This is a genomic window from Streptomyces sp. 8N114 (assembly GCF_052245835.1).
In the GTDB taxonomy this organism is placed as follows: Bacteria; Actinomycetota; Actinomycetes; order Streptomycetales; family Streptomycetaceae; genus Streptomyces.
In genome coordinates this window covers 1-114,313 of sequence record NZ_JBQQBT010000011.1, presented here as the reverse complement: position 1 = coordinate 114,313, position 114,313 = coordinate 1, and the positions used below count along the sequence as shown (strand labels likewise).

The following is a 114,313-nucleotide window of genomic DNA, read 5'->3' as shown; positions in this document are numbered from 1 at the left end:
GCCGGGATGCGGCACCTGGTTACCGAGCGCCTCGAGCGTGGACTCGGGGAAGGAGTCGAACATGGGAGTGCGGAAGAGCCCCGGCGCGATCGTGACCACCCGGATCTTCCACTCCGCGAGATCGCGGGCGATCGGCAGGGTCATGCCCACGATGCCTCCCTTGGAGGCCGAGTAGGCGGCCTGCCCGATCTGCCCCTCGAAAGCGGCCGCCGAAGCAGTGTTGATGATGACGCCGCGCTCCTCACCGTCGTCCTCGGCCTTACTGATCTGAGCGGCGGCGAGACGTATGACATTGAAGGTGCCGATGAGATTGACTTGGACAACCTTGCTGAAGGCGGCCAACGGAAAGGGGCCGTTTTTCCCGACCGTCTTGACGGCATTGCCGATCCCGGCGCAGTTCACCGCGATGCGCAGGGTGCCAAGGCTTGTGGCGCGCTGGATCGCGGCGGCGACATCGTCCTCTTTGGTCACGTCTCCGGGTGAGAACACGACCCGCTCACCCAGCTCCTTCGCGATCTGCTCGCCGGGTGAGGAAGACCGGCCGATGATGACCACGGATGCGCCGCTGCTGTGCAGCTTTCGTACCGCGGCCAGACCGAGTCCGGACGTTCCGCCGGTAACGAGCGCAACACTCCCTTCGATCCTCACGCATTCCCCCTGTTGTCGCTGTGGAAGTTGGCCAGTATGGCTCGGTCAGCATAGTTCCCGGAGATCAGGTGGGAAGACGGAACCGGTGGTTTCCCCGGGTTGTCGGGACTGGATGTCCAGCCTCAACGGATCCATTCCCGGGGAGGGTTGCCACTTGTCGCCCGGTTTCGATAGCGTTGTCGAAAGTCGTGGACGGCCGAGAATCCGCGAAAGATGGACCGCATATGCGGGTTCTGCCGTCGGCGGCTACGGGGACAGAAAATGCAACGGGGGGAACTACGGGGAGATGTCACCTACTTTTCACGGATAGCAGGAACCGGCCCCGATTTCCTATCGGTGCGCCGACTGCTCGATCCTGTTCACTCAAGGGCGAGGACGGCTTTTTTGCTTCCCGTCAACAGGGTCGCCATACCGTGCGTTTGACGAGCCATTCGTTGTGAAGATGCCGTTGCCATGCGGGAACGGATATTGACTCATGGGACGGATATCGATGCCCGAACGGCTGACATTCGACGAGACCTTCACCGTCACTGCCGACAACCCACTGCTGCAGGGGCACGTCGTCCACGGGCGGCATCTGCTCCCCGGCGTCGGCTACGTGGACCTGATACTCCAGGTCCTCTCCCGGCACGGCTACGACATGTCCGAGGTCGAGCTGCGCAACCTCACCATCCTCGCCCCGCTCGTAGCCGCCCCCGGAGAGCGCGTGCCGACCACCGTCCGAGGCCGCCCCGCTGCTGCGGGAGGGTGCAGGATCGAGGTCGTCAGCTCGCGGCAGGACACCCCCCGGCAGGGCGGCCCCGAGGTGGTCCACGCCACGGTGAACGCGCACCGGCACGCCCTCCCGGCCTTCCGGGAGCGGCTGACGTTGCCGGTCACGGGGGCCCACCGGCACACCCCGCTGGCCGACCTGTACGCGTGGCTGAGGGGGCTGGAGCTCGTCCACTCCGGGCTCATGAAGGTCAACGGCGGGATACACCACCGTTCCGGGGACTGGGTGGCGGAAGTCGAGCTGGACCCCGCCCACCAGGATACCGCCGACGCATTCCCCTTCCATCCCGCTCTGTTCGAGGCCGGGGTGCTCGGCGCAGGCGTCGGCCTGCACATGCTGTACGAGGGCGAAGCGGCCGAGGATCTCTATCTGCCGCTGGTCTTCGAGTCGTTCCGCGCCTCGGCACCGCTGGGCAGGCGCTGCTTCGTCCGCGTGCCGGCCGATTCGGCGCATCGGGACGACGAACTGATGCAGCTCGCGGTGGAGTTCTACGACGAGACGGGACGGCAGGTCGCCGAGCTGAACCGCATCGTCGCCAAGCGGGTGCGCTCCGCCGACACCCTCGACGTACGGAGCGAGCCGCAGCCGGGTGCCGCACGACCGGCCACCGGCGTGTCCGCCGTACGGCGGGCCGACGAGGTTTCCGCAGCGCCCGGCGCACCGGATGCCGCGGAGGTGGTGACGGAACTGGTCACGGCCCGGCTGGCGCTGCCGCCCGGACAGGTCAACACGGGGGCGAGCTTCTACGACATCGGCCTGGCCTCCGCCGACCTCGTCTCGATGGTGCCCGAGCTGGAAGAGCGGCTGTCGCTCTCGCTCTCGCCCACAGTGGTGTTCGAGCACAGGTCGCCCGCGGACCTGGCGGCCTGGCTGAACGGGCAGGTCGCCGAGCGCCGAGCGGCCACGGCCCCGGCGGCGCCCGCCGGTCGGGCGGAGCAGCCCTCCACCCGCAGCATCGTGGTCGAGGAACTGGCGGCGTTGCTGGAGGTGATGCCCCACGACATCGCCGCGGACGCGGAGTTGGGGGAGTACGGCCTCGATCTGCCCCTCCGCGCTCGCCTCGCCGCACGGCTCAACGAGCGCTTCGGCTCGGCGCTGACCGCCGCTTCCCTCGCCGACCACCTCACCGTGGACGCCGTCGCCGGCCAGGTCGCTGTCCGCCCGGCGGCAGAGACGCGTCCGCAGGAGACGCGCCCACAGGAGACGCCGCATCCCCTGCTGCACCACGTAAGCCGCCGCGACGGCGTCGTGGAGTACCGCACACGGCTCGACGGCGACGAACCGTTCCTCCGCCACCACAAGGTCCGCGGGGGCCGCCTGCTCCCCGCCGTCGTGCAGTTGGAGATGGCGCGCGCCGCGGTTGAAGCCGCTCACAGCGGAGCGGGCATGGTGCGGCTCGACGACGTCGTATGGCTTCGCCCCGCGCTCTGCGGGCCGGACGGGCTGGAGCTGCGCGTCACCGTGCGCACCCAGCCCCACGGCGACTGGGAATACACGCTGCACGCCGTCAGCGAGGACGGAGAGCTGACGGTGTGCGGCCGGGGCCGCGCGAGCCTGGTGGACGGTGCGGCTCCAACCCCGCCGTCCCTGGACGAGTTGCGGGCCCTGTGCTCCGAACGGACCGTTCCCGCCGCCGACATCTACGCCCTGTACGCCAGTGTGGGCATGGACTACGGCCCGGCGCAGCGCTCCCTCACGGAACTGCAGGTGGGCACCGACCGATCCGGGCGCTCCCAGGTGCTCGCCCGCCTCCACCTGCCCGAGGAAGCGCGCGACGTGGAGGGCTGCCGACTCCACCCGAGCATCGCCGACGGCGCCCTCCAGGCGGTAATCGGACTGACTGCCCTGGCACGGGAGGCCGGGGACGGCGAAGAGGCCCGCGCCGCACTGCCGTTCTCGGTGCAGCGGGTCGAGGCGTACGCGCCCACACCGGCCGGCGCGTACGCCTGGATCCGGCACCGGCCCGGCGGCGGCAGCGGTTCCGGCACCGGGCCGCTCGACATCACCCTGTTCGACGACGACGGTCGGGTGTGCGCCGAGGTGACCGGGCTGAGCACCCGTACCCTGGCCGCGCCCCAGCAGGACGGGCCGCAGGCCCGGGACGCCGCCGCAGCCGGCACCGTCACACCGCGGCCCGCCGGCGGCGACATCGCGATCGTGGGCCTCAGCGGTCGCTATCCGCAGGCGGCAGACCTGGACGAGTTCTGGCAGAACCTCCGCAACGGCCGCGACTGCATCCGGGAAGTCCCCACGGAACGCTGGGATCACCGGACGTACGCCGACGTCGGGGGCTCCTCCACGGCCAAGTGGGGCGGCTTCATCGACGACATCGACAAGTTCGACCCGCTGTTCTTCCAGATCTCCCTGCACGAGGCCGAGCTGCTGGACCCGCAGGAACGACTGTTCCTCCAGTGCGCCCACCACGCCCTGGAGGACAGCGGATACACCGGCGAGCTGCTGGCCCGCGCCGCGTCCGACCCGGACGGTCCCGCCGCGGCCGTCGCACCACCGGGCAGGGTCGGTGTCTTCGTCGGAGTGATGTACGAGGAGTACCAGCTCTACGGCGCGCAGGCGCAGGACCGGGGTAGGTACACGGCGCTGTCCGGAAGCGCCTCCAGCATCGCCAACCGGGTCTCGTACTTCTACGACTTCCACGGCCCGAGCATGACCGTGGACACCATGTGCTCGTCCTCGCTGACGGCCATCCACCTCGCCTGCGAGGCCATCCGGAGCGGGCAGTGCGAGACGGCGGTCGCAGGCGGGGTGAATCTGCACTCGCACCCGAACAAGTTCGTGCTGCTGAGCCAGCGCCGCTTCCTCTCCAGCGACGGCCGCTGCCGCAGCTTCGGCGAGGGCGGCGACGGTTACGTCCCCGGCGAGGGCGTCGGCGCGGTCGTGCTGAAGCCCCTCGAGCGGGCCGTCGCCGACGGCGACCACATCCACGGAGTGATCAAGGGAACCGCGCTCAACCACGGCGGACGCACCACGGGCTACTCGGTTCCGTCGCCCGCCGCGCAGGGCGAGGTCATCGCGGACGCGTTCGCCGCCGCCGGCATCGATCCCTCGGCGGTCGGCTATCTGGAGGCACACGGTACGGGCACCGCACTGGGCGACCCGCTCGAAGTCACGGGTATCACCAGGGCGTTCGAGGCGGCAGGCGGTTCGCCGGGGACGTGTGCGATCGGCTCCGTGAAGTCGAACATCGGGCACTGCGAGGGCGCGGCCGGGATCGCCGGCATCACCAAGGTGCTGCTGCAGATGCGCCACGGCGAGCTGGTGCCGAGCCTGCACTCCGACACGCTCAACCCGCATATCGACTTCGACGGCACCCCGCTGCGGGTCCAGCAGCGCAGGGAGCCCTGGCAGCAGCCCCTCGTGGCGGACCAGGCGGGCGGGACCCGGGTGCTGCCGCGGCTCGCCGGGGTGTCCGGCTTCGGCGCCGGCGGGTCGAACGTCCATGTAGTGCTGTCCGAGTACGTGCCGGAACCTGCGCCGCTTCCCGCGCCGTCGGGCACTGCCGGTCGCCCCGCGCTGTTCGTACTCTCCGCGCAGAGCGAGGAGCAGCTCGCCGAGCAGGCCCGCCGGTTGCGCACCCGGCTGACGGAGCTGCCGGCAGACGCGCTCGCCGATGTCGCGTGGACGCTCCAGGTGGGTCGCATGGCGCTGGACGAGCGGCTGGCTTTCGCCGCCACCACGCCGGCGGACGCCAGGGCGCGGCTGGAGTCCTTCCTCGCCGGTACGGACGCCGCGAACGCCGAGGAGACCGCGCGCGGACCGGCCGCCGCCTGGGTGCGAGGCACCGTCGGTCCCGGCCGGCAGGCGCCCACGGCAGCCGGTGAGGCGGCACTGCGCAGCGCTGTCTCCGCGTGGACCGGACACGGCGAATACGACGAACTGCTGCGCCTCTGGGCGCACGGGGCGACGGTGCACTGGGAGGATCTGAGCCCCGGGGGGCCGCCTGCCCGGCGCGTCAGTCTGCCCGGATATCCCTTCGCCCGTGACCGCTGCTGGTTCGACCTCGATCCGGCCGACGGAACGGAGGCGAGGCGAGGACCGCTCGTGGCTCCGGCCGCCGCACCGCCCACGGAGCCGGAAGGCGACATGGTGCTGCTGCGGCCGTACTGGGCGGCGCGGGAGCTCCCGGAACCCGGCGCCGACGGCACCGCCCGCGAGAACGAGGAGACGTTCCAAGCCCACCACGTCGTGGTCCTCGGCCGGCTGGGCACGGACGGACGTGACGGCCTGCGTGCCGCGCTCCCCTCCGGCGCCGTATGCCACTTCCTTCAGCTCGCCGACGGTGCGCCGGACGTCTGGTACGGCGATGCAGCGCAGCGGCTGTTCGCCCTGGTCCGGGAGGTCCTGGCGGGAGGTGTACGGGAGCCGATGCTGCTCCAGGTCGTCCTGGCCGGTGCCGTCCCGTCCGGCGACGGAACCGCGCGTGAGCTCCTCGCCTGCTCGGGCGGCCTTGCGGGACTCCTGAAGACCGCCACCTCGGAACAGCCGCTGTTGCGCACCCAGTACGTCGAGTGCCTGGACGGAGCGGCGGCCACCACCGTCGCCGCTCGTCTTGCGGCCGAGGCGGCGGTGCCCGAGCCCGAGCCGGAGGTGCGTTACCGGGACGGCCGACGACTCGTCGGGCGGCTCGCGGAAGCCGGTGAAGGCGCCCTTTCCGGGGCCGCACCGTGGCGGAACGGGGGCGTATATCTGATCAGCGGTGGCGCGGGCGGCCTCGGCCGCATCGTGGCGGAGGACATCGCCGCCTCGGTCGACCACGCCACCGTGGTCCTCACCGGCAGGTCGCCGCTGGACGAGGAGCGGCGGCGGGACCTGGACACCCTGCGTGCGCCCGGCCTCACGGTCGACTACCGGGCCGTCGACGTCACCGACCGGGACGCGGTGGCGCGACTGCTGGCACGTGTGGCTGACGACCACGGGCCGCTGACAGGCATCGTGCACAGCGCCGGGGTCCTGGCCGACAGCTTCCTGCTGCGCAAGAGCTCCGAGGACCTCGCACGTGTCCTCGGCCCCAAGGTCGCGGGGCTGGTCAACCTCGACGAGCTGAGCCGGGACCAGCCGCTGGAGTTCTTCTGCTGCTTCTCGTCGACCGCCGGCGCCTTCGGCAACGCGGGGCAGGCCGACTACGCGGCCGGAAACGCGTTCATGGACGCCTACGCCGCATACCGCAACCGGCTCGTCGAGGACGGCCGGTGCAGCGGAAGGACGGTGTCCATCGGCTGGCCGCTGTGGGAAGCGGGCGGTATGGGCGGCGACGCCGTACGGCAGCACCTGCGCCGCGCCGGTCTCGCCCCCCTGGACACCGCCCGGGGGCTGGCGGCGCTGCGTCACGCCCTGACGGCGGAAGCCGGTCCGGCGGAGGGCAGGCTGCTCGTTCTCGTCGGCGAGCGCGCGCGGTTGCTCACCGAACTCACCACACCCGAGGAGGAATCGCCGATGCAGGGCGATGCGCAGGAGAGTGCCGCGTCCGGACCGGCCGACGGGGCCGTGGCCGACGGCATCCCGGCCGGTAAGGCCGCCCCGGCCCAGGACCCCGTTGCCGACCGTCTCCTCGAGGACCGCGCGGTGGGCCATCTGCGGCGCGTGCTGGCCTCGGCGCTCAAGCTGGGGTCCGAAAGGCTGGCTCCGGACGCGCCGTTGGACCGCTACGGCATGGACTCGGTGATCGCAGTCGATGTGATCTCCCAGCTGGAGGAGTCCTTCGGCCGCTTGTCACGGACGCTGCTGCTGGAGGTCGAGTCGGTTCGGGAACTGGCCCGGTACTTCATGACCGCCCACCCGGAGGAACTGCGCGCGCTGCTCGGTATGCCCACCGAGCCCGAACCGTCCGCGCCGACGCCCGAACCGTCCGCGCCGACGCACGAGACGGGGCCCGCCTCGCCCGAGACGGGGCCCGCCTCGCCCGGGACGGTGCCCGCGGACGCGGCGCACGCGCGGGAGGCCGCGCCCGTCCGCGAGTCGGTGGCGGTCGCGCAGGAGCGGGCCCGGACGGCGCCTCTCCCGCAGGGCGAGGGCCGGCCGGGTTCCGGCGGGGACGTGGCGGTCATCGGTATCAGCGGACGGTATCCGCAGGCCGACGACCTCGCCGCCTTCTGGGACAACCTCCGGGCCGGCAAGGACTGCGTGACCGAGGTTCCCGCCGAGCGCTGGGACCACAAGGCGCTGCTCGACTCGGCGACCGACGCTACGGGCACGCGGCCGTCCGGATGGGGCGGCTTTCTCGACGGCATCGACCGGTTCGATCCGATGCTGTTCGGGGTCTCCCCGCGGGAGGCGGCGGAGATGGACCCGCAGCAGCGGCTGTTCCTGGAGACCGTGTGGCAGCTGATGGAGCAGTCGGGCGTGACCCAGGACGACCTCCACCGGCGCTACGAACGGCGCGTCGGGGTCTATGTGGGGGCGGCGTACCAGCTCTACCGGGCCGATGACACCAACCCCGTGCTGGCGGCGCTGACCTCGTCCACCTCGTACAACATGATCGCCAATCGCGTCTCGCACTTCTTCGGGCTGGAGGGCCCGAGCCTGGCGGTGGACAGCATGTGCACCTCCTCCGCCATGGCGATCCACCTGGCCTGCGTCGATCTGCGCCGCGGTGAGACCGAGTTGGCTGTCGCCGGTGGCATCAACCTCACCGTCCACCCGGACAAGTATCTGGCCCTGTCCGAGCTGCAACTGCTCGGCAGCCACCCGGGCAGCCGCAGCTTCCGAGACGGAGACGGCTATCTGCCGGCCGAGGCCGTCGGCGCCGTGCTGCTCAAGCCGCTGGACGCCGCCCTGCGCGACGGGGACCAGGTACACGCGGTGATCAAGAGCACCTCCTCCATGCACAGCGGTCGGTCGTCAGGCTTCATGATGCCGAGCCGCCGCACTCAGGTGAACGTCATACGGCGGGCGCTGGCACAGGCCGATGTGGCTGCGGACTCCATCGGTTACGTGGAGGCGGCGGCCAACGGTGCCGCGATGTCGGACGAGATCGAGCTGCGCGCGCTGCGGGAAGTGTTCGACGATGTCACCGAGCCGGTGCCCGTCGGCACCGTGAAGTCGAACCTGGGCCATCCGGAGGCGGCCTCCGGCATCGCCCAGCTCACCAAGGTGATCCTGCAACTGCGGCACGGGGAGCTGGCCCCCCTCACGGAGGTCGGCACCCCCAATCCCAACCTCGCGCTGGACGGCACGGCGCTGGAACTGTGCGAGCGGCCCGCGCACTGGGAGCCTCGGCAGGACTCGGCGCCGCTCCGCGCGCTGGTCAACTCGGTCGCGGCGGGCGGCAGTCACGTCAGCCTGGTCGTCGAGGCCCCACCAGCCGCTGACCCCGTCTCGGACGTCCACGACTCCGGGTCCCAGCTCGTGGTGCTGTCCGCGAAGACGGGCCCGAGGCTGCGCACGGCGGCGGAGCGGCTGCTCGCGTTCGTGGAGGGCGACGCTGGGTCGGTGAGCCTGGCCGACGTCGCGTACACCTGCCAGCTGGGCCGTGAAGCGCTGCCCGAACGGCTCGCGGCGGTCGTGGGTTCGCTGGACGAACTGCGGCAGGCGCTGAAGCGGTATCTGGCGGACGACGGGGAGGCCGAGCCGGGCGACACCGCCGTGACCGTCCACACGGGCAACGCCGAAGACGACGCCGGCCCGCTGGGCGCGATGCTCTCCGGCGCCCGCGGTGAGGCGTTCCTGGCCGGTCTCGTCGAGGACCGCGACCTGGAGCACCTCGCCGAGCTGTGGGTACGCGGAGGCGACGTGCCCTGGCGGAGGCTGCACAACGGTCCGCGCCCGCTCGCCCCGCTGCCTCCGACGGCATTCGAGGGCGGCAGCTACTGGATCGGCCGGAGGTACGCGCCCAGTGAGGACACCGCCGGTGCGAGCCGCGCGCTCAGCAACGGGCACTTGGTGGACGCGGCATCGGGCGACACCGAGCAGATCATGGTCGATGTCTGGTCGGAACTGCTGGGGATCGACGCGGAGCAGCTCGGCCCGCGGAGCGATTTCCTCGCGCTCGGCGGAAACTCACTGCTGGCGAACCGCCTGATGAACCTGGTGAAGCTACGAACGGGCGTGGAGTTGCCCGCCCCTGCCGTCTTCGCGGCCCCGCAGCTCGGCGAACTGGCCGCCACCGTGGACCGTTACAGGCCGACGGGGGCTTCCGGGGCCTCTGGGGCGTCGGAGGGGGAGCCGGTCGCCGGGCCGCAGTCGGAGGCTCAGGAGGCTTCCGGGCTGACGGAGGCTGGGCAGGCTGCTTCCGGGCCGGCCGACGCGGAGCAGAAGAGCCTCGACGTCATCGCCCTCGTGGAAGGCATGAGTGAGGAAGAACTGGACGCGCTGAACGCGAGCACCGAGCAGACGGAGCACGGATGACCACCGGCCACGGCCACAGCGCACCGGATGTGATCGGCCGGTTCAGGGCGCTCCCGGCCAAACAGCAGGGCGCGGCGCTACGGTTGCTCCAGCAGCAGGGGATCGACCTCGCAGCGCTCGACACGATTCCACGGGCCCCCGGTCTGCCGACGAACCACCCCCGCTGTCGTCCACCCAGCAGCGCATCTGGTTCCTCACCCAGCTCGACGGGGACAGCGCCGCGGCGGCCTACAACCTCCCGGGTGCAACACGGCTGGCGGGCCCGCTGGACCGGCGGGCGCTGTTACGCGCGCTGGAAGGGGTCGTGCAGCGCCACGAGGTGCTGCGCACCTGCTTCCGGGACCACGGCGGCGTGCCGTACCAGCGCATCGAGGACGGCACGGAGTTCACCGTCCAGGAGGAGGACCTCGACGACCCCGACGACCTCCCGCGCGTCTGCGCACAGGAGGCGAGCACCCCGTTCGCACTGGACCGTGCCCCGCTGATCCGCGCGCGGCTGCTACGGCTGTCCGAGCAGGAGCACGTGCTGCTGATCAACATGCACCACAGCGTCTCCGACGGCTGGTCGTTCGGCATCTTCCAGCACGATCTCGCCGCCCTGTACGAGGCGTTCCGCCAGGGACGGCCCTCCCCGCTGCCGCCGCTACCCGTCCAGTACGCCGACTACGCCCGCTGGCAGCGTGGCCTGCTCGCGGACGGCGCGCAGGAGCAGCAGCTGCGGTACTGGGTGAAGCAGCTCGCGAGCGTCCCCGCGCCGGTGTCGCTGCCCGTGGACCGGGAGCGCCCCGAGATCAAGACCTACCACGGCGCCCGGGAGAGCTTCCGGTGCCCGCCGGAGCTGCTGGAGCGGCTGCGTGCCCTGTCGGCGCGGCACGACTCGACCCTGTACATGACGCTGCTGGCGGCCTACAACGTCGTGCTGCACCGCTCCTCGCGGCAGACCGACATCGCCGTCGGCACGGTGGTCGCCAACCGAGGCCGCCCCGAACTGGAGGGGCTCATCGGCTTCTTCGTCAACACCCTGGTGATGCGCACGGACCTGTCGGGCGATCCGACGTTCTCCGAGCTGCTGGCACGCGTGCGGCGCACCACCCTGGACGCGTACGACCACCAGGAGGTGCCCTTCGGCGCCGTAGTGGAGGCCCTGCGGCTGGAACGGGACCCCAGCCGCCACTCTCCTCTCTTCCAGTCGATGTTCGTGCTCCAGGAGGCGCGGACCGAGAACGTGACGAGGCTGGGCGAGCTCGAACTCCACGCAGCCCCACTGGACGTCGCCGTCAGCAAGTTCGAGCTGACCGTCGAATTGCAGGAGATCCCGGACGGCCTCACCGGAATCGCCGAGTACAACACCGACCTCTTCGACCCGCCGACGATCCAGCAGCTCATCGCCCACTACACGGCTGTCCTGGCCTCCGCGGCGGACGCTCCGGGGGAGCGAATCTCCCGGCTCGCGATGCAGGTCTAGGGCTTACCCCGCGGATCTTGCGTACCTGGCATCGAGGGAGGCGCCCCTTCGGGGCGCCTCCCTCTCTCCGGGTCGAGGTCCCCCCTTCGGTCATTTGCCTAAAGCCTTTAGGGAGATGCATGCTGGCTTCTGGCGAATGGGAGGAATGTTATGGTGCGGGCAGGGCTGACTCCGGAGCGGTTGATCAGGGCGGGGGCTGAGCTGGCGGACGAGGTCGGGTTCGACCAGGTGACCGTCTCGGCGGTGGCCAGGCGGTTCGACGTCAAGGTCGCGAGCCTGTACTCGCACCTGAAGAACTCCCAGGACCTCAAGACGAAGATTGCTCTGCTGGCGCTGGAGGAGCTCGCCGACCGGGCCGCGGAAGCGCTGGCCGGGCGGGCCGGCAAGGACGCGCTGACCGCTTTCGCGAACGTCTACCGCGACTACGCCCGGGAGCATCCCGGGCGCTACGCCGCCGCCCAGACGCGGCTCGACCCGCAGACGGCCGCTGCCAGCGCGGGCGTCCGGCATGCCCAGATGACCCGCGCGATCCTGCGCGGCTACCGACTGACGGAGCCGGACCAGACGCACGCCGTCCGGATGCTGGGCAGCGTCTTCCACGGCTACGTCAGCCTGGAGATGGGAGGGGGGTTCAGCCACAGCGCCCCCGACACGGAGGAGACCTGGGCCCGGGTGCTGGACGCTCTCGACGCCTTGCTGCGCAACTGGCCCGCGCCCTGATCCCGGCCCCCGCAGCGCATTCGGGCAGCCATCCGGAAGACACCGACAAGAGGCTGAAGACACCGACAAGAGGCTGAGGATATGCAGACCGAACACGACTGGATCACCACACCCCTCACCGCCGACCTGGTGCGCGGGGCCCTCGAGCTGGAGCGTACGGAGCACGGTCTGCTGCCGCACCGGCTGCCGGCGCGGGCTCGGGCCCAGTGCGCGGACGGGCAGCTCGCCATGGCGGAGTCGCAACCGTCCGGCGTACGGCTGGTCTTCCGTACTCGGGCGACCGCCGTCGAACTGGACACGCTGCCGACCAAGCGGGTCTACGTGGGGGTCCCGCCTCTTCCGGACGGGGTGTACGACCTGCTCGTCGACGGCCGTCTTGCCGACCAGGCCGGGGTGAGCGGTGGCAAAGTCCTGACCATAGACATGGCTACCGGGGCCGCCGGGACGGAACCCGGCCCCGTCGGCACTCTGCGGTTCACCGGCCTGCCCGACCGCCTCAAGGACGTCGAGATCTGGCTGCCGCACGACGAGACCACCGAACTGGTCGCCCTGCGCACCGACGCCCCCGTCGAAGCGGCGCCGCCCCCGGCCGGCAAAGTGTGGCTGCACCACGGCAGTTCGATCAGCCACGGCTCCAACGCCCGGAACCCGACCGGGACCTGGCCGGCGGTGGCCGCCCGTCTCGGCGGCGTGGAACTGGTCAACCTGGGTCTGGGCGGCGCCGCCCTGCTCGACGCGTTCACCGCACGGGCGATGCGGGACACCCCGGCGGACCTGGTCAGCGTCAAGATCGGCATCAATCTGGTCAACGCCGATCTGATGCGGCTGCGCGCCTTCGGCCCCGCGGTGCACGGCTTCCTCGACACCGTCCGGGAGGGCCATCCCACCGCCCCGTTGCTGGTCGTCTCGGCCGTCCACTGCCCCATCCACGAGGACACGCCCGGCCCCTTGCTCCCCGACCTCGACGCGCTCAGCTCCGGGCAGCTGCGGTTCCGGGCGACGGGCGACCCGGCGGAGCGGGCGAGCGGCAAGCTGACGCTGGGCGTCATCCGGGAAGAGCTGTCCCGCATCGTGGAGCAGCGGGCCGCCGACGATCCGAACCTGTACTACCTCGACGGTCGTGAGCTCTACGGTCCCGCGGACTCTGCGGAGCTGCCCTTGCCCGACGAGCTCCACCCCGACGCCGCGACCCATCGCCGCATGGGCGAGCGGTTCGCCAAGATTGCCTTCGGCGACGGGGGTCTGTTCGCCCCCGAGGGCGCTTGACGGCCTACCGCTGGCGGACACCCGCCGTTCGGGCTCACCGATTGCCCGACTGCGAGCGCGTCGCGGCTGAGCGCGCAGTTCCCCGCGCCCCTTCGGGGCGCGCCACCCCACTACGTGCGGCTTCAACATGGTCGGCCCATGGGCGGAGCCCTCCCGCTCACCCGGCGGTAAATGTCCCATTTGCGGTACTGTGATCACATGAATGCCGTACGACGGGTTCTCCGTCTCGCTTCGGTGCTCGCGACCGTGGTGGCCGCGCTGCTGCTGGTGGTCGCGGCTGCCGCCGGACCGCGCGCCGCGGACGGCGGCGGGGTCGACGATGCGGCCAACGCCCTGCGGGACGGCCCCGTCTACGTCGATCCGCGGGCCCGCGACGTACTGCCCCCGCGGGCCGCCGACGCCCTCGGCGACAAGATCGAACAGGCCGACAAACCGGTCCTCGTCGCCGTCCTGCCCTCCGACGGCGGGTTCGACCGGCAGACGCTGCTGCGGGACCTGCGGACCGAGACCGGCATCACCGGCGTCTACGCGGTAGCCCTCGGCAACCGCTTCGACGCGGGCGCGGACCACCAGGTCATGCCGCGCGACGCGGTCCAGAACGTGGTCGGCGCCGTGGAGCGCTCCCACCCGGGCGACCCGAGGGCGATGGTCACCGACTTCACCGGCCAGGCACTCGAGCAGGCGGACGGCGTGGCTCCGGCGTCCTGGGACGGCGGCGGCGCGGGGCAGGACGACGGCCGTACCGGCGGCGGCACCGCCGCAATCGTGACGCTCGGCATCCTCCTGCTGCTGGCCGCGGGCGGCGCCTTCCTCGTGAGCATGGGCGGGCGCAGGCGGCAGGAGCGGCAGAACCGGGCCGCGCTGGAGAAGCTGCGCCCGGTCGTGGACGAGGACATCACCGCGTTCGGCGAGGAGCTGAGCCGGATCGGCTTCGACCCTACGACCGCGGCCGGCCGGGTACGCCCGGAGGAAGCCGACGCCGCGCGCGAGGACTACGCGCGGGCCCTCGACTCGTACGAGGACGCCAAGGCGTCGATGTCTGCGGCTCGCAGCCCGCACGACGTACGGCGGGTGAGCGAGGCGCTGGGGGAGGGCCGCTTCGCCCTCGCCACCCTGGAGGCGCGGCTGGGCGGGAAACCGCTGCCCGAGCGCCGTCCGCCCTGCTTCTTCGACCCCCGGCACGGCCCGTCGGTGGAGGACGCGCAGTGGACACCACCGGGCGGTACGGAGCGGACGGTGCCGGTCTGTGCCGCGGACGCGACCCGGCTGGCGGACGGGGACGAGCCGATGGCCCGCGAGGTCGGCACCCCGCAAGGGCCCCGGCCGTACTGGGAGGCCGGGCCGGTGTACGCCCCATGGGCCGCCGGATACTTCGGCGGGGCCCTGCTGCCCGGTCTGCTGATGGGCACCATGCTGGGCAGCGCGCTGGGAGGCCCGTACGCGTACGGCTACGGCGGCGCGCCCGACGGTGATTTCGGCGGCGGCGATTTCTCCGGCGGCGACTTCGACTCCCGCGATTTCGGCGGCGGATTCGGAGACGGGGGCGGCGGTGGCGTCGGCGGCGGTGATTTCGGCGGCGGCTTCTGACGAGCCCAACGCGCATAGACAGGCGCGGGTTTCATCTGCCGCGTCCGTGGTTACGTGGCCAAGTGCGTGGGAGTGAGCTCACCCTGCGAAGGCACCGGCGGGTTGGGGACACAGCCCCCGGTGCCGTTTTTCTGCGGAAACGCGCGGAAGGTGCGGGGTTGCTGCTACCGGGGCTGTGGGTTCAGGCTCGGAAGGGTCCGGAGTGCGGGAGCTTCCGGAAGCGGAGCTCCTCGCGGCCAAGGACCATCCAAGCGCTGGGAGACGTCGATGAGTGCCGCAACCGGCTCTGTGCGTACCTCTGTTGCCGCGGAGTGCGCGCGGCGCAGAGCTGTGCCGCCGGGCGAGGCGGCAGCGGTTCAGGCCGCAGAGGTTTCGGAGCCCCCGGAGGTGTCCGAGGTCGCGGGAGTACCGGAGCATTCGCAGGCCGACTCCGCCGACCTGGAGCGGGAACGGTTGGCCGCGCAGGTCGAGGAGTTGAGCGCGGAGGTCGGGCAGCTGCGGCAGGCGCTGGAGACCCGCCCGGTCATCGACCAGGCCAGGGGCATGGTGATGGCCCTCGCGCCGTGCGACGCGGAGGCGGCTTGGCAGGTCCTGGTGCGGGTCTCCCAGCACTCCAACATCAAGCTGCGGAGCGTGGCCGCAGCACTGGTGGCCGGCGCCGAGGGGACTCCCGTACCCAAGCCCGTCCGGAAGAACCTGGCCGCCGCCCTCCACCGGATGCGGACCTCCCGCGGCTGACGCGGTCCGGCTGCTCGGCCGCGTACCGGCTACTCGGCCGCGTATCGGTGCGGCCGCGGGGCGTGCGGTGCGGGACCGGACGCCGGGGGCTCGGAAGCTTCCGGTCTGCCGGTACTGGGGTGGCGGTGGTGCACGGGGGAGAAGTCCACCGCCTGCTGCGCCTCCTGCTGGAGCTCCTCGGCGGCCTGGCGCACATCGCCGGGCACGTCGCCGTGCTCCTCGATCAGGCTGTTGTAGATGGGCGGACCCGTGGCGTTGTCGATCGGCATGAGGACAGCTCCTGGTGAGGGTACGGACATACAACCGGCCACCCACATGGTGCGTGCGGGCGGCCAGACGCCGACCTTACGCCCTCGGCCCGCGCCACCCCCGGGTGGGGCCGTTGCCGGTGGGGCTGCCACCGCTCCGTGCCGGGTCCGTCCCGGCTCCGTCCTCGCACTCGCGCACCGGTTGTTCGGTCGGCTGTTTGACGTGGCGCTGAGCGGTTACGCACCCGGGTACGTGTGGCGACGTCGCCGCACGGAGGCACCGGCAGGTTGGAAGAACAGCCGCCGGTGCCGCCCAGTCTCCGACCGACGTGTCGGGAACCTGATCGAGGGGTTTACCGGCCCGCGGCTCGGTTACACAAGAGACCACGTGCTTGGGAGGACAGGCACATCCGCGGGAGGCGACCGCAGTAGGTCACCCCGGGTGTGTTGCCCGAGCCCCGGGTGCGTCACCCGAATCCGCTACTCCCGCGGTTGTCCACGCGTCAGCGACACCGGGAGGAGCCAGATCCCATGTGCCCCGTACGGTACCGGCCCCAGCGAACCCGCCACAGCCATGACGACGCTCCCGACACCACCAGGGACTTCGAGCGGTTGGCCGGATTGCCGGAGGGTCCCGAGCGGGAGGAGTTGTGCGGCCGTCTTGTGGAGGCGTGGCTGCCGATGGCCCACCGGCTGGCTGCCAAATACCGCAACCGAGGCGAGTCCCTTGAGGACCTGGAGCAGGTCGCAGCGCTCGGGCTGGTCAAGGCCGTCGACCGCTACGACCCGGCGCTCGGCACCCCGTTCGTGCCGTTCGCGGTGCCGACCATCACCGGTGAGATCCGCCGCCACTTCCGCGACCACACCTGGGACGTGCACGTACCGCGCCGTGTCCAGGAACTCCGCAACAAGGTGCGGGCCGCGGTGCGGGACTTGAGCACCACGGTCGAGGACCGTGCCCCCTCCGTCGAGCGGATCGCCGAGCACACCGGCATGCTCGAGGAGGATGTGGCGGCAGGGTTGGAGGCGCTCGGCAGCTTCCGCTCGCTGTCCCTGGACGCCTCGATGTCGGCCCGCGCCGACGACGGCTTCTCGCTGGCCGACACCTTCGGCCACACCGAGGCCGAGTACGACACGGTGGTGGCGCGGGAAGCGGTCAAGCCGTGCCTGCGCGAACTGCCCGAACGGCAGCGCCGGGTGCTGTACCTGCGGTTCTTCCGCGACATGTCGCAGTCCCGGATCGGCCAGGAGCTGGGCATCTCGCAGATGCACGTCTCGCGGCTGCTGTCCAAGAGCTTCGAGCGGGTGCGCCGTCAGGTCGAGCACCCCAGCCGGGCACGCCGCCGGGAGGGCGCAGCACCCGCCGTCGGGGCTGGTGCGGGTGGCCGGGCGCACCTTGGCTGTGGCTGAGCGCGCAGTTCCCCGCGCCCCTTCGGGGCGCGGGGGCCCTCAGCGGGCAGTTGTCAGGTGGAGAGCCTCGGTCACTTCGGCGTCGCTGATCTGCGGAAAGTGCTCGTACCAGAGGCCGACGGCCTCGAAGACGGCGGGCTGCTGAAGACAGACCACCGTGTCCGCCTCATGGCTGAGCGCCTGAACGGCCTGCGGCGAGCCCACCGGGACCGCCAGCACGAGGCGACCGGGCCGCTGCCGCCGCAGATACCGCAGCGCGGCCCGCGCCGTGACACCGGTGGCCAGCCCGTCGTCGACGAGGATGACGGTACGGCCCTCGATCCGCGGCTCCGGGCGGTTGCCGCGGTAGAGATCCTGGCGGCGGTGCATCTCGGTCCGCTCGTGCGCCACCGTCGAGGAGAGCCGGTCCTCGGTGAGGCCGAGCATCTCCAGGGCCGTCTGGTCGAAGACCGGCGGGTCCTCCCCGGCGATGGCTCCGACGCCGTACTCCGGCCGACCCGGCAGCCCGATCTTGCGGGCGACCAGCACGTCCAGCGGCGCGTGCAGCGCACGTGCCACCTCGTCCGCGACGGGTACGCCACCCCGCGGCAGCGCCAGGACCAGCGGGTCCGGCAGCTCTTCCGTACGCTGCATCTCGCTCAGGGCCGCGGCGAGTTCGCGGCCTGCCTGGATGCGGTCTGGGTATCGCATCGGGGCCTCCCTTCTGCGACGCGTTCTCGTTCGTTCCGCGGCCTCACTCGCCGTCCGTGGTGGGCGGCAGCGCGAACCATTTGGCCGCCTTTCCCGCGGCCTCCTCCAACGTGCCCGGCTCCTCGAACAGGTGGGTGGCGCCCGGGACGACATGGATACGGTGCGGGGCACGCAGCCGCTCGGCGGCGGCCTCGTTCAGCCGCAGCACCTGGTGGTCGCTCCCGCCGACGATCAGCAGCACCGGAGCCAGCACGTCCGGCAGCGCTTCGCCCGCCAGGTCGGGCCGGCCGCCACGCGAGACCACCGCGTACACGGTGCTCGGCCGCTGGGCCGCAGCCGTCAGCGCCGCCGCAGCGCCGGTGCTCGCTCCGAAGATCCCCACCGGCAGTCCGGCCGTCCGCCCGTGCCGGGTCAGCTCGTCGACGGCCGCCACCAGCCGGCGGGCCAGCAGCGGAATGTCGAACCGGTGCTCCGCCGTCGCCACGTCGATCTGCTCCTCCTCCTCGGTCAGCAGATCCAGCAGCAGCGTGGCGAGCCCTTCCTCGCGCAACGCCGCGGCGACCGTGCGGTTGCGGGGGCTGAACCGCGAGCTGCCGCTGCCGTGGGCGAAGAGCACGGCGCCGGTCACCCGTTCCGGAACCTGGAGGTCACCGGTGAGCACCGCTCCGTCGTCGGTCCGGACGTGCACGGTTTCCATGGTTTCGATGGCCATGCCTCCTCACTTCCCCTCGCGCTTTCTCTCACGGCTTCCCCTGCGCTTCGCCTTCTCGCGCCGTTCCCCGGGTGCCCATGGGCGCAGCGGTCCAACCACGCCCCCACCTTGAGCTGGGGTTTCGCTCATATTGCTCGCGGATGACGCTCTTGTGACGAGTACGTCGCGCTGCTTACGGTCGGGCGACCGCAGGGCACCGGGGCCCCGATCGCAGGGCCGCCGCGTGCTCCGTCACCGGACACCGGTCCCCGCCGCGAGGCGACGGGGTTCGGGCGGGCCCCCCGTCGCGTCGCGGCGGGCGAGAGATTGGGTTTCCATGCTGACGATCCTCGGCTTTGTCATGATCGCTATCTTCCTGGCGCTGATCATGACCAAGAAGATGTCCCCCATAGCCGCGCTCGTGCTCATCCCCGCGCTCTTCTGCGTCCTGGTCGGCCAGGGGGCGCACCTGGGGAAGTACGTACTCGACGGCGTCGCCGACCTCGCGCCCACGGCCGCCATGCTGATGTTCGCCATCATCTACTTCGGCGTGATGATCGACGTCGGCCTCTTCGACCCGATCGTCCGGGGCATCCTGCGGTTCTGCAAGGCCGACCCGCTGCGGATCGTGGTGGGGACGGCCGTGCTCGCCGCGATCGTCTCGCTGGACGGTGACGGCTCGACGACGTTCATGATCACGGTTTCCGCGATGCTGCCCCTCTACCGGCGGCTGGGGATGAGCGTGGTCGTGCTGACGGGCGTCGCCGCCACGGCCAACGGCGTCATGAACACGCTGCCCTGGGGCGGGCCCACCGCGCGGGCCGCCACCGCGCTGCACCTGGACGCGGGCGACATCTTCGTCCCGATGATCCCCGCGCTCGCCGTCGGTCTGGTCGCCGTCCTGGTCCTCTCCTACGCCCTCGGGCTGAGGGAACGGCGTCGCCTGGGGACGCTGACCTTCGAGGGCGCGGGCGCGGACGAGCGTGAGCGCGAGACGGAGACGGTGCTGGTGGGCGCGGGTGGCGGTGCGGACGCCGCCGCCTCGGCCGGGGGTACGGGCCGGGCGTCGGGCGGCGCGGGTGGCGGCACCGGCACCAGCGCTGGCTCCGGCAGCGGGCCCGAGGCCGAGGCCGCTTCCGGGCCCGAGTCGGCCGTCCTGGACCCGAACCGCCCCACCCTCCGTCCGAAGCTGTACTGGTTCAACGCGGCGCTGACCGTCGCCCTCCTCGTGCTGCTGATCACCCAGCTGCTCCCCATCCCGGTGCTGTTCCTGCTCGGGGCCGCCATCGCGCTGACGGTGAACTTCCGCGACATGGCAGAACAGAAGGCCCGGATCGCCGCGCACGCCGAGAACGTGCTCAACGTCTCGGGCATGGTCTTCGCCGCAGCCGTCTTCACCGGCGTACTGACCGGGACGGGCATGGTGGAGGAGATGGCCCGCACCGTGGTGCACGCGATCCCCGACGCGCTCGGCCCGCACATGGCGGTGGTCACCGGCCTGCTGAGCATCCCGTTCACGTATCTGATGTCGAACGACGGCTTCTACTTCGGCATCGTCCCGATCCTCTCCGAGGCCGGGGCCGCGCACGGGGTCAGCTCGCTGGAGATCGCCCGCGCCTCGCTCGTCGGCCAGCCGCTGCACATGTCGAGCCCGCTGGTCCCCGCCGTATACGTACTGGTCGGTATGGCGAAGGTGGAGTTCGGGGAGCACACCAAGTTCACGATCAAGTGGGCGGTCCTGACGTCACTGGTGGTGCTCGGCGCGGGACTGCTCTTCGGCATCCTGTAGCCGGGACCTGTGACCGGGACCTGTAGCCGGGACCTGTGGCCGGGTGGCCGGAGCCCGTAACGTTAACCGGAACGGGTTATTCCAGACAGTCCGGAGGGCGCGAGTCCGAAGGCCGAGAGGAGGCGGGGCCGATGCGGGTCAGATCGCCGCGCCGCGTCTCCTCTCATGTGCTGGCGGCGCAGCTCGCGCTCGTCGTCGGTGTGACAGCACTGGTCAGCGGCCTGTTCCTGGCACCGCTGAGCGACCAGCTGGACCGGCAGGCCATGCGCCGTGCCCTCGCGATCGCCCAGACCACCGCGGCCCGGCCGGGGCTGGCCGCCGAGCTGACCGCCGAGGGACGCGCCGCCGACCGCCCCTCTCCGGACGGCCCTCTCCAGGCCGAGGCGGAGCGGATCCGGAAGGCCACGGGCGCCGAGTACGTGGTGATCATGGACAAGCGCGGTATCCGCTGGTCCCACCCGTCACCTTCGGCGCTCGGACACCATGTCTCCACCGACCCCGGACCGGCGCTGGCGGGGCGCGATGTCACCCAGATCGACGACGGCACCCTCGGCCGAACCGCGCGCGGCAAGGCCCCGCTGCGGGACGCCCGCGGGCGGATCGTCGGCGCGGTCTCCGTCGGTATCGACTACGCCAACGTCCGCGAGGGCCTGCTGGCGCTCGTCCCCAGGCTGTTGACGTACGCGGGCGGTGCGCTGGCCGTCGGCGCGCTGGCCGCCTATCTGCTGGCCCGGCGGCTGCGGCGGCGCACCCACGCGCTCGCCTTCTCCGACATCTCCGCGCTGCTGGCCGAGCGCGAGGCGATGCTGCACGGCCTCGCGGAGGGCGTCGTGGCGCTGGACGCGGGCGGCAGGGTGCGGCTCGTCAACGACGAGGCCCAGCGGCTCCTCGGCCTCGGCCCCGAAGCGCTCGGCCGCCCGGTGACCGAAGCGCTCGGCCCCGGCCGTACGGCGGACGTGCTCACAGGGCGGGTGACGGGCCGCGACCTGGTCACCGTCCGCGGCGCCCGCGTCCTCGTCGCCAACCGCATGCCCACGGCCGACGGCGGCGCCGTCGCCACCCTCCGCGACCGCACCGAACTTGAACGCCTCGGTCGCGAACTCGAAGGCACCCGCGGCCTCCTCGACGCCCTCCGCGCCCAGGACCACGAGCACGCCAACCGGCTGCACACCCTGCTCGGCCTGCTGGAACTGGGGCTGTACGAGGAGGCCGCCCAGTTCGTCACGGACTCGCTGGGCGTGCACCGCGCCACGGCCGAAGAGGTCACCGAACGGGTCCACGATCCCCTGGTGTCGGCGCTGCTGGTCGGCAAGGCCGCGGTGGCCGCCGAGCGCGGCGTCGCCCTGCGGCTCGCGCCCGACTCGCTCCTCCCTGACCGCCTGGTCGACCCGAGCGGCCTGGTCACGGTCGTCGGCAACCTGGTGGACAACGCGCTGGACGCGGCGGCGGGCAGCGCGGACCCCGCGGTCGAGGTGGAGCTGCGCGGCGAGGACGACCGTACGGTCGTCCTCGCCGTACGCGACACCGGTCCCGGCGTCCCGCCCGAGCACCGGGAGCTGGTCTTCGAGGAGGGCTGGTCGACGAAGGCCGTTCCGGCGGCGGACGGCGTGGACGACGGCGAGGCGTCGTCCCACCTGGGCCTGGGCCTTGCCCTCGTACGGCGCTTCGCGGAGCGCGCGGGCGGCCAGGTCCGCCTCGGCGCCTCGGCCCAGGGCGGTGCCGAGTTCCGCGTCGTCCTGCCGGAGGCACTGACGGACGCCGCCACCGACGTCGATGCCGACACCGGCGTTCACGCCGGCCGGGGAGCCGAATCCGCACGGACGGGAGCCGTGACGTGATCCGTGACGTGATCGAAGTGCTGGTCGTGGACGACGACCCCAACGTGGCCCGGATCAACGCCGCGTACGTGGCGAAGGTCTCCGGCTTCCACGTCGCCGGGACGGTCCACAGCGCCGCCGAGGCACTGCACTTCCTGCAGCAGCACCCCGTCGATCTCGTCCTGCTCGACCACTACCTGCCGGACGAATCCGGGCTGGCCCTCCTCCGCCGGCTGCACGGCCTCGGTATCGAGACCGAGGTCATCATGGTGACCGCGGCCCGCGACACCGCGACCGTACGCGCGGCGCAACGCCATGGCGCCCTGCAGTACGTGGTGAAGCCGTTCACCTTCGCCCACCTGCGCGGCAAGCTCGACAGCTATGCCGCGCTCCGCCATGAACTGGCCACGGCTCCCCGCTCCGGCGCCAGCCAGGAGACCGTGGACCGCATCTTCGGCGCCGCGACGCCGCCCGGCGGCACGGAGACCCTGCCCAAGGGCCACTCGGTGCTGACCGCCGATCTGGTACGCGAGGTGCTGCACAGCGCCGCCGCTCCCCTCTCGGCCCAGGAAGTCGCCGACCGCGCCGGTCTCAGCCGCCAGACCGCCCAGCGCTACCTGAAGCTGCTGGAGGGTGCCGGGCTGGTCCGTCACCGCCTCAAGCACGGTGAGACGGGCCGCCCGGTCCACCTCTACCACTGGCACGGGCCGGTGGGCTGAGGGCTCAGTCCCGGCCGATGCGGTGCACCCGCTGGGTGGTCAGCTCGTAGCGGGCACCGACGATGGCCAGCGTCCCCGAGTCCACCCTGGCGGCGAGATCGGGCTCCGCCGCCAGCCGCGAACGGATGAGCCGTACGTTGGCGTCGATCGTCGCCGCGATGCGCGCGTCGCCCTCCTCGCCGTGGTCGATGGCCGGGCTGATCTGGTCGGCCACGTACTGGATGTGGTCGGGAAGTTCCTCGCCCGACTCGTCCGCCCGGACCGCCGCCGTCACGGCCCCGCACGACTGGTGGCCGAGCACCATGAGCAGCGGGATGTTCAGCTCCAGCACTCCGTACACGAGGCTGCCGAGCACGGCCTCGTCGAGGACCTGGCCCGCGCTGCGAACGGTCATCAGGTCGCCGAGGCCCTGGTCGAAGACCAGCTCCGGAGGCACCCGGGAGTCGATGCAGCCGAGCACCAGGGCGAACGGGTGCTGACTGGACGTCAGCGCCTCCCGGACGTCGGGCGTCTCATCGGGATGCCGCTCACGATATTCGCGCCACCGCCTGTTGCCCGCCGCCAGCTCCCGCAGCGCCTCCTCGGCATTGGTGGGCCGCTTGCGCACAGCTGGGATGGGGCCCGCTGCGGCCGCGGGGGAAGCACCGGCGGCAAGACCGGCGCCGAGGACCGCGGTCCCGGTGAGGGCAGTACGGAGGAGGGAGCGCCGGGCGGGCGGTGCCGCCCCTCCCGCTGGTGCGGCGGGCGTCGTCCGCTCAGGACGGACAACTCTGGGATGTACCGGGGCAATTTTCACGGAGGAAACGTATCTCCGTCTCGACGCCCCTCCCCCCAGATTGCCGAATCATGGACGACCGTTGGCGAATCCTGATCAAGCGCGGAACAGTTCTTGGCGGTTCCTGGAGAACTCCTTGCCGCTAGGCAACCGCCAAGCAACGGCCGCGCCCGCCAGCGGATCCCCTCAACCCTTAAGCGAAGCGACGAAGGCGCTCCACGCGGCAGCCGGGACCAGAAGGGCCGGGCCCTGGGGGTTCTTGGAGTCGCGGACGGGGACGATGCCGGTGGGGTGGTTGTCCACGACCTCGAGGCAGCTGCCGCCCTGGTTGCCGCTGTATGACGACTTGCGCCAGCCACTGAGTGCTGAAGCGTTAGGGAGGGGGCGCTCACTCATCGTCTTCGTAATCCTTCGCTGTTGCCCTTATCAGGGCGAGAGACTCCCTTAGCGGCAGTGCGTCGCCTAGGGCGAGAGCATAGGCGCCCTGTAGCCGTTCGACGATGGTCGGGGAGTCGTGCACCTGCCCGATGTCGATGCCTTCGGTGTAGGCAACAGGCGGCTGATCCTCGAACCACATCAAGGTCAGCATGCTCTGCATCAGAGGGTGGGTGCCCAGCCCGAACGGCAGTACATGGATGCGCACACGGTCGTTCTCGGCAAGGCGCACGAGATGCCTGAGCTGCGCCGCCATCACTGTCGGCCCGCCAACTGGGCGGCGTAGAACAGCCTCATCCAGCAAAGCCCACACTATGGGCGTTACCGGCGACTCCAGGACCTTCGCTCGCTTGAGCCGCGTGACAACAAGCCGGTCACGCTCCTCCCCACTCAGAGGGGGGAAGTCACTGCCCAGCACGGCCCGTGCATACGCCTCGGTCTGGAGGATGCCCGGCACAAAGGACAGACCGAACTCCCGGATCATCGTGGCCTGTCGCTCCAACTCCAGGGCTGCCTCGAAGTAGTCGGCGACAGCCGCATCCTCCTCCTTCCGTGGCCGGAAACATCTCAGTACGTCCCCCGTGTTCAGGGCCTGGTCCAGTCTCCGGGCGTCCTCCTCCGAAGGAACTCTGCGTCCGGCCTCGATATGGGAGACATGCGAACGCGTCATATAGGCGGCGTCGGCGAGTTGTTGTTGGGTCAGGCCGGCGGTTTCGCGCTGGGAACGCAACCATTCCCCATAGGCATTACTCACGGTCAACTCCGGTGCTACTACGGCTCCGTCACCTCGAACCTGCTGGTCAGCGTATCCGCGTCCCTCTCAGCCTGTGAGTGGATTGCTACACATCGCAATCCCTCACCGCACTGAACGGAGAACGCACCATGCACACCCCCACCCAGGCCGCGCGTCTCCTCCCCTGGGAGAGTCCGGAGGGCAAGCCCTGTTACGTCGTTGGGGACGGCACCGGGCATGTCTCGCGTCTTGCCGACGACGTGGAGCGGGTGCAGCTCGCCATGGCGGCTGACCTGATGGAATACGCCGACGACATGTTCGCCGACCGGCGCATCACTGCCGACCAACTCCTTTACGTCGGGGAGCGCTTGGCCGAGTCCCTGAGGGTTGTCCACCGCATTGCCCGCAGCCGCGGGGACCGCATCCCTCGCTGACCTGAACCCTGCAACCAGGGGCCGTCGGGGGGCGGAGTCCCCCGACACGACCTGTCGGCGGCAGCCGCAAACGAAGGGGGCGTGCCCCCACAAGCGGCGGCCTCACCCCCGCGGAGCCTTCAGCGAAGAGGTCAACCCCGCCGTCAGCACCGGCGGTTAGGGTCCGTGCATGACTGACGACCGCATGCCTCCTCGCTTCACGGGCCACACCCACGCCCGGCACGACACCACGCCCGTCCTGGAGGTCGACGGCATCCCCGTCACGGTCAGCGTCGACGCAGCCGCAACATTGTGGGTCTGCGACCTCCTCAGCGGGACCTGCACGCAGCGCCCCTTGGAACTCGACGCCGCCGGCCCGGAGGACGAGTGGTACTACGAGGTCGGCGAGTGGGACGAGGCAGACGACGAGTACGACGAGCACGACGAGGACGGGCTCAGGCCAAGGTGGCAGCTGGACGAATGGGAGATTGCCTCCGAGTTGACGGCGGCGTACCTCGGCGACCGCCCCGTGGTCGTCACCGGCGGTGGCCGGTTCGACCTGGCCGGCCCGGATCTGGAGACGATGGGCGGCGCGGTACGCGTCTGGGACCTGCACACCGGCCGGAAGATCGGAAAGACGCTGACCGGCCACGGCCTCGGAGTCACGGCCCTCACCACCGTCCCGACCCGCGACGGACTGCTCGTCGTCAGCAGCTCCGAGGAAGGGGCGCTGCGGGCCTGGGACGTGACGCGCGGTAAGCGCGTGGCGGGGATCCAGGCCAGCTACAACGGGGGAATGGGAGCGGGCCACGTCGCGGGCCGCCCCGTAGCCGTCACCGGCGGCCACGACGACTTCGTACAGGTCTGGGACCTGAACAGCGGTGAGCTGCTGGGCCGGTCGCTGACCGGTATCAAGCCGGTGGTCAGAGCCCTGGCGGCGGTCGAGATAGCGGGGCGGACGGTGGTGGCGGCCGGGGGCGACGAGAACGCCCTCCACCTGTGGGACTTGGAGACCGCCGAGCCGCTCGGCGCTCCGCTGACCGGTCACACCGACAGGATCCGCACGCTGGGAACGGCCCGGGTCGCCGACCGCGCGATAGCGGTGACCGGCAGCAACGACGGCACCAGTCGGGTGTGGGATCTGGCACGCGGCGAACAACTCGGTGCCCCGCTCCCCGGCCATCTGGAGATGGTCACCGAGCTGGCGGGCGCCCCCGTCGCCGTCACCCACGCGCTCGATGCGGGGATCAGGGTGTGGGACCTCGCCCGTGCCGTCGGCTAGATGAGCACTCAGCGCCAGGTGCTGCCCGCGAAATGGAGGTCCTCCAGTGCGTCGAGGACGACGGTGCGCTGGTACCACTCCAGCCAACGCCCGGCTTGGGCTCCCACCTCATCCAGCGCCCGCGCCTGCGCAGCGGACAGCGCGCCGACCGGGCGTTCGTGGTGGGTGGAGACCACGCCCTCGACGTGACCTGAGGGCACGACCAGCGGTGTGCTGTGGCAGCCACGGCTTCCCGCGGCCAGGATCGCCGCCCTGGCGGGTTCGTCGAAGATGGTGTCGGTGGCCACGTCAGTCACGGTGACGCGGGTGACCTGCTGCGAAGCCTGGGCGCAAGAGGTGCCGTCCTTGCCGACACGGTCGAAGAAATCCAGGAAGTCGTCGTCCAGCCCGTGGTGCTTCTCGATCCGCAGGTCGCCGGTGATCGGATCGACGAGCTGCACATTGCCCATGCCGGTCTCGGTCACCTCCATGCTGCGCCGCAGCACGGCGGAGAGCACCTCGGCGGCGTTGGCGGAGGCCGCCCGCAGTCCGGGGGCGAAGGCCAGCGGGGGAGCGGAGTGCCGCTTCCGCCCCGGGAACCATTCGTGGTCCAGGGAGCGCGGCGCCGGGACGGTCACGACGGCGGCGGCGAGGGTGCGCAGCCGTACGTTGAACCGCTGCGAGCTGGCCTCGAGCAGCGCGAACGCCGTGCCCTCGTCGGGCAGCCGGTAGCGCTCCTCCAGGACGCCCTGGGCGCGGGAGATCAGGGGGTGGGTGCGGACCTTGGCCCGCAGATGCCGCACCTCCTCGCGCAGCCGGAGCAGTTCGTCGGGCGGCGCCGCCCGGGCCGCGTCCGGAGTCTTCGTCGCGGTCGTCACCACGACTCCCATACCGTCCGGTCGGTCCGGCTGTTCGGGCCGCCTCGGCGAGGGCATCTCGACGGCCGGCCCACGAGCGGGACCGCCGCACGCGGTGGCCGCCTCGGCGACGGAGCCCACGACGGTCAGCGCGCCGTCCGTGGCCAGGTTGCTGCCGCCCGACTCATCGGTGGTGGCCAGCAGCAGCCTGCCACCGCTCTCCTCCAGGGCGCGCGCACAGCCGACCAGCGCCCGTACGCCCCCAGCGGAGATCCGCGGGACCAGCGCCAGGTCGATCACCACGGCGGCGCAGCCGGCAGCGGGCCGTACGGCTGCGTCGAGCGCCGGATGGTCGGCGTCCAACAGGTCGCCCTCCGCGCGCACCACCCACAAGCCGTCCCCGCCCGACAACCGCACCACTTCCACCCGCGCGAAGCCAGGGGCGCTCGTACTGCCCATACAGCGTCCTTTCCTTCCCCGGGATATTTGCGGCATGACAAAGGTACTCATGCGTCGGACTGCACGGCAGTTCGATCCCTGGCCGGATTTCCGACGGAATTTCCGGCGGGATACCCGGGCGGGATTCCCGGATGGGGCGGGGAAGGCGGCGGCACTCCTCTTGTCGGCGGCCGGTAGGTGTCCCACCGTACGGGCACGGACCCGGCACTCCGACACGTGGCGCCGACGCCCGCGAGGGGTCACGCCATAACGCCGTGGGAGGGGGGAAAGTGGGAGATCGCCCCACAGAGGAGAACTCCATGGCGAGACCCACGAGTTCCCGCCCCGCGCGTCGGCACGGCGCAGCCGCCGCCTCAGCCGTACTGGCCGTCGTCGGCCTGGCCCCGGCCGGGCTGACCGACCCGGCGCCAGCGACCGCAGCCCCCCGCACCGCCCCCGAAACCCCAGCGCCCGCCCCCAAATCCGCAGCGCCCGCCCCCGAAACCGCAGCGCCCGACCCCGATCTGGTCCGGGCCGTCAGCCGTGACCTCGGCCTCAGCACGGCCGAGGCCAGGACCCGGCTCGCCAACGAGGCCGAGGCGGCGGCCACCGCCGGCGCGCTGCGTACCGCGCTGGGCGACAGCTTCGCCGGGGCCCGCGTCAGCGGCCGGACGGCCGAGCGGCTGACGGTGGCGACCACGGAAGCGGGGCGGACGGCGCGCATCACCCGGGCGGGCGCCACCGCGCGCGTCGTCGCGCGTGACCTCGGCGACCTCGACCGCGTCCAGCAGGCGCTCGACCGGGCCGCCGCGCGATCGGCCCCGCAGGGCGTACCCGTCTGGTACATCGACATCGCCCGCAACGACGTCGTCGTGGAGGCCCACAGCACCTCCGCCGCGCACGCCCTCCTCGAGCGGGCGGGCGTCGGCCGGAACGCGGTGACGGTGCGCCACACCACCGCCGAGCCCCGCCCGTTCGCGGATCTGCGCGGTGGCGACACGTACTACATGAACGGCAGGGGCCGCTGCTCCGTCGGCTTCTCCGTCACCCGGGGCGGCCAGAGCGGATTCGTGACCGCGGGGCACTGCGGCACTCCGGGCACCACCACCAACGGATACGACCGGCAGCCCCAGGGCACCTTCCAAGGCTCTGCGTTCCCGGGCGCCGACCACGCGTGGGTGGCGACGAACTCCCACTGGACACCGCGCCCGCTGGTCAACGGCTACGGCCACGGCGATGTGAGGGTGGCCGGGGCCACCGAGGCGCTGGTGGGCTCGTCCGTGTGCCGTTCCGGTTCGGCCACCGGCCGGCGCTGCGGCACCATCCAGCAGCGCGACACCAGCGTGACGTACCCGCAGGGCACCGTCTTCGGGGTGGCACGCACCACCGTGTGCGCGGAGTCGGGCGACTCGGGCGGCTCGTTCATCTCCGGCAGCCAGGCCCAGGGCACGACCTCGGGTGGGACCGGCGACTGCACGTCCGGCGGCACGACGTTCTTCTACCCGCTCATCCCCGCACTCCAGGCGTACGGCCTCACCCTCGTCACCAGCGGGACCAGGTGACATTTTTCTGCGTCCGCATGTCACATCCCGCAGCCCGCCTTCCGTCGTACGGGTGACGAACCGAGAGCGCCTCGCCTGCCGCAGCCCGACGAAAGCGGCGGAGGCGTGAGAGAGGGAGCCAGAGATGACCGCACGGATGCAGAACCCCGCAGTCCTGCTGCCGGAGCTCAACCAGCACGTCCAGGGGCTGCTGAAGACCGCGTTCGGATCCGGGGTGCCGAAGACCACGCTGGAGCTGGTCCACCTGCGGGCCAGCCAGATCAACGCCTGCGGCTTCTGCGTGGACTACGGCACACGCACCGCCCGCGAGGCGGGCGAGAGCGACCAGCGGCTGCACGCGGTGGCCGCCTGGCGCGACACCCCGTACTTCACGGAGGCGGAACGCGCGGCCCTCGCGCTGACCGAGTCCGCGACCCGGCTGGCCGACCGGTCGGACGCGGTCCCGGACGAGGTGTGGGACGAGGCGGCCCGGCACTTCGACGAGAAGCAGCTCGCCGGTCTGCTGCTGATGATCGGCGTCACCAACCTGTTCAACCGGTTCAACGTGCCCGTCAAGCAGCCCTCCGACCAGACGGGCTGGTAGGACCCGCATGGGCGGGTAGAACGGCTGCCTTCCGCCGGGATCCCGCGGGCGCCACGCGCGCCCGCGGGACCCCGCTCCCGTACCGGTCTGCCCCCCGACGGCAGAATTGGCGGCGTACGGGAGAGACGAGCTCGGCGAGAGGGGCAGTGCGTGCCGGCGGAAGGCGCACCCGGCGATAGAGCCGACGGAGCGGGAGGAACCGAGGCGAACGGCCGGGGGGCCGGGCCGAACGGCCGGCCGGACGAGGTGAACGGCGCGGCGGCCGAGGCGAACGGCTGGGCGGCAGAGGGCGATGTCGTCGCGCGGGTGCTGGGCCAGTGGCGGCAGGTGCTGCCCGACCTCGACACCGAGCCGATCGGCGTCATCGGCCGCCTCACCAGGTGCGCGGCGCTGCTACGGCAGGCGTCCGACGCCCCGCTGGTCCGCGAGGGCTTCACGCGTCCCGAGTTCGACATCCTCAGCGCGCTGCGCCGCGAGGACCGCGAGCTGACCCCGGGCCGGCTGGCCCGGGAGACCTATGCCTCCGGCACGGCCGTCACCAAGCGGGTGCGGACGCTGGAGGAGCAGGGCCTGATCGAGCGGCGCCCGGACGCGCGGGACCGCCGGATGGCCCATCTGTCGCTGACCGCGCACGGGCGCGAGGTGGTCGACCGGATCATGCCGGAACAGGTGGCGTACGAGCGCTCACTGCTCGCGGGGCTGGGCGAGGAGCAGCGCGACGGGCTCGCCCGGATGCTGGGCGAGCTGCTGCAGCTGCTGGAGAGCCGCGAGGAGGCGAGCTCCCGGCGCTGAACCGGCGCGACCCCCGCCCTCCTCCCCGTCAGCGGGTGCCCTCGGGCCCTGCCGCTCCCTTGATCACCAAGCCCTCCAGCAGCTCCTCGGTCGCCGCGGTGATCCGCTCCACCGCCAGGTCGAAGGCCGCCTGGTTGTGCGCGGCGGGCGCGCGGAACCCCGACACCTTGCGGACGTACTGGAGCGCGGCGGCCCGCATGTCCTGCTCGGTCACGACTTCGGCGTAGGGCGGACGTAGGGTCCGGATGCTTCTGCACATACTCCCGACGGTACGTCCCGTCTCCCAGGACTCGCCTGTTCGAGTGAGGCGAGGTACGGTGAAAAAGCCGTGACGTGGGAATACGTCGCTCCGTTCCCGGAAGGGAGGGCGGGCCATGCAGACCACGACGGGGCTGCTCGGTGAACTGACCCCGGAGCAGCGAGAGCGGGTGCGCTCCCTCGGCTACGAAGTGCGCTTCGAAGCCGGGGAACGAATCTTCGAGGAGGGCTCGAAGGCCGACCGCTTCTGGATTCTGCATACCGGCTCGGCGACGCTGGCCATGCACATCCCCGGACACCGTGACGTGGCCATCGACCATGTCCGGCACGGAGAACTGCTCGGCTGGTCCTGGATGTTCCAGCCGTATGTGTGGTCCCTCGCCGCCCAGGCGGACAGCCCGGTACGCGCCCTCGAGTTCGACGCGCTCTCGGTGCGGGTGCTGTGCGAGGAGGACAAAGCGCTGGGCCTGGCGATGACCAGGACCGTTGCGGCAGTGATGGGTGACAGACTCCAGCGCTGCCGCGCCCGGCTGGTGGACCTGTTCGGCCCGTACGCCCCACAGGACCGCGCCGCGGGTCCGATCTGACCCGTACCGCGGGGACCACCGGCAGGGCTATCCGGCTTCCTGCTCCGGTACCGGCACCGCCTCTGCGGCTGCCACCGGGGCCGGGGAGCCGATGACTTCCCTCTCCTCGGGCGGATGCGCGGAGCTCTCCGGCACGGGCGCGTCGGCATCGGCCGCTTCCGCGCCGGCCCGCATCAGCGCGGCGAGGCCGTTGATGGCGCACAGGTCCGGCTCCTCCGCCACATGGACGGCCATCCCGGTGTGCTCCCGCAACTGATCGGCGAGGCCGGGCAGCAGGGCGGTGCCGCCAGCCAGCACCATGCCGCGCTCGGCGAGGTCGGCCACCAGGTCGGGCGGGCAGCGGTTCAGGACGACGCGGATGGTGTCCAGCACGCCCGTGAGCGGGGTCTGGACGGCGCCGCGTACTTCTTCCGGGTCGATGGTGACGGTGCGGGCGAGCCCGGAGACCACGTCGCGGCCCTGCACCTCGACGGTGCCGGTGCTGACGTCGTTGCCGAGGTCGCCGTTGCCGAGCAGGGCCAGATGGAGCGGGCGGACCTCCTGGCTGGGCAGCAGCAGCTCGTGCCGGTTGCGCAGGTACTGCACGACGGAGTGGTGGATGGTGTCCCCGCCCAGGCCGACCGTGCCCGCCGCCACGACAGCGCCCAGCGAGACCACCGCGACCTGCGTGGTGGTCGTCCCGCACAGCAGCACCATGGCCCCCTCGGCGCGTACCACCGGCAGCCCGCAGCCGATCGCGGCGGCGATGGGGGCCTCCACCAGTTCGACGTGGCGCGCGCCGACCCCGGACAGCGTCTCGACGGTGGCACGGCGCATCAGCGGGTCGGCGTCGTGCGGGATCGTGGCCACGGCCTGCTTCATGGTCCGGCGCCGCCGGAGGCCGTGCAGCTTGTCACCGAGGAGCGCCCGAACCATCCGCCGGGCCATCTCGATGTCCACCACGTGGCCGCCCGAGACGGGCCGGATGACCTGGATGTGCTGCGGGGTGCGGCCGTCCATCCGCTCGGCTGCCTGGCCCACCGCGATCAACGTGCCGGAGTGGGTGTTCACGGCGACGACCGACGGCTGGTCGACGATGAGCCCCGACCCCTTCGCGTAGACGCGGGTCCTGGCAGCGCCCAGGTCGACGGCGACGGAGCAGCGGGTCAGGGACTCAATGCTGGAGCAGCTCATGGCGCTCGTGTCCTTCCGGGAGCGGCTGGCGTGGACCAGGGGACCGCCCCAGGGACGGTGCCGAGGGACGGTCCACAGCTCAGCCTGTGCCGGTCCGTGACCCCGCGCGCGCCGAGCGCGTCCGGCGGGGTGACGTTCCCTCAGACGACGCTCGGTACCTGTGCTCCTTCCGTTCCGTCCTCCGTACGGCCTGCCGTGCTGCCTTCCGCGCCGTCGTCCGTCTCGCGGAACTGCGTCCGGTAAAGCTGCTCGTACCGCCCGCCGGCGGCCAGCAGTTCCTCGTGGGTGCCGCGCTCCACGATCCGGCCCTCTTCCAGTACGAGGATCTGGTCGGCGGCCCGCACGGTGGACAGCCGGTGCGCGATCACCAGGGAGGTGCGGCCCTGCAGTGCCTCGCCGAGCGCCTCCTGCACCGCGGCCTCCGAGGTGGAGTCCAGGTGTGCCGTGGCCTCGTCCAGCAGTACGACGCGGGGCCTGGCCAGCAGCAGCCGGGCGATGGTCAGCCGCTGCCGCTCGCCGCCGGAGAGCCGGTAACCACGCTCCCCGACCAGGGTGTCCAGGCCGTCCGGGAGGGCGGCGACGAGTCCGTCGAGACGGGCCCTGCGCAGCGCGGACCACAGCTCCTCGTCGGTGGCTTCGGGGCGGGGCAGCAGCAGGTTGGCGCGGATGGTGTCGTGGAAGAGATGGCCGTCCTGGGTGACCATGCCGAGCGTCTGCCGGACCGCCGCCGCGCTCAGGTCGCGGACGTCCTTGCCGGCCAGCCGTACGGCGCCGCTGTCCACGTCGTAGAGGCGGGGGACCAGCGAGGCGAGGGTGGATTTGCCCGCGCCCGAGGAGCCCACGAGGGCGATCATCTCTCCTGGTCCGGCGTGGAAGGAGATGCCGTGCAGCACTTCCTCGCCGCCCCGGGTGTCGAGCGTGGCGACCTCTTCCAGGGACGCGAGGGAGACCTTGTCGGGAGAGGGGTAGCTGAAGTGGACGTCGTCGAACTCGACGGAGACGGGCCCGGCAGGCACCTCTTCCGCGTCGGGCTTCTCCTCGATCAGCGGCTTGAGGTCGAGCACCTCGAAGACCCGCTGGAAGCTCACCAGCGCGCTCATCACCTCGACCCGTGCGCTGGCCAGCGCGGTCAGCGGCGCGTAGAGGCGGGTGAGCAGCAGCGCGAGGGACACGACGGCGCCCGGATCGAGGCTGCCGCGCAGCGCGTAGTAGCCGCCGAGCCCGTAGACGAGGGCGAGCGCGAGGGCCGCCATCAGGGTGAGCGCCGTGAAGAAGACCTCCTGCACCATCGCGGTGCGCACCCCGATGTCCCGTACGCGGTCGGCGCGGGCCGCGAACTCGGCGGACTCCTCGGCGGGGCGCCCGAACAGCTTGACCAGGGTGGCGCCGGGTGCCGAGAAGCGCTCCGTCATCTGGGTGCTCATCTGCGCGTTGTGGTCGGCCCGCTCCCGCTCCAGCCGCGCGAGCCGGGCGCCCATGCGCCGCGCGGGCAGCACGAACAGCGGCAGCAGCACCAGGGTGAGCAGGGTGATGCGCCAGGAGATGTTGAACATCACCACGAGGGTCAGCAGCAGGGTGACGAGGTTGCTGAAGACCTCCGAGAGGGTGGAGGAGAAGGCACGCTGGGCGCCGATGACATCGTTGTTGAGGCGGCTGACCAACGCACCGGTACGGGTGCGGGTGAAGAAGGCAACCGGCATCCGCTGCACATGGTCGTAGACGGCGGTACGCAGATCGAGGATGAGGCCCTCCCCGATGCGCGCGGACAGCCAGCGGGTCAGAATGCCGACCCCGGCCTCCGCCAGGGCGATGGCCGCGATCAGACCGGCCAGCATCAGCACGGTGCCGCTGGCAGCCCTCTGGTCGATCGCGTTCATCACCCGCCCGGCGAGCAGCGGTGTGGCCACCGTGAGCACGGCGAGCACGCTGCTGAGCAGCATGAACGCGACCAGCTTGCGGTGGTGGCGGTGCGCGAAGCGGACGACACGGCGGACCGTGGCCGCGGAGAAGGGGTGCTGGTCCTGGTGCGCGTGGCGCGCGTTGTAGAGCGCGTGCCAGGCGGTCATCTCCATGCTCATAGGGCGAAGCTAGAACTTGAAGGGAACTTCAAGTCAAGGGTCTGACCGGCTGTGATGAGCTCATGACCTGGCCGTGCACGTGCATCGGCACATGCATCAGTACGTGAACGAAGTTATGATCCCTGGAAGTTTGCAGTTGACGGCCTCACGGCCGTCAACTGCGGCGACCCGCACGTTCAACCACCTCAGGAGATCCAAGTGCCCGACGCGTTCAACGGCATGGCCGCCAGGGACCTGCAGGGGGTCGTGTGGAGAAAGAGCCGGTTCAGCAACTCGCAGGGTGCATGTGTGGAGTTCGCCAAACTGCCCAACGGGGATATCGCCGTTCGCAACTCGCGCTTCCCCGACGGGCCCGCGCTCGTCTACACCCCCGCGGAGGTGGAGGCGCTGCTCCTCGGCGTCAAGGACGGCGAGTTCGACGACCTGGTGGCTCACTGACCATCGATCCCTCCCGGAGCTCGCGGCCGACCCGGAACAGCGCCCAGACGATCTTTCCGGCGAGCGGGCCGGACAGTGGATGCCAGCCCCAGTTGTCGCTGAAGGAATCGACCAGGCACAGTCCGCGGCCGGACTCCGCCGTGAAGCCGGGCACCTCGAACTCCTGGAAATCCCCGGAGTCCAAGGTGCCCAACGCGTCGAACGCGTCAACGGCTTGCACGACGCCCCCGTGTCCCCCGTGACCCCCGTTTTCCCCGTGACCCCCGTGTCCGAGGGAGCTCCCGTGTCGCAGGGAGCTCCCTCGATCCATGGAGCCCCCGTACTCCATGGAGTCTTCGAGTGCCGTGCGGCCCCCGTGACCGCCGCACACCCCGTGGTCGGCACCGAGTCCCCCGCGGGCCTCCCGATGCGCGGCGGCACGTCGTACTGCCGTCACATCGGGCGGCTGATCGCTGGGGTCCCGTACGGCACAGACCAGCCGGGCCGACCAGCGCATCAGATGCAGCCGGACCGGTGGGTCGCCCTCGTCCCCCGACGCCGCCCCGTGATCGGCGCCGGGGGTGAGGCCGTGCCGCATGGCGTTGGTCACCAGTTCGGAGACCACCAGCGCCACGTCGTCGAACTCTTCGGTCAGGCCCCAGCGTCGCAGTGTCCTTCGGGTGAAGTCCCGGGCGCTGGAGACCGCTTCGTAGCGCGGCGGCAGCGCGCAGGAAGCGGAGCCGGAGACCGATGCGGCATCCGGCGAGGGGAGCCCCTGCCATAAGGGCTCCAGCACCGTCGATCCTTCGGTCCCCAACAAGGGCCACTCCTGGCGTCAGCGGCAGTGATGATCCTGCGCGGATCCTGTCGGCCGTGCTACCCCGCCTGGTGCGGGCGCCACAGCGCAACCCGCGCAGCCAACTTCCGTGCCGACGGGTCCACTTGTGCCATCCCCATGGTTCCCAATGCCCACAGCAGATGCAAGGGCAGATGCACGTGCACGAGAGACTTTCGATCGTGTGTAATCGGGCGGGCACGCAACGGAGCGCGGGGATGGCACACTTCCCTTCAAGCAGGGGTGGAGGGCTGATCGGAATGGCAGCAGAATCGGCACAGAGCGGCACCGGAGGGGCGAAGGGGGCAAACAGCTCCAGCGGCTCGATGGTCCGGCGCATCCTGCTCGGATCCCAGCTCAGGAGGCTGCGCGAGGCCCGCGGCGTCACCCGCGAGGCCGCCGGCTACTCGATCCGGGCTTCCGAGTCCAAGATCAGCCGGATGGAGCTCGGACGGGTCAGTTTCAAGGCCCGGGACGTGGAGGATCTGCTCACGCTCTACGGCGTCACCGACGACGCCGAGCGCGAGCCTCTACTCGGTCTGGCCCGGGACTCGAGCGTCGCCGGGTGGTGGCACAACTACAGCGATGTGCTGCCTGGCTGGTTCCAGACGTACGTCGGACTGGAGGGCGCCGCCTCACATATCAGTACGTACGAGGTGCAGTTCGTGCACGGCCTCCTTCAGACTGGCGAGTACGCACACGCCGTCGTCACCGCCGGGCACCGCAATCCGCTCGCCGAGGAGGAGGTCGAACGCCGCGTCGCGCTCCGCCTGGAGCGGCAGAAGCTGCTCCTCGGTGAGAACGCCCCCGACCTGCTCTGTGTGCTGGACGATGCCGCGCTGCGCCGCCCGTTCGGCAGCAAGGCCGTCATGGAGGCCCAGCTCAGCTATCTCGCCGAGGTCTCCGAGCAGCCCAATGTGCAGCTGCACATCGTCCCGTTCGAGCTGGGCGGGCACCCCGCCGAGGCCGGTGCGTTCACCCTGCTGCGCTTCCCCGAGTCCGATCTGAGCGACATCGTCTACCTCGAACAACTCACCAGTGCCCTGTACCTGGACAAGCGGGACGAGGTTGCTCAGTACGACCAGGTGCTGCGGCGACTGGTGGATATCAGCCTTTCTCCCGAGCGCACTCGGGATCACCTTCACCGAATCCGCCAACTCCTGTGACTCGCCGGTACGATGACCAAGCAGCAGCGACTCCTTCAACCCCCAGAAGGAATGGCATGTCCTACTTCACGGATCTGGCACTCCAGTGCATAGACGGCGAGTGGCGTCCCGGCACCGGCTCTTGGGACATCATCGACTTCAACCCCTACAACGGGGAGAAGCTCGCCTCCATCACCGTCGCCACGCGCGACGAGGTCGACGAGGCGTATCGCGCGGCCGAACGCGCGCAGCGTGAGTGGGCTGCCACCAACCCGTACACCCGCAGACGGGTCTTCGAGCGGGCGATCCGGGTCATCGAGGACAGCGAGCAGCGGATCACCGAGGCCATCATCGCCGAGCTGGGCGGCACCCGGCACAAGGCGGCCTTCGAGATCCACATGGTCAAGGAGTTCTTCCGGGAGGCGCTCCAGCTCTCGCTCAACCCGCTCGGCGAGATCCTGCCGTCCTCGGTGCCCGGCAAGGAGAACCGCGTCTACCGGGACCCGGTCGGGGTCGTGGGGATCATCTCCCCGTTCAACTACCCCTTCCTGCTGGCGGTGAAGTCCGCTGCGCCCGCGCTCGCGCTGGGCAACGCCGTTCTCCTCAAGCCGCACCAGTCGACCCCGGTGTGCGGGGGCACCCTGGTCGCCAAGGTGCTGGAGGACGCCGGGCTGCCGCCGGGTCTGGTGAACGTCGTCATCACCGACAGCGCGGAGATCGGCGACACGCTGATCGAGCACCCGGTGCCCAAGGTCATCTCCTTCACCGGCTCCGACCGCGTCGGCCGCCACGTGGCCACCGTCGCCGGCCGCAACTTCAAGCGCGTCATCCTGCAACTCGGCTCCAACAGCGGCCTGGTGGTGCTGGATGACGCCGATGTGGACTACGCCGTGGACGCCGCGGTCTACAGCCGCTTCGTCAACCAGGGCCAGCTGTGCATGGCGGCCAACCGGATCATCGTCGACCGCCGCCTGGAGCCGGAGTTCACCGCGAAGTTCGTGGAGCGCGTCAGCAGGCTGGTGGTGGGCGACCCGGAGCATCCCGAGACCCATATCGGCCCGCTCATCAACTCCCGCCAGGCGGAGCGCGTCACAGCCATCGTCGAGCAGGCCCTCGCCGAGGGCGCCACGGCGCTGCTGCACGGCGCGGTCGACGGCAACCTCGTCTCGCCCAGCGTGCTCACGGACCTGCCCAAGGACTCCCCCCTGCTGCACGAGGAGATCTTCGGCCCCGTCGCACTGATCATCCCGGTGGACGGCGAGGAAGAGGCCGTGCAGGTCGCCAATGACACCCCCTACGGGCTCGCGGGCGCGGTCCACAGCGGCGACATCGAGCGCGGCATCTCGGTCGCCCGCCGGATCGAGGCGGGCATGGTGCATGTGAACGACTCGACCGTGGCGGACGAACCGATCGTCCCCTACGGCGGCGAAAAACACTCGGGCCTGGGCCGCCTCAACGGCCCCCAGGTCGTCGAAGCCTTCACCACCACCCGCTGGGTCTCCATCCAACGGGACCGCAGCGAATTCCCGTTCTGACGCTGCCCAAGCGCAGTTCAGAAGCGCAGTTCCCCGTGCCCCAAGGGGCGCGGGGAACTGCGCGCTCAGCCACATGACACCGGCACTCGGCCACCGGCCGAAAACCACAATGGCGAGTGGCCGCCATCGAGGACAGAACCTGACCGCGTGCCCCCATAGCTTGGGGTTCACCAGGCCGGGGGAGCACCCCGGGAACCCCCTCAACCGAAAGGCGGCGGCAACATGCCGGTAGTCGTCAAGGCGGAGCAGCACGGTGACGAGCGCGGAGCCCTCCTCGCCTACCTGGAGGCCCAGCGCGGCGGCATCCGGCGTGCCCTGCACGGCCTCACCGAGGAGCAGGCCCGCAGCACCCCCTCCGCCAGCGAGCTCTCGCTGGCCGGCCTGCTCAAGCACGTCACCGTGGTCGAGGAGGGCTGGCTCCGCACCTTCCGCGGGATCGAGACCAGCCAGGCGGAGGAGAAGGAGGCGTGGGAGCACAGCTTCCACCCCGCCGACGAGCAGAGCGTCGAGGCGCTGCTCGCTTACAGCGAGCGGGTCGCCGCCGAGACCGAGAAGGCGGTGGGCGAGCTCTCCTCGCTCGACGAGACCTTCGTCGTGCCGCCCGCTCCGTGGGACAAGGGCGGCGAGTTCTCCTGGCGTTGGGGCCTGCTGCACCTGATCGAGGAGTACGCGCGGCACGCCGGGCACGCCGACATCGTCCGCGAGACGATCGACGGGAAGGGCGCCTTCGACCTGGTCTTCGAGACCGGCGCGATGCCCGAGCCCGACTGGTCCGCCTTCGCGCAGGAGTGAGCTTCCGGCTGTTGGTCGCCGGTCGGGGTTTCCGTCCGCTGGTCAAACTTGAATAGACTGGGCGGAAGACGAACGATCAACGGAGCAGGGGTAGCGATGTCGGCGATCCGGCTGCTGGTGCTGGGAGACGTGCGCCTGCGCGGGCGGGCGCACGGCTACCAGGTCCGCAACGACCTGGAGTTCTGGGGCGCGCACGAGTGGTCCACGGCGAAGCCGGGGTCGATCTACCACGCGCTCAAGCAGCTGGCCAAGCAGGGACTGCTGCTGGCCCACGACATCGCGCCCAGCACGGCCGGCGGTCCGCCCCGGACCGAGTACGAGATCACCGACGCGGGCGAGGCGGAGTTCTTCCGGCTGCTGCGGCATGCGCTGACCGCCACCCAGGAGAAGCAGGAGCTGCTGACCTCCGCCGTGGGTTTCCTGGTCGACCTTCCACGCGGGGAGGCCATCGATCTGCTCAAGGAGCGGGTGGCCGCGCTGGAGGGCTGGCGCAACGAGGTCACCGACAACTGGTCCCCAGAGGGCGGCACGCCCGAGGAGTGGGGCCACATCGGCGAGATCATGAAGCTGTGGGTGCACACCTGCGACAGCGACGCCGCCTGGGCCCGCGAACTGATCTCCCGGCTGGAGGACGGCGCGTTCGTCATGGCGGGTGAGGGCGAGCGTGATCTGAGCGTCCTGTCGGACCGGCAGCCGCACTGAAACGCGGCAGAGCCGCACTGAAGCCCGACAGCTCTCCCGGCTAATCAAGTTTGACTACCTTGTCGATCTGCGCTACCTTCGGCCGCCACTAGTCAACTTTGACTAATGCGCCCGGGAGGGAGACGTATGACGCACGACGACGCTGTCCTCGTCGAAGGGCTGCGGAAGACGTACGGGAAAGAAGGCGAGAAACCGGCACTGGCCGGACTGGATCTGGTGGTGCCGAGCGGCACCGTACAGGCGGTGCTCGGGCCCAACGGCGCGGGCAAGACCACCGCGGTGCGCATCCTGGCGACCCTGCTGCGGCCGAGCGGGGGCCGCGCCCGGGTGGCCGGGTACGACGTGGCGGCCGAACCCGACCAGGTGCGTCGCCGGATCGGACTGCTGGGCCAGCACGCGGCCGTGGACGAGGAGCTGAGCGGCCGGGAGAACCTGGAGCTGTTCGGCCGCCTCCACCATCTCGGCACCCGGCGGGCCCGGGCCTGCGCCGACGAGCTGCTGGAGCGCTTCGAGCTGGCCGGTACGGGGCGCAAGCCCGTCAGCGCCTACAGCGGCGGAATGCGCCGCCGCCTCGATCTGGCGGTCTGCCTGATCGGCAGCCGGCATGAGGGCGGCCCCCAGGTGCTCTTCCTCGACGAGCCCACCACCGGGCTCGACCCGCGTGCCAGGGGCGAGGTGTGGAACGCGGTGCGCTCCCTGGTCGGCGGCGGCACCACCGTGCTGCTGACCACCCAGTATCTGGAAGAGGCCGACCAGCTGGCCGATGCGATAGCCGTCATCGACCAGGGCCGTCTCGTGGCCGAGGGCACCGCCGACGAGCTCAAGGCCGAGCTCGGCGCCGACCGTATCGACGTGGTCGTCCGGGATCACGCGCGGCTGGGGGCAGCCGCAGCGCTGGTGGAGCGGGCCGCGGGTGGCGCCGAGGTGACCCGCGACCCGGACCGGCGGCTGCTCAGCGCCCCCGTCGGCGACCGGATGGCGGCCCTCTCCGAGACCGTACGGGCCTTGGAGGCGGCCGGGATCGAGGCCGAGGACATCGCCCTGCGCCGCCCCACCCTCGACGAGGTCTTCCTGCACACCACCGCCACCGAGGAGGACGCCGCGTGAGTACCGCGACCACCACCACCGACCCCCGCCCGGCTGCCGGAACCCGCCGCCGACCGGACATCGGCCACGTACTGGCCGACTGCTGGACGATGACCTGGCGGGAGCTGGTCCGCTGGCGGCGCCGGCCGGTCAAGGCGGTGATGACCGTGGTCTTCCCGCTGATGATGCTGATGATGTTCGTCTACTTCCTCGGCGGCGGGATGCGGATCGCCGACTACCGCGCATATCTGGTGCCCGGCATGTTCGCGCTGACCATGGCGTTCGGCCTGGAGTCCACGATGGTGGCGCTCACCCGGGATCTGACCGCGGGCGTCGTGGACCGCTTCCGCTCCATCCCGATGGCGCGCTCCGCCGTGCTCGTGGGCCGCAGCGCGCACGACATGCTGGAGTCGGCCGTCGGGCTCGTCTTTCTCGTCCTGGCCGGGCTGCTGGTCGGCTGGCGCTGGCACGGCAGCTTCGCCGAGGTGCTGGCGGCACTCGGACTGCTGCTGTGGCTGCGCTTCGCGATGCTGTGGGCAGGCGTCTATCTGGGCCTGGTGGCGGGGAAGCCGGAGATGGTGCAGGCGGTGCAGATCCTGGTGTGGCCCGTCGCCTTCTTCTCCAACGTCTTCAACTCGCCCCAGGAGATGCCCGGCTGGATGGGCGCCGTCGCCGACTGGAACCCCATGTCGGCAACCGCGCGTGCCGTACGGGAGCTGTTCGGCAATCCGGTGTGGGGCGGCGGTTCCTGGGCCGCCGAGCACGCCTGGCTGCTGGCGCTCGGCTGGCCGCTGGTGCTGCTCGCGGTCTTCTTCCCGCTGGCGGTACGCCGCTACGCGAGCATGGGACGGTGACAGTCCCCGGCCCGCCCCGGGAGCTCTCCCGGAAAATGCGGTTTGCACCTCACGCGACGTGAGGGAGCACCGTGGATGCCCGTAAGCGACCGCAGCAAGCAAGGAGGCGGAAGTGAGCCACTCCGTCGGGCAGGTCGCCGGTTTCGCCGGTGTCACGGTGCGCACGCTGCACCACTACGACGAGATCGGGCTGCTGGTCCCCGGGGAGCGCACGGCAGTAGGGCACCGCCGCTACACCGACGCCGACCTGGACCGGCTGCAGCAGATCCTCTTCTACCGGGAACTGGGCTTCCCGCTGGAGGAGATCGCCGTTCTGCTGGACGACCCCGCAGCCGACCCGGTCAGCCATCTGCGCCAGCAGCACCATCTGCTGATGACGCGGATCGACCGGCTCAAGGAGATGGCCGCCGCCGTCGAACGCGCCATGGAGGCACGCAAAATGGGCATCGATCTCACACCTGAGGAGAAGTTCGAGGTGTTCGGGGACTTCGACCCGGACGTGTACGCAGAGGAGGCCGAACGCCGCTGGGGCGACACCCAGACGTACCGCGAGTCCCAGCGCCGGGCCGCCTCGTTCACCAAGGAGGACTGGAAGGCGTTCATGCGCGAGATGGACGAGATCCACCGTGCGATCGCCGACCGCCTGGCGGCGGGCGACGCGCCCGACGCGCCGGCGGTGACGGACCTCGCCGAGCGGTACCGGCTGTTCATCTCCCGCACCAGCTACGAGTGCGACCACGAGATGCACAACCGGCTCGGCGAGATGTACGTCCAGGACGAGCGCTTCACCGCCACCTACGAGGCGATCAGGCCGGGCCTGGCGCAGTACATGCGGGACGCGATCGCGGCGAACGCACAGAACGCAGGCCGGTCCGCGAGCGCCGACTGACGCTCCCTCCCCTCCCGACTCCTCCCGCAGGCCCTCTGTACAGCTCCGGTACAGGGGGCCTTCGGGAGGACGTTTTCGGCGCATGCTCCACTGTGAGGTAGCACGCTTCCGTTCCGTGGAATCGTCCCCGATGGACACAGCGTTGCTCGTGTGACACTGCTGGAGAGCGACGAAGGGAGCGGAAAGAGAGTGGCAGGGCAGCCCAAGGGAAACGGCGACGCCGCGGAGCAGGGTGGTGAGCCGGAGGACGCCAAGCCGGTGTCCGACGAGTCGCACAGCGCCTTCACGGCGCCCCTGGGCGTGCCGCTTCCCCCCGTTCCGGAGGAGGAGCACCCGACCTCCGAGTTCACCATCCCCGAAGGGCTCGTCACACCGCCACCGCCCGAACCGGGGAGCGCCTTCACCCCGCCCGAGGGCATCCCCGTCGTCGGCCCGCTGTCCAGGCCCGGCTCGCCCTGGCAGGACCGGATGCGCTCCCTGGTCCGGATGCCGCTCGCCGAGCGCCCGGTACCAGAGCGGCCCGCACGGGGTGACGAGGGCGCGGAGAGCGGGCCGCCCGTTCCCCGCGTCCTCGACCTGACGCTCCGTATCGGCGAGCTGCTGCTGGCCGGCGGGGAGGGTGCCGAGGACGTGGAAGCCGCCATGTTCGGCGTCGCCCACGCCTACGGACTCGACCGCACCGAGCCCGAGGTCACCTTCACCCTGCTGGCCATCACCCACCAGCCCTCGCTGGTCGACGACCCGGTGACGCTCAGCAGGACCGTCCGCCGGCGCGGCACCGACTACACCCGGCTCTCAGCCGTCTTCGCGCTCGTCGCCGACATCACCCAGGGCGAGGTGTCGCTGGAGGAGGCGTACCGGCGGCTCGCGGAGATGCGCCGTAACCGGCACCCCTACTCCAAGTGGGCCCTCACCGTGGCCAGCGGCGCGCTGTCCGGCGCCGCCTCGCTGCTGGTGGGCGGCAACGCGCTGGTGTTCGTCCTCGCCGCGCTCGGCGCGATGCTCGGTGACCGGCTCGCCTGGCTGTGCGCCGGACGCGGGCTGCCGGAGTTCTACCAGTTCGCCGCCGCCGCCATGCCGCCCGCAGCCATAGGGGTCGGCGTCGCGCTGGTGTCCCAGCACACCGACACCAGCATCCAGGCGTCAGCCGTCATCACCGGTGGCCTCTTCGCGCTGATCCCGGGACGCGCACTGGTCGCCGCCGTGCACGACGGACTCACCGGGTTCTACATCACCGCCGCCGCGCGACTGCTGGAGGTCATCTACCTCATCGTCGGCATCGTCTGCGGCGTACTGATGGTGCTTTACGTGGGCGACAGGCTGAACGCCCAGCTGACGCCCGACATCATGGGCCACGCCGACCGGCCGGTCACCCAGCTGATGGCCGCCATGCTGCTGGCGCTCGCCTTCTGCGTACTGCTCCAGCAGGAACGTCACACCGTGCTGCTGGCCACTCTCAACGGCGGTGTGGCCTGGCTGATCTTCGGCGTGCTGACCCAGGCGAAGCTCACGCCGGTGCCCGCCACCGTGGTGGCCGCCGGCCTCGTCGGTCTCTTCGGCCAGCTGCTGTCCCGGTATCAGTTCGCCTCGTCGCTGCCGTACATCACGGCGGCGATCGGGCCGCTGCTGCCGGGTAGCAGCACCTACTTCGGGCTGCTGAACGTCGCCCAGGGCGACGTGAACAAGGGGTTCGAACACCTCGCCACGGCCGGAGCGCTCGCGCTGGCCATCGCGATCGGCGTCAACCTCGGCGGCGAGCTGGCCCGGCTCTTCATCAAGACCCCCGGCCGGGAGACCCCGCTCCCGGGCCGCCGCGCCGCCAAGCGCACCCGCGGGTTCTGACTGACGGAGGGGCTGAGATTCTCAGCCCCTCCGGCGTGATGACGGTCTCAGTGACCGCCCTCTGCGGCCAGCCGCTTGATGGACGCCTCCACCTCGGCCTCGGCCTCGGCCCGCCCCACCCAGTTGGCGCCCTCGACCGACTTGCCGGGCTCCAGGTCCTTGTAGACCTCGAAGAAGTGCTGGATCTCCAGCCGGTCGAACTCGCTCACGTGGTGGATGTCGCGCAGGTGCTCCATCCGCGGGTCGGAGGCCGGCACGCACAGCAGCTTGTCGTCGCCGCCGGCCTCGTCCGTCATACGGAACATCCCGATGGCACGGCACTTGATGATGCACCCGGGGAAGGTGGGCTCCTCCAGCAGCACGAGCGCGTCGAGCGGGTCGCCGTCCTCGCCCAGGGTGCCGTCGACGAAGCCGTAGTCCGCCGGGTACACGGTCGAGGTGAACAGGTGCCGGTCGAGCCGGATGCGGCCCGTCTCGTGGTCCACCTCGTACTTGTTCCGCGAGCCCTTCGGGATCTCGATGGTGACGTCGAACTCCAAGGGAGGCTCCTCCGTATAGATCATGATGAGATCAGCACTCATCAGCACTCGTGTGTGCCCTGGGGGCCGTCCCCCAGAAGAACTCCAGTCTGGTGATTAAGTGTCCCCCACGCACATGTGTGCTCGCGAAAGGGGCTGGTCGAGGTGCGTGACACCGGAACGAAGGTGCGTGACACCGCGAACCGGGCATACCGCTTCGCAGCCCGGGTGGCCCGCACCGCGGCAGCCCACACCCGCACAGCGGCGGCACGCACCCGTACGGCAGTGGCACACCCCCGTACCGCAGCGGCACGCACCCGTACGGCAGCCCTGCGCGCGACCGCCCGTGCCCGCAGCGCGGCACGTGGGGCCCGGCGTCGTTGGCGGGCGGCCTCGCCGCAGCAGCGGCAGACGGTCCGGCTCACCGCCGCCTCCTCCGCACTGGGACTCGTGGTCGCGCTGGTGACGGTGGCCTCGGCGGGGCCGTGGGACTCGGGTCAGCGTACGGCCGAGCGTGTCCGGGCAGCCCGCCAGGAGCGCGGAAGTGGCGGGGACCACACCCCGGGCCGCCCGGACGGATACCCCATGGCCCCCCAGGTGCTGGCCGCGGCCGGGCCCGTCCCCAAGCTGGGGAAGGGGGAGGGCGGCCCGCAGAGCGGCTCCGGCAGCCGTGGGGGTACCCGCCCGGACCAGGTGCCGCCGCCCACCGCCTCGGCCCTCGCCGACACCCTGGAACCGCTGATCGAGGACGGCTCGCTCGGCGCCGTACGGCATGCCTCCGTGGTGGACGCCGTCACCGGGCGGCAGCTCTTCGCGAGGGACGCGAAGACCGTTTCGGCGCCCGCCTCCACGGTCAAGCTGGCCACCGCCGTCGCCGCACTGACCGCACGCGGCGAGAGCTACCGGATCGCCACCCGCGCCGTCGGCAAGGGCGACCGCGTCACGCTCGTCGGCGGCGGCGACCCCACGCTCACCGAGCGGGATCTGGCCGCCATGGCAGCCCGCACGGCCCGTGCCCTCGACAAGCGCGGCGTCCACAAGATCCGCCTCGGGTACGACACTTCCCGCTACACCGGCACCGACCAGCACGTCATCGGCCCCAACGAGAACCTGGCCCGGGTCACCCCGCTGATGGTCGACGAGGGCCGGACGGACGACAGCGACCACGGGCCCGCGCCGCGCGTGGCCGACCCCGCGTCGGCGGCGGCCCAGGCGTTCGCCGACGAACTCGGCGAGAAAGGCGTCACCGTCGAGGGCGCCCCCGAGGAGCGCAAGGCGGACAAGGGGGCGGCGAAGCTCGCCGTGCACCGCTCGGCCACTCTCGGCGCACTGGTCGAGCGGATGCTCACCAACAGCGACAACGACATCGCCGAGGCCCTCGCCCGGCAGACCGCCATCGCCGAGGGCGAGCCCGCCGGTTTCAAGGGCGCGGGCCGCGCCGTCCGCCACACCCTCGAAAAGCTCGGCCTGCCCCTCAAGGGCGCCCGCTTCGCGGACGGCAGCGGCCTCGACCGCGCGGACCGGGTCTCACCCGCGCTGCTCACCCGGCTGCTCACCCTTGCGGCCGATCCGGACCGGCCCGGTCTGCGTCCGGTCCTCACCGGGCTGCCCGTCGCCGGATTCACCGGCACCCTCGACGCCCGCTACGGCGGCGAGCGCGGCGAGCCGGGCGCGGGCCTCGTACGGGCCAAGACGGGCACCCTCACCGGAGTGAACACGCTGGCCGGCACGGTGGTGGACGCGGACGGCCGGATGCTGGCCTTCGCGTTCATGACGACGGGTGCCCCCGGGCGCGACGCGGCGCAGAAATCCCTGGACCGCCTCGCCTCGGCGCTGGCCAACTGCGGCTGCCGCGACTCGCCCTCCGCGGGCTGACCCCTAGGGGCCGAGTGGTCCCGCGGTCTCCTCCCACGGCGCGCGTGCTGCACGTACGGTGAAAGAATGACGAGCCTCGGTGGTGTACAGATGGTCGACTGGAATCTCGCGGTCGCGACCGCGACCCGGCTCGGGCGGCCGGGGCCGGAAGTCAGCAGGGAGGAAGCCCGCGACATCGTCGCGGAGCTGCGGCGGTACGCCAAGGCGTCCGAGGAGCACGTACGTGGCTTCACCCGGCTGACCCCCGCCAACCCCGAGATGGCGGACACGCCCGTACTGGTGGTGGACCGGCCCGGCTGGGTACGGGCCAATGTCGCCGGTTTCCGCGAACTGCTCTCGCCGCTGCTCACCAAGGTGGAGGAGCGCCGGGCCGGCATCCCCGGCGGGGCCGTGCTCGGCGCGGTCGGCGGCAAGGTCACCGGCGTCGAGGTCGGAATGCTGCTGTCGTTCCTCTCCTCGCGGGTGCTGGGCCAGTACGAGACGTTCGCGCCCGTCAGCCGCGAACTGCCGGGCGGCGCCGACGGGGGCGGGCGGCTGCTGCTGGTGGCGCCGAACATCGTGCACGTGGAGCGCGAGCTGGAGGTGGACCCGCACGACTTCCGGCTGTGGGTGTGCCTGCACGAGGAGACGCACCGCACCCAGTTCACGGCCGTGCCCTGGCTCCGCGACCACCTGCGGATGGAGATCCAGTCCTTCCTGGAGCAGACCGACATCGACCCCTCCACGCTGCTGGAGCGGCTGCGCGAGGCCGTCCAGTCGCTGTCCGGCAACAAGCCAGGCGAGGGCGAGGGAGAGGGCGGCGAGGTGCCGGAGGCCGAGGAGGAGCGGCCCAGCCTGGTCGAGCTGGTGCAGACCCCGGCGCAGCGCGAGGTGCTGGGCCGGCTGACGGCCGTCATGTCGCTGCTGGAGGGGCACGCCGACTATGTGATGGACGGCGTGGGCCCGCAGGTCGTCCCGACGGTCACCGAGATCCGCGAGAAGTTCCAGAAGCGCCGCGCCACCGGCGCGGGGCGGCTCGACATGGCGCTGCGCAAGCTGCTGGGCCTGGATGCGAAGCTGCGCCAGTACCGGGACGGGGAACGGTTCGTGCGCACCGTGGTGGACGAGGTGGGCATGGAGGGTTTCAACCGTGTGTGGACATCCCCGAACACCCTTCCGACGAAGGCGGAGATCGCCAAGCCCGCCGAGTGGGTCGCGAGGGTGCACCGGAAGGCCGATTGAGGCGGGCGGAAGCCTCTCCAATCACCCTTCCGAGGGACCGTGCGGGGCTGGCACGCGTGCGATGCTCGGGGAATACCGTCCGTCTCTGTCACCATCTACATACGCAGCGTGACAGTAATCGGCTTCGACACACCCCCCGGATCCGCGGAGCTCCCCGCCCGCGATCGGCGCAGATCCCTGACGAGGAAGTGAATCGGACATGGGTCCCCACCCCGCGGTCGCCGCAATACGCCTGGCGGTCCGCCGCACACTCCACGACGTGCTCAGCGCGCACGACATCAGCGCACCGGACGTCAGCACGCACGGCGTCGGCGCCCAAGGCGTCAGCACGCACGGCGTGCGCAGCGCACAGCTGACGGCAGCCCCCCAACCCGCCGCCCCCCTCCCCGCCGAGCCGGCGCCACCGCTCGTCCTGGTGGCCTGCTCCGGCGGCGCCGACTCCATGGCGCTCGCTTCCGCGCTCGCCTTCGAAGCGCCCCGCCTCGGCCTGCGCGCCGGCGGCGTCACGGTCGACCACGGCCTCCAGCCCGGCTCCGCCGAGCGCGCCCAGGACGTCATCAACCGCCTCACGGCCCTCGGCCTGACCCCTGTCGAATCCGTCGCCATCCAGGTGGGACGGACCAACACCGGACCCGAAGCAGCAGCACGCGAGGCCCGCTACGCCGCGCTGGACGCGATCGCCGAGCGGCACGGCGCCGCGGCCGTGCTGCTCGGCCACACCCGCGACGACCAGGCGGAGACGGTGCTGCTCGGCCTCGCCCGCGGCTCCGGCACCCGCTCGCTCTCCGGCATGGCGGCCGTCTCCGGGCCCGGCGGCCGCTACCGCCGCCCGTTCCTGGCCGTCGACCGGCAGACCACCCGCAAGGCGTGCATGGTCCAGTCGCTGCCGGTCTGGGACGACCCGCACAACGCCGACCCCGCCTACACCCGCTCCCGGGTCCGCCACGAGGCGCTGCCCGCGCTGGAGAAGGCGCTCGGCAAGGGCGTCATCGAGGCGCTGGCCCGTACGGCACAGCTGTCCCGGGACGACGCGGACGCGCTCGACGCCTGGACCGACGACGCCGAACGCGCCGTGGTGCGCACCCCCGGCAGCGCGGCGCCGGACGAGGCCGGAGTGCCGGACCAGGCGGACGGGAGCGGACAGCCCGGCCGGTCCGGCAGCCGGCCGGACGGTGTGAGCGGTACCGAGGGGACCGTGGAACTGGACGTCGTCCGGCTGTACGCGCTGCCGCCCGCGGTGCGGCGCCGGGTGCTGCGCAGGGCCGCGATCGAGGCCGGCTCCCCGGCCGGGTCGCTGTTCGCCCGGCACATCGAGGAGATGGACCGCCTCATCACCGCCTGGCGGGGCCAGCGGGCCCTCAACCTGCCCGGGCGTGTGGAGGTCGCCCGGCAGGGTGGCAGACTGGTCATCCGGCACGGCTCACCGAACGCACCCAACTGACCGGCGCCCCGGCACCGCCCGGGGCCGACCGGAACGGCCCGGAGCGGCCATACGGCGGGCCGGGCGACCGGACCGCGACGAGCGAGAGCAGCACGGGTGGACGAGAAAGACATGGGCACCGACCTCCAGTCGGTGCTGGTCAGCAAGGAAGAGATCGACGCGAAGCTGGCCGAGCTGGCTGCGGGGATCGACGCGGAGTACGCGGGCAAGGATCTGCTGCTGGTCGGGGTGCTCAAGGGAGCCGTCATGGTCATGGCGGATCTGGCGCGGGCGCTGTCCACTCCGGCGACCATGGACTGGATGGCGGTGTCCTCCTACGGCGCCGGAACCCAGTCCTCCGGCGTCGTGCGCATCCTCAAGGACCTGGACACCGACATCAAGGGCAAGCACGTCCTGATCGTCGAGGACATCATCGACTCGGGCCTGACGCTGTCCTGGCTGCTGTCCAACCTGGGCTCCCGTGAGCCCGCCTCGCTCAACGTGTGCACGCTGCTGCGCAAGCCGGACGCCGCCAAGGTGGCGATCGACGTGAAGTGGGTCGGGTTCGACATCCCCAACGAGTTCGTCGTCGGCTACGGGCTCGACTACGCCGAGCGCTACCGGAACCTGCCTTTCGTAGGCACACTGGCTCCGCACGTGTACGGCGGCTGAAACCCCGGGCGGCCGAATCCCCGGGCGTACGGGCGTGCGGGCCGGGAACACAGGGTCGGTGCCCCTCGTTGCAGCTTTGAAGGGCGGTTGTAGTTGACCGTCCTCGGCGGCGCCGGGTGACAATGCTGGGGTACCGTCCGAAGGTCAGGCTTTTCAACTCACTGTGGCAGGAGGGACGGGGCCCAGGCGCTCCGTATGGATGGACGTGAAGCGATACTTCCGCGGGCCGGTCATGTGGATCGTGCTGGCCGTCCTTGCCGTGGTCGTGTTGATGCAGGTCGTCGGCTCGTCCGGCGGCTTCAAGACGGTGGACACAGGCCAGGTCGTACAGGCGATCCGACAGGACAAGGTGAAGTCCGCAGAGCTCACCACGGGCGACGAGCAGATCGTCAAGCTCGAGCTCAAGGACGGCGCCAAGGTCGAGGACAGCGACAAGATCAAGGCGAGCTACATCGACAACCAGGGTGTCGATATCGCCAAGGAGCTCCAGAGCAAGTACGACCAGAAGGAGATCCCCAAGGGGTACACGGTCGCGCCGCAGAAGCAGAACCCGTTCGTCGGGATGCTGATCTCGCTGCTGCCGTTCGTGCTGATCATCGTCATCTTCCTGTTCCTGATGAACCAGATGCAGGGCGGCGGCTCCCGGGTCATGAACTTCGGGAAGTCCAAGGCCAAGCTGATCACCAAGGACACCCCGAAGACGACCTTCTCCGATGTGGCCGGTTCCGATGAGGCCGTCGAGGAGCTTCAGGAGATCAAGGAGTTCCTCCAGGAACCTGCGAAGTTCCAGGCCGTCGGCGCCAAGATCCCGAAGGGTGTGCTGCTCTACGGCCCGCCCGGCACGGGTAAGACCCTGCTGGCCCGCGCCGTCGCGGGCGAGGCCGGGGTGCCCTTCTACTCGATCTCCGGCTCCGACTTCGTGGAGATGTTCGTCGGTGTCGGCGCCTCCCGGGTGCGCGACCTGTTCGAGCAGGCCAAGGCGAACGCTCCGGCCATCGTCTTCGTCGACGAGATCGACGCCGTCGGCCGGCACCGCGGGGCCGGTATGGGTGGCGGCCACGACGAGCGCGAGCAGACGCTCAACCAGCTGCTGGTCGAGATGGACGGCTTCGACGTCAAGGGCGGCGTCATCCTGATCGCCGCCACCAACCGGCCGGACATCCTGGACCCAGCGCTGCTGCGTCCGGGCCGCTTCGACCGGCAGATCGCGGTCGACCGTCCCGATATGCAGGGCAGGCTGGAGATCCTTCAGGTTCACCAGAAGGGCAAGCCGATGGCCCAGGACGTGGACCTGAGCGCGGTCGCCCGCCGTACTCCGGGCTTCACCGGCGCCGACCTGAGCAACGTGCTCAACGAGGCGGCACTGCTCTCAGCGCGCAGCGACCAGAAGCTGATCGACAACAAGTCCCTGGACGAGGCGATCGACCGCGTCGTGGCCGGACCGCAGAAGCGGACCCGGATCATGAGCGACAAGGAGAAGAAGATCACCGCGTACCACGAGGGCGGACACGCCCTGGTCGCGGCGGCCTCACCCAACTCCGACCCGGTCCACAAGATCACCATCCTCTCCAGAGGCCGGGCGCTCGGGTACACCATGGTGCTGCCCGACGAGGACAAGTACTCCACGACGCGGAACGAGATGCTCGACCAGCTCGCCTACATGATGGGCGGCCGGGCGGCCGAGGAACTGGTCTTCCACGACCCGACCACGGGCGCAGCCAACGACATCGAGAAGGCGACGGCCACAGCCCGCGCGATGGTCACCCAGTACGGCATGACCGAGCGGCTGGGCGCCATCAAGTTCGGCTCCGACCAGTCCGAGCCCTTCCTGGGCAAGGAGATGGCCCACCAGCGGGACTACTCCGAGGAGGTCGCCGGGCTGGTGGACGAGGAGGTCAAGAAGCTGATCGAGACGGCGCACAACGAAGCCTGGGAAATCCTGGTCGAGAACCGCGACGTCCTCGACAACCTCGTCCTGGCACTGCTGGAGAGGGAGACGCTGAACAAGGAGGAGATCGCCGAGATCTTCGCCTCCGTCGTCAAGCGTCCGGCCCGTCCGGCCTGGACCGGCTCCTCACGGCGCACTCCGTCCACCCGGCCTCCGGTATCGGCCCCGCCCGCGGCGCTGACCAACGGCAATTCCAACCCCAGCCTGGGGAAGGAGATCGGTCCGCGCGATTCGGACGCCATTGTCGAGCCGGCGGATCCCGACAATGGATAGCCGCAGGTCGGCGAGGTAGGAACCGCGCCACGGAATGTCAGCCGCGCCCCTCGGGTTACCTTCGAGGGGCGCGGCTTTCCGCTGTGTACACGACAGCGCCGAGCCGGTCACGCACTGTGTCGGCCCGCGGGGCTGTGCAAGTCAAGGAACGAGGAACCAGATGACCGACCCGGTGACCCTGGACGGGGAGAGCTCGATAGGCACGTTCGACGAGAAGCGCGCCGAGGACGCGGTGCGCGAGCTGCTGATCGCCGTGGGCGAGGACCCGGACCGCGAGGGTCTCCTGGAGACCCCGGCCCGGGTGGCACGTGCCTACAAGGAGATCTTCGCCGGGCTGCGGCAGCAGCCCGAGGACGTGCTGACCACCACCTTCGATCTCGGTCACGACGAAATGGTGCTGGTCAAGGACATCGAGGTCTACAGCACCTGTGAGCACCACCTGGTCCCGTTCCACGGTGTGGCGCACGTCGGCTACATCCCCTCCGCCTCCGGCAAGATCACCGGGCTGTCGAAGCTCGCCCGGCTCGTGGACGTCTACGCCCGCCGCCCGCAGGTGCAGGAGCGGCTGACGACCCAGATCGCCGACTCGCTGATGCGGATACTGGAGCCGCGCGGCGTCATCGTCGTCGTCGAGTGCGAGCACATGTGCATGTCGATGCGGGGCATTCGCAAGCCCGGCGCCAAGACCGTCACCTCGGCGGTGCGGGGCCAGCTGCGGGACGCGGCCACCCGCTCCGAGGCGATGAGCCTGATCCTGCGCTGAGTCGCCCTCTGGGCTAGGCGGCGGCGGTCGGGGGGTTGTTCTCGTCGTCGTCCTCGGGGAGGCGGCAGATGCGTTCCAGGAAAACGGCGGCTGCTATCACGGCGATGCCTGCCACCACGGAGAGGCCCGCGTAGAGGGCCTGGGCGGCGCGGGCCGGGACATCGGCGCGTTCGGTGATGAGAAAGAGCCCCGTACCGCCGTACATGCCCGAGACCAGCGCGGCGACCAGGGCGCTGGCCTGGCCGAAGAGGACGGCGCGGGCCGCCACCATCGGGTCCACACCCTCGGCGCCCGGCTCGCGCTCCCGCTGGGCCTTCAGCCGGGCGCGCAGCGAGAGCGCGGTGGCCAGCAGGATGGCGCCGATGGCGCCGAGCACGATGGGCGCGGCGAAGGGGACCCCCGGCAGCGTGCCCAGTGTGTCCCACAGCCGCGCTCCGCCCCATGAGAGCACCCCGGCGAGGACGAAGAGCGCCGCCAGGGTGCGGATACGGAGTTGGTTCATCGAGCTTCCACCTCGCGGGTGCGGTCCGGGCGGTGCGGGCGTCGGCAGGGGAAAGGAAAACGCCGAGAAGGGAAAGAAGAAGGGGAAAGGGGGAGTCGGTGGGAGAGAAGAGGCGGTGGAGAAAGGGGTACAGGCTGCCAACGCTCAGGCGTGCAGGCTGAGTTCCAGGTCGGGGCGGGCGATGATGCCCTCGGTGCCGAGCGCATCCAGCAGCTCCGCCACCCGGCCGTGGCCCGGGACCTCGGCGCCGGGGTCCACGTCGTGCCACGGCACCAGGACGAAGGCCCGCTCGTGCGCCCGGGGGTGGGGGAGGGTGAGCTGCGGGTCGTCGGAGACGACGCCCTGGTAGGCGACGATGTCCACGTCGATGGGGCGCGGTCCCCAGCGCTCCTCGCGCACCCGCTCCAGCGCCTCCTCGATGGCGTGGCCGCGTTCGAGGAGGGAGCCGGGCGGCAGGGTGGTCCGTACGACGACGACCGCGTTGAAGTACGAGGGCTGGCTGCCCGGATCGACGCCCCACGGCTCGGTCTCGTAGACCGGCGAGACGGCGGTGACCTTCAGTCCGGGAGTCTCCGCGAGAGCGTCGACGGCGGTCTGCAGCGACTCCAGCCGATTGCCGAGGTTGCTGCCGAGCGACAGGACGGCGGTCTTCGGATTGTGCAGGGTCGTGTCCGCGGCGTCCACCTGCTGCACGACGGAGGCGGGCACCGGCTGTACGGTCGGGTCACTGTTCGGCGTCATGCGCGGCTCCGCTTGATTGTGATGGTCACGTCTTCGAAGGGGACGGTGATCGGCGCTTCCGGCTTGTGGACGACCACCTCGACCTCCTGTACGGCCTCGTGCCGCAGGCAGGTGTCGGCGATCCGCTGGGCGAGCGTCTCGACCAGGTCGACGGGTTCGCCCTCGACGACCGCGACGACCTCCTCCGCGACGACGCCGTAATGGACCGTACGGGACAGGTCGTCGCCTTCGGCGGCCGGGCGCGTGTCGAGGCCCATGTCGAGGTCCACGACGAAGGTCTGTCCCTCTTCGCGTTCCCTCGCGAACACGCCGTGATGCCCCCGCGCTGCGAGGCCGCGTAGTGCGACGCGATCCACGCCATCACTCCCGTCGGTCGTACGAACATGAACACGGTGCCGCTGACCACGGAACCGGATCGAATCTACCCGCGCGCTCAGTGGCTCGCGGCGCCGCCTACCCCACAGCGCCGGGGGCCACTCGCGCATTCCCGGCACTGTGCCGGATCGGGTGGTGAGGGATGTTGAAGGAGATTGGCCGGGGTTGGCGGATATTGCGAAGGTTCGGACCTGGTTACAGCTCGATGTCGCCCTGGCCCAGCTCGCCTTCGCCGTCGCCGGGGCCGTCCTCGTCCTCGTCGTCCTGCTCGACCAGGACCGGGGAGCCGTGGTGCGACCACAGCTTCCACTCGCCCTCCTCGGTGCGGCGGAACACATTGGTGGCCACCACCAGCCCGCCGACCAGCGGACCCGCGGAGCCGTCCGCCTCGGCGGGCCCGCCGCTGAGGATGTTCTCGGTGCAGCTGACCAGCGCGGTGTTGCCCAGTACGGAGATCTCGACGTCGGTCAGGAAGAACTGGACGTACTCGGTGTTGGCCATGATCAGCGCGTACGAGCGGAGCACCTCACCGCGACCGGTGAGCACCGGCCAGCCGGGGTGGACGACGCGGACGCCGTGCTCGCCCTCGCCGCCCTCGGGGTCGTCCGGATCGTCGGCGTCCTCTCCCAGCCACATCCGGGAGAGAGCTTCGATATCGCCCCGCTCCACCGCGTCGTAGAGGGCGGTGTTGGCGGCCTCGACCGCCTCGATGTCCGTACGGGCGCCGCTCACGTCGCTGCCTCGGTCTCTGTGTTCTTCGTCTCGGAGGGCTGTGTCCCGGCCGGTGCCTCGGGGGCCGGTGCCTCGGTCCGGGGGAGGGCTTCGGCCGCCGACTGGACGGCGCGTACGACGCGGACCGCGTCCGCGCTGGCGCGCACCTCGTGGACCCGCACGGCCCAGGCGCCCTCGCGGGCCGCCAGGGTGGTGACGGCGGCCGTCGCGGCGTCGCGCTCGCGGGCGGGCGGCGGGGGCGCGCCCTCGTCGTCGGCCAGCACCCGGCCCAGGAACCGCTTGCGGGAGGCGGCGACCAGCATCGGGTGGTCCAGCTCGGCCCGCAGCCGGGCGAGCGCCGCGACCAGGGCGAGATCGTGCTCTGCGCGCTTGGCGAAGCCCAGGCCGGGGTCGACGACGATACGGGCCGGGTCGATGCCGCCCGCGATGGCGCGGTGCACCGAGTCGGTCAGCTCGGTGAGGACTTCGCCGACGACATCGGTGTAGACGGCGCGGTTGTTCATGTCGATGCTCTGGCCGCGCCAGTGCATCACCACGAACGGGACGCCCGCCTCGGCGACGGCAGGCACCATCTGCGGGTCTGCCTGGCCGCCGCTGACGTCGTTGACCAGGACGGCGCCCGCTGCCACGGCCCGCGCCGCGACGGAGGCGCGCATCGTGTCGACGCTGACGACGACGCCCTCGCCGGCCAGACCGCGGACGACCGGCAGCACGCGGCGCAGCTCCTCGTCCTCGCTGACCCGCGCCGCGCCGGGGCGGGTGGATTCGCCGCCGACATCCACCAGGTCCGCGCCCTGTGCCACCAGGTCGAGTCCGTGCTTGATCGCGGCCTCGGTGTCGAACCATCGCCCCCCGTCCGAGAACGAGTCGGGGGTCACATTGACCACACCCATCACAGCGCAGCGGTCCCACTCGGGGAGGCCGTCCACGCGGCCACGCGTTCTCGCACCCATGCGCCCCAGGGTAGGCGCCCAGCCCTCGCGGGGCGGGACCGCCACCTGGTGGCCGCCCCGTCCCGGCCGAACCCTCTCCTTGCCGAGCCCTCTTCGTGCCGCCGTGGGGGCTTCGCGGATTGCCCGGGTCCGGGAGCGTTGTGGCTGGTCGCGCCCACGCGGCGGAGCCGCACATGAGCACCGCCCCGCGCCCCTTCGGGGCGCCCCGAGGAGGAAGCTGACAGGATGAGCTCATGACGCAGACGGAGACGACCGTCGGTATCGGCGGCGCCGCGGAGAGCACCGACATGGTGCTCAACATCGGCCCGCAGCACCCGTCCACGCACGGGGTGCTGCGGCTGCGGCTGGTTCTGGACGGTGAGCGGATCGAGCGGGCCGAGCCGGTGGTCGGCTACATGCACCGGGGCGCCGAGAAGCTCTTCGAGGCGCGCGACTACCGGCAGATCATCGTGCTCGCCAACCGCCACGACTGGCTGTCGGCGTTCTCCAACGAGCTGGGCGTGGTCATCGGTGTCGAGCGGATGCTCGGCATGGAGGTACCCGAACGCGCGGTGTGGACCCGCACCCTGCTGGCCGAGCTGAACCGGGTGCTGAACCATCTGATGTTCCTGGGCTCCTACCCGCTGGAGCTGGGCGGGATCACGCCGGTCTTCCACTCCTTCCGGGAGCGCGAGGAGCTCCAGAACGTGATGGAGGAGGTCTCCGGCGGCCGGATGCACTACATGTTCAACCGCGTCGGCGGTCTCAAGGACGACCTCCCGGCCGGCTGGCGGGACCGGGCGCGACAGGCGGTGGCCGCCGTCCGCAGCCGGATGGACGCCTTCGACAAGCTGGTGCTCGGCAACGAGATCTTCCGCGGCCGCACCCGGGGCGTCGGCGTCCTCAGCCCCGAGCTGGTGCACGCCTACGGGGTCAGCGGGCCGATCGCCCGTGCCTCCGGGGTCGACTTCGACCTGCGCCGCGACGAGCCGTATCTCGCCTACGACGAACTGGCTCACGTGCTGAAGGTGGTCACGCGGCAGGAGGGCGACTGCCTGGCCCGCTTCGAGGTGCTGCTCGACCAGACGCACAACTCCCTGGATCTCGCCGACGCATGCCTCGACCGGCTCGCCGAGCTGCCGCCCGGCCCGGTCAACCAGCGGCTGCCGAAGGTGCTCAAGGCCCCGGAGGGCGCCTGCTACACCTGGACTGAGAACCCGCTCGGCCTCAACGGCTACTTCCTGGTCTCCAAGGGAGAGAAGACGCCCTACCGGCTCAAGCTGCGCTCGGCCTCGTTCAACAACATCCAGGCGCTGACGGAGCTGCTGCCCGGAACGCTGGTCGCCGACATGGTGGCGATCCTGGGCTCGTTCTTCTTCGTGGTCGGCGACATCGACAAGTAGCCGTGGACATCGACAAATAGCCGTACACAGCGACAAGTAGCCGTACGCGGGCAGGCAGCCGAGCGTGGACTGGCAGCGGAGCGCGGACGGTGGCCGATCGCGGGCAGGCAGCCGAATTCTGCGCCGTCAGGACGATGAGCGTGCCTTGCGCTTGTTCCGGCCGAAGAAGTCGAAGCCGCCCGCACCGCCGCTGCTGCCGTTCGGCTCGGCAGCGGTGGGCTTGGGGGCGTCGGGCTTGCCGGTCTCGGGCTTGTCGGCGGCGTCGCGCTCGGGTGCGTCCGGCTTGCGGGGCCCGGGTGCCGTCTGCTTGTCGTTCGGCCGGTTCTTGTCGTTCCGCTGGGTGTCCGGGGCCGTTTGCGGGGGCACGACGGCGGTTGCCCGGCTTTCCCGCAGGCGTTCCTCCGTGCGCTGCCGTACGGCACTGCGGGCGAGGGCTTCGAGGGCCTCGTTGGCCTGCCGGTAGGTCAGCGGTGTCGGCGCTCCGGAGCTGTGCCGGTGGTCGGTGGCCGACGTGGTGAGGGCCTTGGCGGAGGCCGAGCTTCCTGCCTCCAGCTGCAACTGCCTGCGACCCTCCAGCGCCTTGGCCCGCTCCGTCTCGGCGTTGGCGTAGCGGCGCAGCAGGTCGGCGTGTTCGGAGCGGAGCCGGGCCAGCTCGGCGCGCTTCTCGCGGAGCTTGCCGTCCAGCTTGCCGCGGATCTCGCGCAGTTCCTCGGCCTCGCCCTCCAGCTCCGCCTGCTGCTCCTCGGCCCGCCATGCCGCGCTGGCCAGCTGCGCCTTGAGGTCGCCGACGTGTTTCCCCGCCGCCCGGTCCCAGCGGCGCAGCAGTACGGCGCCGGTGACGGCGGCGGCCGCCGCTGCCGCGGTGAGCGCGCGCAGCGTGACCGTCTCCCAGTCGGCGACGCCCGGCTCACCGATCAGCCAGGCGCCACCGGCGCAGGCCAGTGCGGCCACCGCCACCGACACCGGGGGGAGACGTCGGTGCAGCGGCGGGGAATGGCGATGACGTCCACGTGGCATGGCTGGGAATTTACCGTGTGCCGCTGGGCGGACGACACCGGACGAACCGTGTCACGCGAGTCCCTTGCTCTTCAGGTACTCCTCGGCCACATCTGCGGGCTTCTCTCGGTCCTGGTCCACCTTGCGATTGAGCTCGGTCAGGTCCTTCGTGGTGAGGGTGCTGTTGAGCTTGTCGAGCGCCTCGGCGACCTTCTTGCCGCCCGCGTCCTTGGCGTTGACGACCGGCACGATGTTGTCGGCGTTCTGCAGCTTCTTGTCGTCCTTGAGCAGCACCAGGCCGAACTGGGCGAGGGTGGCGTCCGTGGTGGTCGTCAGCACGAGCTGGTCCTTGCCGTCCTTGACGGCCTGCTTGGACTGGCTGGTGCCCACCCCCTTGGGGTCGATGCCCTTGACGTCGATCCCGTAGGTCTTCTCCAGGCCGGGCCGGCAGAACGGGCGGGTCTCGCACTCGTCGCCCGCCGCGATGGTGACGCGCTGCTTCGATTTGCCCAGGTCGCTGAGGGTCTTGAGGCGGTGTTTCTTGGCGTAGTCCTTGGAGACGGCGAACGCGTTCTGGTCCACCGCCTTGCCCGCCTCCAGCACCTTCAGCCCGCGCGGGGTGGCCAGCTTGCGCAGCGCCGCGACGGTCTTGTCCGCGTCACTGGAGGCGACCGGCTTCGCCTTGGGGCCGTTCTTCTTGGCGTTGAGGAACTCGGCCATCGTCGCCGCGTACTCCGGTACGACGTCGATGCGGCCCTTCTCCAGCTCGGGTGCGTACAGCTCGCGGTTCTTGACCTTCTTGACCGTGGCCTTGTAGCCCGCCTTGGAAAGCACTCCGGAGTAGAGCTCGGAGAGGATCTGCGACTCGGTGAAGCCCGCCGAGCCCACGACCAGGCTGCCCTTGCCGCCGCCCCCGCCGGCGTTCTCCTTCTCCAGGTCGTTGCCCCCGCAGGCGGCCAGCGAGAGCGCCAGCGCGGTGACGGTGCCACCGGCGGCGAGGGCGCGCAGGCCGGCGGCTCTGCCGCGGGTGGCGGTGGCACTCGGGGTGACGTCGGTGCCGTGTGCGTGCGGGGTGGTGTGGGAGGGGGCCATCATGCGTCCATTCGTCCAGGTGTCGTTCATGGTGGAACCGTCAGGCGGACGCCGGGCGACGGGCGGTCCGGCGCCGCATCGGGTCCAGGAGCCGCTCGGCGAGGGTCAGGGCACGCTCGACCAGCAGCGCCAGGACGGCCACGAGCAGGGCGCCCGCGACCACCTGAGGCGTGTCGTAGTTGCCGAATCCGGCCGTGATCAGCCGGCCGAGGCCGCCGCCGCCCGGCAGCGCGGCGAGCGTGGCGGTGGCGACGAGTTGCACGGCGGCGGTCTGGATGCCGGTCATGATCAGTGGGAGGGCGAGCGGCAGTTCGACCTGCCGCAGCAGCTGCCGGCCCGTCATCCCCATGCCCCTGGCCGCCTCGACGACCTCCCGGTCCGCCTCGCGTACTCCGGTGTACGCGTTGGTCAGCAGCGGCGGCAGTGCGAACAGCACCAGCGCCACGATCGTCGCCCAGTCGCCGTACTTGCCCAGCGGGCCCATCGACAGCAGCACCAGCACGGCGAACGTGGGCACGGCGCGGCCCGCGTTGGACAGGTTCACCGCCAGCGCGCCGCCCCGCCCCACGTGGCCGAGCCACAGCGCGAGCGGCAGCGCCAGCGCGCAGGAGAGCAGCAGGCAAATGCCCGTCAGATAGATGTGCTCGCCGAGCCGCTGGAGCACGCCGCCGTCGCCCGTCCAGTGGGAGCCCGTCGTCAGCCAGGTCCATACGTCGGTGAAGATGCCCATCGCGCTCAGCCCGCCTTCCCCACGAGATCCTGTGCGGAGGCGGCGGACGGGGCCGACGGAGCGCGTACGGCGCTCTTACGCGTGCGCACGCGGGTCCACGGCGTCAGCGCCCGCTGGAGCCACAGCAGCAGCAGGTCGGCGACGATCGCCAGCAGGACGCAGATCGCCGAGGCGGTCAGCACCTGCGCCTTGAAGAAGCTCTCCATGCCGTCGTAGATGAGGTTGCCCAGCCCGCCGTAGCCGACGATCGCGCCGACCGTGGTCAGCGACACCGCCGTGACCGTCGCGATCCGCACCCCCGCCAGCAGCGCGGGCAGTGCCAGCGGCAGCTCCACCTCGAACAGCAGTCTGCCCGGCCCGTACCCCATGCCCTGCGCGGCCTCCCGGGCCTCGTTCGGCACCGCGTCCAGGCCCGCCAGGATGTTGCGCACCAACACCGTGAGGGAGTACAGCACCAGGCCCGTCACCACGACGCCGGCCGACAGCCCGAAGACCGGCAGCAGCAGCGCGAACATCGCCAGTGACGGGATCGTGTAGAGCACCGTCGTCACGCCCAGGGCCGGGGCGCGGGCCGCCCGCCAGCGCCGGGCCGCCACCGCCAGCGGCAGGGCGAGCAGCAGTGCGATGGCGACGGAGAGCACGGTGATCCAGATGTGCTCCACGGTCGCGTCGAGCAATTCGCTCTGCCGGGTGCGCAGATACGTCCCGCACAGCCACTCGTTCTGCGCAAGACAGCTCTGGGGGCCGCCTGCCGCCGCGCTGCTCAAACCGGTCACCTCCCCGCGCTGTGCGGTTCTCGGACGAAGTCGCGAAGTCTCATGCCACGATGACGGCCGACCCTATCCCGGCGGACTGACAATCGGTCCGCAGTGCCGTACCCCGGAAACACACTGTTCATCCTCTGCGCCGAGGATTGCTCTGCGCTGAGGAATGTCGGTGGCTCGTCTTTCGCTGTTCGGTACGGTCGGCGGTCTTCGGCACGGCCGGAGACAGCCGGGACGGGCGGCCGGGCGGACGAGCGGCCGGAGACGAGGATGGGCAGATGATTCGCTTCGAGAACGTGGCCAAGCGCTACCCCGACGGGACCGTCGCGGTCGAGGGGCTCTCCTTCGAGGTGGCCGAGGGAGAACTGGTCACCCTCGTCGGTCCCTCGGGCTGCGGAAAGACCACCACCATGAAGATGGTCAACCGGCTCATCGAGCCCACCGAGGGGCGCATCCTGGTCGACGGCGAGGACATCACCCGCGTCGAACCGGTCGAGCTGCGCCGCCGGATGGGCTATGTCATCCAGCAGACCGGTCTCTTCCCGCACCGCACCGTGCTGGACAACACCGCGACCGTCCCGCACCTGCTGGGCTGGTCCAAGGCGCGCAGACGCGAACGTGCCCGCGAACTGCTGGACCTGGTGGGCCTGGACCCGGACGTCTTCGGCGACCGCTACCCCGAGCAGCTCAGCGGCGGCCAGCGGCAGCGCGTCGGCGTGGCCCGGGCGCTGGCCGCCGACCCGCCGGTGCTGCTGATGGACGAACCCTTCGGTGCCGTCGACCCGGTGGTGCGCGAGCACCTGCAGAACGAGTTCCTGCGGCTCCAGTCCCGGCTGCACAAGACGGTGCTGTTCGTCACACACGACATCGAGGAGGCAGTCCGCCTCGGCGACCGTATCGCCGTCTACGGGGAGGGCCGCATCGAGCAATTCGACTCACCCGCCACGGTGCTGGGCGCCCCCGCTTCCGGGTACGTGGCCGACTTCGTCGGCGCGGACCGCGGCCTCAAGCGGCTGTCCGTCACCCCGATAGAGACCGGCGACCTGGAGCAGCCGCCGACCCTCCATCTGACCGACCGGCTGGACGAGGCAGCCGCCCGGATGGCGACCGACGGCGCCCGCTGGGCCGTCGTCCTGGACGGCGCGGACGAACTGCACGGCTGGGTCTCCGCAGGCACCCTCGCCGAGGCCGCGGTACGGAACGCGGACGGCTCGGGCACGGTCGGCGACCACGCGCGGCGCATGGAGGCGTGGCTGCCGCTGGGCTCCTCCCTCAAGCAGGCATTCAGCACGATGCTCCAGCACGACGCCGGGTGGATCGCCGTGCTGGACAAGGCGGACCGGTTCGTCGGCGTCCTCACCCCGGCCAAGCTGCACGAGGCGCTACGCCGCTCCGTCGACGCGGACGCCCGCGCGGTGGCCCGCCAGGACGTCGAGTTGGAGACGATCGAGAGCTCGTGAGGCGGCGGAAGCCGCCTCATGAGGCAGCGGGGGCCGTGCGGCTGCGCCGTTGACAGCGCTCGCACAGCTGTGCTGCACTCCTCGCATGATCAGTACACGCGGCCACTTCTGGCGGAGGGTCCATCTGGACCTGCTCCGCTACGCGGGCCGCGTGTGTCTGCCGTCCTGTTGATCGCTCGTTTCCGACCCTGCCGTCGGCCCTGACGCGGCCGGCGCGCGTCCACGATCACTCACTTCCAGGACGGTTCCCGTGTCACTCGCGCCTGTTTCCGCGCCCTCCGCGCCCTCCGCGGCCACCTCTGACTCCGCCGGTCCCGACGAGGCCGAACTCCTCGCCTTCGTACGTCGGATCGCCGCCGACGACGCCCTCGTCGCCTCCCTCCCGCTCGACCCCGAAGGCCGCACCTGGCTGCGCCTGGAGGGCCCCGGCGGCAGCGAGGCATGGCTCATCGGCTGGCCGCCGGGCACCGGCACCGGCTGGCACGACCACGGCGGCTCACGCGGCGCCTTCGCCACTGCACACGGCGCCCTCACGGAGCACGCGTTGGCCGCCCGTATCCCCACCGAGGGGTGGAAGACGCTGGAGCTGGCCGACGGGGTGGACCGCGAGCGTCAACTGGCGGCGGGCCGCGGCCGAGCGTTCGGCCCGCACCATGTGCACGAGGTGCTCAACGACTCCGACAGCGCCCACGCCGTCTCCGTGCACGCCTACTACCCGCCGTTGCCGCTGATGCGCCGCTACAGCCGCACAGGCGCGGTGCTGCGTCTCGAAGAGGTCGAGCACCCCGGGGAGTGGGAGTGAGCGCCGCGCCGGAGCCGGAGACGGAGCCGGAACCGGAGCCCGAGGAGAGCCGTATCGACGCTCTGCTGGCCGAAGCGCGCTCCGGGCTGACCCGGCTGACACCCCGGCAGGCGGCCGAGGCCCAGCGGGCAGGGGCGCTGCTGGTGGACATCCGCTACGCCGCGCTGCGCGAGCGGGACGGCACCATTCCCGGTGCGCTGGTCGTCGAGCGCAACGAGTTGGAGTGGCGGCTGGATCCCACCTGCCCGTACCGCGCACCGGAGGCCACCGGGCCGGATGTACGAGTGGTGGTCGTCTGCAACGAGGGCTACGCCTCCAGTCTGGCCGCCCGCTCCCTGCATGCGCTCGGGCTGCCCCACGCCACGGACCTGACCGGGGGCTTCCAGGCGTGGCGCGCGGCCGGCTTGCCGGTGGAGCCACCGCCAAGAGAGGGCTGATCCCCTGCCGCTTGTGGGCAGGGGAGGGTGGCACTCAGTCCGCGGCGAGACCGTTCAGCGCTTCCAGGACGCTGCGGTGGAAGGTGGGGTAGGCGAACATCATGTCGCGCAGCGTCGCGGTGGGGACGGTCGCGCGGACGGCGACGGCGAGCCCGTAAAGCACCTCGCCGCCCATCGGCCCGGCGGAGGTCGCGCCCACCAGGACCCCGCGTTCCGCGTCCTCCACCAGCTTGATCAGGCCCTCGTTGCCCGCCTTGTGGATCCAGCCGCGAGCCCCGGCGGGCACCTGGGCCAGCCCGGTGCGTACGGTCAGCCCGCGCTCGCGCGCCTGCGCCTCGGTCAGCCCGACGGAGCCGATCTCCGGGTCGGTGAAGGTCACACGGGGCTCCGCGCGGTAGTCGGCGCCGGGACCGGGCTCGCCCAGCCCCGCCTCGGCCAGGATGGCGCGTACCGCCACGTCGGCCTGGTACATCGCCACATGGGTGAACGCGCCCTCGCCCACCAGGTCGCCGACCGCCCATACGCCGGGTGCGACCCGCATATGCGCGTCCACCTCCACCCGGCGGGCCGCCGCGTCCAGGCCCAGCGCCTCGCGGTCGAGCGCGTCCAGCCGGGGCCGCCGTCCGGTGGCCACCAGCAGCCGCTCGGCGGACAGTTCCTCGGCGTCGTCCAGGGTGAGGGTGAACGAGCCGTCCGCGTACCGGGCCGCCGAGACACGCGCGTTGGTCCGTACGGTCAGGCCCTCGTTCTTCAGGACCCGCAGCAACAGCTCGCCGGCTTCCGGTTCCTCGGCCGGGACCACCCGCTCGGACGCCTCGACGAGGGTGACCCGGGTGCCGAACCTGGCGTACGCCTGGGCGAGTTCGGCCCCTACCGCACCGGCGCCGAGCACCAGCAGGGATGCCGGGGCCTCGGCTGCGGAGACGGCCTCCCGGTTGGTCCAGTACGGCACTTGGTCGAGGCCGGAGACCGGGGGTGCCGAAGGGGCGCTGCCGGTTGCCAGGACGACGCCGCGCCGCGCGGTGAACGCCTCCCGTCCGTTCTCGCCCTCCACCTCGACCCGGCCATGCCCGGTGTACCTGCCCCTGCCGCGTACGAAGTGGCCGCCCTGGCCGGTGAACCGCTCGACGGCCGCCGCGTCGTCCCAGTCCGTCGTCGCCTCGTCGCGGATCCGCGCGTGGACGGGGGAGAAGTCCGGCTCGACCCGCGTGCTGCCTGCCATTCCGGGTACCCGCCGCGCCTCGGCGAGCAGATTGCCGGCCCGGATCATCATCTTGCTGGGCACGCACGCCCAGTACGGGCACTCGCCGCCCAGCAGTTCTGCCTCGACTCCCACCACGTCCAGGCCCGCCTGGGCCAACTGCCCCGCCACTGCCTCGCCGCCGGGACCCATCCCCAGCACGACGACATCACACTCGCGCGCCATACGCCCGGCCTCCTCAGCTCGTCGGCCCGGCTCGGCCCGGAGGACACTGCCCCGCGTCACGCCGTGCCACGCCCTCCGGTGAGCATAAGAGCCCCGGACGTCATGGGCATCCCGCACGCCCGGTGTGCTGCGCCGGGTGCCTGCTCAGTCCGCGCCCAGCCCGCAAGCGCAGCGCACCTCGCACACCAGCCAGCCGAAGCCGCCCAGGCCGCCCGGGTCCAGCAGCTCCGCAGCCTCCCCGGCCGCGCTCAACTCCCGTACGTACGCCGTGGGGTCGCTGGTGGCCAGCGAGAGTGCGGGGCGCCGTCCTGTCACTCCCAGCGCGCGCAGCGCCGACCGCTGGGTCAGCAGGGTGGTGGCGCCCGGCGCTGCGGCGGCCACCGCGTCCAGGGCGACGTGCGAGGTCAGGTCGCAGGAGCCATCCGGTACGGGGCGGCACTCGTGTCCCTCGCGGAAGCCGGTGAGGGTGCCGAAGGGCGGCCGGGCCGCGCTCTCGTGTCCGTAGTCGACGGTGACGGCGACGCCCCGGCGCAGGGCGCCCGCAGCGCGCGCCCACGCGGCGTCGCGCGGGTGCCCGATCTCGGCCCGCGCGCCCTCGTACGCGCCCGCCAGCGGCCACCAGCGCGCCAGCCACGCGGCGTCGTACCCCGCCACCGGAGGGCCGGGCCGCTCGGTGCCGTCCGGCTCCACCAGCACCAGCCGCGGGGTGCCGGACGCGTCGATCTCGGCGACGTCCACAGGGACGTTGTCCAGCCACTCGTTGGCGAACAGCAACCCCGTCAGCGTCCCGGGCCCGGGCAGCTCGTGCTGCCAGCCGATCGCCGGGTCCAGCCGCGCGGGCCGCTCCCGGTGCTCGACGGCCACGGGACGCAGCCGGGCCACCACATCTGCGCCGGCCGCCTCCCGGTCCCACAGCGCGGCCAGCACGCCGGTCAGCAGCTCGCCGTCGCCGGCCCCGACGTCCACCAGGTCCAGCGGTTCGGGGTGCCCCAGTGCCTCGTCCACCCGCAGCAGGAGGCGTGCCACCGCCTCCGCGAACAGCGTGGAAGCATGCACCGAGGTGCGGAAATGCGCTGCTGGGGCCTGACGTGCGTAGAAGCCGCGCGGCCCGTACAGCGCGCCTTCGGTGGCCGTGCGCCACCCGGGCGGCTCGGAGTTCATGGGCCTCACCGTAGGGCGGGTATCGCCATTCGTGCGGACCGCCACCCTCCACCTTCCGGAGTACGTCCGGCGGCCAGGGATCGGCCGTCCGGTTGACCCCTGCACGTACTTGCCCTGCATACGCTTAGTTACGTGAACCGGCTTTACGACTTCATCCGCAGGCACCCCACCTGGGTGGACAGCCTCTGGGCCGGCTTCCTGCTCATGTTGTCGTCGCTGTGGATCGTCGCCAGCGTGTCGGCGCCCCCGAGTCCCGACGGTTCCGATCAGCTGCCGCAGGAGACCGGCCAGCAGGTCGCCCTGATTCCGATAGCACTCGCTCTATGCCTCGTGGTGGCGCTGCGGCGGCGGGCCCCCGAGAAGATGCTGCTGCTGGCGACCGGTACGGGGCTCGCCCAGTTGGTCGCCGATGTCGGCCCGTTCCCCGGCAACTTCGCCTTCCTGATCATCATCTTCACCGTCGCCTCCCGGCACACCCGCTGGGCCTCCCGCTTCGCGCTCGCGGGCGCACTGCTGGCACCCACCATCGACACGCTGCGCTGGCCCAACAGCCCGAACGAAAGCCTGTACGCCGAGATCTTCGGCACCCTCTTCATGACGCTCGCGTTCGTGATGGCCTGGGTGCTCGGCGACTCCCTGCGCACCCGCCGCGCCTACTACCTCCAGCTGGAGGAGCGCGCCAAACGGCTGGAGAAGGAGCGCGAGGCACAGGCCAAGGTGGCCGTCGCGGCAGAACGTGCCCGGATCGCCCGCGAGCTGCACGACGTGGTGGCGCACAACGTGTCCGTGATGGTCGTCCAGGCCGACGGCGCCGCGTATGTGCTGGACAGCTCGCCCGAGCAGACGCGGATGGCGCTGGAGACCATCTCCGGTACCGGCCGACAGGCGCTCGCCGAGATGCGCCGCCTGCTGGGCGTGCTGCGCACCGGCGACCCCGGTACGCGGGACGGCGACGAATATGTACCGCAGCCCGGTGTCGAGCAGATCGCCGACCTGGTCGAGCAGGTGCGCGGCGCCGGGCTGACGGTGAACTTCAAGGTGCAGGGCACCCCGCATCCGCTGCCCAGCAGCGTGGAGCTGACCGCGTACCGCATCGTGCAGGAGGCGCTGACCAACACCCGCAAGCACGGCGGCCCGGACGTCGGCGCCACGGTGCAGCTGAGTTACGGGGACGACGAGCTGTCCGTACTGGCCGAGGACGACGGCCGTGGCGCCCAGCGCGAGCTGTACGAGGAAGGCGGCGCCGACGGCCTCGGGCACGGTCTGATCGGGATGCGCGAGCGGGTCGGCATGGTCGGCGGCGCGCTGGAGGCCGGTCCCCGCTCGGGCGGCGGCTTCCGCATCCGTGCGGCCCTCCCGCTCAAGGGCGCAGACTGAGGCCCGACCGCCCGCCACCGTTTCCGCCCGCCACCGTTTCCGCCCGCCCCGTTTTCCCGCCCGAGCCATACCGAGCCCCGCCGACCGAGCCCACGACCGAGCCCCGCCGAGAAGGACCCGAGGACCTAAATGACCATCCGTGTGATGCTCGTCGACGACCAGGCGCTGCTGCGTACCGGTTTCCGCATGGTGCTGACCGCCCAGCAGGACATGGAGGTCGCGGCGGAGGCGAGCGACGGCGGGGAGGCGCTGGCAGTGCTGCGCGAGACCCCGGTCGACGTGGTGCTGATGGACGTACGGATGCCGAACGTCGACGGGGTGGAGGCCACCCGCCGGATCTGCGAGGGAGGCGAGGGCGGCCCGGGCGATCCGAAGGTGCTGATACTGACCACCTTCGACCTGGACGAGTACGCCTTCTCCGCGCTCAAGGCCGGGGCGAGCGGCTTCATGCTCAAGGATGTGCCGCCCGGCGACCTGCTGGCCGCCATCCGCGCCGTGCACAGCGGCGACGCGGTCGTGGCCCCCAGCACCACCCGGCGGCTGATCGACCGCTTCTCCTCCGTGCTGCCCGCCACCACCTCGGAACCGGTCGCCAAGGAACTGCGCCGCCTCACCGAGCGCGAGCGCGAAGTCCTCACCTTGATCGCCCAGGGCCTCTCCAACGGTGAGATCGCCGCCCGGCTGGTGCTGTCCGAGGCGACGGTGAAGACGCACGTGGGCCGCATCCTGGCCAAGCTGGAGCTGCGCGACCGGGTGCAGGCGGTTGTGCTGGCGTACGAGACGGGCTTGGTGCGGGCTTCCGGGGGGTAGCGCGCGGGGTGGGTGAGTGCTCACCAGTGGCGGTGGGTGAGCGCGCTCACCTCAGCACCGTCTCCAGGAAGTCGCTCCCCAGCCGTCCCACCACCTTCAGGTCCAGCTGGTACTGCACATACCGCCCGCGCCGCCGGGCGGTGATCAGTGCGGCCTTCTTCAGCACGGCCAGGTGCCGGGACACCTCGGGAGAGCTGATCGAGCAGAGGTCGGCCAGCTCGGAGGTGGTGTACGGAGCCCGTGCCAGGCTCCGGCAGAGCCGCATCCGCAGGGGGTGCGCCAGCGCCTCCATCCGCAGCGTGACCTGCTCGACGGACAGCGGCGCCGGCAGTGGTTCGCGCCCCGTCACCGGGTAGTGCACGACGGGCCGCCACCCGTACCGGTGCAGCACCATCAGATGCGGCCACTGGTGGACGGACGGTATGAACGTCACCCCGGGGCCGACCGCCGGGTCCACGGCGCTGGTGCGGGCGCTGCTGAGCTTGTCGGCGTCGATGACCGAGCCCGTCTCGTCGGTCGAGAGTGCCGGTGAGACCGCCTCCAGCGTGGCGGCGAGCCCCCGACGGCGCAGCAGCTCGGTCTTCTCCCGGGCGTCGGCGACCAGCTGAGGGCGTACCCGCTTCCAGGTGTCGGCGAAGAATGCCTGCTCGCAGTCCTCGAACAGGCGCCGCACCCAGCCGCGTACGGCGGGTGGGTCCGCCAGCAGCCGCTCGGTGAACTTCCGCTGCTGGGGCCCGCGCGCGGACGCCAGCTCGATGGAGCGTTCACGTAGCGCCGGATCGGACAGCGGAGAGCGCAGCGAGTCGGTGCCGTAGAGCCCGCTACAGGTGAACTCCAGCGCTGCGGAGACGAATTCCTCGTCCTCCAGCTTGTCGAGCAGATCCAGGTCCTCGGCGAGCGTCGCACCCGGTTGTACGGAGGCGTCCCGCAGCCCGGCGAAGCCCATCAGGATGTCGGAGAACGTCGTACGCCACAGGAAGTCCGCCTCGCACAGCCGGTCGGCGAGGTCCGGCTTGAGAGAGGCGTTCGTCGCGGTCGCCCAGGCGTGCGCTCCGGGGTGGTGCCCGGGCTCGGCCAGGATGTGCAGCGCGGTGCCCAGTTCCGCCAGCGGCGAGGGGGCGAAGACGATGCGCTCCTGCGGCAGTCCCGCTATGTCGATGGTGACGCTCATGTCCCCATACTGCCTGCCTGGTCAAGCGCCCTTTTCCGGTCCTGTTCCGCCGTCCTTTCCTCCCCGGTTGAGGAGGCCGGTTCTTCCCCGATTGACGAGGCTGGTCAATCGACGGGGGGTGGATTGACGACCCCTGTCAATTCGCGTGCTCCGGCAGGAATCGGGCCGCAGTGTCGTCGTCATGAGCATCGGTGAGCAGTACGCATTGGACACCTGGCGGCTCCGCTCCCAGGAGCAGGCACCGCCCCCGGCACCCGGCACCCACGAGGCGAAGCTCCTCAGGGCGTGGTGGGTGGCCCGTAAGGAGGCACGGAAGGAGCTCGGCGGGACCGCGCGGGAGACCGCACCCCGGTCTCTCCGGCGCCGTGCGCGGAGGGCTTAGCATGGCGTGGTCTCGTCCGGTACCGGCGACTGAGCGGACCGGAACGCATACGGAAGGCCACTTTCGTGAACGCACACCATGCCCACCCCCCGGGCGGTACAGGGGGTCCCGATCCATCGACCCCGGCCAGGGCAGAGGACCGCCCGGCGCGGCTGTCCGTCGGCGTCGTCGGCGCGGGCCGGGTCGGCCCGGCGCTGGCGGCGGCGCTGCGGCTGGCCGGGCACCGTCCCGTCGCCGCCTCCGGCGTCTCGGACGCCTCCCGGCGCCGCGCGGCCGAGCTGCTGCCCGGCGTCCCGCTGGTGGACCCGGCCGAAGTGCTGGCCCGCTCCGAACTCGTCCTGCTGACCGTGCCCGACGACGCGCTGCCGGACCTGGTGTCCGGTCTGGCGCAGACCGGTGCCGTGCGTCCGGGGCAGCTGGTGGTGCACACCTCCGGCCGGTTCGGCACCTCGGTGCTGGAGCCGGCGCTCCGTGCCGGAGCGCTGCCGCTGGCGCTGCATCCGGTGATGACGTTCACCGGCACTCCTGTGGACGTGCAGCGGCTGGCCGGGTGCGCGTTCGGGGTGACGGCGCCGGAGGAGCTGCGGCTGGCGGCCGAGGCCCTCGTCATCGAGATGGGGGGCGAGCCTGAATGGGTCACCGAGGAGGCCCGCCCGCTCTACCACGCGGCCCTCGCCATCGGCGCCAACCACCTGGTCACCCTGGTCAACCAGTCGATGGATCTGCTGCGTGCCACCGGTGTGCAGGCCCCCGACCGGATGCTCGGCCCGCTGCTGGGCGCAGCGCTGGACAACGCCCTGCGCTCCGGCGACGCCGCGCTGACCGGCCCGGTGGCCCGGGGTGACGCCGGCACCGTGGCCGCACACGTCGCCGAGCTGCGCCGCAGGGCACCGGAGACGGTGGCCGCCTACCTGGCGATGGCCCGCGCGACCGCCGACCGGGCGCTCGCGCACGGCCTGCTCAAGCCGGAGCCCGCCGAGGCACTGCTGGACGTTCTCGCTGCGGCCGACACACCCAGGGGCACCCGCCCGGACGACCGCCCCTCCGACGGCCCCCGTGACAGCGACGGCGACGGCGACGGGGAGGCGGACGCATGATGCCGCGAGTCGTCGATACGGCGGCCGAACTGCGCTCCCTCCCGGGCGGACCGGAGCGCGCCGTCGTCATGACCATGGGCGCCCTGCACGAGGGTCATGCCGCGCTGGTGCGTGCCGCGCGCGAGCGGGTGGGTCCCGAGGGCCAGGTCGTGGTCACCGTCTTCGTCAACCCGCTCCAGTTCGGCGCTGGCGAGGACCTCGACCGCTACCCGCGCACCCTGGACGCCGATCTGGAGGTCGCCGGCAAGGAGGGCGCTGATGTGGTCTTCGCGCCGTCCGTGGCCGAGGTCTATCCGGGCGGCGAGCCGCAGGTGCGGATCTCCGCGGGCCCGATGGGCGCCGTACTGGAGGGCGCTTTCCGCCCCGGGCACTTCGACGGGATGCTCACCGTCGTCGCCAAGCTGCTCAACCTCACGGCACCTGACGTGGCGTTCTTCGGGCAGAAGGACGCCCAGCAGCTCGCTCTCGTCCGCCGTATGGTGCGGGACCTGAACTTCCCCGTGGAGATCGTCGCCGTCCCCACCGTCCGCGAGGACGACGGCCTGGCCCTCTCCAGCCGTAACCGCTATCTGAGCGACGCCGAGCGTGCCCTCGGGCTCGCCCTCTCCCAGGCCCTCCGTGCGGGGGAACAGGCCGTGCCGCAGGGCCCCGCGGCAGTCCTGCACGCCGCCTCGCAGGTGCTGGAGGCCGCCGCCGAGCAGGGTCTGGACGTGGACTACGCGGCCCTGGTCGACCCCGAGGGCTTCGCCGAGATCACCGACGACGCGTGGCAGGGTGCCGCCGTGCTCGCCGTCGCGGCCCGCGCGGGCACGACCCGGCTGATCGACAACGTCCCCCTGCACTTCGGAGAAGCACGATGACCGCCCTGAGCCCGACCCCCGGACCCGTCGGCACCGGCATAGCCGGCAGCGCGCTGCCCGCGCCCCCGCCGGGCTGGAATCTGGACGCCGACGTGGTCGTCGTCGGCTCCGGTGTCGCCGGGCTGACGGCCGCGCTGCGCTGCGCCGCGGGCGGGGCCCGTACCGTCGTGGTCACCAAGGCCCGGCTGAACGCGGGATCCACCCGCTGGGCCCAGGGCGGCGTCGCGGCGGCACTGGGCGAGGGGGACAGCCCCGAACAGCACCTGGACGACACCCTGGTGGCGGGCGCCGGACTGTGCGACGAGAACGCGGTGCGCGCCCTGGTCACCGAGGGCCCCGCGGCCGTACGGCGGCTCATCGATGCGGGCGCCAACTTCGACCTCTCCTCCGACACCGGTGAGATCGCGCTGACCCGCGAAGGCGGCCACCATCGCAACCGCATCGCCCACGCGGGCGGCGACGCAACAGGCGCCGAAATCTCCCGCGCCCTGGTCGGCGCCGTACGCGAACAGGGCATCCGCACCATCGAGAACGCCCTCGTCCTGGACCTGCTCAAGGACGCCGAGGGCCACACTGCAGGCGTCACGCTGCACGTCATGGGCGAGGGCCAGCACGACGGCGTAGGGGCCGTCCGGGCACCCGCCGTCGTCCTGGCCACCGGTGGCATGGGCCAGGTCTTCGCCGCGACGACCAACCCGGCCGTCTCCACCGGCGACGGCGTCGCCCTCGCGCTGCGCGCCGGCGCCGAGGTGTCCGACCTGGAGTTCGTCCAGTTCCATCCGACGGTGCTCTACCTCGGCCCCGACGCCGAGGGCCAGCAGCCGCTGATCTCCGAGGCGGTACGCGGCGAGGGCGCCCACCTGGTGGACGCCGACGGGGTCCGCTTCATGCAGGGCGCCCATCCCCTCGCCGAGCTGGCGCCGCGGGACATCGTCGCCAAGGGCATCATGCGGCACTCCGCGCAGCAGGGCACCGATCACATGTATCTGGACGCTCGGCACTTCGGCGCCGCCATGTGGGAGACCCGCTTCCCCACCATCCTGGCCGCCTGCCGCGACCACGGCATCGACCCGGTGACGCAGCACGTGCCGGTCGCCCCAGCAGCGCACTTCGCCAGCGGCGGCATCCGTACCGACCTGACCGGCCGCACCACGGTCCCCGGCCTCTACGCCTGCGGCGAGGCGGCCTGCACCGGCGTCCACGGCGCCAACCGTCTGGGCTCCAACAGCCTGCTGGAGGGCCTGGTCTTCGCGGAGCGGATCGCCGAGTCGGTCCTCGCTTCCGGGCGGGCGCTCCCCGGCCCCGCGGTCGACAGCCGCGGCGCAGGGGCAACTCTCCTCCCCGCCACCGCCCGCACCCGGATCCAGCACATCATGACGGCGGGCGCCGGAGTCCTCCGCAGCGCCCACTCCCTCTCCACGGCAGCCGACCGACTGGCGGCCCTCGCCACCACGGCAGCCGAAAAGCACCCCGAGCCGGGCGTGGACACCTGGGAGACGACCAACCTCCACCTGGTCGCGCAAGTCCTGGTGGCAGCGGCCCTGCGCCGCGAGGAGACGCGAGGCTGCCACTGGCGCGAGGATTTCCCGGACCGCGACGACGAGAAGTGGCGCCGCCACCTCATCGTCACGGTCGACAGCGCGGCGCAGCCCAGCGCCCAGTTCACCCTCCGTACGACCCAGACGACCGCCTTCCCCGCGATCGTCGCCCCGCCCAAGGAGCAACAGTGACCGACGACCTCCCCCTCGTCCAGATCGGCAGGGGCCCCTCGGCACCGCCTGAGGGAGGCGGCTGCGGCGACGGCTGCGGCTGCTCGTCGGGGCCAGGCCCTGACGAACTCGATCCGCTGGAGTGCGGTCTGGACCCGGACCTGGCCCAGCTGCTGAGCGACGCGGGGCTCGACCCGGTGCAGGTCGAGGACATCGCCCACCTGGCGGTCGAGGAGGACCTCGACCGCGGCGTGGACGTCACCAGCGTCGCCACCATCCCGGAGGACGCCGTCGCCACGGGCGACTTCACGGCGCGGGAGGCCGGTACCGTCGCGGGCCTCCGCGTCGCCGAGGCCGTGCTCTCCGTCGTCTGTACGGACGAGTTCGAGGTGGAGCGGCACGCACTGGACGGCGACCGGGTGGCGGCGGGCCAGCGGCTGCTGACCGTCCGCACCCGCACCCGCGACCTGCTCACCGCCGAACGCAGCGCGCTGAACCTGCTGTGCCATCTGTCCGGCATCGCGACCGCGACCCGCGCCTGGGCGGACGCGCTGGAGGGTACGAAGGCGCGGGTGCGCGACACCCGTAAGACGACGCCCGGGCTGCGTGCCCTGGAGAAGTTCGCGGTGCGCTGCGGCGGCGGCGTCAACCACCGGATGTCGCTTTCGGACGCGGCGCTCATCAAGGACAACCACGTCATCGCGGCGGGCGGGGTCGCCGAGGCGTTCGCGCGGGTCCGCGCCGAGTTCCCGGACATCCCGATCGAGGTGGAGGTCGACAGCCTCGACCAGATCCCGCCCGTGCTCGACCAAGGCGCCGATCTGCTGCTGTTGGACAACTTCACACCGGGTATGACCGCAGAGGCGGTCACCCTGGTCGCGGGCAGGGCGCGGCTGGAGTCCTCCGGACGCCTCACCCTGGCCAACGCCGCCGAGTACGCGGCAACCGGCGTCGACTTCCTCGCCGTCGGGTCGCTCACCCACTCGGCGCCGACCCTGGACATCGGCCTGGATCTGCGAGAAGACACGGACCTGCGAGAGGAGCAGCCCTGATGCTGCTCACCATCGACGTGGGCAACACCCACACGGTGCTGGGACTGTTCGACGGCGAGGAGATCGTCGAGCACTGGCGCATCGCAACAGAGGCACGCCGTACGGCGGACGAACTGGCCGTGCTGTTGCACGGTTTGATGGGCATGCACCCGCTGCTCGGCGAGGAGCTGGGCGACAACATCGAGGGCATCGCCATCTGTTCGACCGTCCCCTCCGTGCTGCACGAGCTGCGCGAAGTGACCCGGCGCTACTACGGCGACATTCCGGCTGTGCTGGTCGAGCCCGGCGTCAAGACGGGCGTACCGATCCTGATGGACAACCCGAAGGAGGTCGGCGCCGACCGGATCATCAACGCGCTGGCCGCGGTCGAGCTGTACGGCGGCCCGTGCGTGGTCGTCGACTTCGGTACGGCCACCACGTTCGACGCGGTCTCGGCGCGCGGCGAGTACGTCGGCGGCGTCATCGCCCCCGGAATCGAGATCTCCGTGGACGCGCTGGGCGTGCGGGGTGCGCAGCTGCGCAAGATCGAGATCGCCCGGCCGCGGAGCGTCATCGGCAAGAACACCGTCGAGGCGATGCAGGCGGGCATCGTCTACGGCTTCGCGGGCCAGGTGGACGGCGTCGTCCAGCGGATGGCCGCCGAGCTGGCGGACGATCCGGAGGACGTCACCGTCATCGCGACCGGAGGGCTCGCCCCCATGGTCCTGGGCGAGTCGTCGGTCATCGACGAGCACGAGCCCTGGCTGACGCTGATCGGCCTGCGCATGGTGTACGAACGCAACGTCGACCGCAGCTGACGCGACGCCGACCGCACCCGACGAGGCCCCGCTGTCGAAGGGGCCTCGTCACTCCGCGGTGCGGCCGCGCCGTCGGGCGCTCTCGCGCGTACGAGGGCCGGGGCCGAGACCCGTACCGACGCCGCCACGCCGTGAATCGGGCGATAAGCACATTTAGCTCTTACACCCTCTATCGTCGCCTCATGCCCACGCCATACGGTTCCCGAGGCGGCGTGGCGTTCGGCCCGCACGAGCTGCGTGTGCTCAGCGGTGCTCTCGCCATCGCCCTCCAGTCCGACCCTGCGCCCGAGCAGGCCCGGGAGTTCCTGCGGCTCGCCCAGGCCGTGGACGAGACGATCCGTGAGGGCGCCCGGCTGCGCTCCTTCGTGCGGGCGGACCTCGCCCGCTACCGTGCGGCGTTGCCGGGCACCGCCGCGGGCTACCTGGACCAGTTGGAGGCCGCCCTCGCCACCGGGTACCTCCCCGTCCCCGCCGACCTGTCCGCGCTCCGCATCCTGTCCACCCGTCCGGCGAGCCCGCCCGAGACGGCCCGCCGCAAGACGCTGCTCCGGCGCGCCCAGGCGGCCCGCATCCCCCAGGTCCGCCACTCCCAGGACGACCGGCCCGACGGCCGCGTCCCCGCTGTCCGGACCCCCTCTATCCGGACCCCCGCTGTCCGGACCGGCGCCGTCCCGATCCCGGCCGTACGGGCGGCCGAGGAAGGCGAGCAAGAGGGCGACGGCCCCGAGCCGTCACCGAAGCGGAAGGCCAAACCGTCGCCCGGCCCCGCGAAGCCCGGTCCGGCCGAGCGGCCCGGCTCCCCGGAGCCCACGCCCTCGCGGCCCGTACCCACACCTGCCGAGGTCTTTCCGCCCCGCCGCCGCCAGCCCTCGGCTCCGTCCTCGCCCCCGCCTCCGCCGCCGTCCGAGCCGGCCGAAGAGCCGGACACCGAGCAAGGCGCCACGGCCCCGCAGCGCCTCGCCGTCCCTGCGTAATCCGCCCCTCCCCGGCACAGGGGCGGTCGGTTCGGCACAGACGGCCCTCACCCGCTCGTTCGGGGGCGCCTGCCCGGCCCGAAGGCCCGGCGTTAGGGTGGGGGGCCTGTTCACCGAGGAGGCCCAGTCATGGACTACGTCGCCGCACTCACCCCACCGCTCGTGATGGCGGTGGCATTCACGGCGCTCATCGTGACGATCGTCAAGACCCAGGGCGGCGCGAACAAGGCCAAGGAGGACGGCATCGTGGACGCCGCCATCTCCCGCGCCGAGGCGACCCGGCAGAAGCGCCGGAACTGACCGGTCCGAGCTGAACCGGTCCGGGCTGAACAGGTCCAGAACCGCTCCGGCTAACCAGCCGGGATGAACAGGCGGAGTGCGGGAGCTGATCCCCGCCGACCCCGCCCGCCTTCCGGGTAATTCCCTCGATTCGGACATTTTCCACTATTATTCTTCTGTGCCGAGGCCATTGGGAGAGCTGGAAGACGCCGTGATGACCCGGGTATGGCGCTGGAACCGCCCGGTCACTGTGCGGGAAGTCCTCGAAGATCTCCAGAAGGAACGCACCGTCGCCTACACGACGGTGATGACCGTAATGGACAACCTGCGTCAGAAGGGCTGGCTGCGGCGGGATCAAGAAGGCCGTGCCTATCGATATGCGGCCGTCTCGACTCGGGCTGCATACTCCGCTGCTCTCATGCATGAGGCATGGTCGGCCAGTGACAACCCCGCCGCGGCTCTTGTCGACTTCTTCGGGATGATGTCGCCGGAACAGACCGATGTCCTGCGTACCGCGTTGCGCGTCGTACATCTGAACGGTGTCCATCTCGATCCCCCCGCTGCGGGCGGCGAGGGCGAGGCTCGATAGCGTCCGTTCATGGCAGAACGCGCACCGCTATCACAGATCACCATCCGCAGGGCACGTACGGCCGATGTCCCGGCGGTGCGCCGGCTCATCGACGCCTACTCGCGCGACCGCATCCTGCTCGACAAAGCGACCGTGACCCTTTACGAGGACATCCAGGAGTTCTGGGTCGCGGAACGGGATGCGGACGCGGAAGTCGTCGGCTGCGGGGCGCTGCACGTCATGTGGGAAGATCTCGCGGAGGTTCGGACCCTGGCCGTGGACCCTTCCCAGCGCGGAACGGGTGTGGGTCATCTGCTGCTGGAGAAGCTGCTGCGTACCGCCCGGTGGATCGGGGTACGGCGCATTTTCTGCCTCACCTTCGAAGTGGACTTCTTCGCCAAGCACGGCTTCACCGAGATCGGCGAGACTCCGGTGGACGGGGATGTCTACAGCGAGCTGCTGCGTTCCCCCGACGAGGGCGTGGCCGAGTTCCTCGGTCTCGAACGGGTGAAGCCCAACACCTTGGGTAACAGTCGCATGCTGCTGCATCTGTGAACCGGGGACGGGCCGCCGCCACTTTGTCCGAAAGATCCCGCCAATCACTGCGGAGTCGCCAGTCAAACTCAGCACAGGGTTTGTGTTTCTCCCGAAAAAGCGGTTTGCTTTCCACGTCGGTATCTGTAATCCGTTATCCAAGACGAATGGGAGTAGCAGGTGGCACAGAAGGTTCAGGTTCTTCTTGTCGACGACCTCGACGGCGGCGAGGCGGACGAGACGGTGACGTTCGCGCTGGACGGTAAGTCCTACGAGATCGACCTCACCACCGCTAATGCGGACAAGCTCCGTTCCGCTCTCGAGCCCTATCTGAAGAACGGCCGACGTACCGGTGGCCGTTCCTCGCGTGGAAAGGGCAGCCGCTCCGGTTCCGCTTCCGGTAGCAGCCAGGACACCGCGAAGATCCGCGCGTGGGCCAAGGAGCAGGGTTACGAGGTCAATGACCGCGGTCGCGTTCCGGCCAGCATTCGCGAGGCGTACGAGAAGGCCAACGGCTGACGCATTCCGGCTCACCGGTCGACCCTGACCCCGATGGCCGTCCCGGTTCGGGAGGCCCCCGCGTGGCGGCCTCCCCAGGGATCCCGGCCCGGTCACCGCGGGGACCGGTGCCCGGGCGCTCGGGACTGAACTCACCTCACGGTGGAGCAACACCACTTTTGTCACGCTCTGTTGATATTTGTCACGTAACGTGCTCGCTCTACGGTGCTTTCCGGGAAGATGCCCGCCTGTTCGCCCTCAGCGGATGTGGGGCCCTGTATCCGGCCGATGCCGCATGGATTGTCGCACCGAGCGGGTAAGAAGGCTCTGACAGCCAGGAAGCCCCAGGTGGCAGGGGCGGAGCGGGGGTACTGAGTGACGGGTGCTACCGCAAGGCGAATCCATCGGTGCGGGGGTGTTCGCCTTCGGCGTAGTGGATCCAGGTGAATACGCCTGGCCTGCGGGAACATCGTCTCGCACCATCGGGTTGGAACTGTTGTCGGCTGTCCGGGGCAGGAGGCGCATGATCGACTGGGCTGGCGTCGGCAGTTGGAATGAGCGGTCCCCCGTTGCGGGACTAAGCTGCGGAAGGACAGCGAGGGGAGCGTCCCCTCACTGCCTGACCGCTCTGAGGAGCGATTAACGATGTTCGAGAGGTTCACCGACCGCGCGCGGCGGGTTGTCGTCCTGGCTCAGGAAGAAGCCCGGATGCTCAACCACAACTACATCGGCACCGAGCACATCCTTCTGGGCCTGATCCACGAGGGTGAGGGTGTCGCCGCTAAGGCACTGGAGAGCCTCGGGATCTCGCTTGAGGCTGTCCGCCAGCAGGTGGAGGAGATCATCGGACAGGGCCAGCAGGCGCCGTCCGGCCACATCCCCTTCACTCCTCGTGCCAAGAAGGTGCTGGAGCTTTCGCTCCGCGAGGCCCTTCAGCTCGGCCACAACTACATCGGTACCGAGCACATCCTGCTGGGTCTGATCCGCGAGGGCGAGGGCGTCGCCGCCCAGGTCCTCGTGAAGCTCGGCGCTGACCTGAACCGGGTCCGCCAGCAGGTCATCCAGCTCCTGTCCGGTTACTCCGGTGGCAAGGAAGCCGCCACGGCCGGCGGACCCGCCGAGGGCACGCCGTCCACCTCGCTCGTGCTGGACCAGTTCGGCCGCAACCTCACGCAGGCCGCCCGCGAGTCCAAGCTCGACCCGGTCATCGGGCGCGAGAAGGAAATCGAGCGGGTCATGCAGGTCCTGTCCCGTCGTACGAAGAACAACCCCGTGCTCATCGGTGAGCCCGGCGTCGGCAAGACCGCCGTCGTCGAGGGGCTGGCGCAGGCCATCGTCAAGGGCGAGGTGCCCGAGACCCTCAAGGACAAGCACCTCTACACCCTCGACCTGGGCGCGCTGGTCGCCGGCTCCCGTTACCGCGGTGACTTCGAGGAGCGCCTGAAGAAGGTGCTCAAGGAGATCCGTACGCGCGGCGACATCATCCTGTTCATCGACGAGCTGCACACCCTTGTCGGCGCGGGCGCCGCCGAGGGCGCCATCGACGCGGCGAGCATCCTCAAGCCGATGCTGGCCCGCGGCGAGCTGCAGACCATCGGTGCCACGACGCTGGACGAGTACCGCAAGTACCTGGAGAAGGACGCGGCCCTCGAGCGCCGCTTCCAGCCCATCCAGGTCGCGGAGCCGTCGCTGCCGCACACCATCGAGATCCTCAAGGGTCTGCGCGACCGGTACGAGGCGCACCACCGCGTCTCCATCACCGACGCGGCCCTGGTCGGCGCGGCCACGCTTGCCGACCGCTACATCTCGGACCGCTATCTGCCCGACAAGGCCATCGACCTGATCGACGAAGCGGGCTCGCGGATGCGCATCCGCCGGATGACCGCGCCGCCGGACCTGCGCGAGTTCGACGAGAAGATCGCGAACGTGCGCCGGGACAAGGAGTCCGCGATCGACTCGCAGGACTTCGAGAAGGCCGCCTCCCTCCGTGACACGGAGAAGCAGCTGCTGGCCGAGAAGGCGAAGCGGGAGAAGGAGTGGAAGGCCGGCGACATGGATGTCGTCGCCGAGGTGGACGAGGAGCTCATCGCCGAGGTCCTGGCCACCGCCACCGGCATCCCGGTCTTCAAGCTCACCGAGGAGGAGTCCAGCAGGCTCCTGCGTATGGAGGACGAGCTGCACAAGCGCGTCATCGGCCAGGAGGACGCCATCAAGGCGCTCTCCCAGGCGATCCGGCGCACCCGTGCGGGCCTCAAGGACCCCAAGCGCCCCGGTGGCTCGTTCATCTTCGCCGGCCCCTCCGGCGTGGGTAAGACCGAGCTGTCCAAGACGCTGGCCGAGTTCCTCTTCGGGGACGAGGAAGCACTGATCTCCCTCGACATGTCGGAGTTCGGCGAGAAGCACACCGTCTCGCGGCTCTTCGGCTCCCCGCCCGGCTACGTCGGCTATGAGGAGGGCGGCCAGCTCACCGAGAAGGTGCGCCGCAAGCCGTTCTCGGTCGTCCTGTTCGACGAGGTCGAGAAGGCACACCCGGACATCTTCAACTCGCTGCTGCAGATCCTGGAGGACGGTCGGCTGACCGACTCCCAGGGCCGGGTCGTGGACTTCAAGAACACGGTCATCATCATGACGACCAACCTCGGCACCCGGGACATCTCCAAGGGCTTCAACCTCGGCTTCGCCGCACAGGGCGACACCAAGGCCGGCTACGACCGGATGAAGGCCAAGGTCAACGACGAGCTCAAGCAGCACTTCCGGCCCGAGTTCCTCAACCGTGTCGACGACACCGTCGTCTTCCACCAGCTGACGCAGGACGACATCATCCGCATCGTCGACCTGATGATCACGCAGGTGGACGAGCGGCTGAAGGACCGCGACATGGGCATCGAGCTCAGCACCGAGGCCAAGGAGCTGCTCGCCAAGAAGGGCTACGACCCCGTGATGGGTGCCCGGCCGCTGCGCCGGACCATCCAGCGCGAGATCGAGGACGTGCTGTCGGAGAAGATCCTCTTCGGCGATCTGCGCCCCGGTCACATCGTGGTCGTGGACACCGAGGGCGAGGGCGAAGGCAAGACCTTCACCTTCCGCGGTGAGGAGAAGTCCGCCCTTCCGGATGCTCCCCCGGTGGAGTCCGCCGCGGGCGGCGGCCCCAACCTGAGCAAGGAGGCGTGAGGGCCCGGCGGCCCTGGCGCCAGAGAACGTGAGTGGGACCGGCCCTTCGGGGTCGGTCCCACTTGCGTTCCGGCCTCGTCTCGTCTTTCGGTGCTACGTCTTGTCTTTCGGTCTACGACAGGATGCGGATGCCGTCCGGCACCCCGTTCACCCGCGGTAGCCGCGGATTCACCCGCAGGGTCGTCAGCTGGGGAAAGGCGGCGAGCCAGTCCATCGGTACGCCGAGATCGTAGGCGAGCCACAGATGGGTGAGCTGCTCATGAACCAGCCCCTCCAGCAATTCGTCGGGTGTGAAGGGCCCGACGATCTGCACCCGTGCCCGCCCGCCCAGCTTCCGCAGCGCGGCCAGCTCGAACCGGTCGGAGACGGGGAAGAACAGCCCCTCGGGATCGAGGTGGGCGATGATCTCGTCGGCGTACCGATCGGTGTCGAAGCTCCGCCACCCCCGCGCCAGCTCGGCGCGCAGCTCCAGTGAGGCCCGGTTCCGCAACTGGGCGAGATAGTGGATCGCTGCGTCGTCGTTGATGCGGGTGACGGTCACCGCGAGGCGGTGGGCCTCCTTGTCCGAGACGCTGGAGGGGTCGGGCAGCATTTCCAGCACTATGGGCCCCACCCAGCCCAGGCTGCGGGCGCCTTCGAGGGTGGTGGGCCGCACCATGTTGCGGGTCTCGCGCCGGATGCGGGCATGGGTGGCCGGGTCGAGCTCCGTCACATGCTCCAGGCAGGCGGCAGCCAGCAGCCGCCGCCGGTTGCGCTGCATGCCCTTGCGGCCGGGTGCCAGCAGTCCGCCCAGCAGCCGTGCGCACTCTGCGGGACGGGAGTGGGCGACAGCCATGCGGATGACTTCCTCCCACTCCGCCTCGTGCGCATGGTCGAGCAGCATGTCGAAGGCGCCCTGTTCGACGGCTTCCTTCGCGGCGAGATAGTCCTGCACCGTGCGGTGGACGAACTCGACGGAACGGTCGGACTGTTCGCGCAGCAGTCCGGTGCGCAACAGCAGATGGTTGAAGATGTCCTTCGGCTGCCCCTGGCCGGCGGTGGAGGGGATGGCCGGCAGGTGCCGGGATATCTCCTCCAGCGCCTCCTCCATGGTCAGTTCGGCCCGCCGGTCGACCAGCATCCGGTAGGCCAGCTTGCGCAGCAGCCGCTCGCGGGCGCCCCGGCGCAGCTTGACCGCGTCCGCGTACAGCACCCGGCGCTCCGGGTCGCGGCGCTGGAGGAGCATCTCCATCGCGGCCTCGTACAGCTCCTTGCGGCCCTGCGGCAACGAGCCCGACCGGTCGCGGTTCAGCGCGCAGATCAGTCCGCACATCAGTGGGTTGGTGGCCAGCCCGCGCAGTTCGCGGTAGAGGGGGATGGAGGACAGCAGCTGGTCGCGGTACTCGGCCAGCTGCTGATGGTCCTTGCCCTCGTCGTCGGCGGCGGCCGTGTGCCAGGCGGTGATGAAGGCGGCGACCTGGTCGCGGCTCATGGGCGCCAGCGCCAGCTCGTCGAAGCCCTCGTCCGCCAGCCAGTTCGGTTCGACGGCGGAGGGGCGTGCGGTCACCAGGCAGAAGTTGCCGGAGTAGATCCGCATCAGCCGACGCAACTGGTCCCGCAGCGCTGCCCGTTCCGTCTCCGGCACCTCGTCGATGCCGTCGACCAGCAGCAGCCCGCGCTCCTCGGTGAGGACCCGCGCCACCCAGCCGTCGGGCGCCTGGTCGGCGAGCGGGTGGCGTACGGCCTGCAGGAAGTTGTCCGGGGAGGGGAAGCCCTCGCGTGCGAAGCGGCGTACCGGCAGCACGAGCGGAATCCGGCCGCGCAGCGACGCCAGCTCGGGCGGCAGCACATCGCGGGCCGCGGAGACGGCGAGCCACTGCACCAGCGTCGTCTTTCCGGAGCCGGCGACCCCGCGCAGCAGCACCCGCTCGTGTCCCCCCAGCGCGCGGTCGGCGGGCAGCACAGGCTCCCCGCTGTCCCCGTCGTGGTTCTCCTCCTGCCGCTCCGGGCTGGAGAACTCGGCGCTGAGGCTGAGGTAGGTGGCGTCCAGCGACCAGTTGTCCGGCGTGTTGGGGTTCGGCAGATCGATGCCGTAGATGGTCACGCGGTTGTACTGCTCGGCAATGGAACGGGCGTAGCGGGCCTCGAACTCGGCGTCCACGGCGGACGGCTCCGGACGGCCCCGTACGGCCTCCACATCGTTCAGGTCGATCAACTGTCGTATCCGGTGGGCGCGTTCCGGCATGCGGTCGGCGAGGACCGGCGAGCGGCGGATCAGCTGGTGCAGCAGGTGCAGACAGACGGTGACCAGCAACCGGTCGTGGAACCACGCCGCCTCCGGGCTCAGCTCCCGGTCCGCACCGGGCACCGCGGAGCGCAGCTTACGCGCGAAGTCCTGCGGCCCCAGCCGCACGGCCTGGACGTCCGTCGTATCGAGCTCACCGGTGATCCACAGCGTACGGGAGAGCACAGCGGCGACGGGTTCCTCGTCCTCGGGCGGCAGCCGGTAGGCGGGCGCCGTGAGCCCCACCAGCTCCTGGGCGAGCGACAGCAGCGTCTCGTACGACAGCGGCGGGTTCTCCCCGCGGAACGAGACGAGCCGCGCCAGCAGCTCCTCCTCGTCGGCCCGCGCCTTGTCGGGCGTGGCCTCCACGGGCAGCAGGAGCTGGCAGACGAGCGGATCGGCGACGGTCGAGGCGAGCCGGACGGCGGGGTCCATATGTGGGGACTCCCTGGCGAGGGCGACGGCGGTGGACTGGGTTGGCCTTCGATCGGCCTGTGCTGGACGGATGTTGACTGGTTGATGACCAGCGTAGGCCGTACGTGTGGCTCCGGTCACCCTGCGTTTGGCTCAGGCCCGGCGGGGAGGGGGCGTGATGGTCACCTCGATGTGAGGGGGGAGGGGGGTGAGGTCGAGGGGGCCCTTCGGTCGATTGATCACGATATGTCGGAGGCTCGGCAGTTCGGCCAGCGGCCCCAAGTCGAGATCGGTGGGCGGCTCCGCCAGGGCGAGGAGTTCCAGTGCGGGGAACGTGGTCGGTGACAGACGCATGCTGAATCCGGTGTCATCGAAAACCACGTGGAGCTCGGTCAGTTCCCCCAGCCGCGCTCCGGACACCCTGAGGTTCACCAGGTGGTGGGGCTCGCAGGTGAGCTGCCCGAAATGGGGAAGTTCGGCGAGCTCGGACCAGTCTTCCTCCGGAAGCCGGTGCAGCACTTTGAAGAGGTTCAGTGTTTCCAGGCTTCGAAGAGCTGAGATTCCACTGACACTGTCGGTGTGCGTGGGGAGCAGAAGGGTCGTGAGGTCGGTGAGATGGGCGATGCGTGAGATGCCCGGCCAGCGGGTGCCCTCGCGGAGGCCGAGCCAGCGAAGGCCGGTCAGCTCCTGAATGCCGTCCAGGCCCGCAAGCGTGCCGACGTCCCAGAGATACAGAGTCGTCAGCCGGAGCCGGCTCAGCGGGGAGAGATCCCGGACGGGACACTCGCGGATGTCGAGGTCGGTGAGGTTCGGGAAGTGCCGGAGGAAGTCGAGATCCTCCAGCGCCTCGTTGAAAGCGAGACTGAAGCGGGTCAGCTTGGTGCCCGATCCGTGGGCCCGTAGGAGGTCCGTCTCCGAGAATGTGCCCCGAACGCGCGAGGCACACCGCTCTCCCAGCCGGTGCAGCCAGGCCAGGTGCTCGTCTGTGCTCGCCGTCACCTGCACCCCCGGATCGTCGCGCAAGTGCGCGAGGATCTCCGTCGCGTAGGCGTCTGTGTCGAACCGGTCCCAGTGGCCTGCCAATTGCTGGAGCACAGCTGCCGAGGGGTGGTCAACGAATCGCTTCAGCAGCACGAGCGCCGCATCCGTGCCCATCTGCGCCGCGGTGTGGGCGACGGCCACCGATGCGTCCCCGTCCAGATCGCCGATCCCGGACAGCAGGTCCAGCACGACCCCGCCCAGCGGCACCAACATCCTGGCCTCGCCGATGTTGCGCGGCGGAATCAGCTCTCCCGCCCGCTCCTCCACGTCCGACCGCACCGCGGGGTCCAGCTTTGTGGCGTGCTCCAGGCAGGCCATCGCCAGCAGATGCAGCCGGGTCCGGCACTCCGGCTCGGCGTCCCCGCGCTCCACCAGCCCGCGCAGCAGTCGCGCCCGCTCATCGGGCCGGGCGTGGGCGACGGCCATGCGGACGACGTCCTCCCACTGGTCCAGATGGGCGTTCTGCACCAGCACGCCGAAGTCGCGCTCCTCGACGGCCGCCTTGGCGCCCAGGTAGTCCTGGAAGGTGCGGTGGACGAAATCGACTGCCCCGTGGGCCGGTTCCCGCAGCAGTCCGGAGCGCACCAGCAGGAAGCCGAAGATCTGCGCCGCGGAGCCCTGCTCCGCGACGTACGGCATGGCCGGCAGCATCCGCTCCACCAGTTCCACCGCGTCCGTCTGCGCCATTTCGGAGCGGCCGTTCCGGATCAGCCAGTAGGCGAGCTTCTGCAACAGCTCGACCTGGGACTCCTCGTCCAGTTCGAGGCTCGCCGGATGCGCTGTGTACACGGCGCGCTCCCGGTCGCGCCGCTCCAGCAGCATGGAAAGGGCCGCGTCGTAGAGGGGCTTACGGCCGCGTGGGAGGAAGCCGTGCCGCTCCCGGTGCAGGGCGCAGATCAGGCCGCACATCAGCGGGTTGGTGGCCAGCAGGGAGAGGTCTGATCTGGCGCGTACGGCGGTACGGAGGGACTCGGCGAGCTGCTGCTCGGCCTCGGCCGCCGTGTGCCAGCGGTCGATGAACAGGTTGATGTCGGCGGGGCGCATGGGGGAGAGGGACAGTTCGCTGAAGTCCTCGCGGCCCAGCCAGTCCTCCCGTACGGCGGAGGGCCGGGAGGTCACCAGGACAAGGTTGTCGGGGTAGGCCACTGTCAGGTCGCGCAGCCAGGTGCGGGTGCGGGTGCGTTCCTCTTCCGGCACCTCGTCGATGCCGTCGATCAGCAGTACTCCGCGCCCGGCCGCCAGCACGCGGTCGGCCCAGCCGTTCGGCTGTGCTCCGGACAGCGGACAGCCGACGGCGGACAGGAAGTCGGCCGGCGTCGGCAGTGCGGCACCCCCGCGCGTGAGCGTGCGCAGCGGCAGGACGAAGGGCACCCGGCCGATCAGATGGGCGAGCCGTCCGGTCAGCTCGGACTGGCGCGCTGTCGTGACGGCGAGCCACTGCACGAGCGTGGTCTTGCCGGAGCCCGCGATACCGCGCAGCAGTACCCGCTTGTGCCCGGAGAGTGCCTGGTCGGCGGGTTGCGGATCGCCGGAGGAGGAGTCGGTCGAAATGCCGCCCACATCGTCGAACGGGCCGGCGTGCTCGTTCGACGTCGCCTCCAGGCTCAGATACGCCGTGTCCAGCGGCCACTCGCTCGCCTGCTGGATGTCGATGCCGTAGATGGTGAGCGTGCGGTGCCGGTTGGCGATGTAGCGCGCGTACTGCTGCTCGAAACCGGCGTCCTGCGCGGACTGGGAGGGCACGCGCTCGATCAGTACGTCGATGAGGGTGACCAGGTCCCCCAGCTTGCGGCTCTGCTCGACCAGGGTGCGGGCGACAAAGGTGGAGCGCTGGGTGAGGAAGTGCAGGATGTGCAGGCAGGCGGTCTCCAGAACGCGCTGGTAGAGCGCCTCCTCGGCGGGGTCGCCGTCCGGCTGCGGACTGTGCATGGCCGCCTGCGCGTGCAGGGCACGGGCGAAGTCGGTGTGGCCGAGGCTGACCGCCTCCACATCGCTGAGGCCGATGTCCCCGAGTGCGTGCAGGGTGTCGGCCAGCCGGGTGGCCACGCGCTGCGCCTCCTCGGGCGAGGGCGCCTCGTGCGGCCCGATCTCCCGTACGGCGCGCCTGACCAGTTCCCCGGCGAGCTTTTCCAGCTCCCGCCGGCCCAGCTCACGCTTCTCGCCCCTGAAGGAGACGAGCCGGGAGACGCGTACCGGCCGGTCCACCAGACCCGCGCCCGCGCCCTCCGCCACGAACAGGCGTTTGACCAGCGGCGCCAGCACGCTGGAGGCGATGCGCAGCCCGACGACCCCCGCGTCCATCCGTAACCCCCCGTTCGGCCTCAACTCCCCGCAGTACGGGGCCGCGTACGGCGAGCAAGCGTAGAGGTGCCTGCGCGCCGCGTCGATGAGGGCCCCTCACTGTTCCGCCCGGGGCCCGAGTGAGCGGGGCCATATGAGCGGGGTCACTTCCGGCGGGCGCCGGCCGTGAGGTGCGGCACAGGCGTTCGAGGACGTACGAAGCGCGATAGGAGGCGCGGGGACCCGAACGGCGTCGGCGGGTGGGGTGGGGAACCAGCAGGGAGGGCCGAGTGACCTGGGTCTCTCGTGTTACTACGGGGCTCTTTAGTAATAACGGTCCTTGATGTCCGTTTTCTGGCGGGTTACCAAGGGGGCTGCGTCCGCTTCGAGGCGCGCTCCAGAACGTCCTCCCGGAGGTAGCACCCCTATGGCGATGTCTAGGACCACCAACCGTGCCAAGACCTACACGGCGCTGGCCGCCGGTCTCGGCGCGACGATGGCCCTGGGGGCCGGCACGGCGATAGCGGCCGCGAAGGCCGACGCCCAGCCCGACATCTTCGCGACCAGCACGGCGAACAGCCTTGCAAAGTCCACGCAGGCCCAGGCCGACGCACACCGTAAGGCTGCCGAGGCTGCCGAGAAGGCGCAGCAGCGCGCGGCCGAGGCGAAGAAGCGCGCCGCCGAGGCCAAGAAGCGCGCGGCCGTAAAGGCCGCCCGGGACGCCAAGCGCCTCGAGGTGTCGTGGGTCAAGCCGATCACGGACAAGTACGGGCTGAGCGCCGACTACGGCAAGGCCGGCGGACGCTGGGCGCACAACCACTCCGGCCAGGACTTCGCCGTGAACGTCGGCACCCCGGTCAAGGCCGTGCACAAGGGCACCGTCGTCAAGGCGGGTCCGAACGGCGCGGGCGACGGTCCGGCGTACGGCAACGCCATTGTGATCCGGCACGACAACGGTGCGTACTCGCAGTACGCGCACCTGTCGCAGGTGAACGTCGCGCCCGGTCAGCAGGTCAAGACCGGCCAGACCATAGCCAAGTCCGGCAACAGCGGTAACTCCTCCGGCCCGCACCTGCACTTCGAGATCCGTAAGGGTCCGGACTACGGCACGGCCGTCGACCCGGTGAGCGCGATGCGTGCGGTGGGCGTCACCTTCTGACCCCGAGGCGCCTCACCGCGTGCCGAAGCGCCTCGCCCTGTGCGGGAGCGCCTCACCCTGGCGCAGTAGTGCGGCAGCTCATGCCGAGATGCCGCACCTCGCGCCGCGAAGACACCGCCGATATCGCCTGAGCCCCGGTATCGGCGGCACCTCCGGCCAGGGGACGTGCCGGAGGTCGGCAGCAACGCCCGTCACTCAGTGGCGGGCGTTGCCCGTTTCCGGGCCCGGCTGCGGCGCGGAGGCGTGGTGGGCGGCGGTGACCAGCTCCTGGGCCACCTCCAGGGCCGCCTTGCGCTTCTCCTCGGGATCGGCGTTGCTGGCCTCCAGCGTGAAGAGCGCGGAGTGCATCGTGAACAGGGCGGATGCGCAGCGCACCTGGTCGGTGAGGGCGGCGTTCTCGTCCTTGACCAGCTGGAGGAGCGTGAGGATGCGCGTCTTCATCTGCTCGCCGATGGACAGCTCGCGCAGCGCGGCCTGGTTCTCGTGCATGAACCGCATGAGTGGTGTGGCGTTGCCGATACACGTGCTGTAGCGGCTGAGGATCTCCAGCTTCGTCTCCAGCGTGGTCGGCCGGTGTGCCTCCGCCCAGGCGATCACCTCGTCCGCCGGGCCCAGTACCAGGTCCTCGAAGAGGCTGGTGACCAGGTCTTCCTTCGTCTTGAAGTGGTAGTACAGCGCGGCTTTGGTGACGCCGAGCTGCTCGGCGATCTCTCTGAGCGAGGTCTTCTCGTAACCGCGCTCAGCGAACAGCTCCAGGGCGACGTCCTGGATGCGCTGACGGGTGTTTCCCCTGCTCATGCCTACCCCTTCAGAACTTACTTGACGCCCGGCTAGCAGCGCCCTACTTTATCCATCGTACTGAACTAGCCGTGCGGCAAGTAAGTGGCAAGCAAAGGGGAGTGGCCGCGCATGGGTGCGAGTGGCGCGACAAACGGGGCAGAGCAGGAAAAGGACGGCGACAAAGGCAAGGAAGAGTTGAGGCCAGGTCAAGGAGCGGCCAAGGGGGAGGCCGGCGCCGGACCCGCGGCGGAAGCCGGGGGACGCAAGCCGCGCAGTGTCCGCATGGTCCTGTCCTCCCTGATGATCGCGGTCCTGCTCGCGATGCTGGACAACATGATCGTGGGCACCGCCATGCCCACCATCGTCGGTGAGCTCGGCGGCCTCGAACACCTCTCCTGGGTCGTCACCGCCTACACCCTGACCACGGCCGCCTCGACGCCCATCTGGGGCAAGCTCGGGGACATGTTCGGGCGGAAGGGCGCCTTCCTCACCTCGATAGTCATCTTCCTCGCCGGCTCGATGACCTCCGGTGCGGCCCAGACGATGGGCCAGCTCATCGGCTTCCGCGCCCTTCAGGGGCTCGGCGCGGGCGGGCTCATGGTCGGCGCCATGGCGATCATGGGCGACCTGATTCCGCCCCGTGAGCGCGGCAAGTACATGGGCATGATGGCCGGAGTGATGTCGCTTGCCATGATCGGCGGCCCGCTCGTCGGCGGCACGCTCACCGACCACCTGGGCTGGCGCTGGGCCTTCTACATCAACCTGCCGCTGGGCGCCGTCGCGCTCGCGATGGTCGGTACCGTCCTGCATCTGCCGAAGAAGCGCACCGAGGGCCGTATCGACTACACCGGCGCCGTGCTGCTGACCGCGGGCATCACCGCGGCCGTGCTCGTCACCAGCTGGGGCGGCACCGAGTACGACTGGGGCTCGGGCACCATCATCGGCCTCGCGGCGCTCGCCGTGGTGGCGCTGATCGCCTTCCCCTTCGTCGAGCGCCGGGTCACCGAGCCGATCCTGCCGCTGCGGGTCTTCCGGAGCAGCAACTTCTCGCTGGTTGCCTTCATCGGCTTCCTGCTCGGCTTCGTGATGTTCGGCTCGATGACCTTCCTGCCGCTCTACCAGCAGAGCGTCCAGGGCGCCTCGGCCACCAACTCCGGGCTGCTCCTGCTGCCCGTCCTGCTGCCGATGATGGTCGTCTCCGTGGTCACGGGCCGCGCCACCACCAAGACGGGGAAGTACCGCATATATCCCATCGTCGGCGGCGCGCTCATACCCGTCGGCCTCTTCCTGCTGGCGCAGATGGACGTCGGCACCAGCAGGCTGACCTCCGGCCTCTACATGGCGGTGCTGGGCTCCGGTATGGGCTTCCTGATGCAGCTGACCATGCTCATCGCGCAGAACAGCGTGGAGCTCAAGGACATGGGCGTCGCCTCGTCGACGACCACGCTCTTCCGCACCATCGGCGGCTCCATCGGCGTCGCCCTGATGGGCACCATCTTCGCGCGCCAAGTGGAGGACTCGATGCGGGAGAGCGCCGCAGCGGGCGGGCAGTCGGGCGGCGGAGCCGCCTCCAAGATCGCCGACGGCGGCGCCCAGCTCGACGCCGCCTCCCTGGAGAAGCTGCCGGAGCAGGTGCGGGCGGCGTACGAGCACGCGGTGGTCAACGGCACCCACGCCGTCTTCCTGCTCGCCGCTGCGGTCACGGTGCTGGCCTTCGTCGCCGCGTGGTTCATCAAGGAGGTCCCGCTCAAGGACGCCGCCGCCCAGAAGCCGCAGGAGCCGCAGGACGAGGCCCCTTCGGGGCAGGCCGCCGAACCGGGCACTGCCGACCCGCGGACCGCTGAAGCACCCGGCCCTGACACCACGGCGGACAAGCCGGCCGGAGCCGAAGGGCGAGCCGGCGTCGGAGCCTGAGAGGGCGAGCCGGTTTCCCTCCGGCGTGCCACCGCGGGCGCCCCCTCTTCCCGCCGCCGGGACGAGCAACCACAACGGTGGAGCCCGGCGGTGCCGAAAGAACAGCAACCGCCGGGCTCGTACGAATGCGGCTCAGCTCAGCGGCAAGCGATACCGCTTGCCGTCAAGGGGCTCGACCAGGCCGTCGGCCACCAGCCCGTCCAGCGCCCTCGCGCGCTGGACGGGCTCGTGCCAGACGCGATCGAGATCGGACTGGGGAACCGGCTCCTTGGCGGCGCGCAGTACGGCCAGCAGCCGTCCGCGTACCTGCCGATCGGTGCCCGCGTACGCCTGGGTGCGCCGCGCGGGCCCCTGGTGTTCGGGCGCGCCCGCGAGCTGCCAGGCGCACTGCGCGGCGATCGGGCACCGTCCGCACTGCGGACTGCGGGCGGTGCACACCAGCGCGCCCAGCTCCATCGTCGCCGCTGCCCAGCGCGAGGCGGTCTGGTCGTCCTCCGGCAACAGCGCGCGGGCGAGCTTCCGTTCGGCTGCGGTGGTGGCGTTGGGCGGGTACTGCTGTCCGCTGACGGCACGCGCGAAGACCCGCCGCACGTTGGTGTCGAGCACCGCGTGCCGCTTGCCGTACGCGAACGACACCACCGCGGCGGCCGTGTATTCGCCGACGCCCGGCAGCGCCAGCAACTGGGCATGCTCGATGGGTACCTCGCCGCCGTGCCGTTCCGCTATGGCCTTGGCGGCTCCGTGCAGCCGCAGCGCGCGGCGGGGATAGCCGAGCCGGCCCCAGGCGCGGACGGCTTCGCCGGGCGCTTCGGCGGCCAGGTCGGCGGGGCGCGGCCAGCGCTTCATCCACTCCTCGTACACCAGCAGAACGCGGTTGACGGGGGTCTGCTGGAGCATGAACTCGCTGACCATGACGCCCCACGCGCCCGCCTCCGGGCGGCGCCAGGGGAGGTCGCGGGCGTGTGTGGCGAACCAGTCGACGACGGGAGCATGGAGGGCGCGCGCCGTCTCGCGCAGAGCGGGGTCGACGGCTTCGGTTTCCGCGGCGCGCGCATGGGGGGCGCCGGCCGAAGCGGCTTGGGGAGTCTCGGTGGTCGCAGTCATGGCACGACCGATCCTGGCACGGCGCTCCTCATCCGAAAAACGCACACGCGGTACGAAAGCCTGTCCGCCACTTCCGTCACGCATCCGTGACGTATCCGGCGCGATGCCGCAGAGGGCTCGGACAGTGCATAAGGCGCTTACAGCGGTTAATCCCAAGAATTGCCGAAGTCGCCAGCAAAGCGGCATGGATCGTTGTGAATCACTCCCGCACCGCTCATGCTTTGCCGCTCATCACAACAATTGGTGCTCTGAGCGGTGGGTACGGTCCTGTGGTGTGGCTGATGTCTCGTAAGGTTTCCGCGTGGGATCTCTGCGCAATCCGATCGGGCCGCTTCCCTCCTCCATCTACTGGCGCCGGAGGGCAGTTGCCCTTGCTGTCCTCGCGCTGCTGGTCCTGATCGTCGTCTGGGCAGTGACCTCGTTCGGCGGTGACGACGGCGCCCGGAACCAGGGCAAGAACGGCGACAAGGGCAACGGGCCCGCCAGCACCATCACTCCCGGCCCCACCGAGTCCGGCCCGGCGATCAGCGAGCGCCCGGGCGGCCGTGACGAGGAGAACGGCGGCTCCGACGGGTCGGGTGGCTCCGGCGGTTCCGGAGGCTCCCGGGAGGACCAGTCCTCGACGGGCGGCTCCGGCTGGGATCCCGGAAGCAGCTCGGGCGCGGACAACGGCGGTGCGGGCTCTGCGGGTTCGGGCTCGGGCGGCACCGGCGGTTCCGGCGGTTCCGGCGGTTCCGGAGGTTCCGGCGGTTCCGGCGGCGGGGGAGCGGCGGGCGTTCCGGCCCCGCCGAGCCTGGCGGGCTGCCGGCCGGGCGAGGTGAAGGTGGCGCTGCGCAGCGTCAAGAAGGAGTACGGGCCGGGCGAGCGGCCGCAGTTCGAGCTGAAGGTCACCAACGAGCGGGGCACCGACTGCCGGATCGACCTCGGCCGCACCGCGACCATCGTGACGATCAACAACCCGGACGACGCCAAGTTCTGGGCCTCCGACGACTGCCCGCCCACCAAGAAGCCGCTGCCGCGCCTGGTGCCGGGCAACGGCAGCTCGACGCACACCCTCACCTGGTTCCGCAAGGCCAGCGCGGCCAACTGCGGCACGCCCACCTTCGAGGCGCCCAAGCCGGGCACCTACGAGGTCGAGGTGAAGGTCAAGGGCCTCAAGACGGTCAGTACGTCCTTCAAACTGGTGAAGTAGCAGCCGGGGAAGCCTCAGCAGAAGCCCGCCACCGCCGCAGCCGGAAAGCAGCTGCCGGAAAGGCAGCAGCCGTCACACGTACCGTTCGAGGATCGAGGACTCGGCGAGCCGGGAGAGGCCCTCGCGGACCGAGCGGGCGCGGGCCTCGCCGACGCCGTCCACCGCCTGGAGGTCGTCCACGCTCGCCGCGAGCAGCTTCTGCAGTCCGCCGAAGTGGTCCACCAGCCGGTCGATGACCGTGCCCGGCAGCCGAGGCACCTTGGCCAGCAGCCGGAAGCCGCGCGGCGAGACGGCCGAGTCGAGGGTTTCCGGGGCGCCGCTGTAGCCCAGCGCCCGCGCCACGGTGGCCAGTTCGAGCAGCTCGGTATGGGTGAGCCGGTCCAGGTCGTTGAGCGCGTCGGGTACGGCACGGACCCGACGGCCCGCGCCCACCGACTGCGGCGCGTAGTCGCGGACGACAAGCTCGCGCTCCGGCTCCACGCCCGCGATCAGCTCGTCCAGCTGGAGGGAGAGCAGCCGTCCGTCGGTGCCCAGCTCCACCACGTACTGCTCGATCTCCGTGGCGATCCGGCGCACCATCTCCAGGCGCTGCGCCACGGCCGTCACGTCCCGCACCGTGACCAGGTCCTCGATCTCCAGAGCGGAGAGCGTGCCGGCGACCTCGTCCAGGCGCAGCTTGTAGCGCTCCAGGGTGGCCAGGGCCTGGTTGGCGCGGGACAGGATCGCCGCCGAGTCCTCCAGCACGCGCCGCTGCCCGTCGACGTAGAGGGCGATCAGGCGCATGGACTGGCTGACGGAGACCACCGGGTAGCCCGTCTGGATCGAGACGCGCTGCGCGGTCCGGTGCCGGGTTCCGGTCTCCTCCGTCTCGATGGAGGCGTCGGGGACCAGCTGCACACCCGCCCGGACGATCTTGGAGATGTCCTTGTCGAGGATGAGCGCGCCGTCCAGCTTGCACAGCTCGCGCAGCCGGGTCGCGCTGAAGTCCACGTCGAGTACGAAGCCGCCCGTGCACAGCTGCTCGACGTTCTTGTCCATGCCGAGGACGATGAGCCCGCCGGTGTTGCCGCGCAGGACGCGCTCCAGCCCGTCGCGCAGCGCCGTTCCGGGCGCGACCGCGCTCAGCGAGGCGCGCATCAGGCCGGCCGCCCCCTCGGCTCTGCCGGGGACCGCTGCCCGGTCGTTGGCTGCCACTGCACTCCTTCGGTCGTGCGGGTGCCTGTCGGCATTTCCTCGACCACCGGATCCACCGCACCTCTGCGAAGACGCCGTGCCGGTCCCCCCTCGCGGTGCCGCGCACAGCCCCCGTGATGCTCGTGGTCGGTCGAGACCGGGGCAAAGTCTACCGGCGCGCCGGGCCGGGCCCTCGCCGCGTACGGTCCACACCTCGTCGCCGGGCCTGTACGCAGGCAGTATGCGGCCCGTACTGCGCTCTCCCGGTCGCCTCAGCCCATGGGTGCCGTGTCTGCCGTGGGGGCGGCGGTCGCGGTGCGGGCCGGGCGGGCCGGTAGGACGCGCAGGGCCTCGCCGATGTCGGCGACCTCCAGCACCCGCATGCCGTCGGGGATGCGGCCCGGGTCGGCCGGCACCAGCGCATGGGTGAAGCCCAGCCGTGCGGCCTCCGAGAGGCGGCGCTGGACCCCCGTCACCCGCCGGACCTCGCCGGCCAGGCCGACCTCGCCGATCGCCACCAGGTTCTTCGGCAGCGGGGTGTCGCTGGCGGCGCTGGCCAGCGCGAGCGCCACGGCGAGGTCGGCCGCGGGTTCGGACAGCCGCACACCGCCGACCGTCGCGCTGTAGATGTCCCGCTTGCCCAGGGCGCTGATCCGGCCGCGCTGCTCCAGCACCGCCAGCATCATCGAGACCCGCGAGTTCTCCAGCCCGGAGGTGGTCCTGCGGGGGGAGGGGATCTGGCTGTCGACGGTGAGCGCCTGCACCTCGGCGACCAGCGGGCGCCGCCCTTCCAGCGTCACCGTCAGACAGGTGCCGGGTACCGGCTCGGCGCGGCGGGTCAGAAAGAGCCCGGAGGGATCGGCCAGACCCGTGATGCCCTCGTCGTGCAGCTCGAAGCAGCCCACCTCGTCCGTCGTCCCGTACCGGTTCTTCACGCCGCGCACCAGACGCAGCCGCGCGTGCCGGTCGCCCTCGAAGTGCAGCACCACGTCCACCAGGTGCTCCAGCAGCCGCGGTCCGGCGATGGCGCCGTCCTTGGTGACGTGGCCGACCAGCAGCGTGGACATGCCGCGCTCCTTGGAGGCCCGGATCAGTGCGCCCGCCACCTCCCGCACCTGCGCGACACCGCCCGGCGCCCCGTCGATCTCCGGCGAGGCCACCGTCTGCACCGAGTCCAGCACCAGAAGTGAGGGCTTGACCTCGTCCAGGTGTCCCAGCACGGCCGACAGGTCGGTCTCGGCGGTCAGATACAGGTGGTCGTCGATCGCGCCGATGCGGTCGGCCCGCAGCCGCACCTGGCCTGCGGACTCCTCCCCGGTGACGTACAGCGTGCGGTGGTCGTCGGACGCCGCCTTGGCCGCGACGTCCAGCAGCAGCGTCGACTTGCCGACGCCCGGCTCGCCGGCCAGCAGCACCACCGCTCCGGGTACCAGGCCGCCGCCGAGCACCCGGTCCAGCTCGGGCACGCCGGTGGCGCGGGCCGTGGCCTGCCTGCCGTCGACCTGCCCGATGGGCAGTGCCGCGACGGACACCCGGCCGGGCGCCGTGGTCCGTACGGCCGGAGCGCCGCCCGTCTCCTCGACGGTGCCCCAGGCGTGGCACTCGGGGCACCGCCCGAGCCACTTGGCGGTCTGCCAGCCGCATTCGGTGCAGCGGTAGGTGGGACGGTCCTTGGCGGACGACTTACGGGCAGCCATGACGTCACCGTATAGGCGGCCACTGACAGCCCGCGGCCGGCCGGGGACTCGGAGGCCGCGGCGAGCAACCACCGACCACAGGGGCCGGCGGAAAGTCGACGGGCTCAGCAGATAGTTCGGCGGCCCACGGGTCCGCGCGCGCGGTCGGCCGGGTGCGATGTGTGCGCCCTTTGTGCGCCCCTCTGTGAACTTGCTGTCGCCAAACCCACCGCACGTGTCCTGTTTTGCCGACGCACGTCACCCGAAGGTAGTAATCCCGCGGCGGCGCCCCAGCAAAGCGCCATCATCCGCCTACCGTCGCCGGGGTGATGACGAGCAGGCGCGAGCACCCGAGGAACGCCACCGGCGCACCCCCAGCGCACCGGGCGAGCAGGACGACGCACCACCGGTCCGCGAGCCACTCCGCGAACACGGACGTGCGGTGCGACGACGCGTACCTGGACGGCCTGTTCACCTACTGCCTTTCCGTAATGTGCGAGCACGAAGCCGCCCTCGCCGCGCTCGGTGAGACACTTACCCTCGCTGACCGCCAACGTGCGCGCGGCCGGGCCCCCGAAAACGAGCGCGACCACCGCCCCTGGCTCTACGCACTGGCACGGTGGGTGTGTTCCCGCCGGCTTGCCGACCAGAAGGCCGCCCTGGCCGCCGCCGGACCGGCAGTCACGGAACGGGTGTCCGTCCCCGCGTCGCCCGCAGCGTCGGGGGCCGAGCAGCTGAGCGCCGAGGCCCGCGCCCGGCGCCGTCGCGAACTCGCCGCGCTGGCCTGGCCGGAGGCCGCCGGAATCTCGCCCGAACAGCGCGAGGCCCTCGAACTCTCCGTCCGTCACAGGCTGTCTCCCGCCCAGATCGCCGCCGTGCTCTCACTCTCGACCGCCGCGGCCGAGGATCTGCTGCTGAACGCCTCCTGCGAAGTCGAGCGCACCAGGGCGGCGTTGCATGTCATCGAGTCCGGCGGCTGCGCCGCCGTCGCCCGGCTCGCGGGTGAGGAACAGCTGCTGCTGGGCACCGCGCTGCGCCGCGAACTGGTGCGGCACGTGGACGAGTGCCCGCAGTGCCGACGTGCCGCCGAGCGCGCCATGGCCGGGGTCTCCTGGCCCGGCACCGCGCCCGCTTCCGCCACGCTCGCCGTCGTCCCCGCCCCGCGCCCCGCTGTCGAGGCGGCCGTCGTCCTGGCGCGCCGGGCGAGAGCCCAGCGGGTGCCCCGCTTCGACCGCGCGGGTTTCCCGGTGTGTGCGAACGAGCGCGTGGCGCGCCGGGACCGGCTGCGCGGGCGGGCGCTGACCTCGACGGTCATCGCCGCGGTGCTGGCGGCGCCGGTGGTCGCCCTGTGGGCCGCGTACCGCGGGTCTCCCGTCACGGGCGAGCCTCAGGCGGACCGTTCCGTCACCGCGTCGGACGCGCCGGACGGCGCCGCGGGCGGCCCCGGCGGCGGGGGGCTGCCCCCAGGGTTCGACAGCCGGCGCACCCTCCCGGGCGAGGGCGAGGGCGTGGACAACAGTCAGAAAGCGGGCAGGACCGGGAGCCGGGCCCGGGAGGCGGACGGCGGCGGAAGGACGGAGCCGTCCCGCACCGGCGCCCTGAAGTCGCCCGCTCAGCGGCGCGGCCACGCGGCCCCGCCCTCGGCGGACCGCCCCTCGGCGCCGGCGCCCGTACCGGATCCGTCGGCGTCGGCCTCGCACCCGCCGTCACCGGCCCCGAGCGGGCCGCCGACCCCCACCGGATCCCCGGCGCCTTCCGACACCTCGACCCCGAGCCGGCCCCCGGACCCGAGCGATTCCCGTCCTAGCGGTACGGGTTGATCGACACGGGAAGCGGCGGAGGCCCGGCCCGGCCGGTTACTGCTTACGGCATGGCCGGCTGTTCGCCGTCCTGCGCAGCGGTATCGGCGGCAGCGGCGATATCGGCGTCGTCGGATGCGGCAACAGCATCGGCAGCCGCGCGGGCCGTGGCCGGGTGTTCGGCCACCAGCGGGAGTTCGCTCGCCAGGCGCTGGGCGCACAGCTCGGCCAGCTGGTCGTAGGCGGGCTTGCCCATGAGTTCGGTCAGCTCGGCGCGGTACGACTCGTAGACCGGCTGCCCGGCGCCGTGCGCGGAGGGCGCCGCGGTGCACCACCAGTGCAGGTCGTGCCCTCCCGCGCCCCAGCCCCGCCGGTCGTACTCGCCGATGGTGACGTAGAGCACCTCTTCGCCGTCCGGCAGCTCCACCCACTCGTAGCTCCGCCGGATCGGCAGCTGCCAGCACACGTCGGGCTTGGTCTCCAGCGGCTCGCGGCCCTCGCGCAGGGCCAGGGCGTGCAGCGCGCATCCGCCGCCGCCCTCGAACCCGGGGCGGTTGTTGAAGATGCAGGCGCCGCTCCAGCGCCGCGTCTGCCGCTCGCCCTCGTCGCTGACCTCGGTCCAGCCCAGCGCGCCGGTGCCGATGTCGTGGAACTGCCAGGTCTCGGGGGTCAGCCGGGCCACGTGCTCGGCGACCCGCTGCTCGTCGTCCTCGTCGGCGAAGTGGGCGCCCAGCGTGCAGCAGCCGTCGGTGGGGCGGCCGGGCGTGATGCCCTGGCAGCCGTTGCCGAACAGACAGTTCCAGCGGGACGTCAGCCAGGTCAGGTCGCAGCGGAAGACCTGCTCGTCGTCGGCCGGGTCCGGGAACTCCACCCAGGCGCGGGCGAAGTCGAGACCGACCTCCTCGTCGCGCGCCCGCGGTGCGGGGAGCACCTGGTGCACACCGTCCTGCTTCTTGTGCTTCGCCGCTTTCGTCTTACCCACGCACCCCAGCGTACGGGCCACACATGGCGGCACCCGGACGCCGCACCCTGCGGGGTCGCCGCGGGCCCGCCTGCCAGGATGCCCAGGGGCGCCGGACTGCCGGGCCGGGCAAACATCCCGTAACGTCGGCGGGGAGGTTCCCGGTGGCTGGGAGGTACCTCCAGCGGCGGCCGGGGGAGGAGGCTAGCGTTGCTGGGTATGAGACTCGGTGTCCTCGATGTGGGCTCTAACACGGTCCACCTGCTCGTGGTGGACGCGCACCCCGGTGCCCGGCCCCTGCCCGCGTACTCCCACAAGACGACGCTACGGCTCGCCGAACTCCTGGAGGCGGACGGGTCGATCAGCGAGGAGGGCATCGACCGGATCTGCGCCACCCTCAGCGAGGCGATGGAGATCTCCGAGGAGAAGGGGGTCGAGGCGCTGCTGCCCTTCGCGACCTCCGCCGTGCGCGAGGCCGCCAACGCGGAGCACGTGCTGGACCGCATCGCCGCGGAGACCGGCGTCAAGCTGGAGGTGCTCTCCGGCGCGGACGAGGCGCGGCTGACGTTCCTCGCGGTACGCCGCTGGTTCGGCTGGTCGGCGGGGCGGCTGCTGGTGCTGGACATCGGTGGCGGCTCGCTGGAGATCGCCTATGGGCTGGACGAGGACCCCGACGCCGCGGTGTCGCTGCCGCTGGGCGCCGGGCGGCTCACCTCGGGCCGGCTGCCGGGCGACCCGCCCGACCCGGCGGATGTCCGCGCCCTGCGGCGGCATGTGCGGGCGGAGATCGCCCGTATCGTCGGCGAGTTCAACCGGTTCAGCAAGCCGGACCACGTGGTGGCGACCTCCAAGACGTTCAAGCAGCTCGCCCGGATCGCTGGGGCGCCCCGCAGCGCGGAGGGCCTCTACGCCCGCCGCGTGCTGAGCCGGGCCTCCCTGGAGGAGTGGGTGCCGAAGCTCGCGGTGATGCCCGCCAGCGAGCGTGCCGCGCTCCCCGGCGTCTCCGAGGGCCGCGCCCACCAGCTGCTGGCGGGCGCCCTCGTCGCGGAGGCAGCGCTGGACCTCTTCGCCGTCACGGAGGCCGAAATCTGCCCCTGGGCCCTGCGGGAGGGCATCATCCTCCGCCGCCTGGACCGCCTGCGCGCCCTGTGAGCCCGCCGCCGCCACCCAGTGCCCCCTCTCGCCGGGCGCAAGCTGTCCCGCCCGCCCGGGAGGGAGCTCTCTCAGAGGGGGCCAACACCTCGCGGGCAGCGAACCGCGCTTAGGGTGGCTGAGTGGGCATCGAAAGCGTGCGGGTCCCCCAGGCGAAGGTCGCGCTGTCGACGGCCTCCGTGTACCCGGAGTCGACGGCCGCGGCCTTCGAGATCGCCGCGCGCCTCGGTTACGACGGCGTCGAGGTCATGGTCTGGACGGACCCGGTCAGCCAGGACGTGGATGCGCTGCGCCGGCTGTCCGACTTCCACGGGGTACCGATCCTGGCCGTACACGCTCCGTGTCTGCTCATCACGCAGCGCGTATGGTCGACGGACCCGTGGGCGAAGCTGGTTCGGGCCAGGACGGCCGCGGAGACGCTCGGCGCGACCACCGTCGTCGTACATCCGCCGTTCCGCTGGCAGCGCTCGTACGCGCGCGAGTTCGAGCGCGGCATATGGCGGATGGCGAACGAGACCGACGTACGGTTCGCCGTCGAGAACATGTACCCCTGGCGCTACCGGGACCGCGAGATGCTGGCTTACGCCCCTGACTGGGATCCCACCCAGAACGACTACCGGCACTTCACGATCGACCTGTCGCACACGGCGACGGCCCGTAACGACACCCTCGCCATGGTCGACCGGATGGGCGACCGCCTCGGTCACGTCCACATGGCGGACGGCAACGGCTCCGCCAAGGACGAGCACCTGGTCCCGGGGCGCGGCTCACAGCCGTGTGCCGAGGTACTGGAGCGGCTGGCCGCACTCGGGTTCGACGGGCACGTCGTCGTCGAGGTGAACACGCGGCGTGCCATGTCGGCCGCCGAGCGCGAGGAGGACCTGGCCGAGGCCCTCGCCTACACCCGGCTGCACCTGGCCGCTCCCGGCGGCGAGCCCGGCAACGGCCGGAGCGGCGGCCGGGGTGGCGGTCACAGCAACGGCCGGGGCAATCGAGGCAGAGGCCGGGGCGAAGGCACCGCCACCGGCCACCCCGCCGGCCGGGGGAACGCATGACCGGTACCCCCTCCCAGGAGCCGGGCCCCGCGCCCCGCAAGCGCGGGCGTCCCGCGCGGCGTACCGCCGAGGCGGGCCCGGGAGCGCGCGAGCGGATCCTGGCCTCGGCCCGGGGCGAGTTCGCCGAGCACGGCTACGACAAGGTCTCCGTACGCGCCATCGCGCGCGGCGCGGGCGTGGACGCGGCGCTGGTCCACCACTACTTCGGCACCAAGGAGCAGGTGTTCGCCGCCGCGGTGGAGGGCGCCATGGCGCCGGTGATCTCCGTCCCCGACCTGCTCGAAGCCGCCTCACCGGACGCGCTGGGAGAGACCATCACCCGCGCGTTCCTGCGGGTCTGGGAGAACCCGGCCACCCGAGAGCCGGTGCTGGCGATCGTGCGCTCGGCGGTCAACAACGAGCGGGCGGCGGCCGTCTTCCGCGGGCTGCTGACCCGCAATCTGCTCACCAGGACCGCGGCGGTGCTCAAGGAGCCCGACGCCGAGCTGCGGGTCAGCCTGGCGGCGGCCCAGTTGGTGGGCGCCGCTCTGCTGCGGCACGTCATCCGGCTGGAGCCGCTGGCCTCGGAGCCGCTGGAGAGCGCCGTCGCCCGGCTGGCTCCCGTCGTCCAGCACCACTTCACGGGGCCGCCGGGAGCGCAAGACGGCACCGTCCATCATCCGGACCCGCTGTCCGGATCCTGAGCCCGAGGCGTACCCTCGGTTCTTCTACGTACCGCAGCGGCCCCCGGGCCCACCGCCATGGCGGCCGCCCGCACCAAGGGAGAGGCAGCCATGCCCGAGCTGAGGTCCCGCACCGTCACCCACGGACGCAACATGGCAGGGGCGCGCGCCCTTATGCAGGCGTCCGGCGTAGCGCGTGAGGACTTCGGCAAGCCGGTCGTCGCGGTGGCCAACAGCTTCACCGAGTTCGTGCCGGGCCACACCCACCTCCAGCCCGTCGGCCGCATCGTCAGCGAGGCGGTCAAGGCGGCGGGCGGCATCCCGCGCGAGTTCAACTCGATCGCGGTGGACGACGGCATCGCCATGGGCCACGGCGGCATGCTCTACTCGCTGCCCTCCCGGGACCTGATCGCCGACTCGGTCGAGTACATGGTCGAGGCGCACTGCGCGGACGCGCTGATCTGCATCTCCAACTGCGACAAGATCACGCCCGGGATGCTGATGGCCGCGCTGCGGCTCAACATCCCCACCGTCTTCGTCTCCGGCGGCCCCATGGAGGCCGGCCGTACGACGCTGGTGAACGGCACCGTCCGCAAGCTGGACCTGGTCGACGCGATGTCCGAGGCCGCCAACGACAAGGTCTCCGACGAGGACATCCTCCGCATCGAGCAGAACGCCTGCCCGACCTGCGGTTCCTGTTCCGGCATGTTCACCGCGAACTCCATGAACTGCCTCACCGAGGCCCTCGGCCTGGCCCTGCCCGGCAACGGCTCCGTGCTGGCCACCCACACCGCGCGCAAGGAGCTGTACGAGACGGCGGGCCGTACGGTCGTCGAGATCACCAAGCGCTACTACGACCAGGACGACGCCACCGTCCTGCCGCGCAATGTCGGCTCCCGCGCCGCCTTCGAGAACGCCATGGCCCTCGACATCGCCATGGGCGGCTCCACCAACACGATCCTGCACCTGCTGGCCGCTGCCCAGGAGGCCGAGCTGGACTTCACGATGCACGACATCGACCAGCTCTCCCGCAAGCTGCCCTGCCTGGCCAAGGTCGCCCCGAACGTGGCACCCGGCGGTACGTACTACATGGAGGACGTGCACCGCGCGGGCGGTATCCCCGCCATCCTGGGCGAGCTCTACCGCGCCGGACTGCTCAACGAGGACGTGCACACCGTGCACGCCGACTCGCTGGACGAGTGGCTCAAGACCTGGGACATCCGTGGCGGTTCCCCCTCGCCGCAGGCCGTGGAGCTCTTCCACGCCGCGCCCGGCTGCGTCCGCTCCGCCGAGGCGTTCTCGCAGTCCGAGCGGTGGGAGACGCTGGATGTCGATGCGGCGGGCGGCTGCATCCGGGACATCGAGCACGCCTACTCGGCCGAGGGCGGGCTGGCGGTGCTGTACGGCAACCTGGCCGAGAACGGCTGCGTGGTGAAGACCGCCGGCGTCGACGAGTCGATCCTGACCTTCACCGGGCCCGCCGTGGTGTGCGAGTCCCAGGAGGACGCCGTCCAGAAGATCCTCGACAAGACGGTCAAGGAGGGCGACGTCGTCGTCATCCGCTACGAGGGCCCCAAGGGCGGCCCCGGTATGCAGGAGATGCTCTACCCCACCTCGTTCCTCAAGGGCCGTGGCCTGGGCAAGACCTGCGCGCTGATCACCGACGGCCGGTTCTCCGGCGGTACGTCGGGGCTGTCCATCGGCCACGTCTCGCCGGAGGCGGCCGGAGGCGGCACGATCGCGCTGGTGGAGGACGGCGACACCGTCGTCATCGACATCCCCAACCGGCAGCTGCGGCTCGACGTGCCCGACGAGACGCTCGCCGCCCGCCGCGAGGCACTGGGCGGCAACTACGCGCCCGCATCCCGCGAGCGCAAGGTCTCCACCGCGCTGCGCGCCTACGCGGCCATGGCCACCAGCGCCGACCGAGGCGCCGTGCGGGACGTGACCTTGCTGGAGCGCTGAGCGCCCCGAAGGGGCGCGGGGAACTGCGCGACAAGCCACCACGAGCCTCACGCCCGCAGATGGCAGCCGGGGCCAGACGCTGCCGGGACATCACACCGTCATAATCGAAACGTGCCCCAGCAACCGAAGACCCCCGACGAACCGGCCCCCGAGCCGCTCCGCTTCTACGGCACCACCTGGGTCGACCACGCAGGGGGCTACGCGCTGCGCCGCTTCGCCCTTGGCATCGGCGCGGTGCTGGCCGCGGTCGCGGGGGCCTTCGTGCTGCGGTTCGCGTACCAGGGCGTCGTACTGGCCGACATCGGGAGCTGGGCGAGCGTGCTGCTCGTCGTCGCGTTCGCGGTGTGCAGCGCGCTGGCGTTCTCGCGCACCCTCACCCACTACGGCCGCCGCCCCGACGAGCGCGAGGCGGCGGCCGAGTCGTCGATGCACAGCATCCGGATCATCGGCTTCATCGGCGTGCTGCTCGCCTACGCGCTGCGCACCTGCGTCGAGGCGCCCGGCGAGAAGCTGCACCGCGCCGAGTACGAGGCCGCGCTTGCCCGCCACGAGCGGCAGCGCACTGCCCGCACCGGCAACCCCGCGGCGCGCAGGCGGAAGGGCAAACGCTGACCCCTCGCCCCTCAACACCCCCTCAGGGAGTGCCCCTCGGGGCCCTCCCGTAGTGCTCTCAGGGGGAACCCTGAACTGTCCCGGAGGAGGGGCTTCCCCGCTCGACACCTCGCTCCGTCACGTGTCAGATTCTTCTTACACCCAAGAGAGAGGGGTCGCGGTGAGCGCGATCGAGACCCCGACCGGAGACGAACTGCTGAAGGTCCTGACGGCGCTCGGCAACCCGCACCGGATGCGGATCGTCGCGGCGTTGGCCCAGGGCCGCAACTACGTCAGCAGGCTCGCCCGCGAGATCGGCATGAGTCGCCCCCTGCTGCATATGCACCTCCAGCGGCTGGAGGCGGCCGGCATCGTCGTCGGGTCGCTGGAGCTGTCGGACAGCGGCAAGGCGATGAAGTTCTTCGAGGTGGCCCCGTTCGCCTACGCGCTGACCCCGCAGGTGGTCGCGGAGGCGGCAGGGAGCCTCACCGATCAGGTCCAGGACGAGAAAGCCCAAGGCGAGCCGGAAGCGACCGGGGACGGGCGCGAAGCGCCCCCGGATCCGCAGGCCCAGGACGAGAAAGAGAGAGCGCAGTGAACGAGCAGCTGACGACTGCGGCAGGGGCCGACGCGGCCGGCGTCTGGGCGGCGGCGCTGGGCTCCGGAGGGATCTTCGTCCTGCTGATCGTCATCGTCTGGCAGATCGCCGCCACCTGGCGGGCCCGCATGCTGGCAGCGCGCGAGCAGCAGTACAAGGCCCTGGCCCAGAAGTACGCAGAGCTCCTGGAGGACAACGTCGAACTGCACCGGCGCAGCCTGGACGAGCTGACACAGGCGCGGCAGTCGATCGCCTCGATGGAGAAGATGATGCGCGAGATCGAGTAGACCTCGCAGACACCCACCGCGCTCGTACGGCCGGGAGCGGCAACTCCCGGCCGTACACGTGAGCGTGAGCATTTCGCGAACCCCTCGCGTCCCACACCCACACCATGGAGGTTACCCATGCCTGCCCCCAGCGCGCTGCGCCGCCTGGCCACGGCCCCCGGCGGCAAGCGCACCAAATGGCTGGTCCTCGCGGCCTGGCTGATCGTCGTCGTCGCTCTCGGGCCGCTGGCCGGAAAGCTCGGCGAGGTCGAGGACAGCAGCTCCAACGCCTTCCTGCCCGGCAACGCCGAGTCCGCGAAGGTCAATACGCAGCTGGAGAAGTTCCGCGGCGAGGACGAGATCATCCCGGCCGTCGCCGTCTACTCCCGCACCGACTCCGCCACCACCGAGGCCGACGCCGCCAAGGCACGCGCCGACCGCGCCGACTTCGCGCCGCTCGTCGCCAAGGGCGAGCAGATCAGCGGTCCGGTACGGGCCGAGGACGGTAAGGCGCTGATGCTGGTGGTGCCGCTGAGTACCGGCGGTGACGACATGACCGGCGACCTGGAGAAGATCCGTACGGTCGCGGCGGCCAACGCTCCGCCCGGGCTCGACGTCGAGGTCGGCGGCCCGGCCGGTTCGCTGATCGACAACATCAAGGTCTTCGACAACCTCGACTCCACGCTGATGCTGGCCACCGGCGCCGTCGTCACGCTGCTGCTGCTGATCACCTACCGCAGCCCGCTGCTGTGGCTCTTCCCCGTGCTGTCGGTCGGCTTCGCCTCGGTGCTCACCCAGGTCACCACCTACGTACTGGCCAGGTACGCCTCGCTGCCCGTCGATCCGCAGAGCGCGGGCATCCTCATGGTGCTGGTCTTCGGCGTCGGCACCGACTACGCCCTGCTGCTCATCGCCCGCTACCGCGAGGAGCTCCACCGTCACGAGGACCGGCACGAGGCGATGCGGCTCGCGCTGCGCCGCTCCGGGCCCGCGATCGTCGCCTCCGCCGGCACCATCGCCATCGGGCTGGCCTGCCTCGCCTTCGCCGACATCAACTCCTCGCGCTCGCTGGGGCTGGTCGGGGCCGTCGGCGTCGTGTGTGCCCTGCTCGCCATGATCACCGTGCTGCCCGCGCTGCTGGTGCTGGCGGGACGCTGGGTCTTCTGGCCGTTCGTCCCCCGGTACACGGAGACAGCAGCGGCTGCCGCCGCGGGCGAGCAGCGCACGGCCCGCACCGTCTGGTCCCGGGTCGGCTCCCTGATCGCCCGCCGTCCGCGCTGGTCGTGGCTGATGTCCATCGGCGTCACCGCGGTGCTGGCGCTGAGCGCGACCGGCATCACCATGGGGCTGACGAACGCGGAGATGTTCCAGGACAAGCCGGAGTCCGTTCTCGCCCAGGAGAAGCTCTCCGCGCACTTCCCCTCCGGCTCCTCCGACCCGGCCACCGTCGTCGTACGGACCGACGCGCGCGCCGCGACGGAGCGGGCGGCGGCGGGCGTCGCGGGAGTGGAGTCCGTACGGGCCGGCGACCGTACCGCCGACGGGTCCCTGACCTCCCTGTCCGTCACCCTGAAGAACGCTCCGGACAGCGATGCGGCCAAGCACACCATCGACGAGCTGCGCAGCGCTGTGCACAAGGTCGAGGGCGCCGAAGCCCTGGTGGGCGGTACGACGGCGGAGTCGCTGGACACCCGGCGCGCCGCGGAGAGCGATCTGAAGGTCGTCATCCCGATCGTGCTCGCTGTCGTCCTGCTCGTCCTGGTGGCGCTGTTGCGCTCGCTGATCGCGCCGCTGTTGCTGCTGGCGACGGTGGTGCTGTCCTACTTCGGCGCGCTGGGAGCCTCGCATCTGATCTTCGAGCACCTGCTGGACTTCGCCGCGATGGACAACTCCCTTCCGCTGATGGGCTTCGTCTTCCTGGTCGCGCTGGGCATCGACTACAACATCTTCCTGATGACCCGGGTCCGCGAAGAGGTCGCCCTGCAAGGCCACAGCAAGGGCGTGCTGGCCGGGCTCAGTTCCACGGGCGGCGTGATCACCTCGGCGGGCATCGTGCTGGCCGCCACCTTCGCGGTGATCGCCTCGATGCCGCTGGTGTCCATGGCGCAGCTCGGCGTACTGGTCGGCATCGGCGTCCTGCTGGACACCTTCCTGGTCCGCACCGTCCTGGTGCCCTCGCTGGCGCTGGACCTCGGCGCCCGGATCTGGTGGCCGAGCCGACTGGGCCGGGAGAGGACACAGGAGAGGCGGGCGGCCGACGAGGAGCGGCGGGAAGTGGAGTTGGAGAGGGTGTAACTCCCCTCCGCCGCAACGGCTATTACACGTACGAAGGCACCCGGCGGTGCCGGACCAACCTCAGCTTCTACACCGGTTGGTCCGGCACCTCCCCCAGCCTTCGGCCGGGAGGTACCCCCAGTTGTGCTGCGTGCTTGACGCCCCGGCGCAGCACCCACATAATTCATCGCATGATGAATAAGCCTCCTCCTACTCCCGCCGAAGCCCCCGCGGCGAGCGGACCCGCGACGTCCGGACCCGCCGTCCACGCCCGCGACCTCACCGTCGTCCGCGGCAGCCGCCGCGTCCTCGACGGGATCTCGTTCGATGTCGCCCCCGGCACCGTCACCGGACTCCTCGGTCCCTCCGGCAGCGGCAAATCCACCCTCATCCGGGCGATCGTCGGCACCCAGGCCAAGGTCACCGGCACCCTCGACGTACTCGGCAGGCCCGCGGGCACAGCACCGCTGCGCTCCCGCGTCGGCTACGTCACCCAGTCCCCGTCCGTCTACGGCGACCTGACGGCGCGGCAGAACCTCGACTACTACGCCGCGGTCCTCGGCATCCCCCGTGCCGACCGCGCCGCCGCCGTCACCCAGGCCCTCACCGACGTCGACCTCACCTCGCACGCCGACGACCTGGCCGGCAACCTCTCCGGCGGCCAGTCATCGCGCGTCTCCCTCGCCGTCGCCCTGCTGGGCGCCCCCGAACTGCTCGTACTCGACGAGCCCACCGTCGGCCTCGACCCCGTGCTCCGCCGCGACCTGTGGAACCTCTTCCACCGCCTCGCGGCGCGCGGCGCCACCCTGCTCATCTCCTCGCACGTGATGGACGAGGCAGACCGCTGCGAACACCTGCTCCTCGTCCGGGACGGCACCCTGCTGGCCGCCGACACCCCGCAGGCACTCCGCGAGACCACCGGCAGCGACACCGTCGAGGACGCCTTCCTCAAGCTGGTCGAGTCCGCCGCCGGCGGCACCGCCGCGCACGCACCCCTCCACCCCGCAGCCCACTCCCCGCGAGGCACCTCATGAACGCCGCCCGTACGCTCGCCACCGCACGCCGCGTCCTGCGACAACTCGCCCACGACCCCCGGACGATCGCGCTGCTGCTGCTCGTCCCGGTCCTGCTGCTCGTGCTGCTCTACTACGTCTTCGACGCGGACCGCCGCTCCTTCGACAGCATCGGCGCCTCGCTGCTGGGCATCTTCCCGCTGGTGACGATGTTCCTGGTCACCTCCATCGCCACCCTGCGCGAACGCACCTCCGGCACGCTGGAGCGGCTGCTGTCCATGCCTCTGGGCAAGGCCGATCTGATCCTCGGCTACGCGCTGGCGTTCGGCGCGCTCGCCGTCGTCCAGGCATCCCTCGCCACCGGCGTCGCCGTCTGGTTCCTGGACCTCAACATCGTCGGCTCGCCCTGGCTGCTGCTGCTCATCGCACTGCTCGACGCCCTGCTGGGCACGGCGCTCGGACTGTTCGTCTCCGCGTTCGCCGCTTCCGAGTTCCAGGTGGTGCAGTTCATGCCCGCGATGGTCTTCCCGCAGATCCTGCTGTGCGGCCTGTTCGCCCCCCGCGACAGCATGCAGCCGGCGCTGGAGGCGATCTCCGACGTGCTGCCCATGTCCTACGCCGTCGACGGCATGACGGAGGTCCTCAGGAACGCCGATGCCACCGGGGACTTCGTCCGCGACGCGGTCATCGTCGCGGGCAGCGCACTCCTCGTCCTGTCCCTCGGCGCCGCCACCCTCCGCCGCCGTACGGCCTGACGCGCTCCGGCCTGGTGCGAGGATGGAATCCCGCCCGCCGCGGGGGCGGGTCCAGTCCGACGAGGCACGAGGTGAAACACCCCATGACCACCCAGAAAGTCGCGGTTCTCGGCACCGGCAAGATCGGTGAGGCGCTGCTCTCCGGCATGCTCCGAGGCGGCTGGTCTCCCTCCCGCCTCCTGATCACAGCGCGCCGCCCGGAACGCGCGGCCGAACTGCGCGAGCGCTACGGGGTCGAGTCCGTCAGCAACGCGGAGGCCGCCAAGATCGCCGACACTCTCATCCTCACCCCCAAGCCCCAGGACATGGCGGCGCTGCTGGACGAGCTCGTCCCGCACGTTCCCGCGGTCCGTCTGGTGATCAGCGGCGCGGCCGGCATCACCACCCGCTATCTCGAACAGCGGCTCGCCGACGGCACCCCGGTCATCCGCGTCATGACCAACACCCCGGCCCTGGTCGACGAGGCGATGTCCGTCGTCTCCCCGGGCAGCCACGCGACCGAGGACCATCTGAAACTCGCCGACGAGATCTTCGGCGGCGTCGGCAAGACCCTCCGCCTCCCCGAGGGCCAGCAGGACGCCGCCACCGCACTCTCCGGCTCGGGCCCCGCCTACTTCTTCTTCCTGGTCGAGGCCATGACCGACGCGGGAATCCAGCTCGGTCTCCCGCGCGACAAGGCACACGAGCTGATCGTCCAGGCCGCCGTCGGCGCCGCCACCATGCTCCGCGACAGCGGCGAACACCCCGTCACCCTCCGCGAGAACGTCACCTCGCCCGGCGGTACGACGATCAACGCCATCCGCGAACTGGAGAACCACCGCGTCCGCGCCGCCTTCATCGACGCCATCGAGGCAGCCCGCGACCGCAGCCGCGAACTTGGCAGCTGACCGCACCACGCCGTCCGCGCCCCTTGTACCGGCGAGGGGGTGCCCCTGCCCGAGGCACGCGGGCTGCGGGCCCGTCGTGGCTGGTGGGGGCACCTCCCGGCCGGAGTCCCCCAGCCTCCGGCCGGGAGGCGCCCCCAGGGGGAGCAGTTCCCCGCGCCCCTTCGGGGCACTGCGAAGCTTGGGCAGTCTGCTCCCCCAATCTCTTCGAGCAGGGGTACCCCCAGTGCGCAGGGTGGGCAAGCGCAGCCCCCCATGCCGGGTAGGCAAGATCCGCGGGCCAGGCGCTAGCCTCCAGCGCGCGCCCGCAACCCCCGCACCCCCTCGTGCACCAGCGTGATCGTGAACGCGAGGGCCAGCCCCAGCGCCACCCCGTACAGCGGCGTCTCCTCGAACGCGGCCCCACCCACATACCCCAGGCAGGCCGAATAGACCGCCCAGCTCACCACCGCGACGGCGTCGAACCGCGTGAACGACCGACGCGGAAACCCCGTGGCACCGGTGGTGAGCGTGGCGGCCGTCCGCCCGCCGGGGATGTAGCGCGCCGCCACCAGCACCAGACCGCCCCGCTCCGCCAGCATCCGCCCCACCCGCTCATAGACCCGCCGCGCGCGGCCCCCCTCCCGCAGCCGCGCCTGCACCCGCGCCCCCGAACGCCGCCCGATCGCGTACGAGATGTGGTCCCCGGCGAAGGCACCGAGCGCCGCCACCACGATGACCGGCCCCAGCGCGGGATCCCCCTCCGCCGCCGCGAACACGCCCAGCGTGATCACCAACGTCTCGCTCGGCACCACCGGGAAGAACCCGTCCAGCATCGCGATCCCGAACAGCGCCACATACACCCACGGCGTACTGACGAACCCCTCGACCGCATGCACTATCGCGTCATTCATGCACCGGAACGTACGGAGCACACCAGGCGCCCAGCAGCGCACGATCGTCCCCGGCCACCCTGCACTTTCGACAGATGCCCCGCGCAGCCCCGCCGCGTACCGTGACCGGCGTGAACACCCCCGCCCGCGCCCACAGCCTCCGGGACCGGCTCCGCGAGGGCCTGCGCCGCCGACGGGTCCGCGAGGCGCTGGCCGACCTGGCCCTGTGGCTGTTCATGGCCTACCCCCTCCCCTCCCTCACCGAGGTCCCGCTCTGGCTCCGCCTGCTCGCGGCGCCCCTGCTCGCCGTCGCGGCGCCCTTGAGCCGCCGGGCCCCGCTGGCGGCCGCGACCGTCCCCGCCGCGCTCGGCCTCGCCGCCACACCCCAGCTGTTCACCAGCACCTTCAGCCCGGCCCTGGTCGCCCTCAGCTTCCTGCTGGGACGTCGTACCCAGGACGCACGCCCGTCGCTCGCCGCCGCGCTCGCCCTCTGCGCGGCGGGACTCGCGCTCGCCCTGACACTGCCGGGCGCCGACCTGTGGGACTGGTTCACCCTGGTCACGACGGTCCTCTTCGCCGCCGTCCTCCCCTGGCTGCTGGGCCGCTTCCGCCGCCAGCAGTACGAACTCCACAGCGCAGGCTGGGAACTGGCCGCGCGCATGGAGCGCGAACAGCAACTGGTGGCCGAACGCACCCGGCTGCGCGAACGGTCCCGCATCGCCGGGGACATGCACGACTCGCTCGGCCACGACCTCAGCCTCATCGCCGTACGCGCCGCCGCGCTCCAGGTTTCCCCAGGTGTGGACGACGACGCCCGTGCCTCCGCCGCCGAACTCCGTCAGGCCGCCGCCGACGCCACCGAACGCCTCCGCCAGATCATCGGCCTCCTCCGCCAGGACACGACCGACAGCGCACAGCTCCCCCCGGCCGAGACCGTCCCCGACCTGGTGGCCCGCACCGCCGCCTCCGGCGTCCGCATCACGCTGCGCCGGCACGGAACGCACGACACGGCGGAGGACGAGTTGCCCCCGCTGGTCGACCGAGCAGCCCACCGCGTCGTCCAGGAAGCCGTCACCAACGCGACGAAGCACGCCCCCGGCTCCACCATCACCGTCGAGCTGAGGCGAGAGAACGCCGCACTGGAGGTGACGGTCCGGAACGACACCGGAGCAAACGCCGCCCCGCCCACCGCGGGAGTCGGCTCAGGCACCGGACTGATCAGCCTCGACGAACGCGTCCGCCAGGCCGGCGGCTCCTTCCGGGCCCACCCCACCGAGCACGGCTTCGAGGTACAGGCCCAGCTCCCCCTCACCCCCTTTGGCGCGGACCCGCACCGGCCGACCGCCCCGGAGCCGCTCACCGGCCCCTCCCGCTCCAGCGAGGAACTGGCCCAGGCCCGGCAGCGCGTACGCCGAGGCATCGTCAACGCCCTCTGGATCCCGGCCGCCGCCACCGCAGTTCTGGCCGTGCTGATGTACGGCTTCCAGCTCTACACCTCCCACCAGTCCGTGCTGCCCCGGCACACCTACGCCGACCTCCGCATAGGCGACGCCGAAACCTCCGTGACTCCCCGCCTCCCCTCGTACGAGTTCGACGAGGAGTCACCCCCACCCGGCGCCCCACCGGACCCTTCCCACACGAAAGAGTGCCGCTTCTACCGCACCGCGACCTTCGACAACTCCCCGCTCTACCGCCTCTGCTTCACGGCCGGCCGCCTCTCCCACAAGGACCGCATCGTCACAGATCGGGACGACGGTTGACGGAGACGAGGCCCGCAGTTGACACACCGGCCATCGATCCGTAGGGTTCCTCGGGTTGTCAGCGGCCCGTCGTGGCTACTGGCGACCATTCCTGCCATTCCGGCGGAAACCTCTACTCAAGCACCATCTCCCTTCGCAGGGGTCTGTTCGGCATGCCGAATTGCTTTTGCGGGTCGGCTCAATTTGGAGCCGGGCGGGGAAAGGCTCTAAAGTAGCGGTCAGCCG

At 71.2% G+C, this 114,313-nt stretch carries 97 protein-coding genes and 2 pseudogenes (1 of these 99 cut by a window edge); 65 read left to right on the top strand and 34 right to left on the bottom strand.

Annotated elements, in window-relative coordinates:
* Positions 1–648, bottom strand: partial view of a 3-hydroxyacyl-CoA dehydrogenase gene (locus tag ACTWQF_RS22990; RefSeq protein ID WP_443281513.1) — the 5' portion only. Its footprint begins 114 nt before the window's first position; 648 of the gene's 762 nt are visible here — the first part of the coding sequence; its start codon is at positions 646–648; the stop codon falls past the left edge of the window.
* Between the two features lie 475 nt (positions 649–1,123).
* Between ACTWQF_RS22990 and ACTWQF_RS22985 the strand changes: the two genes are divergently transcribed.
* The 6 genes from ACTWQF_RS22985 to ACTWQF_RS22960 all read left to right on the top strand — a co-directional run bounded on the left by ACTWQF_RS22985 (position 1,124) and on the right by ACTWQF_RS22960 (position 15,557).
* Positions 1,124–9,781 carry an SDR family NAD(P)-dependent oxidoreductase gene (locus ACTWQF_RS22985; protein ID WP_443281512.1) on the top strand — a complete coding sequence of 2,886 codons (8,658 nt, stop codon included), beginning with the start codon at positions 1,124–1,126 and terminating at the stop codon, positions 9,779–9,781.
* A gap of 163 nt (positions 9,782–9,944) precedes the next feature.
* The gene (locus ACTWQF_RS22980; protein ID WP_443281544.1) at positions 9,945–11,246 is read left to right on the top strand and encodes a condensation domain-containing protein; all 1,302 of its coding nucleotides are present in this window, start codon (positions 9,945–9,947) and stop codon (positions 11,244–11,246) included.
* A 150-nt stretch (positions 11,247–11,396) separates the two neighbouring features.
* The gene (locus tag ACTWQF_RS22975) at positions 11,397–11,966 is read left to right on the top strand and encodes a TetR/AcrR family transcriptional regulator (RefSeq protein ID WP_443281511.1); all 570 of its coding nucleotides are present in this window, start codon (positions 11,397–11,399) and stop codon (positions 11,964–11,966) included.
* 81 nt (positions 11,967–12,047) lie between these two features.
* Positions 12,048–13,232, top strand: a complete 1,185-nt coding sequence (locus tag ACTWQF_RS22970) for a GDSL-type esterase/lipase family protein (protein ID WP_443281510.1) — start codon at positions 12,048–12,050, stop codon at positions 13,230–13,232.
* 198 nt (positions 13,233–13,430) lie between these two features.
* On the top strand, positions 13,431–14,819 hold the full coding sequence (locus ACTWQF_RS22965; protein ID WP_443281509.1) for a hypothetical protein: 1,389 nt from the start codon (positions 13,431–13,433) through the stop codon (positions 14,817–14,819).
* A 267-nt stretch (positions 14,820–15,086) separates the two neighbouring features.
* The gene (locus tag ACTWQF_RS22960) at positions 15,087–15,557 is read left to right on the top strand and encodes an ANTAR domain-containing protein (protein ID WP_443281508.1); all 471 of its coding nucleotides are present in this window, start codon (positions 15,087–15,089) and stop codon (positions 15,555–15,557) included.
* A 29-nt stretch (positions 15,558–15,586) separates the two neighbouring features.
* Here ACTWQF_RS22960 and ACTWQF_RS22955 read toward each other — a convergent pair whose 3' ends face one another.
* Entirely contained in the window at positions 15,587–15,826 is a 240-nt protein-coding gene (locus ACTWQF_RS22955; RefSeq protein ID WP_443281507.1) for a hypothetical protein, read from the bottom strand.
* A gap of 510 nt (positions 15,827–16,336) precedes the next feature.
* Here ACTWQF_RS22955 and ACTWQF_RS22950 point away from each other — a divergent pair.
* Positions 16,337–17,215, top strand: a complete 879-nt coding sequence (locus tag ACTWQF_RS22950) for a SigB/SigF/SigG family RNA polymerase sigma factor (RefSeq protein WP_443281506.1) — start codon at positions 16,337–16,339, stop codon at positions 17,213–17,215.
* Positions 17,216–17,254: 39 nt separating this feature from the next.
* On the opposite strand, the gene ACTWQF_RS22945 is transcribed toward ACTWQF_RS22950, so the two are convergent.
* Both ACTWQF_RS22945 and ACTWQF_RS22940 read right to left on the bottom strand, forming a co-directional pair.
* Positions 17,255–17,905: a phosphoribosyltransferase gene (locus ACTWQF_RS22945; RefSeq protein ID WP_443281505.1), complete on the bottom strand. Its 651-nt coding sequence runs from the start codon at positions 17,903–17,905 to the stop codon at positions 17,255–17,257.
* 43 nt (positions 17,906–17,948) lie between these two features.
* Positions 17,949–18,617 carry a dienelactone hydrolase family protein gene (locus tag ACTWQF_RS22940; RefSeq protein ID WP_443281504.1) on the bottom strand — a complete coding sequence of 223 codons (669 nt, stop codon included), beginning with the start codon at positions 18,615–18,617 and terminating at the stop codon, positions 17,949–17,951.
* Between the two features lie 316 nt (positions 18,618–18,933).
* On the opposite strand from ACTWQF_RS22940, the gene ACTWQF_RS22935 reads away from it, so the two are divergent.
* From ACTWQF_RS22935 to ACTWQF_RS22925, 3 genes are all read left to right on the top strand, one after another.
* Positions 18,934–20,385 (top strand): CitMHS family transporter, encoded by a 1,452-nt coding sequence (locus ACTWQF_RS22935; protein WP_443281503.1) that lies wholly within the window; start codon positions 18,934–18,936, stop codon positions 20,383–20,385.
* Positions 20,386–20,516: 131 nt separating this feature from the next.
* Positions 20,517–22,223, top strand: coding sequence for a sensor histidine kinase (locus ACTWQF_RS22930; RefSeq protein ID WP_443281502.1), 1,707 nt, complete (start codon positions 20,517–20,519; stop codon positions 22,221–22,223).
* 8 nt (positions 22,224–22,231) lie between these two features.
* Positions 22,232–22,921: a response regulator gene (locus tag ACTWQF_RS22925; protein ID WP_443281543.1), complete on the top strand. Its 690-nt coding sequence runs from the start codon at positions 22,232–22,234 to the stop codon at positions 22,919–22,921.
* Between the two features lie 4 nt (positions 22,922–22,925).
* On the opposite strand, the gene ACTWQF_RS22920 is transcribed toward ACTWQF_RS22925, so the two are convergent.
* The 3 genes from ACTWQF_RS22920 to ACTWQF_RS22910 all read right to left on the bottom strand — a co-directional run bounded on the left by ACTWQF_RS22920 (position 22,926) and on the right by ACTWQF_RS22910 (position 24,885).
* Entirely contained in the window at positions 22,926–23,717 is a 792-nt protein-coding gene (locus ACTWQF_RS22920) for a carbonic anhydrase (RefSeq protein WP_443281501.1), read from the bottom strand.
* 165 nt (positions 23,718–23,882) lie between these two features.
* Positions 23,883–24,092 carry a DUF397 domain-containing protein gene (locus ACTWQF_RS22915; protein WP_443281500.1) on the bottom strand — a complete coding sequence of 70 codons (210 nt, stop codon included), beginning with the start codon at positions 24,090–24,092 and terminating at the stop codon, positions 23,883–23,885.
* Positions 24,085–24,885 (bottom strand): helix-turn-helix domain-containing protein, encoded by an 801-nt coding sequence (locus tag ACTWQF_RS22910; protein ID WP_443281499.1) that lies wholly within the window; start codon positions 24,883–24,885, stop codon positions 24,085–24,087. Before ACTWQF_RS22910 ends, ACTWQF_RS22915 begins: the two co-directional genes overlap by 8 nt.
* 128 nt (positions 24,886–25,013) lie before the next feature.
* On the opposite strand from ACTWQF_RS22910, the gene ACTWQF_RS22905 reads away from it, so the two are divergent.
* A complete protein-coding gene (locus tag ACTWQF_RS22905; RefSeq protein WP_443281498.1) occupies positions 25,014–25,298 on the top strand; it encodes a hypothetical protein in 285 nt (94 codons plus the stop codon).
* Between the two features lie 169 nt (positions 25,299–25,467).
* Positions 25,468–26,559, top strand: coding sequence for a hypothetical protein (locus tag ACTWQF_RS22900; protein WP_443281497.1), 1,092 nt, complete (start codon positions 25,468–25,470; stop codon positions 26,557–26,559).
* An 8-nt stretch (positions 26,560–26,567) separates the two neighbouring features.
* Here ACTWQF_RS22900 and ACTWQF_RS22895 read toward each other — a convergent pair whose 3' ends face one another.
* The gene (locus tag ACTWQF_RS22895; RefSeq protein ID WP_443281496.1) at positions 26,568–27,854 is read right to left on the bottom strand and encodes an ANTAR domain-containing protein; all 1,287 of its coding nucleotides are present in this window, start codon (positions 27,852–27,854) and stop codon (positions 26,568–26,570) included.
* A 299-nt stretch (positions 27,855–28,153) separates the two neighbouring features.
* On the opposite strand from ACTWQF_RS22895, the gene ACTWQF_RS22890 reads away from it, so the two are divergent.
* From ACTWQF_RS22890 to ACTWQF_RS22880, 3 genes are all read left to right on the top strand, one after another.
* Complete coding sequence (locus ACTWQF_RS22890) at positions 28,154–29,395, top strand: S1 family peptidase (RefSeq protein WP_443281495.1); 1,242 nt, start codon at positions 28,154–28,156, stop codon at positions 29,393–29,395.
* A gap of 124 nt (positions 29,396–29,519) precedes the next feature.
* The gene (locus ACTWQF_RS22885; protein WP_443281494.1) at positions 29,520–29,978 is read left to right on the top strand and encodes a carboxymuconolactone decarboxylase family protein; all 459 of its coding nucleotides are present in this window, start codon (positions 29,520–29,522) and stop codon (positions 29,976–29,978) included.
* Between the two features lie 246 nt (positions 29,979–30,224).
* Positions 30,225–30,770, top strand: a complete 546-nt coding sequence (locus tag ACTWQF_RS22880; protein WP_443281542.1) for a MarR family winged helix-turn-helix transcriptional regulator — start codon at positions 30,225–30,227, stop codon at positions 30,768–30,770.
* A gap of 28 nt (positions 30,771–30,798) precedes the next feature.
* Here the strand turns inward: ACTWQF_RS22880 and ACTWQF_RS22875 are convergent, their stop codons facing one another.
* A complete protein-coding gene (locus ACTWQF_RS22875) occupies positions 30,799–31,029 on the bottom strand; it encodes a DUF2277 domain-containing protein (protein WP_443281493.1) in 231 nt (76 codons plus the stop codon).
* A gap of 115 nt (positions 31,030–31,144) precedes the next feature.
* Here ACTWQF_RS22875 and ACTWQF_RS22870 point away from each other — a divergent pair, with 115 nt between their 5' ends.
* Positions 31,145–31,615: a Crp/Fnr family transcriptional regulator gene (locus ACTWQF_RS22870; protein ID WP_443246393.1), complete on the top strand. Its 471-nt coding sequence runs from the start codon at positions 31,145–31,147 to the stop codon at positions 31,613–31,615.
* Positions 31,616–31,642: 27 nt separating this feature from the next.
* Here the strand turns inward: ACTWQF_RS22870 and ACTWQF_RS22865 are convergent, their stop codons facing one another.
* The gene (locus ACTWQF_RS22865; protein ID WP_443281492.1) at positions 31,643–32,788 is read right to left on the bottom strand and encodes a rod shape-determining protein; all 1,146 of its coding nucleotides are present in this window, start codon (positions 32,786–32,788) and stop codon (positions 31,643–31,645) included.
* 140 nt (positions 32,789–32,928) lie between these two features.
* Positions 32,929–34,866: an ABC transporter ATP-binding protein gene (locus ACTWQF_RS22860; RefSeq protein WP_443281491.1), complete on the bottom strand. Its 1,938-nt coding sequence runs from the start codon at positions 34,864–34,866 to the stop codon at positions 32,929–32,931.
* 198 nt (positions 34,867–35,064) lie between these two features.
* On the opposite strand from ACTWQF_RS22860, the gene ACTWQF_RS22855 reads away from it, so the two are divergent.
* The gene (locus ACTWQF_RS22855; RefSeq protein ID WP_443281490.1) at positions 35,065–35,304 is read left to right on the top strand and encodes a DUF397 domain-containing protein; all 240 of its coding nucleotides are present in this window, start codon (positions 35,065–35,067) and stop codon (positions 35,302–35,304) included.
* Here ACTWQF_RS22855 and ACTWQF_RS22850 read toward each other — a convergent pair.
* Together ACTWQF_RS22850 and ACTWQF_RS22845 are read right to left on the bottom strand one after the other, a co-directional pair.
* Positions 35,267–35,452: pseudogene (locus ACTWQF_RS22850) on the bottom strand (ATP-binding protein); the annotation flags it as partial. The gene ACTWQF_RS22855 and the pseudogene ACTWQF_RS22850 overlap by 38 nt on opposite strands.
* Before the next feature lie 243 nt (positions 35,453–35,695).
* Positions 35,696–36,100 (bottom strand): annotated as a pseudogene (locus ACTWQF_RS22845) (ATP-binding protein); the annotation flags it as partial.
* Between the two features lie 278 nt (positions 36,101–36,378).
* On the opposite strand from ACTWQF_RS22845, the gene ACTWQF_RS22840 reads away from it, so the two are divergent.
* The 8 genes from ACTWQF_RS22840 to ACTWQF_RS22805 all read left to right on the top strand — a co-directional run bounded on the left by ACTWQF_RS22840 (position 36,379) and on the right by ACTWQF_RS22805 (position 44,963).
* Positions 36,379–37,284: a helix-turn-helix domain-containing protein gene (locus ACTWQF_RS22840; RefSeq protein WP_443281489.1), complete on the top strand. Its 906-nt coding sequence runs from the start codon at positions 36,379–36,381 to the stop codon at positions 37,282–37,284.
* Positions 37,285–37,340: 56 nt separating this feature from the next.
* Positions 37,341–38,798 (top strand): aldehyde dehydrogenase family protein, encoded by a 1,458-nt coding sequence (locus ACTWQF_RS22835; protein ID WP_443281488.1) that lies wholly within the window; start codon positions 37,341–37,343, stop codon positions 38,796–38,798.
* A gap of 222 nt (positions 38,799–39,020) precedes the next feature.
* A complete protein-coding gene (locus ACTWQF_RS22830) occupies positions 39,021–39,590 on the top strand; it encodes a DinB family protein (protein ID WP_443281487.1) in 570 nt (189 codons plus the stop codon).
* 96 nt (positions 39,591–39,686) lie between these two features.
* The gene (locus tag ACTWQF_RS22825) at positions 39,687–40,292 is read left to right on the top strand and encodes a PadR family transcriptional regulator (protein WP_443281486.1); all 606 of its coding nucleotides are present in this window, start codon (positions 39,687–39,689) and stop codon (positions 40,290–40,292) included.
* Between the two features lie 126 nt (positions 40,293–40,418).
* On the top strand, positions 40,419–41,399 hold the full coding sequence (locus ACTWQF_RS22820) for an ATP-binding cassette domain-containing protein (RefSeq protein ID WP_443281485.1): 981 nt from the start codon (positions 40,419–40,421) through the stop codon (positions 41,397–41,399).
* Positions 41,396–42,232: an ABC transporter permease gene (locus ACTWQF_RS22815; protein ID WP_443281484.1), complete on the top strand. Its 837-nt coding sequence runs from the start codon at positions 41,396–41,398 to the stop codon at positions 42,230–42,232. Before ACTWQF_RS22820 ends, ACTWQF_RS22815 begins: the two co-directional genes overlap by 4 nt.
* Before the next feature lie 112 nt (positions 42,233–42,344).
* Positions 42,345–43,121 carry a MerR family transcriptional regulator gene (locus tag ACTWQF_RS22810; protein WP_443281483.1) on the top strand — a complete coding sequence of 259 codons (777 nt, stop codon included), beginning with the start codon at positions 42,345–42,347 and terminating at the stop codon, positions 43,119–43,121.
* 159 nt (positions 43,122–43,280) lie between these two features.
* Entirely contained in the window at positions 43,281–44,963 is a 1,683-nt protein-coding gene (locus ACTWQF_RS22805) for a threonine/serine ThrE exporter family protein (RefSeq protein WP_443281541.1), read from the top strand.
* 47 nt (positions 44,964–45,010) lie between these two features.
* Here the strand turns inward: ACTWQF_RS22805 and ACTWQF_RS22800 are convergent, their stop codons facing one another.
* Positions 45,011–45,502 carry an inorganic diphosphatase gene (locus tag ACTWQF_RS22800; protein ID WP_209239456.1) on the bottom strand — a complete coding sequence of 164 codons (492 nt, stop codon included), beginning with the start codon at positions 45,500–45,502 and terminating at the stop codon, positions 45,011–45,013.
* A 144-nt stretch (positions 45,503–45,646) separates the two neighbouring features.
* Here ACTWQF_RS22800 and dacB point away from each other — a divergent pair, with 144 nt between their 5' ends.
* From dacB to folE, 6 genes are all read left to right on the top strand, one after another.
* On the top strand, positions 45,647–47,356 hold the full coding sequence (dacB, locus tag ACTWQF_RS22795) for a D-alanyl-D-alanine carboxypeptidase/D-alanyl-D-alanine endopeptidase (protein ID WP_443281482.1): 1,710 nt from the start codon (positions 45,647–45,649) through the stop codon (positions 47,354–47,356).
* 66 nt (positions 47,357–47,422) lie between these two features.
* On the top strand, positions 47,423–48,577 hold the full coding sequence (locus ACTWQF_RS22790; protein ID WP_443281481.1) for a zinc-dependent metalloprotease: 1,155 nt from the start codon (positions 47,423–47,425) through the stop codon (positions 48,575–48,577).
* Between the two features lie 199 nt (positions 48,578–48,776).
* Complete coding sequence (tilS, locus tag ACTWQF_RS22785; RefSeq protein ID WP_443281480.1) at positions 48,777–50,018, top strand: tRNA lysidine(34) synthetase TilS; 1,242 nt, start codon at positions 48,777–48,779, stop codon at positions 50,016–50,018.
* 111 nt (positions 50,019–50,129) lie between these two features.
* Positions 50,130–50,669 (top strand): hypoxanthine phosphoribosyltransferase, encoded by a 540-nt coding sequence (gene hpt, locus ACTWQF_RS22780; RefSeq protein ID WP_443281540.1) that lies wholly within the window; start codon positions 50,130–50,132, stop codon positions 50,667–50,669.
* A 199-nt stretch (positions 50,670–50,868) separates the two neighbouring features.
* Positions 50,869–52,890 (top strand): ATP-dependent zinc metalloprotease FtsH, encoded by a 2,022-nt coding sequence (gene ftsH / locus ACTWQF_RS22775; protein ID WP_443281479.1) that lies wholly within the window; start codon positions 50,869–50,871, stop codon positions 52,888–52,890.
* Positions 52,891–53,050: 160 nt separating this feature from the next.
* The gene (gene folE, locus ACTWQF_RS22770) at positions 53,051–53,653 is read left to right on the top strand and encodes a GTP cyclohydrolase I FolE (protein ID WP_443281478.1); all 603 of its coding nucleotides are present in this window, start codon (positions 53,051–53,053) and stop codon (positions 53,651–53,653) included.
* Between the two features lie 13 nt (positions 53,654–53,666).
* On the opposite strand, the gene ACTWQF_RS22765 is transcribed toward folE, so the two are convergent.
* The 5 genes from ACTWQF_RS22765 to folP all read right to left on the bottom strand — a co-directional run bounded on the left by ACTWQF_RS22765 (position 53,667) and on the right by folP (position 56,956).
* Positions 53,667–54,155, bottom strand: coding sequence for a DUF3180 domain-containing protein (locus ACTWQF_RS22765; protein WP_443281477.1), 489 nt, complete (start codon positions 54,153–54,155; stop codon positions 53,667–53,669).
* 144 nt (positions 54,156–54,299) lie between these two features.
* Positions 54,300–54,896 (bottom strand): 2-amino-4-hydroxy-6-hydroxymethyldihydropteridine diphosphokinase, encoded by a 597-nt coding sequence (folK, locus tag ACTWQF_RS22760; protein ID WP_443281476.1) that lies wholly within the window; start codon positions 54,894–54,896, stop codon positions 54,300–54,302.
* Positions 54,893–55,252, bottom strand: coding sequence for a dihydroneopterin aldolase (gene folB, locus ACTWQF_RS22755; protein WP_443281475.1), 360 nt, complete (start codon positions 55,250–55,252; stop codon positions 54,893–54,895). The genes folK and folB overlap by 4 nt, the downstream gene beginning before the upstream one ends.
* A gap of 214 nt (positions 55,253–55,466) precedes the next feature.
* The gene (locus ACTWQF_RS22750) at positions 55,467–56,003 is read right to left on the bottom strand and encodes a nuclear transport factor 2 family protein (RefSeq protein WP_443281474.1); all 537 of its coding nucleotides are present in this window, start codon (positions 56,001–56,003) and stop codon (positions 55,467–55,469) included.
* Positions 56,000–56,956 (bottom strand): dihydropteroate synthase, encoded by a 957-nt coding sequence (gene folP / locus ACTWQF_RS22745; protein ID WP_443281473.1) that lies wholly within the window; start codon positions 56,954–56,956, stop codon positions 56,000–56,002. The genes ACTWQF_RS22750 and folP overlap by 4 nt, the downstream gene beginning before the upstream one ends.
* A gap of 233 nt (positions 56,957–57,189) precedes the next feature.
* Here folP and ACTWQF_RS22740 point away from each other — a divergent pair, with 233 nt between their 5' ends.
* A complete protein-coding gene (locus ACTWQF_RS22740; RefSeq protein ID WP_443281471.1) occupies positions 57,190–58,338 on the top strand; it encodes an NADH-quinone oxidoreductase subunit D in 1,149 nt (382 codons plus the stop codon).
* 126 nt (positions 58,339–58,464) lie between these two features.
* Here the strand turns inward: ACTWQF_RS22740 and ACTWQF_RS22735 are convergent, their stop codons facing one another.
* Genes ACTWQF_RS22735 through ACTWQF_RS22720 form a run of 4 tightly spaced genes read right to left on the bottom strand, consistent with a single transcriptional unit; the run spans position 58,465 to position 61,923 of the window.
* Positions 58,465–59,355 carry a hypothetical protein gene (locus ACTWQF_RS22735; protein WP_443281470.1) on the bottom strand — a complete coding sequence of 297 codons (891 nt, stop codon included), beginning with the start codon at positions 59,353–59,355 and terminating at the stop codon, positions 58,465–58,467.
* A gap of 51 nt (positions 59,356–59,406) precedes the next feature.
* Entirely contained in the window at positions 59,407–60,429 is a 1,023-nt protein-coding gene (locus ACTWQF_RS22730; RefSeq protein WP_443281539.1) for an ABC transporter substrate-binding protein, read from the bottom strand.
* Positions 60,430–60,466: 37 nt separating this feature from the next.
* Positions 60,467–61,156: an ABC transporter permease gene (locus ACTWQF_RS22725; protein ID WP_443281469.1), complete on the bottom strand. Its 690-nt coding sequence runs from the start codon at positions 61,154–61,156 to the stop codon at positions 60,467–60,469.
* A gap of 5 nt (positions 61,157–61,161) precedes the next feature.
* Positions 61,162–61,923, bottom strand: a complete 762-nt coding sequence (locus tag ACTWQF_RS22720) for an ABC transporter permease (RefSeq protein ID WP_443281468.1) — start codon at positions 61,921–61,923, stop codon at positions 61,162–61,164.
* Between the two features lie 275 nt (positions 61,924–62,198).
* Between ACTWQF_RS22720 and ACTWQF_RS22715 the strand changes: the two genes are divergently transcribed.
* The 3 genes from ACTWQF_RS22715 (at position 62,199) to ACTWQF_RS22705 (ending at position 64,619) form a co-directional block, all read left to right on the top strand.
* Positions 62,199–63,380 carry an ABC transporter ATP-binding protein gene (locus tag ACTWQF_RS22715; RefSeq protein ID WP_443281467.1) on the top strand — a complete coding sequence of 394 codons (1,182 nt, stop codon included), beginning with the start codon at positions 62,199–62,201 and terminating at the stop codon, positions 63,378–63,380.
* Positions 63,381–63,630: 250 nt separating this feature from the next.
* Positions 63,631–64,182: a cysteine dioxygenase gene (locus ACTWQF_RS22710; RefSeq protein ID WP_443281466.1), complete on the top strand. Its 552-nt coding sequence runs from the start codon at positions 63,631–63,633 to the stop codon at positions 64,180–64,182.
* The gene (locus ACTWQF_RS22705) at positions 64,179–64,619 is read left to right on the top strand and encodes a rhodanese-like domain-containing protein (RefSeq protein WP_443281465.1); all 441 of its coding nucleotides are present in this window, start codon (positions 64,179–64,181) and stop codon (positions 64,617–64,619) included. Before ACTWQF_RS22710 ends, ACTWQF_RS22705 begins: the two co-directional genes overlap by 4 nt.
* A gap of 34 nt (positions 64,620–64,653) precedes the next feature.
* Here ACTWQF_RS22705 and ACTWQF_RS22700 read toward each other — a convergent pair whose 3' ends face one another.
* Positions 64,654–66,045, bottom strand: coding sequence for a dihydrolipoyl dehydrogenase family protein (locus ACTWQF_RS22700; protein ID WP_443281464.1), 1,392 nt, complete (start codon positions 66,043–66,045; stop codon positions 64,654–64,656).
* 144 nt (positions 66,046–66,189) lie between these two features.
* Positions 66,190–67,206 (bottom strand): SAM-dependent methyltransferase, encoded by a 1,017-nt coding sequence (locus ACTWQF_RS22695; protein ID WP_443281463.1) that lies wholly within the window; start codon positions 67,204–67,206, stop codon positions 66,190–66,192.
* A 132-nt stretch (positions 67,207–67,338) separates the two neighbouring features.
* On the opposite strand from ACTWQF_RS22695, the gene ACTWQF_RS22690 reads away from it, so the two are divergent.
* Positions 67,339–68,583: a sensor histidine kinase gene (locus ACTWQF_RS22690; RefSeq protein WP_443281462.1), complete on the top strand. Its 1,245-nt coding sequence runs from the start codon at positions 67,339–67,341 to the stop codon at positions 68,581–68,583.
* Positions 68,584–68,712: 129 nt separating this feature from the next.
* Positions 68,713–69,393: a response regulator gene (locus ACTWQF_RS22685; RefSeq protein WP_443281461.1), complete on the top strand. Its 681-nt coding sequence runs from the start codon at positions 68,713–68,715 to the stop codon at positions 69,391–69,393.
* Positions 69,394–69,439: 46 nt separating this feature from the next.
* On the opposite strand, the gene ACTWQF_RS22680 is transcribed toward ACTWQF_RS22685, so the two are convergent.
* On the bottom strand, positions 69,440–70,564 hold the full coding sequence (locus ACTWQF_RS22680) for a DUF5937 family protein (RefSeq protein WP_443281460.1): 1,125 nt from the start codon (positions 70,562–70,564) through the stop codon (positions 69,440–69,442).
* Between the two features lie 181 nt (positions 70,565–70,745).
* Between ACTWQF_RS22680 and ACTWQF_RS22675 the strand changes: the two genes are divergently transcribed.
* From ACTWQF_RS22675 to ACTWQF_RS22620, 12 genes are all read left to right on the top strand, one after another.
* Entirely contained in the window at positions 70,746–70,946 is a 201-nt protein-coding gene (locus ACTWQF_RS22675; protein ID WP_443281459.1) for a hypothetical protein, read from the top strand.
* A gap of 65 nt (positions 70,947–71,011) precedes the next feature.
* On the top strand, positions 71,012–72,043 hold the full coding sequence (locus ACTWQF_RS22670; protein WP_443281458.1) for a Rossmann-like and DUF2520 domain-containing protein: 1,032 nt from the start codon (positions 71,012–71,014) through the stop codon (positions 72,041–72,043).
* Positions 72,040–72,903 (top strand): pantoate--beta-alanine ligase, encoded by an 864-nt coding sequence (gene panC, locus ACTWQF_RS22665; protein WP_443281457.1) that lies wholly within the window; start codon positions 72,040–72,042, stop codon positions 72,901–72,903. The genes ACTWQF_RS22670 and panC overlap by 4 nt, the downstream gene beginning before the upstream one ends.
* Complete coding sequence (locus tag ACTWQF_RS22660) at positions 72,900–74,633, top strand: L-aspartate oxidase (RefSeq protein ID WP_443281456.1); 1,734 nt, start codon at positions 72,900–72,902, stop codon at positions 74,631–74,633. Before panC ends, ACTWQF_RS22660 begins: the two co-directional genes overlap by 4 nt.
* Complete coding sequence (gene nadC / locus ACTWQF_RS22655; protein ID WP_443281455.1) at positions 74,630–75,664, top strand: carboxylating nicotinate-nucleotide diphosphorylase; 1,035 nt, start codon at positions 74,630–74,632, stop codon at positions 75,662–75,664. Before ACTWQF_RS22660 ends, nadC begins: the two co-directional genes overlap by 4 nt.
* On the top strand, positions 75,664–76,461 hold the full coding sequence (locus ACTWQF_RS22650) for a type III pantothenate kinase (protein WP_443281454.1): 798 nt from the start codon (positions 75,664–75,666) through the stop codon (positions 76,459–76,461). The genes nadC and ACTWQF_RS22650 overlap by 1 nt, the downstream gene beginning before the upstream one ends.
* 182 nt (positions 76,462–76,643) lie before the next feature.
* Positions 76,644–77,435: a hypothetical protein gene (locus ACTWQF_RS22645; RefSeq protein WP_443281453.1), complete on the top strand. Its 792-nt coding sequence runs from the start codon at positions 76,644–76,646 to the stop codon at positions 77,433–77,435.
* Between the two features lie 129 nt (positions 77,436–77,564).
* Entirely contained in the window at positions 77,565–77,735 is a 171-nt protein-coding gene (locus tag ACTWQF_RS22640) for a hypothetical protein (RefSeq protein WP_443246432.1), read from the top strand.
* A gap of 157 nt (positions 77,736–77,892) precedes the next feature.
* Positions 77,893–78,303: a BlaI/MecI/CopY family transcriptional regulator gene (locus ACTWQF_RS22635; RefSeq protein ID WP_443281538.1), complete on the top strand. Its 411-nt coding sequence runs from the start codon at positions 77,893–77,895 to the stop codon at positions 78,301–78,303.
* 9 nt (positions 78,304–78,312) lie between these two features.
* On the top strand, positions 78,313–78,837 hold the full coding sequence (locus ACTWQF_RS22630; RefSeq protein WP_443246433.1) for an amino-acid N-acetyltransferase: 525 nt from the start codon (positions 78,313–78,315) through the stop codon (positions 78,835–78,837).
* Positions 78,838–78,996: 159 nt separating this feature from the next.
* A complete protein-coding gene (locus tag ACTWQF_RS22625) occupies positions 78,997–79,335 on the top strand; it encodes a histone-like nucleoid-structuring protein Lsr2 (RefSeq protein ID WP_099883326.1) in 339 nt (112 codons plus the stop codon).
* A gap of 624 nt (positions 79,336–79,959) precedes the next feature.
* Positions 79,960–82,485, top strand: coding sequence for an ATP-dependent Clp protease ATP-binding subunit (locus ACTWQF_RS22620; RefSeq protein WP_443281452.1), 2,526 nt, complete (start codon positions 79,960–79,962; stop codon positions 82,483–82,485).
* 112 nt (positions 82,486–82,597) lie between these two features.
* On the opposite strand, the gene ACTWQF_RS22615 is transcribed toward ACTWQF_RS22620, so the two are convergent.
* A complete protein-coding gene (locus tag ACTWQF_RS22615; protein WP_443281451.1) occupies positions 82,598–85,183 on the bottom strand; it encodes an NACHT domain-containing protein in 2,586 nt (861 codons plus the stop codon).
* Positions 85,184–85,315: 132 nt separating this feature from the next.
* Positions 85,316–88,504: an NACHT domain-containing protein gene (locus tag ACTWQF_RS22610; protein ID WP_443281450.1), complete on the bottom strand. Its 3,189-nt coding sequence runs from the start codon at positions 88,502–88,504 to the stop codon at positions 85,316–85,318.
* A 406-nt stretch (positions 88,505–88,910) separates the two neighbouring features.
* Between ACTWQF_RS22610 and ACTWQF_RS22605 the strand changes: the two genes are divergently transcribed.
* Positions 88,911–89,642: a M23 family metallopeptidase gene (locus ACTWQF_RS22605; RefSeq protein ID WP_443281449.1), complete on the top strand. Its 732-nt coding sequence runs from the start codon at positions 88,911–88,913 to the stop codon at positions 89,640–89,642.
* A 195-nt stretch (positions 89,643–89,837) separates the two neighbouring features.
* On the opposite strand, the gene ACTWQF_RS22600 is transcribed toward ACTWQF_RS22605, so the two are convergent.
* Positions 89,838–90,440: a TetR/AcrR family transcriptional regulator gene (locus ACTWQF_RS22600; RefSeq protein ID WP_443281448.1), complete on the bottom strand. Its 603-nt coding sequence runs from the start codon at positions 90,438–90,440 to the stop codon at positions 89,838–89,840.
* A 111-nt stretch (positions 90,441–90,551) separates the two neighbouring features.
* Between ACTWQF_RS22600 and ACTWQF_RS22595 the strand changes: the two genes are divergently transcribed.
* Positions 90,552–92,336: an MDR family MFS transporter gene (locus ACTWQF_RS22595; protein WP_443281447.1), complete on the top strand. Its 1,785-nt coding sequence runs from the start codon at positions 90,552–90,554 to the stop codon at positions 92,334–92,336.
* Between the two features lie 132 nt (positions 92,337–92,468).
* On the opposite strand, the gene ACTWQF_RS22590 is transcribed toward ACTWQF_RS22595, so the two are convergent.
* Entirely contained in the window at positions 92,469–93,440 is a 972-nt protein-coding gene (locus tag ACTWQF_RS22590) for an A/G-specific adenine glycosylase (RefSeq protein WP_443281446.1), read from the bottom strand.
* 301 nt (positions 93,441–93,741) lie between these two features.
* Here ACTWQF_RS22590 and ACTWQF_RS22585 point away from each other — a divergent pair, with 301 nt between their 5' ends.
* Entirely contained in the window at positions 93,742–94,632 is an 891-nt protein-coding gene (locus tag ACTWQF_RS22585) for a hypothetical protein (protein ID WP_443281445.1), read from the top strand.
* 72 nt (positions 94,633–94,704) lie between these two features.
* Here ACTWQF_RS22585 and disA read toward each other — a convergent pair whose 3' ends face one another.
* Positions 94,705–95,826 (bottom strand): DNA integrity scanning diadenylate cyclase DisA, encoded by a 1,122-nt coding sequence (gene disA / locus ACTWQF_RS22580; RefSeq protein ID WP_443281444.1) that lies wholly within the window; start codon positions 95,824–95,826, stop codon positions 94,705–94,707.
* 251 nt (positions 95,827–96,077) lie between these two features.
* Entirely contained in the window at positions 96,078–97,502 is a 1,425-nt protein-coding gene (gene radA / locus ACTWQF_RS22575; protein ID WP_443281443.1) for a DNA repair protein RadA, read from the bottom strand.
* Between the two features lie 308 nt (positions 97,503–97,810).
* On the opposite strand from radA, the gene ACTWQF_RS22570 reads away from it, so the two are divergent.
* The gene (locus ACTWQF_RS22570) at positions 97,811–99,301 is read left to right on the top strand and encodes an RNA polymerase sigma factor (RefSeq protein WP_443281537.1); all 1,491 of its coding nucleotides are present in this window, start codon (positions 97,811–97,813) and stop codon (positions 99,299–99,301) included.
* A 43-nt stretch (positions 99,302–99,344) separates the two neighbouring features.
* Here ACTWQF_RS22570 and ACTWQF_RS22565 read toward each other — a convergent pair whose 3' ends face one another.
* A complete protein-coding gene (locus tag ACTWQF_RS22565; protein ID WP_443281536.1) occupies positions 99,345–100,220 on the bottom strand; it encodes a hypothetical protein in 876 nt (291 codons plus the stop codon).
* A 240-nt stretch (positions 100,221–100,460) separates the two neighbouring features.
* Between ACTWQF_RS22565 and ACTWQF_RS22560 the strand changes: the two genes are divergently transcribed.
* The 11 genes from ACTWQF_RS22560 (at position 100,461) to proC (ending at position 111,459) form a co-directional block, all read left to right on the top strand.
* Positions 100,461–101,393 carry a Ppx/GppA phosphatase family protein gene (locus tag ACTWQF_RS22560; RefSeq protein WP_443281442.1) on the top strand — a complete coding sequence of 311 codons (933 nt, stop codon included), beginning with the start codon at positions 100,461–100,463 and terminating at the stop codon, positions 101,391–101,393.
* 122 nt (positions 101,394–101,515) lie between these two features.
* The gene (locus ACTWQF_RS22555; RefSeq protein ID WP_443281441.1) at positions 101,516–102,448 is read left to right on the top strand and encodes a sugar phosphate isomerase/epimerase family protein; all 933 of its coding nucleotides are present in this window, start codon (positions 101,516–101,518) and stop codon (positions 102,446–102,448) included.
* Positions 102,445–103,131, top strand: coding sequence for a TetR/AcrR family transcriptional regulator (locus ACTWQF_RS22550; RefSeq protein WP_443281440.1), 687 nt, complete (start codon positions 102,445–102,447; stop codon positions 103,129–103,131). Before ACTWQF_RS22555 ends, ACTWQF_RS22550 begins: the two co-directional genes overlap by 4 nt.
* Before the next feature lie 90 nt (positions 103,132–103,221).
* Complete coding sequence (gene ilvD, locus ACTWQF_RS22545; RefSeq protein ID WP_443281439.1) at positions 103,222–105,075, top strand: dihydroxy-acid dehydratase; 1,854 nt, start codon at positions 103,222–103,224, stop codon at positions 105,073–105,075.
* A 111-nt stretch (positions 105,076–105,186) separates the two neighbouring features.
* Positions 105,187–105,687 (top strand): hypothetical protein, encoded by a 501-nt coding sequence (locus ACTWQF_RS22540; RefSeq protein WP_443281438.1) that lies wholly within the window; start codon positions 105,187–105,189, stop codon positions 105,685–105,687.
* A 232-nt stretch (positions 105,688–105,919) separates the two neighbouring features.
* On the top strand, positions 105,920–106,264 hold the full coding sequence (locus tag ACTWQF_RS22535; RefSeq protein WP_443281535.1) for an ArsR/SmtB family transcription factor: 345 nt from the start codon (positions 105,920–105,922) through the stop codon (positions 106,262–106,264).
* On the top strand, positions 106,261–106,551 hold the full coding sequence (locus ACTWQF_RS22530) for a hypothetical protein (RefSeq protein WP_443281437.1): 291 nt from the start codon (positions 106,261–106,263) through the stop codon (positions 106,549–106,551). Before ACTWQF_RS22535 ends, ACTWQF_RS22530 begins: the two co-directional genes overlap by 4 nt.
* 117 nt (positions 106,552–106,668) lie before the next feature.
* On the top strand, positions 106,669–108,825 hold the full coding sequence (locus ACTWQF_RS22525; protein ID WP_443281436.1) for an MMPL family transporter: 2,157 nt from the start codon (positions 106,669–106,671) through the stop codon (positions 108,823–108,825).
* A gap of 170 nt (positions 108,826–108,995) precedes the next feature.
* Complete coding sequence (locus ACTWQF_RS22520; RefSeq protein WP_443281435.1) at positions 108,996–109,838, top strand: ABC transporter ATP-binding protein; 843 nt, start codon at positions 108,996–108,998, stop codon at positions 109,836–109,838.
* Positions 109,835–110,572 (top strand): ABC transporter permease, encoded by a 738-nt coding sequence (locus ACTWQF_RS22515; protein WP_443281434.1) that lies wholly within the window; start codon positions 109,835–109,837, stop codon positions 110,570–110,572. Before ACTWQF_RS22520 ends, ACTWQF_RS22515 begins: the two co-directional genes overlap by 4 nt.
* An 83-nt stretch (positions 110,573–110,655) precedes the next feature.
* The gene (gene proC, locus ACTWQF_RS22510; protein ID WP_443281433.1) at positions 110,656–111,459 is read left to right on the top strand and encodes a pyrroline-5-carboxylate reductase; all 804 of its coding nucleotides are present in this window, start codon (positions 110,656–110,658) and stop codon (positions 111,457–111,459) included.
* A gap of 284 nt (positions 111,460–111,743) precedes the next feature.
* On the opposite strand, the gene ACTWQF_RS22505 is transcribed toward proC, so the two are convergent.
* Positions 111,744–112,349: a DedA family protein gene (locus ACTWQF_RS22505; protein WP_443281432.1), complete on the bottom strand. Its 606-nt coding sequence runs from the start codon at positions 112,347–112,349 to the stop codon at positions 111,744–111,746.
* 110 nt (positions 112,350–112,459) lie between these two features.
* Between ACTWQF_RS22505 and ACTWQF_RS22500 the strand changes: the two genes are divergently transcribed.
* Complete coding sequence (locus ACTWQF_RS22500) at positions 112,460–114,088, top strand: sensor histidine kinase (protein WP_443281431.1); 1,629 nt, start codon at positions 112,460–112,462, stop codon at positions 114,086–114,088.
* The last annotated feature ends 225 nt before the right edge of the window (positions 114,089–114,313 follow it).

Excerpts from the sequence above, each read along its gene's own strand:
- ACTWQF_RS22985 (WP_443281512.1), top strand. The coding sequence starts at position 1,124 with ATGGGACGGATATCGATGCCCGAACGGCTGACATTCGACGAGACCTTC.
- ACTWQF_RS22975 (WP_443281511.1), top strand. The coding sequence starts at position 11,397 with ATGGTGCGGGCAGGGCTGACTCCGGAGCGGTTGATCAGGGCGGGGGCT.
- ACTWQF_RS22970 (WP_443281510.1), top strand. The coding sequence starts at position 12,048 with ATGCAGACCGAACACGACTGGATCACCACACCCCTCACCGCCGACCTG.
- ACTWQF_RS22965 (WP_443281509.1), top strand. The coding sequence starts at position 13,431 with ATGAATGCCGTACGACGGGTTCTCCGTCTCGCTTCGGTGCTCGCGACC.
- ACTWQF_RS22960 (WP_443281508.1), top strand. The coding sequence starts at position 15,087 with ATGAGTGCCGCAACCGGCTCTGTGCGTACCTCTGTTGCCGCGGAGTGC.
- ACTWQF_RS22955 (WP_443281507.1), bottom strand. The coding sequence starts at position 15,826 with ATGCCGATCGACAACGCCACGGGTCCGCCCATCTACAACAGCCTGATC.
- ACTWQF_RS22950 (WP_443281506.1), top strand. The coding sequence starts at position 16,337 with ATGTGCCCCGTACGGTACCGGCCCCAGCGAACCCGCCACAGCCATGAC.
- ACTWQF_RS22945 (WP_443281505.1), bottom strand. The coding sequence starts at position 17,905 with ATGCGATACCCAGACCGCATCCAGGCAGGCCGCGAACTCGCCGCGGCC.
- ACTWQF_RS22940 (WP_443281504.1), bottom strand. The coding sequence starts at position 18,617 with ATGGCCATCGAAACCATGGAAACCGTGCACGTCCGGACCGACGACGGA.
- ACTWQF_RS22935 (WP_443281503.1), top strand. The coding sequence starts at position 18,934 with ATGCTGACGATCCTCGGCTTTGTCATGATCGCTATCTTCCTGGCGCTG.
- ACTWQF_RS22930 (WP_443281502.1), top strand. The coding sequence starts at position 20,517 with ATGCGGGTCAGATCGCCGCGCCGCGTCTCCTCTCATGTGCTGGCGGCG.
- ACTWQF_RS22915 (WP_443281500.1), bottom strand. The coding sequence starts at position 24,092 with ATGAGTGAGCGCCCCCTCCCTAACGCTTCAGCACTCAGTGGCTGGCGC.
- ACTWQF_RS22905 (WP_443281498.1), top strand. The coding sequence starts at position 25,014 with ATGCACACCCCCACCCAGGCCGCGCGTCTCCTCCCCTGGGAGAGTCCG.
- ACTWQF_RS22900 (WP_443281497.1), top strand. The coding sequence starts at position 25,468 with ATGACTGACGACCGCATGCCTCCTCGCTTCACGGGCCACACCCACGCC.
- ACTWQF_RS22895 (WP_443281496.1), bottom strand. The coding sequence starts at position 27,854 with ATGGGCAGTACGAGCGCCCCTGGCTTCGCGCGGGTGGAAGTGGTGCGG.
- ACTWQF_RS22890 (WP_443281495.1), top strand. The coding sequence starts at position 28,154 with ATGGCGAGACCCACGAGTTCCCGCCCCGCGCGTCGGCACGGCGCAGCC.
- ACTWQF_RS22885 (WP_443281494.1), top strand. The coding sequence starts at position 29,520 with ATGACCGCACGGATGCAGAACCCCGCAGTCCTGCTGCCGGAGCTCAAC.
- ACTWQF_RS22875 (WP_443281493.1), bottom strand. The coding sequence starts at position 31,029 with ATGTGCAGAAGCATCCGGACCCTACGTCCGCCCTACGCCGAAGTCGTG.
- ACTWQF_RS22870 (WP_443246393.1), top strand. The coding sequence starts at position 31,145 with ATGCAGACCACGACGGGGCTGCTCGGTGAACTGACCCCGGAGCAGCGA.
- ACTWQF_RS22865 (WP_443281492.1), bottom strand. The coding sequence starts at position 32,788 with ATGAGCTGCTCCAGCATTGAGTCCCTGACCCGCTGCTCCGTCGCCGTC.
- ACTWQF_RS22860 (WP_443281491.1), bottom strand. The coding sequence starts at position 34,866 with ATGAGCATGGAGATGACCGCCTGGCACGCGCTCTACAACGCGCGCCAC.
- ACTWQF_RS22840 (WP_443281489.1), top strand. The coding sequence starts at position 36,379 with ATGGCAGCAGAATCGGCACAGAGCGGCACCGGAGGGGCGAAGGGGGCA.
- ACTWQF_RS22835 (WP_443281488.1), top strand. The coding sequence starts at position 37,341 with ATGTCCTACTTCACGGATCTGGCACTCCAGTGCATAGACGGCGAGTGG.
- ACTWQF_RS22830 (WP_443281487.1), top strand. The coding sequence starts at position 39,021 with ATGCCGGTAGTCGTCAAGGCGGAGCAGCACGGTGACGAGCGCGGAGCC.
- ACTWQF_RS22825 (WP_443281486.1), top strand. The coding sequence starts at position 39,687 with ATGTCGGCGATCCGGCTGCTGGTGCTGGGAGACGTGCGCCTGCGCGGG.
- ACTWQF_RS22820 (WP_443281485.1), top strand. The coding sequence starts at position 40,419 with ATGACGCACGACGACGCTGTCCTCGTCGAAGGGCTGCGGAAGACGTAC.
- ACTWQF_RS22790 (WP_443281481.1), top strand. The coding sequence starts at position 47,423 with ATGACGAGCCTCGGTGGTGTACAGATGGTCGACTGGAATCTCGCGGTC.
- tilS (WP_443281480.1), top strand. The coding sequence starts at position 48,777 with ATGGGTCCCCACCCCGCGGTCGCCGCAATACGCCTGGCGGTCCGCCGC.
- hpt (WP_443281540.1), top strand. The coding sequence starts at position 50,130 with ATGGGCACCGACCTCCAGTCGGTGCTGGTCAGCAAGGAAGAGATCGAC.
- ftsH (WP_443281479.1), top strand. The coding sequence starts at position 50,869 with ATGGACGTGAAGCGATACTTCCGCGGGCCGGTCATGTGGATCGTGCTG.
- folE (WP_443281478.1), top strand. The coding sequence starts at position 53,051 with ATGACCGACCCGGTGACCCTGGACGGGGAGAGCTCGATAGGCACGTTC.
- ACTWQF_RS22765 (WP_443281477.1), bottom strand. The coding sequence starts at position 54,155 with ATGAACCAACTCCGTATCCGCACCCTGGCGGCGCTCTTCGTCCTCGCC.
- folK (WP_443281476.1), bottom strand. The coding sequence starts at position 54,896 with ATGACGCCGAACAGTGACCCGACCGTACAGCCGGTGCCCGCCTCCGTC.
- folP (WP_443281473.1), bottom strand. The coding sequence starts at position 56,956 with ATGGGTGCGAGAACGCGTGGCCGCGTGGACGGCCTCCCCGAGTGGGAC.
- ACTWQF_RS22740 (WP_443281471.1), top strand. The coding sequence starts at position 57,190 with ATGACGCAGACGGAGACGACCGTCGGTATCGGCGGCGCCGCGGAGAGC.
- ACTWQF_RS22735 (WP_443281470.1), bottom strand. The coding sequence starts at position 59,355 with ATGCCACGTGGACGTCATCGCCATTCCCCGCCGCTGCACCGACGTCTC.
- ACTWQF_RS22730 (WP_443281539.1), bottom strand. The coding sequence starts at position 60,429 with ATGATGGCCCCCTCCCACACCACCCCGCACGCACACGGCACCGACGTC.
- ACTWQF_RS22725 (WP_443281469.1), bottom strand. The coding sequence starts at position 61,156 with ATGGGCATCTTCACCGACGTATGGACCTGGCTGACGACGGGCTCCCAC.
- ACTWQF_RS22715 (WP_443281467.1), top strand. The coding sequence starts at position 62,199 with ATGATTCGCTTCGAGAACGTGGCCAAGCGCTACCCCGACGGGACCGTC.
- ACTWQF_RS22700 (WP_443281464.1), bottom strand. The coding sequence starts at position 66,045 with ATGGCGCGCGAGTGTGATGTCGTCGTGCTGGGGATGGGTCCCGGCGGC.
- ACTWQF_RS22695 (WP_443281463.1), bottom strand. The coding sequence starts at position 67,206 with ATGAACTCCGAGCCGCCCGGGTGGCGCACGGCCACCGAAGGCGCGCTG.
- ACTWQF_RS22685 (WP_443281461.1), top strand. The coding sequence starts at position 68,713 with ATGACCATCCGTGTGATGCTCGTCGACGACCAGGCGCTGCTGCGTACC.
- ACTWQF_RS22680 (WP_443281460.1), bottom strand. The coding sequence starts at position 70,564 with ATGAGCGTCACCATCGACATAGCGGGACTGCCGCAGGAGCGCATCGTC.
- ACTWQF_RS22675 (WP_443281459.1), top strand. The coding sequence starts at position 70,746 with ATGAGCATCGGTGAGCAGTACGCATTGGACACCTGGCGGCTCCGCTCC.
- panC (WP_443281457.1), top strand. The coding sequence starts at position 72,040 with ATGATGCCGCGAGTCGTCGATACGGCGGCCGAACTGCGCTCCCTCCCG.
- ACTWQF_RS22660 (WP_443281456.1), top strand. The coding sequence starts at position 72,900 with ATGACCGCCCTGAGCCCGACCCCCGGACCCGTCGGCACCGGCATAGCC.
- ACTWQF_RS22650 (WP_443281454.1), top strand. The coding sequence starts at position 75,664 with ATGCTGCTCACCATCGACGTGGGCAACACCCACACGGTGCTGGGACTG.
- ACTWQF_RS22645 (WP_443281453.1), top strand. The coding sequence starts at position 76,644 with ATGCCCACGCCATACGGTTCCCGAGGCGGCGTGGCGTTCGGCCCGCAC.
- ACTWQF_RS22640 (WP_443246432.1), top strand. The coding sequence starts at position 77,565 with ATGGACTACGTCGCCGCACTCACCCCACCGCTCGTGATGGCGGTGGCA.
- ACTWQF_RS22630 (WP_443246433.1), top strand. The coding sequence starts at position 78,313 with ATGGCAGAACGCGCACCGCTATCACAGATCACCATCCGCAGGGCACGT.
- ACTWQF_RS22620 (WP_443281452.1), top strand. The coding sequence starts at position 79,960 with ATGTTCGAGAGGTTCACCGACCGCGCGCGGCGGGTTGTCGTCCTGGCT.
- ACTWQF_RS22615 (WP_443281451.1), bottom strand. The coding sequence starts at position 85,183 with ATGGACCCCGCCGTCCGGCTCGCCTCGACCGTCGCCGATCCGCTCGTC.
- ACTWQF_RS22610 (WP_443281450.1), bottom strand. The coding sequence starts at position 88,504 with ATGGACGCGGGGGTCGTCGGGCTGCGCATCGCCTCCAGCGTGCTGGCG.
- ACTWQF_RS22605 (WP_443281449.1), top strand. The coding sequence starts at position 88,911 with ATGGCGATGTCTAGGACCACCAACCGTGCCAAGACCTACACGGCGCTG.
- ACTWQF_RS22600 (WP_443281448.1), bottom strand. The coding sequence starts at position 90,440 with ATGAGCAGGGGAAACACCCGTCAGCGCATCCAGGACGTCGCCCTGGAG.
- ACTWQF_RS22595 (WP_443281447.1), top strand. The coding sequence starts at position 90,552 with ATGGGTGCGAGTGGCGCGACAAACGGGGCAGAGCAGGAAAAGGACGGC.
- ACTWQF_RS22590 (WP_443281446.1), bottom strand. The coding sequence starts at position 93,440 with ATGACTGCGACCACCGAGACTCCCCAAGCCGCTTCGGCCGGCGCCCCC.
- radA (WP_443281443.1), bottom strand. The coding sequence starts at position 97,502 with ATGGCTGCCCGTAAGTCGTCCGCCAAGGACCGTCCCACCTACCGCTGC.
- ACTWQF_RS22570 (WP_443281537.1), top strand. The coding sequence starts at position 97,811 with ATGACGAGCAGGCGCGAGCACCCGAGGAACGCCACCGGCGCACCCCCA.
- ACTWQF_RS22560 (WP_443281442.1), top strand. The coding sequence starts at position 100,461 with ATGAGACTCGGTGTCCTCGATGTGGGCTCTAACACGGTCCACCTGCTC.
- ACTWQF_RS22550 (WP_443281440.1), top strand. The coding sequence starts at position 102,445 with ATGACCGGTACCCCCTCCCAGGAGCCGGGCCCCGCGCCCCGCAAGCGC.
- ilvD (WP_443281439.1), top strand. The coding sequence starts at position 103,222 with ATGCCCGAGCTGAGGTCCCGCACCGTCACCCACGGACGCAACATGGCA.
- ACTWQF_RS22535 (WP_443281535.1), top strand. The coding sequence starts at position 105,920 with ATGCGGATCGTCGCGGCGTTGGCCCAGGGCCGCAACTACGTCAGCAGG.
- ACTWQF_RS22525 (WP_443281436.1), top strand. The coding sequence starts at position 106,669 with ATGCCTGCCCCCAGCGCGCTGCGCCGCCTGGCCACGGCCCCCGGCGGC.
- ACTWQF_RS22520 (WP_443281435.1), top strand. The coding sequence starts at position 108,996 with ATGATGAATAAGCCTCCTCCTACTCCCGCCGAAGCCCCCGCGGCGAGC.
- ACTWQF_RS22515 (WP_443281434.1), top strand. The coding sequence starts at position 109,835 with ATGAACGCCGCCCGTACGCTCGCCACCGCACGCCGCGTCCTGCGACAA.
- proC (WP_443281433.1), top strand. The coding sequence starts at position 110,656 with ATGACCACCCAGAAAGTCGCGGTTCTCGGCACCGGCAAGATCGGTGAG.
- ACTWQF_RS22505 (WP_443281432.1), bottom strand. The coding sequence starts at position 112,349 with ATGAATGACGCGATAGTGCATGCGGTCGAGGGGTTCGTCAGTACGCCG.